This is a genomic window from Lentzea albidocapillata, assembly GCF_000719115.1.
In the GTDB taxonomy this organism is placed as follows: Bacteria; Actinomycetota; Actinomycetes; order Mycobacteriales; family Pseudonocardiaceae; genus Lentzea; species Lentzea albidocapillata.
The window spans coordinates 1-112,850 of sequence record NZ_JOEA01000019.1 but is presented as its reverse complement, the minus strand read 5'-3'; the positions used below and the strand labels follow the sequence as shown (position 1 = coordinate 112,850).

Sequence of the window (112,850 nt, the reverse complement as noted above, 5' to 3'; positions counted from 1 at the left end):
GGACGACGCGTAGGCGTGATCACCTACCGGGACGGCCGGTTCGAGCTGATCCTGTCGAAAGCGACGGATCCCGACTCCTGTGCCGCCTCGATACCCCTCTCGCCGGAAGAGGCGAACACGCTCGCGGGCCTGCTCGGCGCGCCGCAGCTCGTCGCCCACCTGCGCGAGGAGCACCGCGACATCACGGGCATCACGACCCGTCAGCTGCCGGTGACCGCCTTCGTGAACCACACCCTCGGCGAGACGGCTCTGCGCACGAGGACCGGTGCGTCCATCGTGGCCGTGGTGCGCTCGGGCAACGCTCATCCGTCGCCCGGCCCCGACTTCATCTTCGAAAACGGCGACCTCGCGGTCGTCGTCGGCACCGCGGAAGGCCTCGACGCCGCCGCTCAGATCTTCCACGGCGGTTAAACCACAGTGCATGAGACAACTGTTGCCATGATCCAGCTCGGCGCGGTGTTCTTCGGCCTCGGCCTGCTGGGTCGTGTGGCTCGCCGTGCCGGAATCTCCCCGATCCCGCTCTACCTGATCGGCGGGCTCGCGTTCGGTGAGGGCGGGTTGATCCCGTTACATGGCATCGAGGAGTTCACCCACCTCGCCAGCGAGATCGGCGTCGTACTGCTGCTCCTGCTGCTCGGCCTCGAGTACTCGGCGTCCGAGCTCACCACCGGGCTGAAGAAGTCCTGGATGGCCGGTGTCCTCGACCTGGTGCTGAACGCGGCGCCGGGCGCGATCGCGGCGTACCTGCTCGGCTGGGGCACGGTCGGGGCGCTGGCGATGGCCGGCGTCACGTACATCTCGTCGTCGGGCATCGTCGCGAAGGTGCTCGGCGACCTGGGCCGGCTGGGTAACCGCGAGACGCCGGTCGTGCTGTCCGTACTCGTGTTCGAGGACCTCGCGATGGCCGTGTACCTGCCGGTGCTGACGGCCGTTCTCGCGGGCGTGAGCTTCCTCGGCGGGCTCACGTCGGTCGGCATCTCGTTGCTCGCGATCACCGTGGTCCTGGTGGTGGCGTTGAAGTACGGCCGGTTCATCTCGGCCATTGTGGACAGTCCCGACCACGAGGTGTTCCTGCTCAAGCTGCTCGGCTCCGCGCTGCTCGTCGCGGGCATCGCCTCGCAGCTGCAGGTGTCCGCCGCGGTCGGCGCGTTCCTGCTCGGCATCGCGATCTCCGGGTCGACGGCCGAGAACGCGACGCGTCTGCTCGAGCCGCTCCGGGACCTGTTCGCGGCGATGTTCTTCGTCGTGTTCGGACTGAACACCGACCCGCGTTCGATCCCGCCGGTGCTCGGCATCGCGGTGGCGCTGGCCGCCGTCACGACCGCGACGAAGGTCTTCACGGGCTGGTGGGCGGCGAAACGTCAGGGCATCGGCAAGATGGGCCGCATGCGTGCGGGCGTGGCACTCGTGGCGCGCGGCGAGTTCTCGATCGTCATCGCCGGACTGGCCGTGGCGTCCGGCCAGGTGCACAACGACCTGGCGGCGCTGGCCACCGCGTACGTGCTGCTGATGGCCATCCTCGGGCCCATCGCGGCCAAGTACGTTGAGCCAATCGGTGAATTCTTTCAGCGCAGACGGCAAATGGCCTGAAACAACTGCCCCGATGTGACGACTCTCTAGTGAGGGCTAGACGGAGAGTAGGGGCGAACAGTCATGACCGAACCCGCGGAAGTGGAGACCACCGGCCGGTTCCTGGTGCTGCTGCAGGAAGACGCCATCGAAGAAGGACTGGCCGAGCTCGGCGGCATCGCCGGGTTCGACCCGAACAGCGGCGATCTGGACACGGAGGCCGTGCAGGTCTTCCCCGAGCTCGGTGTCGCGGTCGTGACCGCCGACCCGAACCTGCTGGCCGAGCTGAACGGCGCCGCCGAGCGCCCAGGCCCGGTGCAGATCGTCGAGCCGGAGCGCGTCGTGCACGTGTTCGCGGCACCGGTCGAGGAAGAGGCGCCGGAGGCCGCGGCCGACGAATCCGTGCTGACCTGGGGGCTGCAGGCGGTCGGCGCGGACGTCAGCACGGCCACCGGCAAGGGCATCAAGATCGCGGTCCTCGACACCGGCTGGGAGAAGAACCACCCGGACTTCGCGGGCCGCGCCATCACCACGAAGTCGTTCATCACCGGCGAGGACGTGCAGGACGGCCACGGCCACGGCACGCACTGCATCGGCACGTCGGCGGGCCCGCGCAAGCCCGCCACGCTGCCCGGTTACGGCGTCGCGCACGAGGCCGAGATCTTCGCGGGCAAGGTCCTGTCGAACGCGGGCTCCGGCTCCGACGGCGGCATCCTCGCGGGCATCGACTGGGCGGTGGCGAACGGCTGCGCGATCATCTCGATGTCGCTGGGCGCCGACGTCCCGGTGAACACGCCGTACTCGCAGATCTACGAGACCGTCGCCCAGCGCGCGATGGCCAAGGGCACGCTGATCATCGCGGCGTCGGGCAACGCCTCCTCGCGCCCGGCCCGCATCGCGCCGGTGGGCCACCCGGCCCGCTGCCCCAGCATCATCGCGGTGGCGGCGATCGACGTGAACCGAGCGATCGCGTCGTTCTCCTCGGGCTCGGCGGACAAGATCGGCCAGATCGACGTGTGCGCGCCGGGAGTCGACGTCTACTCGTCGTTCAAGCTCCCCCAGAAGTACTCACGCCTGCGCGGCACGTCGATGGCGACCCCGCACGTGGCCGGCGTGGCAGTCCTGATCGCGGAGAAGACCGGCGCCCGCGGCTACGAGCTGTGGGCCCGCCTCGTCGGCACCGCGCTGCGCCTGCCGTTGCCGTCCACCGACATCGGCAGCGGACTAGTCCAGGCGCCATGACCGCTTCGGTGGACCAGGTGATGGTCTCCGTGACGGAGGGCAGCCTCCCGAAGGTCCTCGACGACCTGCGGGAGGCGGGCCTCGTGGTCGACACGGTCCTGGAAGCCCTGGGCGTGGTCACCGGCACCGCCGAGGTCAGGGCCATCCCGGCCCTGCAGGCGGTGCCCGGCGTCATAGATGTCGAACGGCAGTGGCGCGTGCAGCTCCCTCCGTACTGACTAGGCTTCGCGCTGACCCCATCGGCGGCTGATCGAACACGTGTTCTATGCTGTGCGCGGGGTCACGTCGTTGCGGAGAGAGGAAACCTGATCGTGTCGGACACGCTCACCGAGGTGCAGGCAGTCGAGGAGACCGTCGTGGAAACGGCGGCCCCCGAGGCCGAGGCCCCGAAGCCCGCCGAGGCTGCCAAGCCCGCCGAGGCTCCGAAGGCCGAGGCCCCCAAGCCCGAGAAGCCGAAGGCCGGCCGTCCCAAGAGCACGGCGAAGAAGACGCGCACCGTAGAGCTCACGCTCACGGTGACGGGCACCGCCGAAGGCGAATGGCAGGCCGACCTGGTCCACGGCACGCAGCGCGTCGTGTCGGGCCTGGTCATCCCGGCCATCGCCGTCGCGAAGGCGGCCAAGGAGCTGCACGTGGACATCGCCGAGGGCATCGAGTCGGTGCTCGAGGCGGCGCGCGACCAGCACCGCACCCGCATGGAGGAGCTGGAAGCCGAGCTGGCCAGGGTGAAGGCCCAGCTGGCAGAACTCTCCGAGTAACTCAGCACACGGAAAAGGGGCGGCCCGCTTAGGCGGACCGCCCCTTTTCCGTGTGCCGTCAGGAGCGGCTAGCGCGACGGATCCAGCACCAACTTCCCAGCAGTCCGACGAGCCCGCAGATCCTCGTGCGCCTGCTGGACGTCGCCGAGCCCGTACTCGCCACCGGGAACAGCCTTCAGCTTGCCGTCGACAACAAGCTGGAACAGCTCCGCCATCGCGCGGTGAGCAAGCGTGCCGTGCTCGGCGTCGCGCACCTTCAACGCGTGGGGCAGCCACATACCCGCAACGGCCGTGGAGTGCACCAGCAACGCCCCGAGGTCGACCGGCTTAGGCCTCTCCCGCGAGGCCATGCCATAAAACGCAAGCCGCCCAAACGGAGCCAGCGCAACCAACGACTGGTCAGTGACAGCCCCTCCGGTCATGTCCAGCACGACATCAACCCGCCGCCCACCGTTGGCTTCCTTCAACGCGGCGGTCATGTCAGCAGAACGAGAGTCGATCGCGACATCGGCCCCAAGATCAAGCGCCAGCTTCCGCTTGTCCTCGGAAGAGGCGGTGGCGATGACCCGCCCAGCCCCCCACAACTTGGCCAGCTGAACGGCAATCGTCCCGACCCCACCGGCAGCGGCATGGACGACAACCGACTCACCGGCCTCCATGTGAGTCGACTTCCGCAGCAACAACCAGGCGGTAGCACCCTGAACGATCAACGACAACGCGGTCAGATCGTCAACACCGTCAGGAACATCAAAGGTGGTCAGAGCAGGCGCCACAGCCTTCTCCGCGTACCCACCGGAGTTCTTCGTGAGCGCGACGACCCGACGCCCATCCGCAGTGGTCCCGACGACCTCGCCGCCCGGAACCAGCGGCAACTCCATCTTCGCCAGGTAGGAGTTCTCCGCCTGATGCGTGTCGGCGTAGTTCAGCCCGGCACGCGAGACGGTGATCAGCACCTCGCCCTCACCCGCGACAGGGTCGGGCAGCTCCACCTGCTGGAGCACCTCTGGCCCGCCGAACTCGGTGATCTGAATGGCACGCACGGTCAGTTCTCCTCAAGCGCGATGGAAACGGGGTCCTTGCGAGCGGCCTCGATGCGCGAGCCGTCAGCGGCACGGGGCCCGGGCGGGTTGCGGAACCCGAACGGCTCCGACGAACGACCTGCCTGCACGAACCAGGCCTCGCCGGTTCCCGAACCCTCCACAATGGACATGAAGGTGTCCACGACGGCCGACACGGGCAGGATCGGCATGCCGATCTCCTCCAGCGTCGAGCGCAGCGGAACGATGATGTTGGTGTCGGCGAACGCCGGGCACAGCGCGTTCACGCGCACGTCGGGATAGGCGCCACCGAGAGAGCGCACGAGACCGACGACGGCCGCCTTGTTGGCGCCGTAGACGGGGTCGCCCGGCATCGGCATGAGGCCGGCCATCGAGGCCGTGGCGATGATCTGGCCGCCGCGCTTGCGCACCTCGGGCAATGCGTGGTGCGCGCCGTAGACGACGCCGTCGAGGTTGATGGCCATCGCGCGCCGGTACACGTCGACGTCGAAGTCGTCGCCCAGCGAGCAGCCGGTGCCGATGCCGGCGTTCAGGAACGCGATGTCGAGCCCGCCGAACTCGCGCACGGCGAGAGCAACGGCCTCGGCCGAGTCCGAAGGCACCGTCACATCGCAGCGCACGAACACGCCGCCGATCTCATCGGCGACGGCTTTGCCCTGGTCGGCGTCCACATCAGCCACAACGACGCGCACGCCGCGCGATGCCAGCCGCCGGGCGGACGCGGCACCGATGCCGTTGGATCCGCCGGTGACGAGCGCGACCTTGCCGGTGAAGTCCACGGGCATCTGCCTCCTCGAATTGCCACATTCCGACCAGTCGGTATGGTCGTCCGCACAGGCCTGGACGTCAAGCGGACTGATAGGTACGTTACTAAGCGCTCGCTTAGCTCACCATCCCCTCACCGAAGGAGGACCCGTGGCCGACAGGGTTGCGATCGTCACCGGCGCGGCTCGTGGCATCGGCGCCGCGGTCGCGCAGCGCCTCGCCGCGGACGGCCTGGCCGTCGCGTTGCTCGACCTCGACGAGCAGGGCGTGCTCGACGGCGCAGACAAGATCGTCGCGAGCGGTGGGCGCGCCGTCGGCCTCAAGGTCGACGTGGCGGACGAGGAGCAGGTCAACGCCGCGGTGGCGAAGGTCGCCGAGGCCCTCGGCGCCCCGACCGTGCTGATCAACAACGCCGGCGTGCTGCGCGACAACCTGCTGTTCAAGATGACCTCCGCGGACTGGGACACGGTCATGAACGTGCACCTGCGCGGCGCGTTCCTGATGAGCAAGGCCGTGCAGGCGTTCCAGACGAAGGAAGGCTTCGGCCGCATCGTCAACCTGAGCTCCACCTCCGCTCTCGGCAACCGCGGCCAGGCCAACTACTCCGCCGCCAAGGCCGGTCTGCAGGGTTTCACCAAGACCCTCGCGATCGAGCTCGGCAAGTTCGGCGTCACGGTGAACGCGATCGCGCCCGGTTTCATCGCGACCGAGATGACCAAGGCGACCGCCGAGCGCATGAAGATTCCGTTCGAGGACTTCCTCACCGGTGCGGCGCAGACGATCCCGGTCGCGCGCGTCGGCCAGCCGGAGGACATCGCGCACACCGCGTCGTTCCTCGTCAGCGAGGGTGCCGGGTTCGTGTCCGGCCAGGTCATCTACGTCGCCGGCGGACCGAAGGACTGAGGGCTCCCACCATGCGCGCTTTCGAGAGCATCGACGAGCTGGTCGCCGCCAAGGGCGAGCACCTCGGGTTCGGCGAGTGGCACGAGGTCACGCAGGAGCAGGTCAACCTGTTCGCCGACGCGACGCTGGACCACCAGTGGATCCACATCGACGTCGAGAAGGCGAAGAAAGGTCCATTCGGCGGACCTGTGGCCCACGGCTACCTGACGTTGTCGCTGGTGCCGTACCTGGTGCGGGACGTCTACACCGTCAAGAACATCAAGATGGGCGTGAACTACGGCAGCAACAAGGTCCGCTTCCCGCAGCCGGTACTGGTCGGCGCCAGGGTGCGCGGCGGGGTCGAACTGCTGGACGTCACGGACATCGCGCTGGGCAAGCAGCTCGTGACCAAGGTCGTCATCGAGATCGAGGGCAGCGACAAGCCCGCGTGCGTCGCCGAGATCGTCAGCGTGATCGTGCCGTGAGGCTGTGGATCAGCAGGTCCGCGTAGTGCTCCGCCAGCCGCCCGGCCGGGATGTCCCCGTCCGGGCGGTACCACGTGCCGAGCTGGTGCAACGACCCGAAGAAGTAGTACGTGGCGACGTCGGCGGGCACGTCGTCGCGGAACGTCCCGTTCCGCTGCCCCTCCTCGATCAGGCCGCGGAACTTCTCGTGGTAGCGCCGCCGCTCCGCCCGGACCTCCCGCTGCTTCTCTTCCGAGAGGTGGTTCATCGAGCGGAAGAACACCTTGGCGGCGTCGAAGTCGTCGACGCTCGTGACGATCACGTCGATCGCGGCCTCGCGCAGCCGCTCGGCGACCGGGCCGGTGCTCGACGCGATCTTCTCCAGGTGTTCGGTCTGCAAGCGCAGCAACCGCCCGTAGATCTCGTGCAGCAGGTCGTCCTTCGACCCGAAGTAGTGGTACATCGCGCCTTTGGTGACACCGGCGTGCTCCACGATCTCCTGCACGGCGACGCGCTCGTACCCCTTGTCCGCGAACAGGCGGGTGGCGGCGTCGATCAGTCTTTCAGGCACGGTCACGACCGGAGCGTACCTCCCGACCAAGGAGAATCCAGGCAATGATCAGCCGCTGGACCGTTGTCGCCGACCGCGACGACCTCACCAAAACCGAAGTGTTGCACGACGAACTCCCCGCCCTGGCCGACGGCGAAATGCTCCTGCGCGTCAGCCGGGTGGGGCTCACCGCCAACAACGTCACCTACGGCGTGATCGGCGACATGATCGGCTACTGGAACTTCTTCCCGGCCGGCGGCCCCGGCCAGGGCGTGATCCCGCTGTGGGGCCTCGCCGACGTCGTCGAATCCACAGTGGACGCTCTGCCCGCCGGCACCCGCGTCTACGGCTACCTGCCGATGGCCAGCCACCTCGTCGTGCGCCCCAGGCTGACCTCGGCCGGTTTCGTCGACGCGAGCGACCACCGCGCCGAGCTGCCCGCCGTCTACAACAGCTACCTCGTCACCACCCAGGACCCCGCCTACGACGAGCGGCTGGAAGACCTCCAGGTGCTGTACCGGCCGCTGTTCCTCACGTCGTTCCTGCTGGCCGACCGGCTGGTGGACAACGACTTCCACGGCGCCCGCACCGTCGTGATCTCCTCGGCGTCCAGCAAGACCGCGTTCGGCACCGCGCAACGCCTTCGCGGCGCCGGTGTGCGGGTCGTGGGCCTGACTTCGGCCCGCAACGTGGAGTTCACCAAGGGCCTGGGCCTCTACGACACCGTGCTCCCCTACGACGCTTCGGTGGACGTCGAACCTTCGGTGTACCTGGACTTCAGCGGGTCGGACGAGGTGCGGTCGGCGCTGCACGACCGGCTCGGCTCCGACCTGGTCAAGGACATCTCGATCGGACTCACACACCAGGCCGCCTCGCAGGATGTGCGCTCCGAGTTCTTCTTCGCCCCGGATCAGCTGCGCAAGCGCACCGCCGACTGGGGTTCCGAGGGCCTGGCTCAGCGCTTCGGCGAGGCCTGGCGGGGGTTCACCGCTCAGGCCGGTGAGTGGGTCGCCGTGGTGCAGCACAGCGGGCCGGAGGAGTTGGTCGGCGTGTGGCAGGCCGTGCTGGCCGGCAGGGCGAAACCGGACAGCGCGGACGTGATCACCTTCTGAGCAGCCCGGCCAGCAAGCCCGCGATGTTGTGGGCGTCGTCGTGACCGCGGTGGTGCGTGCCGTCGAGCCTCTGCCCGGCGAGCCGCACCGCCTCGGCCATCCCGACCTCCCGCGGCAGGGCGTGCACCAGCGCGAACAACGTCTTCACGTTGATGTGCCGCGGCCCGAACGGGTACCGGACCCCGAAGTCGGCGCACTGCCGTTCGAACATCTTCCGGTCGTAGTCACCGTACGAGGCCCACACCCGGCGGTCCGACCGGAACTCCTTGCGCAGGACCGCACACGCCTCGGCGAACGAGACCCCGCCGGCGACCTGGTCGGCGGTCAGCGTCGTCAGCTCGGTGCAGAAAGGGCTGACCGACGACCGCGACGGTGCTACCAGCACTGACCGCCGCTCACCCCGGATCCCGGACGCCACCGTGACCGGGCAGATCCCGATCTCGATGATCTCCGAGACCTCACCGGGAGGCGGTGCGCCCTCCCAGCACGTCGACTCCACGTCGACCACCAGCACCTCGTCCAATGCGATCACGTGCTGATCGTCCCCCGCCCGTCTACCGAAAAACGACCACCGGCAGGACCACGATCTCACCGGTCGCGGCGTTCCACGACTGGACCTTGCCCAGGCAGCGGGCGTTGAACTGGCCCGGCGGCAACGTGTCGCGCAGGCTCGCGCGGTCGCACTCCACGCGCACCCGGTGCGTGCCGACCGGCGCCAGCAGCACCGCCGGGTCGTCGCCGTCGCCGACCTCGAACCGGCCATGCAGCGACACGTAGTCGCGGATGTCGTTGAGGCGCCGGGCTCTTCCTCGTCGCCACGCCTCGTCTGCCCTGATCGTGGCGGTCGTCAGGTCGACTTCGACCACGCCGTGGCCTGCGCGCAGGCCCGCCAGGACGACGCCGATGACGTCGATCTCGGTGGCCGGTTTCTCGTAGGTGTCGGTGTTCTGCTCTACCACCGAGCCGTCGACGCCGATGCCGAACTCGCTGGGGCCGACCTGCAGCTTGCCGTTCTTGGTGACGGTGATCTGCTTGACGAACTGCCGGGTGACGGCGTCGTCGTAGCGGCCGACCTTGCAGAGGTTGATCATCCGCTGGCCGTGCACGTAGAACAGCAGTCCGGGCACCTCGGGTCCCTGGTCGCGGCGGCGCATCCACCGCCAGGCGAGCACGACGACCACGACCAGTGCGATCAGCGTCGCCGACCACAGCAGGATCCAGCCCCACGAGACGGACCACCAGAGCGCTCTATCGACAGCCACGGATCTCTCTCACCGCCTCCAGCAACGATTTCGCGCCGGCCTCGACCAGACGGCCGCCGCTCGCCTGCGCCACTCGGTCCAGTTCCGCCGTGGAGGCCTCGCCGAACCGGATCGGAAACACCGGCACCTCTCCCCTGCCGACCCTCAGGAACTCGTCCACCGACGGGCCCGCGTTGTTCTCGCCGTCCGTCATCAGCACCACCGCCGTCTCGCCTCGAGCCAACTGCAACGCGCGCTCCAGGGCCGCCCAGATCGCGGTGTTGTCGCGCAGGTCCTCGGACGCGACGACGGCCAGCAACGCGTCGAGGTCCTCGCGACCGCGCACGGTGATCGAACGCTCCTCCAGCACGGTGCCCGCGAACCGGATGATCGTCACGGTCTCCCCGACGTAGAAGCGGTCGAACCCGTTGAGCGACGCGAACGCCTCCCGCAGCCCGGCGAGGCGAGCACCGGCCATCGACGTCGAGTAGTCCAGCACGAAGACCACCTGCCGGCCTTCGCCCGCGCGGTCGTGGAAGAGCAGCAGCCGGTCGATCACCTCGGAGCTGTCCGGGAAGTAGAGCGCGGTACCGAGGTCGGCTCGCAGCTTTTCGTTGCGCGTCACGGAGGGTTCGACGGGACGGCGCCAGGTGCGGTCGGCGATCATCTGCTGCGCGGCAGGCGACCTCAGCCACTCCACGACGCGGTCGTACGCGTCCCGGTGCGCCGGGTCGACGAGCATCAGCGGGTAGTCCGACAGCACGATGCCGTCGCGCGGGTAGACGATCTCCAGCGGTTCGGACACACGTCCGGAAGCGTTCAAGGACAACAGCTCCGACTCGTGCGCGACGAGTCCGTCCACATCGGACCGGCGGACGAACTCGGTGACAGGGTCGGGCGCGTCGAACGCCCGCCCCGCAAGGAACCCCTGCAGACGGTCGCAACTCACGTCCTCGGGCCGTAACGGCGCTCCGGTGCCCGCGGCCGCCGTCGCGACGCCGATCAACGCGGCCATGCCACCGCCGGACACGCGCGGATCGGCCATGCCGTACCGGAACTGGCCCAGCGCGGCTCGGTCCGCGATGTCCGCCCACGTCGGCCGCTCGCCCAGCACGGCCCGGCTGCCGCGCTTTACGCCGAGCACCACCGGGGACGTCATGACGCTCGACGCCAGCTCCGGCTCGGCACCCGCCAGCCGCAGGAACCTGGCGGTGGACAACCACGCCAGGTCGAACCCGGCGAGCGACCTGCTGGCCTCGACCGTGCCGCGGTGCTCGACCGCCAGCTCGACCCCGGTGGCACGCCGGAGCTCCGCCAGCACAGGTCCGAGGTCGGCCAGTTCCGTGCTCGCCAGCATCTTCAACCGGACCGGCGGCGGCGTGCTCGACGTGCACGCCGCCAGCAGAAGCAGCAGAACTGCCGCCAGCACCTTCACTTGCACTCGCCTACGACGTCGAGCATCCGCTCGAACAGCTCCGCCTTGGGCAGCTGCACCCTGCCCGCCTCACCGGCGGGCGGTTCGGGCAGCCCGCGGCCGGCGATGTAGCTGCCGAAGTCGTTGCCTGTCTCCCCGTTCCAGCCCAGCGAGTGGAAACCCAGCTCGACCGCGCGCCGGCGCAGGTCCGGGTCGTTCATCATCAGCTCACCGATCCGGTCGCCCTCCGGCGTGAACGAGATCAGCTCGGGTGTGCTCTGGTGCTGCTTCGTCGGGTAGAGCAGCACGCGTTCGGTGTCGATGCTCTTCTGCCGCAACTGATAGGCGATGTACTGGTGCTCGTAGATCACCGCGATGACGGCGTGCGTGCGGCCCTCCGGCACGAAGTACTTCGGGGCCATGTCCTCACCGGCCTGCCCCTGCGCGTCGACGAACGGCTTGACCTTCCGCGCCAGCTCTTCCGCCGCTTCTACGGTTTGCGGCGGATCGTCACCGAAAGCCGTGGCGACGAATCCGACGAGCGTCGCGCCCGAGTAGGCCTTGCAGGGGTCCGGCGACTGCGCGATGACCCGGTTGCCGTTGCTTAGGCCGTAGTCGCTCCACCTCCACGCCGACAGCTTCGTGAACTCGGCCATGTCGAGGTTGTAGTAGAGCGGTTGCGCACCTTGGTCATGCGCCGTCGCGACCCTCGCCCGCACCAGTGCCTCGGCGTGCTCGCGGAACGTGGCGAGCACGACCGGGGTGAAGAAGGGCCGGTACGGCACGACGTGCTTGCCCGCCCGGCGCGACTTCACGTGCTCGTTCGCCACGTGCCCCGACGGGAACACGAAGTGGTACGAGTCGAGGTCCGGCTTGTCCGCCAGGTCGCGCGAGCCGATCGGCGTCACGTGCACCTGGTAGCCGCGCGCCATCAGGATGCGCTTGACCTGCTCGTCCTGGAAGAAGTCGCGCTTGGAGGCGAACAGCGCCCGCACCACCGTCACAGAGCGGAACGGGCCGGTGATGTGCCCCGAAACGAGCAACACCACCAGCCCGGTCACGAACACCGCCAGCGGCGGGACGAACCACAGCAGGAACCGTCTTCGCGGGTCCACGACCTTGAACTCGGGCTCCCGCACGGCTCCCCCTGGAGTCAGACGATCACGGCACCACCGTCGACGACGAGCGTCTCGCCAGTAACGTAACCGCCCGCGGGGGAGGCCAGGAAGACCACGGCGGCGGCAAGTTCCTCGGGATCACCGATGCGACCGGCGGGCAGCGCCGCCTGCATCTTCTCGAGGTACCCCGGCGGGTACTGGTCGGTCATCTCCGACTCGAAGAAACCGGGGCAGATCGCGTTGACGCGAATGCCCTTGCGCCCGGTCCACTGCTGCGCCAGATCCCGCGTCAGGCCGAGAAGTCCCGCCTTGGACGCCGAGTACGCGGCCTGGGGAATACCGCCGGTCACGAGGCCCAGCACGCTGGAGATGTTGATGATCGAGCCGCCGGACTTCATGACGGAGGCAGCGGCCTGAGCCATCCAGTAGGCGCCGTTGAGGTTCACGTCCATGACGCTGCGGAACTCCTCCGGCGTCTCGCGCGACGCCGGTACCGCCGACGCCACACCGGCGTTGTTCACGAGCACCGCCACCGTGCCGAACTCCGCCGCCGCACGAGCGACCTCACGGCAGTCCTCCGGCTTCGACACGTCCGCCTGCACGACCAGCGCGCGTCGTCCGGCCGACTCGACCAGTGCGGCCGTGTCCTTCAGCCTGTCCGCGCGACGAGCCGCGAGCACGACGTCCGCGCCCGCCTCCGCGAGTCCCTTGGCGAACGCGACGCCGAGACCCGAGGACGCGCCGGTGACGATCGCGACCTTCCCGTCGAGGCGGAACTTGTCCAGAATTCCCACTACGAAAGCCTTTCCAGGATGATCGCCATGCCCTGACCGCCACCGACGCACATCGTCTCCAGGCCGAACTGGGCGTCGCGGGCCTGCATGCCGTTGATCAGCGTCGTCATGATCCGCGCACCGGTCGAGCCGAACGGGTGGCCCAGCGCGATCGCGCCGCCGTGCACGTTCAGCTTGTCGATGTCGATGCCCAGCGCGCGCTGCGAACCGAGCACCTGGACCGCGAACGCCTCGTTGATCTCCACCAGGTCGATGTCCGAAATGGACAGACCGGCGTGGCCGAGCGCCTGCTTCGTGGCGTCGACGGGGCCGAGGCCCATGATCTCCGGCGACAGGCCGGAGACGCCCGTGGACACGATGCGCGCCAACGGGGTCAGGCCCAGTTCGCGGGCCCGCACGGCGCTCATGATCACCACGGCGGCCGCGCCGTCGTTCAGGGGACAGCAGTTGCCCGCCGTGATGGTGCCCTCGGGCCGGAACGACGGCTTCAGCTGGGAGACGGCTTCGTAGGTGACACCCGCGCGCGGTCCGTCGTCCGTCGAGACGACGGTGCCGTCGGGCAGGGTGACCGGTGTGATCTCGCGGGCGAAGAACCCGTCCGCGATCGACTTCTCCGCGAGGTTCTGCGAACGGACTCCGAACTCGTCCTGGTCGTGCCGCGAGATGCCCATCTGCGTCGCGACGTTCTCGGCCGTCTGGCCCATCGCGATGTAGTAGTCGGGCAGCTTGCCGTCGAGCCGCGGGTCGGTCCACGGGGCGTTGGACGCGGCCGTGTCCTGGGTCCGCTGCTGAGCTTCGTCGAACAGCGGGTTGAACGAGGGCGCACCCGAGTGCATGTACCGGGAGACGCACTCGACGCCGGCCGAGATGAACCCGGTGCCCTCCCCGGCCTTGATGGCGTGGAAGGCCATCCGCGCGGTCTGCACGGACGACGCGCAGAACCGGTTGACCGTCGTGCCGGGCAGGTTGTCGTGGCCCAGCTGCACGGCAACGCGGCGCGCGATGTTCTGGCCGTGCTCGTCCTGCGGCTCGGCACAACCGAGGTGCAGGTCGGTGATCTCGGACGCCGGGATGTCGCCCAGCGCCGCCGAGATCACCTGAGCGGCCAGGTCGTCCGGCCGCAGCGAGACGAGAGAACCCTTGCGGGCACGGCCGATCGGCGACCGGGCCGTGGAGACGATGACTGCCTCAGCCATGGAAAACCTCCTACAGGCCCAGGTCGCGGCCGATGAGTTCCTTCATGATCTCGTTGGATCCCGCCCAGATCTTCGTGACGCGGGCGTCCATCCACGCGCGGGCGACGCGGTACTCGGTCATGTAGCCGTAGCCGCCGTGCAGCTGCACGCAGGCGTCGATGACCTCGTTCTCGATGTCGGCGCTCCAGTACTTCGCCTGTGCCGCCTCGACCGAGCTCAGTTCGCCACGAACGTGCTGCATCGTCAGCGTGTCGATGAAGGCCTGCGAGACGTCCAGCTTGGTGCGCAGCTCCGCGAGCAGGAACTTGTTGTGCTGGAACTTGCCGATCGCCTGGCCGAAGGCCTTGCGCTCCTTGACGTACTCCAGCGTCTCGTCGAAGACGCCCTGCGCGTGCGCCAGGTTCGAGATGGCGCCGCCGATCCGCTCCTGCGGCAGGCGTTCCATCATGTAGATGAAGCCCTGGCCCTCGTCGCCGATCATGTGCTCGGCGGAGAGCCGCACGTCGGAGAAGAACAGCTCCGCGGTGTCGGACGGGTGCTGGCCGACCTTGTCGAGCTTGCGGCCGCGCTCGAAGCCGGGCATGCCGTCCTCGACGGCGAACAGCGTGATGCCGCGCGCGCCCTTGGACGGGTCGGTGCGGGCCGCGACGACGATCATGTCGGCGGTGTAGCCGTTGGTGATGAACGTCTTGGAGCCGTTGAGGATCCAGTCGTCACCGTCACGGACGGCGTTGGTCTTCAGCGCGGCGAGGTCGGAGCCGCCGGACGGCTCGGTCATCGCGATGCCGGTCTTGATCTCGCCGGTGCACATGCCGGGCAGCCAGCGCTGCTTCTGCTCCTCGGTGCACAGGTCGACGAGGTACGGCGCGACGACGTCACCGTGGATGCCCAGCGACGAGGCGACCGCGGCGTTGACCCGGCAGAGCTCCTCGGCGAACACCGTGTTGAAGCGGTAGTCGTTCGCGCCGCTGCCGCCGTACTCCTCGGGGATCTCGAGGCCCAGCAGGCCCTGACGACCGGCTTCCAGCCACACGTCCCGGTCGATCACCCGCTGCTCGATGAACTTCTCGACGTTCGGCGTGATCGTGCGCTCGACGAACGCCTTCGCCGACTCCCGGAACGCGGCGTGATCCTCGTTGAACAGCGTCCGCTGCACGACTACCTCCATACTAAGCGGTTGCTTAGAGCTAAGCGCCCGCTTAGCGTGCAGTACTATCCATCACCTGTCAACACGCGAGGAGCGGCCCGATGACGACGACCGGACTGGACGGGTTCTCACTGCTCGACGAGACCTGGCGCGCCGTGACCCCGGACGCCGCCCGCCGGATGCTCATCGCCGCCGTCCAGGCGTTCGCAGGCAAGGGATACCACGCCACGACGACCCGTGACATCGCTTCGCTGGCCGGAATGTCCCCCGCGGCCGTGTACATCCACTACCGGTCCAAAGAAGAGCTTCTCTTCAACATCTCGCTCGTCGGCCACGAGACGTCGCTGGCGCTGCTGTCGAGTATCCAGGGCGACGGCGCGGTGCAGCGGCTGAGGAACGCGGTAGCGGCGTTCGCGGGCTGGCACGCGGCGTTCCACACGACGGCGCGGGTGGTGCAGTACGAGCTCGGCGCGCTCTCCCCGGAACACCACGCGGAGGTGGCGGAGCTGCGCCGGCAGATCGAACAGCGGATGCGGTCCTACATCGCGGACGGCATCGAGGAGGGCGTGTTCGACGTCCCCGACCTCAAGGGCGCGACCCTGGCCGTGCTGTCGCTGTGCATCGACGTCGCGCGCTGGTACCAGCCGAGCGGCAGGCGGACCCCGGACGAGATCGGCGCGATGTACGCCGACCTCGTCCTCAGGATGGTCCGTCCGGCTAGCTGACCGACTTCCTGCCGTACATGCCTGCCACGACCGAAACACCGACCGCCGCGACGACGATCTGGATGATCACCTCGATCCAGTCGATGCCCGGCGTGTCCTGCACGCCGAGCAGTCGCGCGATCCACGTCCCGATGAACGCCGCCGCGATGCCGACCAGCAGCGTCAGCCAGATCGGAATGGCCTGCTTGCCCGGTGCGAACAGCTTCCCGAGCAAGCCCAGGATCAGGCCGATGATGAGCGCGCCGATGATGCTCTCGATGGTCACGGTCGCCTCCTACCGCTACACCCCGATGCACTCGGGGATCTCGGAGAAAATCATCCCGTCACCCGGCAAGATCCGCAGCTCGAGATCGGCGAGCGGTACCCGCCCGGGTGCCGATGACTACCAGCGGCTGCCGGAGACCTGCGACATCCACTGGTTGATCGTCGCGGTCCAGTCGGTGCCGACGGCCTGCTGGTGTGACATGGCGAAACGGCCGTACGCGTCGCCGCCCGCACGGAGCAGCCCGGCGCGCTTGTCGGCCTCCAGGACCACGTGCAGCTCGCCCGGCGTCGTGACGAACGTCAGTTCGACCTGCTTGACGCGGCCCGCGAACTGCGGCGGCGGGTAGAACTCGATCTCCTGGTAGAACGGCAGCTGCTGCGGCACGCCGTGGATGCGGCCGCGCTCGTTGTCCGCCTTGGTGAAGCGGAAGCCCATCTGCCCGAACGCCTGGAGCACGGCGTCCTGCGACGCCAGCGGGTGCACCCAGATCGGGTCGAGGTCACCGGGGTCGACGGCGCCGCGCACCTCAAGCTCGGTGCGCAGGCCCAGCTGCATGCCGTTGAGCTGCATGCCGCCCACGACGTTGAGCGGGCACTCGAACGGCACCGGCACCTGGAACGGCAGCGAGAGGTTCTGGTGCGGCTGGGCCATGATCCGCTGGCCCACGGAGAACTTGTGGAACTCCATGTTGGTGTTGTACTCGTTGTCGCCGCTCTCGACCTCGACGCGGGTGAGCAGCGCGAGCGTGACGTGGTCGATCTCGGCCGGGTGGTCGCCGCCGGCGATGCGCACCTCGCCGGACAGCACCTCGCCGGGCCTGACGTTGGGGTTGGTCAGGACCGTGTCGACAGTCGGGCCGCCCACGCCGAACGCGCGCATCATCCTTTTGAACACCACTGCGGCCTCCTGAAGCCCTTGCTGTTTGCGGGGAGTCTGCCAACTGGATCGCCCGTTTGCGGCGAAGTGTTCCGTTGACGCCTCAGTACCCCGATCGGTTCCGTATGGACTTCCGTTGACTTCAGATGGCAACATGCGACCGCCGTCACATACTAAGCGGTCGCTCAGGAGGTTGCCCGTGCTGCTCGTCGCCAACCGGGGTGAGGTGGCTGTCCGCGTCCTGCGCGCAGCTGCTGACCTGGGGATACGCACCGTGGCGGTGTATGCGGAGGACGACGCTTCCTCACTCCCCGTGACCCTCGCGGACCGCGCGGTGGCGCTGCGTGGGCCGTCGCCGTACCTCGACATAGATCAACTGCTGGACGCTGCCGAGGGGTGCCAGGCCGTGCATCCGGGGTGGGGATTCCTGTCCGAGAACGCCGCGTTCGCTCGGGCGTGTTCGGAGCGCGGGCTGGCGTTCGTCGGGCCGTCCGCTGACATTCTGGAACTGCTCGGTGACAAGCGGCGAGCACGGGAACTGGCGGCCTCGCTGGGGATTCCGGTGCTGGACGCGGCGCCCGGCAAGTTCCCGGTGATGGTGAAGGCGGTCGCCGGGGGTGGCGGCAAGGGCATGCGGGCCGTGTTGCGGCCCGAGGACCTCGACAGTGCGGTCGAGGCGTGCCGGGCGGAGGCGCTGGCGGCGTTCGGGGTGGGCGACGTCTACTTCGAACGGCTGATGCCCTCCGCCCGGCACATCGAGGTGCAGCTCGTCGGGACCTCCGTGATCGGCGACCGCGACTGCTCGCTGCAGCTGCGGCACCAGAAGGTCGTGGAGATCGCGCCCGCTCCCCTGCTGGACCCGTTGCTGCGCAAAGCTCTGCACTCGTCGGCCATGGCCATCGCCTCGGCCGTGGACTACCAGGGCGTCGGCACGGTGGAGTTCCTGGTGTCCGGGGACTCGTTCGCGTTCCTGGAGGTCAACCCGCGGCTGCAGGTCGAGCACACGGTGACCGAGATGGTGTCCGGAGTGGACCTCGTGCGCACCCAGCTGCTGCTCGCCTGGGGCGGCGACGTGGACTTCACGCCCCACGACCGCGGCGCGGCCGTGCAGGTGCGCGTGAACCAGACTTCGGGCGGCGTGTTGTCGTCGTTCGGGCTGCCGGCCGGGCCCGGCGTCCGCGTCGACACGCACGGGTACGTCGGCTACCGGGTCGGCACGCGGTACGACGGGCTGCTCGCGAAGCTCGTGGTGCACGGCGAGGACCTGGACGTCGCCCTGAACCGGGCGCGGCGGGCGTTGCGCGAGTTCCGGGTCGAGGGCGTCGCCACGAACCTGGAGTTCCTTCATACCCTGCTGGACCAGGACATCGTCGGTGCGACCACCGACTTCGTGGCCGAGGAGCCGGTGTCGGGCATGCGGGCGCCGCTGGCGGGCACGGTGGTCGCCGTCGATCCCGGTTCCGTCGTGCTGGAAGCGATGAAGATGCAGCACGTCGTGCGGGTGTCCGGCGACGTGCTGGTGTCGGTGGGCGACACCGTGACCGAGGGCCAGGTGCTGGCCTCCGGGGCCGGCGAGTCCGATGAGGACGTTGCCGAGGTGGATCTGGAGCACGTCCGGCCGGATCTGGCGGAAGTGCTGGCGCGCCACGACTTCGACCGGCCCGAAGCCGCCGCACGCCGGCACGCCCGGGGTGGACGAACCGCCCGCGAGAACATCGCGGATCTCTGCACTTCCTTCGTCGAGTACGGCGGCCTCGCGATCGCCGCCCAGCGCCAGCGCCGGTCGCTTGAGGACCTGATCGAACGCACGCCCGCGGACGGCATGGTGGCCGGCATCGGCGTCGTGAACGGCCAACGGGTCGTGGCGATGTCCTACGACTACGCCGTACTGGCCGGCACTCAGGGCATGCGCAACCATCAGAAGAAGGACCGGCTGTTCGCCCTGGCACAGCAGGAGAACCTGCCGGTGGTGCTGTTCGCCGAAGGTGGTGGCGGACGGCCCGGCGACACCGACCACAGCATGGTCAGCGGCCTGGACTGCGGCTCGTTCCACGCGTTCGCGCGGCTGAGCGGGCAGGTGCCGTTGGTCGGCGTGGTAGCCGGGCGGTGCTTCGCGGGCAACGCGGTGCTGCTGGGCACATGCGACGTGATCATCGCGGTCGAGGGCGCGAACATCGGCATGGGCGGCCCGGCGATGATCGAGGGCGGCGGGCTCGGCACGTTCCGGCCCGAGGACATCGGCTCGTTGGACGTGCAGGTGCCCAACGGCGTGGTGGACATCGCGGTGGCGTCGGAGGAGGAAGCGGTCGCCGTCGCGAAGAAGTACCTCTCGTACTTCCAGGCTCCCGCAGGCGCCCAGGTCTCCGCAGGCGCCCAAGCTCACGCAGGCCCCCAGGCTCACGCAGGCGTCCCCTCGCCGAATGCGCAGCCTTCGCCCGCGCCCTCGGGGGAACCCCTAAAAACAATTCTCCCAGACAGCACCGACAATTTCGGATCGTGGAACTGCGCGGACCAGCGCCTCCTCCGCCACGCCATCCCCGAGAACCGCCTGCGCGCCTACGACATCCGCGCGCTCATCACCACCCTCGCCGACACCGGCAGCGTCCTCGAACTCCGCCAGGGCTTCGGCAAGGCCATCGTCACCGCACTGGTCCGGATCGAAGGCCGTCCCATCGCCCTGATCGCCAACGACCCGAACGTCCTCGGCGGGGCGATCGACGCCGACGCCGCCGACAAGTGCGCCCGCTTCCTGCAGCTGGCCGACGCGTTCGACATCCCGGTCGTCTCCCTGTGCGACACCCCGGGGTTCATGGTCGGCCCGGACGCCGAACGCACCGCCACCGTCCGCCACCTCACCCGCATGGTCGTGACGGGCGCCAACCTCACCGTCCCCTTCGGACTCGTGATCCTGCGCAAGGCGTACGGCCTCGGCGCGCAGGCCATGGCGGCGGGCAGCCTGAAGGTTCCGCAGTTCGCGATCTCGTGGCCCACTGGCGAGTTCGGCCCGATGGGCCTCGAAGGCGCCATCAAACTCGGCTTCCGGAAAGAGCTCGACGCCATCGCGGACCCGGACGAGCGCCGGCAGCGCTACGACCAGATGGTCGCGATGGCCTACGAGCACGGCAAAGCCCTCAACGTCGCCTCGGTCTTCGAGATCGACGACGTGATCGACCCGGCCGACACGCGCCGCTGGATCGCCACGGCGCTGGCCCCCGCAACTTCCCGCTCACAAGGGAAGAAACGCCCGTTCATCGACACGTGGTGAGGAGAATCCGTGGTCAGCGTCGCCCCTGCGGAACAGAAGACCTTACGTCGGCTCATGGCAGCCGGGCTCGTCGGTTCGAGTCTTGAGTGGTACGACTTCTTCATCTACGCGACCGCCGCGGCATTGGTGTTCCCGAAACTGTTCTTCCCCGAGGCGACGCCGATCGTGGCGTTGCTCCTGTCGTTCAGCACGTTCTGGGCGGGCTTCATCGCGCGCCCGATCGGCGGCCTGGTCTTCGGGCACTTCGGCGACAAGGTCGGCCGCAAGCCGGCACTGGTCGTCTGCCTCGGCCTGATGGCGGCGGCGACGTTCCTCATCGGCCTGCTGCCCACGACGGCGTCCATCGGCGTCGGCGCGCCGATCCTGCTGGTGCTGCTGCGCTTCCTGCAGGGCATCGCGGTCGGTGGGCAGTGGGGCGGCGTGGTCCTGCTGCTGACCGAGACCGCGGGGCCGAAGAAACGCGGCTTCGCGGGCACGTTCGGCCAGGCCGGCGTTCCGATCGGCGTGCTGCTGGGCAACGTTGCCTTCATCAGCGCCACGACGTCTCTCTCGCCTGAGGCGTTCGCGTCGTGGGGCTGGCGCGTGCCGTTCCTCGCGAGCGCGCTCCTCTTCCCCGTGGTGCTGTTCATCCAGCTCAAGGTCGAGGACAGCCCGGTCTTCCGTGAGCTGCAGCAGCGCCGTGCGTCGGGGCCGGTCGTGGCGCAGGCACCGCTCAAGGAGGCTCTGCGGACCCATCGCAAGCCGATCCTGCTCGGCGCCGGCCTGATGTTCGCGTCCAACGCGATCTTCTACGTGTCGATCGCGGGCGTCCTGTCCTACGCGACCACCACGCTCGGCCTGGCCCGCGAGTCGGTGCTGGTCGTCAGCATGCTGTCGTCGCTCGTGAGCATCCCGGTCATCCTCTGGGCCGGACACGCTTCGGACCGCCTCGGGCGCCGTCCGCTGATCATCGCGGGCACCATCGGCATGATCGTGTGGGCGTTCCCGTACTTCCTGCTCGTGGACACGGCCTCGCTGCTGTTGCTGTTCGTCGCGAACACGGTCGGAGGCATCGCGTCCTCTCTCGTGTACGGGCCGATCGCCGCCTACCTGGGTGAACTGTTCGAGGCGCATGTGCGGTACTCGGGTGCTTCTCTCGCGTACCAACTGGCGTCGATCCTGGTCAGCGGTGGCACGCCGTTCGTCATGACGGCGCTGCTCGGCGCGACCGGGACTTCGATGTCCGTGTCGGCGTTCCTGCTGGTCATGGGGCTGTTCACGTTGGTGTCGGTGTTCAGGTTGCCGGAGACGCACCGGCCGGAACGGGCCTGATCAGAGGCTGTGAAGGCCCGATCTAACGGACAAATCGGGCCTTCACAGTCAAGACCTCTGCGGAACCTGGAGCCGATGCCGTACGTTGGCGCGTCGTGACCACTCTCATGGCGCGCTTCAAGCAGCGGATGCGCAGGTTCGCGCAGAAACCGGGCTCAATCGACCTCGCCCCGTTCCAGGCAATGCTCGCGGACGTGGAAAAACACGCGGACGCGTTCAAGGCGTTCAGCGATGAGGAGCTGACGGCCCACGCCAAGAAGCTGCGCGGGGAGAGCACGGACACCGAGCTCGTGGCCCTCACGCGGGAGGCCGCCGAGCGGGCCATCGGGCAACGTCCGTTCGACGTGCAGGTGCTGGGTGCGCTCGGCCTGCTCAGCGGGCTCGTGGTCGAGATGGCGACCGGTGAGGGCAAGACGCTCGCGGGCGCCATGGCCGCGGCCGGGTTCGCGATCAAGGGCAAGCGCGTCCACGTGGTCAGCGTCAACGACTACCTCGCCCAGCGCGACGCGGAGTGGATGGGTCCGCTGTACGGGCTGCTCGACGTCACCTCGGGCTGGATCAACGGCAGCTCGAAGGCCGAGGAGCGCCGCGAGGCCTACCAGTGCGAGGTCACGTACGCGCCGGTCAGCGAGATCGGCTTCGACATCCTGCGCGACCGGATCGTCACGAGCCCCGACGACCTGATCGTGCCCGAGCCGGAGGTCGCGCTCATCGACGAGGCCGACTCGGTGCTCGTCGACGAGGCCCGCGTGCCGCTCGTGCTGGCCGGCTCGACCAGTTCGGAGGCGGCCGACCCGGTCATCGCGGACCTGGTGAAGCGGCTGCGGCAGAACCTGCACTACGAGATCGACGACGAGGAGCGCAACGTCTTCCTGACGGGTGCGGGCTCCGAGGCCGTCGAGCGGGCGCTCGGCGAGATCGACCTGTACTCGCAGGAGCACGTCACGTCGACGCTGTCGAAGGTGAACGTGGCGCTGCACGCGCAGGTGCTGCTGCACCGCGACGTCGACTACATCGTGCGTGACGGCAAGGTGCATCTGATCAACGACACGCGTGGCCGTGTCGCGAAGCTGCAGCGGTGGCCGGACGGCCTGCAGGCCGCGGTCGAGGCCAAGGAGAACGTCCAGACGACCGAGTCGGGCGAGATCCTCGACTCGATGACGGTGCAGGCGCTGCTGTCGCGCTACCCGACGCGCTGCGGCATGACCGGTACCGCCGTCGCCGTCGCCGAGACGCTGCGGGAGTTCTACGAGCTGGAAGTGCTCGTGATCCCGCCGAACAAGGAGAACATCCGCGAGGACGAGCACTTCCGCCTCTACGCGACGCTGGAGCAGAAGGAAGACGCGATCGTCGAGGAGATCAAGACCGTTCACGAGACCGGTCGCCCGATCCTCGTCGGCACGCTCGACGTCGCCGAGTCGGAGCGGATCTCCTCCAAGCTGCGCGCCGCCGGCATCGAGTGCGTGGTGCTCAACGCGAAGAACGACGCCGAGGAGGCGTCGATCATCGCGGACGCCGGTTCGTACCAGCGCATCACGGTCTCGACCCAGATGGCCGGTCGCGGTACGGACATCCGGCTCGGTGGCCACGAGGGCGAGGACCACGACCGGATCGCCGAGCTCGGCGGCCTGTACGTGATCGGTTCCGGGCGCCACTCGTCGTCACGCCTGGACGACCAGCTGCGCGGCCGCGCGGGCCGTCAGGGCGACCCCGGCGGCTCGGTGTTCTTCTCGTCCATGCAGGACGAGCTGATCACCCAGTACGCACCGGACGCCGAGGACCCGTCCGAAGTGGACAACGACGGGCGGGTGCACGACAAGGGCCTGCTGCACACCTTCGAGCACGCCCAGCGCGTGGCCGAGGGCGTGAACCTGGAGATCCACCGCAACACCTGGCGCTACAACAAGCTGATCGAGCACCAGCGCGACCTCCTGCTCAAGCACCGCGACGTCGTGTTGCGTACCGACGCGGCGTTCGAGAAGGTCGGCGAGAAGGAAGGCGTGTCCGGCGAGGTGGCCGCCGACGCCGCCCGCAAGATCACGCTGTTCTTCCTCGACGACCTGTGGACGCACCACCTGACGTTCCTGTCGGACCTGCGCGAGGGCATCCACCTGCGCGCGCTGGCCCGGCAGAACCCACTGGACGAGTTCCACCGCGAGGCCATCCCGGCGTTCAACAAGATCGTGCCGGAGTCATGGGAGCGCACCTCGGAGAAGTACGAGGCGGCCAAGATCACCGACGACGGCTACGACCTCGCCGACGCCGGGGTGAAGCGCCCGAGCTCGACGTGGACGTACCTGGTGCACGACAACCCGTTCGGCTCCGGACTGGAGGAGTCGATGAAGGGGCTCGTCAAGATGGTCCGCGGGCAGCGCCGCTGACGGTCACATCTTCCCGGGGACGACGAGGTCGTCCGCGGGTCTGGCGGGCCGGGGCAACGTCTCGGCCCGTCTGGCTTTCGCAGGTGTCGTGGCGGCCGCGGTCATCTCGGCGGTCAGTTTCTTGATCTCCGCGAGGATGTCGAGGTGCTCCTGCGACGGCGGTGGTCCGACGAAGTTGGACCTGTCGTGTGCCGTCCGTTCCGCGCGCTCGGCCAGCAGCCGGATGCGGCGCAAGTGCTCGTGGTCCCCGTCCGGGAACAGGAAGTCGGTCTGCTCCATCACCCGTGCAAGCTTTCGCGTGCGCGGGTGACGAGTCGATCCCCTAGTCGGCTGATTCGAGTTTCTTGACGAGCCAGTCGTGGAAACCGCCGATGTGGTGCTCCGGGAGCACCAGCACCCCACCATGCGCGGGCCGGAATCGCTCGCAAGCTTTGAAGTCCTGTTCGTTCACCCGGTGGAACAGCTCGACCGAGCGAGAGACGTCACGGCCGGTGCAGACGGGCAGGGTCGAACAGCGCGATCGAGTGCCGCGTGGCCCCGTCGATCGCGAGGTCGGCGAGGATCTCGCCGACGACGGGCACGAACTTGAAGCCGTGCCCGGAGAAGCCGCACGCCACGGTCACGCCGTCGTGCTCCGGGTGGCGGGCGATGACGAAGTCCCGGTCGGCGGTGTTGGTGTACATGCAGGTCGCGGCTCGCTGGAACGTGCCGGCGAGGCCGGGCATCGGAGACCTCGTGGCGGTGACGATCGCCTCGACCTCGTGGGCGTGCACCGTGCGGTCGATGGTCTCGGGCGTGCAGATCTCGCCGCCGTGGTGGAACGCGACCTTCACCGCGCCGTCGTGTTCGGGGAAGCCGTAGAAGCTCGTGCCGTCCGCGCGGTCCCAGATGTAGATCGGGTAGCCGGCGAACGGCTCGGCCGGGGTGAAGTAGAACTGGACCTGACGTTCGATCTCAAACGGGATTCGCAGGTCTCCCAACAACTCCGGCGCCCACGGGCCGGGACACAGGACGACGTGCCCGGCCTCGTAGGTCCCGCGACTCGTGGTGACCCTGCCGGGCTCCCAGTGCGTCACCGGCTCTTCGAAACGCAGGTCGGCTCCCGCACGCCGGGCGAGCGCCAGGTGTGCCGCGACGGACGTCTCCGGCACGACGAAGCCCGCGCCGGGTTCGTACAGCCCGATCTCGTCGTGCGCCGGCCGCAGGGCGGGGAAGCGCTCGCGGAGCTGGGACGCGCCGAGCAGTTCGTGTTCCAGACCGAACTGCTCGACGCTCGCCCGGCTACCCGTGATGGCGCCGCTGTCCGGATCGCCGACGATGATCCCGCCGACGCGGTGGAAGATCCGTTCACCGCTGTCCCGCTCGATCTGGTCCCACATCTCGTGGGCCCGCAGCAGCAACGGCACGTACGCGGGGTCCTCGAAGTAGGCCTGCCGCGTGATGCGCGACCCGCCATGGCTCGACCCCAGCGCGTGCGCGGGCGTGAACTTCTCCAGTCCCAGCACCCGTTTCCCGCGCTGGGCGAGCCGGTACGCGGCGGCACTGCCCATGCCGCCGAGCCCGATGACGATGACGTCGTAGGTCATCCGCGGAGTCGCTTCATCTTGGGATCGAACAGCGGCTCCTGAGCAGGGCGCGCCTTGACCTTCTGCCCGAAGTACTCGATCTCAACCTCGTCGTCGATCTCGCTGGGCAGCCAGGCGTAGGCGATGTTGAGACCGGTCGTGTACCCGTAGGCGGCACTCGTGACGTAGCCGACCGGTTCTCCTTGGTGGAACACGGGTTCGCTGCCCAGCACGACGCTGTGCGGGTCGTCGATCGTGAGGCAGGTGAGCTTCTTGGTCGAGGTGAGGTTGTGTAGCGATCCCTTGCCGAGGAACTCCTTGTCCTGGCGCACCGCGAACCCGAGCCCCGCCTCGAACGGGTCGTGCTCGGTCGTCATGTCCGTGCCCCACGACCGGTAGCCCTTCTCCAGGCGCAGGCTGTTGAACGCGCCGCGCCCGGCGGCGATGACCCCGTGCCGCTGCCCGGCCTCCCACAGTGTGTCCCACAGCTTCGGGCCGAGGTCCGCGGTGGTGTAGAGCTCCCAGCCCAGTTCGCCCACATAGGACAGTCGCAGCGCCGTCACCGGAACGTTCTTGATGAACGCCTTCTGCGCGGTGAAGTACCCCTTCTGCGTGTCCAAGGTGTGCGAGACGTCGTTGACGAGATCGCGCGCCAACGGGCCCCACAGTCCGATGCAGCACGTTCCGGCCGTGATGTCCTTGATGAAGACGTCGTCCGGCGCGTGCCGGGTGAGCCAGTCGAGATCGAGGTTGCCGTTCGCGCCGACCTGGAACGTCGTCGCGCCGAGCCGGGCGATCGTCAGGTCACTCCGCACGCCGCCCTGTTCGTCCAGCAGCAGGGTGTAGACGACGGCGCCGGGCTTGCGGTCGAGATTGTTGGTCGTCATGCGCTGCAGAAACTCCAGCGCTCCCGGCCCGCCGACCTCCAGCCGCTTCAACGGTGTCATGTCGAACAGCGCGACCCGCTTGCGTGTCACCAGCGCCTCGGCCCCGCAGATCGGCGACCAGAACCGGCTCGCCCACTCGTTCCGCGTGGGCACCTCGGCGACCTCGGGCAGGCCCGCGTTGGCCTCGTACCAGTGCGGCCGCTCCCAGCCCGACGCCTCCAGGAAGAACGCGCCGAGCTCCTGCTGCCTGCGGTAGAACGGGCTCGTGCGGATCGGCCGCGGGCTTTCCATGGGCTGCAACGGGTGCAGCACGTCGTAGACCTCGACGAAGTTCTGGCAGGCGCGCTCCAGCACGTAGTCGGGCGCCAGCTGCACCTGCTCGAACCGGTTGAGGTCGCTGGAGTGCAGGTCCAGCTCCGGCTGCCCGTCCACGATCCACTCGGCCATCGACCGCGCCACGCCCGCGGAGTGCGTGATCCACACCGCCTCCGCCACCCAGAAGCCGTGCAGCGCCGGGTGCTCGCCCAGCAACGGCATCCCGTCGCCGGTGAACGAGAACAGCCCGTTGAACCCGCGATCCACCCCGGCCTGCGCCAGCGCCGGGATCAGCTCGACGGCCGATGCCCAGGACTCCTCGAAGTCCTCCTCGGTGAACGGCAGCTCCGAGCCGGTGATGTCGCGCGCCGCGATCGGCATGGGCCGGTGCCCGTACGCGCCGATGCCCAGCGCCTTGCCGTGCGAGCGGAAGTACAGGTCGGCTTCCTGGTGCCGCAGGATCGGCTGGCGTGCCAACGTCTCCGCGTCGGCGTTCAGGTCGCCGCTGAACGCGTACTGGTGGGCCATGGGCACGAGCGGAACGGTCAGCCCGACCATCTCGCCCAGCAGCGACCCCCACATCCCGGCGCACGACACGACGATGTCGGCGGCGAACACGTCCGTCCCGGTCCGCACGCCGGTGACCCGGTCGCCCGCGGTCTCGACGGCGACGACCTCCTGCCCGAACTCGAACCGCGCCCCGCGCTCGATGGCCCGCCGCGCCTGGATCTCGGCGGCCTGGACGGGCTTCGCGAGGCCGTCGCTCGGGATCAGGAACCCGCCGAGCACCTGGTCCCGGTCCAGCAACGGGTGCAGCCGCGCGACCTCGTCCGCGTCGATGAGCCGGCTCCGCACGCCCCAGGACGTGGCCCAGCCGTGCCTGCGCGCGAGGTCGGCGAGCCGTTCGGGGCTGGTGGCGATCTCCAGGCCGCCGACCTGGTCGAAGCAGCCCAGCGCCGTGTACTTCTCGACCGTGTAACGGGCGAAGCTCGTCATGCTGCGGCACGAGTTCGTCTGGAAGACCAGGCCGGGCGCGTGCCCGCTGGACCCGCCGACCGCGAGCCCCGCCGCCTGGTCGAGGACCGTGACGTCGGTGCAGCCTCGTTCGGTGAGCTCGTCGGCCAGCGCGCACCCGACGATCCCCGCCCCCACGAGCACCACGCGAGGCACTGCACCAGGCATCAGGACACCCCTTCGCCGCAGTTGCGAGTAACAGAACTCGTACCGCTATCTGCAACAACCTGCGGTCAGGGCGTCCGGCTGTCAAGACGGCCGTTCGGGCTTACCCGCGGCGAGGAGGCGCGCCCCCTCGCCGACGTTCCGGGTCGCGCCACTAGCCTGCGAAGTAGCCGAGTTGCGCCGAGAGATCCGCCGCCGCCGACGACATCGTGGACACGATCTGGTCCACCCGTTCCCGCGACAACCGGTACGACGGCCCGGACGCGCTCATCGCCGCGACCACCTCGCCACGGTGCCCGCGCACCGGGACGGCCACCGCATGCAGGCCCAGTTCGAGCTCCTCGAAGCACGCCGCGTACCCCTGCTCCGCGACCTCCTCCAGTTCCGCGAGCAGCCGTGACGCATCCACGACCGTGTTCTCGGTGTAGGAGTCGAGCGGCAGCGACGCCAAGCGCTTGCGCTCGTCCGCCTGCAGGTAGGCGAGCAGGACCTTGCCGGACGACGTGGCGTGCAGGGGTGTGCGCTGGCCGATCCAGTTCACGGCGGAGACGGCCGCCGAGCCGCGGGCCTGGGTGATGTTGATGGCGACGCCGGCGTCGTGCACGGCGATGTTGACGGTCTCGCCGAACGAGTCGGCGAGGGTCTCGCAGACGGGCTGGCCGAGCTTGGTCAGGTCCATGCGACCGGTGGCGGCGCCGGCCAGGCGCACCACCCCGAAACCGATGGCGTACTTGCCCCTTTCACCGAGCTGCTCCACCAGGCCACGCGACTCCAGCACGGAGACGAGTCTGGACACCGTGGACTTGTGCACACCCAGCTCACCAGCGATTTCGGTGATACCGGCCTCGCCCTGCGCCAGTAGTTCGAGCACGCTGATGGCTCTGTCCACGGACTGCACCTGAGCTGCCGAGTCGGAGTTGCTCATCGCGCAACAGTAACCGGCAGGCAAAACAACCGGCTGGACTCTTGACGGCGGGTCTTCGGAGCCGCACATTGTGTTGCGTCATTCGGAACGTGTGCCGTGTCACGCAACGGAGGCCGACGATGATCCGCGCCTGCGCTCTCATGGACCTGCCCCCAGGGGAGGCGGTTCGCATCGTCGGTCCTCGGGCGCCGATAGCGGTGAGCACCTGTCCTCTCCACGTGAAAGATGGAGGGGTCTATGTCGATGCCGAAGTGAACAGGGACGTGGCGTGAAGACGATCGCGATCATCGGCGCCTCACTCGCCGGTCTGAGGTCGGCGCAGGCACTGCGCCAGCAGGGGTTCGACGGACGGATCGTCGTCGTCGGCGACGAGGTCCATCTCCCCTATGACCGGCCTCCTCTCTCGAAGGACTTCCTCCTCGGCAAGGTCGAGGCGGTGCCGCTCGCGGACCAGGAGGACCTCGACGCGCTGAGCGCGGAGTGGCGCCTGGGCGTGCGAGCGACCGGGTTGCTCTCCAGCCGGGAGATCTCGCTCAGCGACGACACGACGGTCGAGGCCGACGGCATCGTCATCGCGACGGGCGGGCTGCCGCGCACGATTCCCGGCACGCACGTCCTGCGCACGCTGGACGACGCGATCAAGCTCCGCGAGGCGTTCGGCACCGCGCAGCACATCGGCATCATCGGCGCCGGCTTCATCGGGGCCGAGATCGCCTCCAGTGCGCGCGCTCTGGGCAAGGAGGTCACCGTCGTCGAGGCGCTCCCCACGCCTCTCACGCGCGTGCTGGGCGCCGAGATGGGCGCTGCATGTGGACACCTGCACGGCGACCATGGATCAACGTTGATCACGGGGATCAATGTTGACTCGGTCAACGTCGACGGCGGAATCAACCTCGCGGACGGCCGTGTCGTCGGCGCCGACGTCGTCGTCGCGGGCATCGGCGCACGCCCGGCGACGGACTGGCTCACCGGCGGGCCGGTCAACGTCGGCAACGGCGTCCTGTGCGACGCGGGTGGCGTGACGAATCTGCGGAACATCGTCGCCGTCGGCGACGTCGCGAACTGCGCCGGGCATCGTGCCGAGCACTGGACGAGCGCGACCGAACAGGCACAGATCGCCACCCGGAACCTGCTCGCGGGCGAGACCGTCGCGACGCACACCAACGGCGGCTACGTCTGGTCCGACCAGTACGGCGTGCGGATCCAGTTCATCGGGCGAGCGACGGAGGACGTTCGCGTAGAAGATGGGGCCATCGAGGACAGGAAGTTCGTAGCGACCTATCGAGACGGTGACCATCCGGACGACATCGTTGGCATTGTGGCCATGAGCAACGCACGACTCTTCACCCGGCTTCGCCGGAATCTGAAGTAACGGTCGTCACGGTTTACCGCCACCGGCGACCGGATAAGTACCCGAGTGTCCTTCATGGACACGTGAATCAGGGAGGCAGTCCGTGTCGCCGGTGCGGCAGATCATCAACCCCTTCGACCAGAGCGTCATCACCGAGGTCGAGGAGCAGACCCGCGACCAGGCCGTGGCGGCGATCGCCAGGGCGAGAAACGCCTTCGACCACGGCGACTGGCAGCACTCCAGCCCCGAACACCGCGCCGCCGTGCTGAACCGCGTCGCGGACCTCCTGGAACGCGACAAGGAGGACATCGCCCGCACCGAGACGCTCGACACCGGCAAGACGCTGGTCGAGAGCCGTATCGACGTGGACGACGTCGCCGCCGTGTTCCGCTACTACGGCAACCTCGCCGGGCTGCTGCACCCGAAGATCGTCCAGGGTGTCCCGGCGGACGTCATCAGCCGCGTCGACTACGAACCCGTCGGCGTCTGCGGCCTGATCGCGCCCTGGAACTACCCGCTGCTGCAGATGTCCTGGAAGATCGCGCCCGCCCTGCTGGCGGGCAACACGATCGTGGCCAAGCCCAGCGAGATCACCCCACTCACGACGATCAAGCTGTTCGAGCTGCTGCAGGAGGCCGGACTGCCGGACGGGGTCGCGAACCTCGTCCTCGGCACCGGCCCGGAGGTCGGCGCGCCGCTGTCCGAGCACCCCGGCGTCGACCTGGTCTCGTTCACCGGCAGCCTCGCGACCGGTCAGCGGATCATGGCGTCGGCCGCGAAGACCGTGAAGAAGGTCGCGCTCGAACTCGGCGGCAAGAACCCGAACATCGTCTTCGCGGACGCCGACATCGACGTCGCCGTCGACTACGCGCTCACCGCCGCGTTCTTCCACGCCGGCCAGGTCTGCTCGTCCGGTACCAGGCTCATCGTGCACTCCAGCGTCTACGACGACTTCGTGGACGAGGTCGCGCGCCGGGCCGATCTCATCAAGCTGGGCAACGGGTTCGACGAGGACACCGAGTCCGGTCCCCTCGTCAGCGCCGAGCACCGGGCCAAGGTCGAGAGCTACGTCGAGGTCGCCAGGCAGGAGGGCGCGACCCTCAAGGCGGGCGGCAGGCGTCCGGAGGAAGCCGAGCTGCAGAACGGTTTCTTCTTCCGCCCCACGGTCTACGCGGACTGCACGAGGGACATGAAGCTCGTCCAGGACGAGACGTTCGGCCCGATCATCACCGCCGAGCGCTTCGAGACCGAGGAAGAGGCGATCATGCTCGGCAATGACACCGAGTACGGCCTCGCCGGCGGTGTCTGGAGCCAGGATCTGGACAAGGCGCAGCGCGTCGCGAAGAAGCTGCGCCATGGCACGGTCTGGATCAATGAGTTCGGCCCGTACCTGCCGCAGGCGGAGTGGGGCGGCTTCAAGCGCTCCGGCGTCGGCCGCGAACTCGGCACCGCCGGGCTGCACGAGTACACCGAGCCCAAGCACGTGTACCAGAACCTCAAGCCTGAAGCCCAGAACTGGTTCGCGCGAAGGGACTCCAAGTGACGGCGTACGACTACGTGATCGTCGGCGGCGGAACGGCGGGCTGTGTGCTCGCGGCACGACTCACCGAGGACGAGAACGTCACGGTCGCGGTCATCGAGGGCGGCCCCTCCGACGTCGGCGACGAGAAGATCCTGAACCTGCGCAACTGGATCAACCTGCTGGAGACCGAGTACGACTACGACTACCCGACGGTCGAGCAGCCGCGCGGCAACTCGCACATCCGGCACAGCCGCGCGAAGGTGCTCGGCGGATGTTCCAGCCACAACACGCTGATCTGCTTCCAGCCGCTGCCGCAGGACCTCGACGGCTGGGGCCACGGCTGGACGTGGGACGCGGTCGGCCCGTACTACGACAAGGTCCAGCTCAACATCATCCCCGTGGTGGAGAAGGACCGGAACCCGATCGCCAAGGACTTCGTCGCCGCCGCGCAGCAGGCCACGGGCGTCCCGGAGATCGAGAACTTCAACGCCAAGCCCTTCGAGGACGGTGTCGGCTTCTTCTCCATCGCCTACCACCCGGAGAAGAACAACCAGCGCTCCAGCGCCAGCACTGCCTACGTGCATCCGATCCTGGACCGCAGGAACCTGACGCTGCTGCTCGACACCTGGGCGGGCAGGATCGAGTTCGACGGCACCCGTGCGATCGGCGTGCACACCGACAAGGGCTACATCGAGGCCAACAAAGAGGTTCTGCTCTGCGCGGGCGCGATCGACACGCCGCGGCTGATGATGCTCTCGGGCATCGGCGACGCCGAACACCTGAGCAGCATCGGCATCGAGCCCAGGCACGACCTGCCCGGCGTCGGCGAGAACCTGCTCGACCACCCGGAGTCGGTCATCGTCTGGGAGACCACGAAGCCGTTGCCGGAGAACTCGGTGATGGACTCCGACGCCGGTCTGTTCATCCGGCGCGACGAGTCCGACCCGCGGCCGGACCTGATGTTCCACTTCTACCAGATCCCGTTCACCACCAACACGGAACGCCTCGGCTACCCGGCGGTGGAGCACGGGGTCTGCATGACGCCGAACATCCCCAGGCCGCGCAGCTTGGGCAGGCTGTGGCTGAAGTCCAGTGATCCCACCGAGAAGCCGGCGCTCGACTTCGGCTACTTCACCGATCCCGGCGGCTACGACGAGCAGACCCTCGTCGACGGCTTCCGGATCGCGCGCGGGATCGCCGAGCAGGAGCCGCTGAAGTCGTGGCTCAAGCGGGAGATCGCGCCGGGGCCGGACGTCACGAGCGACGAGGCCCTGTCCGAGTACGGCCGCAAAGCGGCCCACACCGTCTACCACCCGGCGGGCACCTGCGCCATCGGGTCCGTTGTGGACGGTGACCTGAAGGTCATCGGGCTCGAAGGCCTCCGGGTCGTCGACGCGTCCGTGTTCCCGACCATGCCCACCGTGAACCCCATGGTCACGGTGCTCATGATTGGAGAACGCGCCGCGGACCTGATCAAGGAGGCGTGAGTGACCCAGACTGATTCGACACTGTCAGCGGAGGACAGGCTCCGGAATCTGGGTTACACCTCGGAGTTCAAGCGGGACATGAGTCCCTGGGCGAACTTTTCGCTGGGCTTCACCTACCTCTCCCCCGTGGTCAGCACGTACACGTTGTTCGGCGTCGCCCTGGCCCTGGGCGGCCCGCCGATGATCTGGAGCTTCGTCGTCGCGGGCGTCGGCCAGTTCCTGGTCGCGCTGATCTTCGGCGAGCTCGTGGCGCAGTACCCGGTCGCGGGCGGCGTGTACCCGTGGGCACGCCGCCTGTGGGGCAAGCGCTGGGCGTGGATGACCGGCTGGGTGTACATGATCGCCCTGCTGGTCACGATCGCGTCCGTCAGTTACGGCGCGGGCCCTTATCTGGCCACGCTTCTCGGCTACACGGCCAACGTCGGCAACACTGTGCTGTGCGCGATCGCGATCATCGTGGTCTCCACGCTCATCAACTACGCCGGCACGAAGGTCCTGTCGTGGGCAGCGATCTTCGGGTTCGCCGCGGAGATCATCGGTGCGCTGGCGGTCGGCATCTGGCTGCTCGTCGACAACCGCGTCCACGGCCTGGGCGTGCTGTTCGACAGCTTCGGCGCGGAGGGTTCGGGCAGCTACCTGCCGGCGTTCTTCGCGGCGGGCATCATCGGCCTCTACCAGTACTACGGCTTCGAGGCGTGCGGTGACACCGCGGAAGAGGTCAAGGACCCCGGCCGCGTCATCCCGAAGGCCATGCGCCGCACCATCTACATCGGTGGCGCGGCGGCCACGTTCGCGTGCCTGTCGCTGCTGCTGGCGGTGCCGGACTTCGGCAGGGTGATCTCCGGCGAGGACGCCGACCCCGTCACGAACATCCTCACCAACGCGTTCGGGCCGGTCGGCTACAAGATCGTGATCGGCGTCGTGCTGATCTCGTTCCTGTCCTGCACGATGTCGTTGCAGGCGGCGGCGTCCCGGCTGACGTACTCGTACGCCCGCGACAAGATGATCTTCGGGCACAGGGCGCTCGCGAGGTTCAACAAGAAGCGCCACATCCCGCCGTACGCCCTCGCGCTCGCCGGTGTCATCCCGGCGATCATCATCTTCGCGTCGATGCTCTCCTCGGACGCGCTGGCCAAGATCGTGTCGTTCGCGACGCTCGGCATCTACCTGGGCTTCCAGATGGTCGTGTTCGCCGCGCTGCGGGCCAGGATCAAGGGCTGGGTGCCGTCCGGCGAGTTCACGCTGGGCCGCTGGGGCATGATCGTCAACGTCCTGGCGCTCGCGTACGGCGTCGCGGCGATGGTGAACATGGTCTGGCCGCGCACCCCGGACGCGCCCTGGTACGACAACTACGTCGTCATCCTGAGCGGTGTCCTGGTGGTCGGCATCGGCCTGGTCTACATGCTGATCGCCAAGCCGTTCGGCAACTCCGACGCGGCGGCGGGCGACGCGGTGCCGGTCGGGGAACCGCTAACCCTGCAGGCGAAGTAGGCGCAGGGCGAGCTGCACCTCCAGCACGCGTTCCGGCGACTGCCAGTCGCCGAGCAGCGACGAGACCCGGTCGAGCCGTTGCGTGACCGTGTTGACGTGGAGGTGCAGCTCCGCCTTGGCACGGCTGAGGTTCGCGCCGCAGCGGAAGTAGACCTCCAGCGTGTGCACCAGTTCCGTGCCGCGCTCGGAGTCGTAGTCGAGCACCGGGCCGAGCACCGACCGCACGTACCCGGACACGTCCGCCCTGTCGCCCAGCAGCACGCCGACGAACCCGAGGTCGTCCATCGTGGCGGCGTCCTTGTCGCGGCCCAGCTGCCGCAACGCCTTCAGGCACCGGCGCGCCTCCTCGTAGGCCGCCGCGATCGCCATCGGCCCCGCGACCGGACCGCACGCGCCCACCGTCGCGTCCAGCGCCTTCGCCACCTCGCGGGCCACGTGCGTGGACACCGACGGCAACGCCAGTACGACGTCCCGGCCGCGCGACCCGGCCAGTCCCCTGTGGACGGACGCGTAGTGCGTGGCCCCGGACAGGTTCCCGTCCGCCACCAGCACCACGTGCGGATCGCTCAGCTCCACGCCGACCCGGCGTGCCCGTGCCAGCAGACCGGCGGCGTCGCGCCCGTCCAGGATGTCGGTGATCAGCTCACCGCGGACCTTGTTCTCCGCCTCGGCCACGGTCCGGCGCAGCAGCAGCAACAACGCCGTCACCGCCGCCGACCGTTCGAACACCCGCCGGTCCGCGTCGGGCAGGTCCGGGCGGCCCGAGAGAGCGATCCCACCCAGCAGCTCCGACCCGGCCAGCACCGCGCACACCCACACGCCGGACAGCAGCACGGCCCGCCCGTTCGCCCGCACGGCGGCGGGAGGCACGACGTCCAGCACCTCGACCGGTCCGCCGAGCAGTTCCCCCACCGCCGCCGCGACCTCGGCCGAGGAACCACCGCGCAGCACCAGGTCCGTGAGCCGGTCGTGCGCCTCCTCAGCGCGTTTCATGGCCTCGTTGTGCGACTGGATCGTCGCGAACAACGACGCCGTGTCGATCGCGATGGCCGCGTGGTCGGCCAGGGACTGCAGCAGCGCGACCTCCTCGGCGGGGAACTCGCGTGAGGTCCGGTCGGCCGCGTACAGCACGCCGATGACCTTCGAGCCGAGCTTCAGCGGCACGCCCAGGATCGCCGTCAGGCCCTCGTCGTGCACCGCCGAGTCGATCGGGTTCGTGTGGTTGAACCGGGCGTCCGCGAAGTAGTCGGACGTCGCGTACGGCCGGGCGGTCTGCGCGACGAGCCCGCCCAGGCCCTCGCCGAGCCCCAGCCTGACCTTCTGGAACAACGGCGAGAACGACCCGTCCGTCACCCTCATGTAGGTGCCGGCCGGGTCGTTCATCGACAGGTAGGAGACGTCCGTGCCGAGCAGGGTCCGGGCCCTGCGCACGATCGAGCGGAGAACCGCGTCCGGGTCGCGCATGCCCGCGAGCTCGGACGCGGTCTCGAACAACGCCGCCAGTTCGGCCTCACGCCGTCGTGTCACACCCCAACCCTGTCATGTTCCTCCAGGTCCGCACCACGGGTCTCCTTGGCGAACGCGATCGCGACCACGGTGATCACGCAGGTGATCAACACGTAGACGGCGATGGGGAACGACGACTTGTACGCCTGCAACAGCGCCGTCGCGATCAGCGGCGCCAGCGCACCCGCCACGATGGACGCCAGCTGGTACCCGACCGACGCGCCCGAGTACCGCACCCGCGTCCCGAAGAGCTCCGAGAAGAACGCCGCCTGCGGCCCGTACATCGCACCGTGCAGCACCAGGCCGACGGTCGTCGCCAGCGTGATCAGCACCGGGTCCCTGGTGTCGAGCAGCGGGAAGAACGCGAAGATCCACGCGGCCATGCCGACGGCGCCGAGGAGGTAGATCGACCGCCGCCCGAACCGGTCGGACAGGTGGCCCCACACCGGAATCGTCACCAGGTGCACCGCCGAGGCGATCAGCACCGCGTTGAGCCCCACGGACTTCGACAGTCCGAGGCCGGTGACCACGTAGACCAGGATGAACGCCGTGATCACGTAGTACGACACGTTCTCGGCGAACCGCGCGCCCATCGCGATCAGCACCTCGCGCCAGTTGTGCTTGAGCAGCAGCAGCGCGGGCGCCTTCTCCGGTTCCGGCCCCTTCTCCTTCGCCGCCTTCTCCTGTGCCGCCAGGAAGATCGGCGACTCGGACACCGACAGCCGGATCCACAGCCCGATCACCACGAGCACGCCGGAGAGCAGGAACGGGACGCGCCAGCCCCACGCGAGGAAGTCCTCGTCCGACTGCACGGCCGCCAGCACCGCCAGCACACCGGTCGCGAGCAGGTTCCCGCACGGCACACCGGCCTGCGGCCACGACGCCCAGAACCCGCGCCGCTTCGGATCACCGTGCTCCGACACGATCAGCACGGCCCCGCCCCACTCGCCACCGAGCGCGAAGCCCTGCACGAGCCGCAGCAACGTCAGCAGCACCGGCGCCAGGACGCCCACCGACGCGTACGTCGGCAGCACGCCCATCAGCATCGTCGCGCCACCCATCAGCAGCAACGACAACACCAGCAGCTTCTTGCGCCCCAGGCGATCCCCGAAGTGGCCGAAGACAAGGCCACCCAGCGGCCGGGCCAGGAAGCCGATCGCGTACGTGGTGAACGCGAGCAGCGTGCCCGTCAACGGGTCCGCGGTCGGAAAGAACAGCTTGTTGAACACCAGGGCGGCTGCCGAGCCGTAGAGGAAGAAGTCGTACCACTCGACAGTTGTCCCGATGAGCGAGGCGCCTACCACTTTTTTGATCATCGACAACTCCTCATTGAGCTGACCAGCCGCCATCGACGGCCAACGACGTACCGGTGACAAAACTGTTGCCGCACAACCACAGCACGGCGTCGGCGACCTCGGAGGGTTCGATCAGCCGTTTCACCGCGCTGCGCTGCAGGAAGATCTGCGACGAGACGTCCGCCTCGGAGATGCCGTGCACCCTGGCCTGGTCCGCGATCTGCTTCTCCACCAACGGGGTCCGCACATAGCCGGGCGCCACGCAGTTCGACGTCACCCCGTGCGGGGCGCCTTCCAGAGCAGCGACCTTGGAAAAGCCTTCCAGGCCGTGCTTGGCGGCGACATAAGCGGACTTGAACACGGACGCGCGCATGCCGTGCACGCTGGAGATGTGGACGAGCCGGCCCCAGCCTCGCGAGTACATGTGCGGCAACACGTGCCGGGTGAGGCGGAACGCGGCTCCCAGCATGAGCTCGACCATCGCCGAGAAGCGCTCGGCGGGGAACTCGTGGATGGGCGCGACGTGCTGCACGCCGGCGTTGTTGACCAGGATGTCGATCTCGCCGGGCAACGCGTCCACGGAACCGGTGAGGTCCAGCACATGGCCGACCCCGCCGAGCTCCTCGGCCAGCGCCAGAACCCGGGGATCGCGGTCGGCCAGATGGACCTTGGCACCCGCGGCGGCCAGTGCGCGGGCGCAGGCCAGGCCGATGCCGCTCGCGGCTCCGGTGACCAGCGCGCTGTGACCCGTGACACTCGACATGAACGGAAACGGTAGGCGTCACACGGCGTGCTCAACATGTGGTGCACCCACATAACGCCTGGTCACAAGATGGCTTTAGCCAACATTTAGCGTCTGGGAGGCATATATGGCGAATAGACGGGGTATAGGGGCGTAAGCTCCCGTCACCTGAACGGGGGAAGATCAGCAAAAGGGGGCCATACCATGTCTGCAACACCTATCTACGACGACCTCCTGCGCGAGCTCGAAGGCATCGCACAGGAGGCCGGTCTGACCAGCTCGGAGCCCACTCCCGAGCCCGTCAAGTCGTAGCTGTTCCCCGGAGGGCCAGGGATCAACTACCGCGGAGGCGCGATCAGCTCGGCGGGAACCGGCTGGTCCTTGCTGATCAGGTCGAACAGCTGAGACGCCTTCTCCTTGTTCCACTGCACGACCGAGCCCGCGCCGGGCACCGTCGGCGTGCCACCGACCGGCACCGTCCCGCTCGTCGCCTCGCTCATGTTGAGCGCGACGCTGGCCAGGTGCCACACGTGGTCGTCCTCGTTGACCGACACCGAACCGGACGCCGCGTTCATCAGCGGGATGACGCGGAACGGGTTCGCGAGGGTCGCCGGGCTCTTCACCTTCTCGAAGAGCGCCGACAGGAACTTCCGCTGGTTCTGCACGCGCTGCAGGTCGGCGGTCGCGAACGCGCGCGTCCGCACGAACCCGAGCGCCTGCGGCCCGTCGAGTTCCTGGCAGCCCGCGGGCAGGTCGATGCCGGCCAGCGGGTCCTTGATCGGCTGGTCGAGGCAGATGTCCACGCCACCGACCGCGTCGACCATGTCGGAGAACCCGCCGAAGCCGATCTCCATGTAGTGGTCGATCCGCACGCCGGTCGCGCCCTCGACGGTCTGCACGAGCATCTGCGGCCCGCCGAACGCGTAGGCCGCGTTGACCTTGTTGCGGCCGTTCTCCGGGATCGTGACGTAGGAGTCACGCGGAATCGACAGCAGCACCGGCTTGGCCGCGCTGTTGTCCGGCAGGTGCAACATCATGATGGTGTCGGTCCGCCGTCCGGCGGCGTCACCGGTGGCCAGCGTGTCCTTCTGCTCCTGCGTCAAGCCCTCCCGGGCGTCCGATCCGACGAGCAGCCAGGTGGTCCCCGGCGTCTCGGCGGGACGGCCCTGGTAGTCCGGCAGCGCGTTGATCCGCGTCAGCGTCGAGTCGACGTAGAACCCGAATCCGACGGCACCCAGAACAAAGACGAGCAGCAGCACCAGAATGACGCGTCCCGGACGCCTCTTCTTCTTCATCGGCCGCTGCGGCGGCATGGGACGCCGCGGCTGCTGGTAGCCGTGGTGATACCCAGCGCTCATTTGTCGCCAACCCCGATCGCATCAGTTTCGCTTTGCAACTAGGGACGCCGTTCGTCCCCTTAGGTTGCGAGGAACCTACCGGGGTGGCAGCACCAACGCGTCGAAAAGGCGGTTCACCTCGGCCGACGGGTCGTCCGTCCAGCCCGTGTGAGCCGGTGACGTCTGCACGATCGTGCTGCGTGGCGCGGTCAGCCAGCGGAAGCGCTGCCCCACCGTCGTGCGGCTGACCGGACCGGCCTCGGCAGCGCCGTCGCACGAGTTCGTCAGGTGCTTCAGCGACGTTTCGAGCATCTCGACGTCGAGGTGCGGGTCCAGCACCCGCAGCCGCTCACCGTCCACATAGGTCTTCGCGCACAGGAAGCCCAGCGGCGCGCAGTAGACGATGACGCCGACGTTCATGAACTCGCCACGCTCCTGCCGCGGTACCGCCCGCAGCAGCGCGTACTCAAACACGTGCGGCACGCGCGGCCTCCAGCGAGTCGACCCAGCCGCGGTTGGTCAGGCGGTAGGTGAAGAAGTCCTGGTAGCGCCGGCGCAGTTCCGCCGGATCGCCTTCCAGCCACTCGTCGGGAACGAGCGCTAGCACCTCGTCGAGCAACTCCGGCGTGACCTTCGCGGCCAGTTCGGCGTCCACTTCGGACAGCGCGCCGGCGTTCGGCAGCATCGCGTGGTCCGACGAGTCGTACCGGTAGTCGGTCATCTTCCATTTTGGGGTGGGCCGGGGCCCCTCGCTCCACGAGTAATGGAAGTACAGCGCGGCGCCGTGGTCGATCAGCCACGGTTCGCGGTGCCACAGCAGCATGTTCGGGTTACGCCAGCTGCGGTCGACGTTGAGCACCAGCGCGTCGAACCACAGCAGCCTCGTCGCGAACTCGGCGCCGGGATCGCGCACGACCGGGTTGAAGTCGAACGAGCCGGGCAGGTAGTCGAGTCCGAGGTTGAGGCCTCCGCTCGCGCGCAGCAGTTCCTGGACCTCCTGGTCGGGTTCCGCGCGTGCCAGCTCCGGGTCCAGGTGCACCAGGACGATCTCGGGTATGCGGAAGCCGAGCCTGCGGGCGAGCTCGCCGACGACGATCTCGGCGACCAGGACCTTCACGCCCTGCCCCGCACCGCGGAACTTCACCACGTACATACCCAGGTCGTCGGCCTCGACCAGCCCCGGCATCGAACCGCCCTCGCGGAACGGCGTCACGTACCGGGTGGCCGTGACCTCCCTCAGCGAACTCATCCGCGCATGATCACACGAACGCCTGCCCGAAGCCGAGCCGAATACCGGCCTCTAGGAGGTCAACGCCCTGAAGTAGGCGGCCTGACCTGCCTTGTTCGGGTGATAGGAGTCGGCAGTCGGATTGACCAGCGCGTTCATCCACGGCTCGGCCGCGCACACGCCGTGGTCCGCAAACGCTTCCCTCACGTCGACGTACCGCGCACCAGCGCGTTCGGCTGCCTGCGCGATGACTCCGGAGAGCTGGTCGGCAGCCTCGTTGAGCACCTGGCGTTTGGACTTGGAGAGCGTCCAGCACCCGTCGTTCGGCGTGAACAGCCGCGGATAGCCGAGCACGACGAGCTTGGCGTGCGGTGCCGCTTCCTTGATCGTGGCGTAGGCCGTGTCGAGCCGGGCGGGCAACTGCCCGTGGATGAAGTCCACCGCCGTGGCGACCCTCTTGGCACAGGCCCTGTCACCGCTCAGAGTGCAGGTCGTCAGCACGTCCACGAACCCGAGGTCGTTGCCGCCGATGGTGATCGTGACGAACGTGGTGTTCGCGGTCAGCGCCCGGAACTGGGACCTGAGCGACTTCGTGGTCGCCCCGCTGCACGCCACGAACTTGAACGACGGGAACTCCGTGCCCCGCAACGCCGGGTAGGCGTTCGAGCTGCGGCGGCACGAGCCGTCCACATAGGAACCGGCGCCCGCCCCGGACGCGTAGGAGTCGCCGAGTGCGACGTACTCCGGGGCGATCGGTGCGGGCGCCAGCAAAGCGACGGCGAGTACTCCAGCCAAAAGTCCCATAGGCCCGGAGTACCACTGTGGATGATCGACTTGAAGTGGGTTAACCCAGTCGTGTGGGCAGCACGCAGACCGGGATCGCGGTCTGCAGCGGCGTGCCGGACGGGGTCAGCTTGCCCATGACCCTGTCGACCGCGAACGACGTGACGTTGTTCGAGTTCTGGTTGGCCGCGAACAGGAACGACCCGGTCGGGTCGAACGTGATGTGCCGCGGGTACTTGCCGCCGACCGCGGTGGTGCCGAGCATCGTCAGCCCGGAACCGCCGACCGCGAAGTGCGCGACGCTGTCGTGCCCGCGGTTCGACAGGTAGACGTACCTGCCGTCCGCCGAGACCAGCACCTCGGCCGGGTAGTTCGTCGGACCTCCGGACGGCGCGGTCTTCAGGACCTGGCCCGGCGTGAGCTTCCCGTTCGCGTAAGCGCAGGTCACGATGGTCGAGTCCAGCTCGTTCGCGACGTAGGCCGTCTTGCCGTCGGGGTGGAACGCGATGTGCCGCGGTCCGGCTCCCGGCTTGACCTTGGCCTGCGAGACCTGGGTCAGCTTCCCGCCGGTGAACGAGTAGACGAACACCGAGTCCGCGCCGAGGTCGACCGCCGCCGCGTACCTGCCGGCCGGGTCGAACACGATGTGGTGCGCGTGCGGGCCTTCCTGGCGTTCCTTGTTCGGCCCGGACCCCTTGTGCTGCACCTTCTGCGTGCGCGCGCCGAGGCTGCCGTCCAGGTTGACCGGGAACACGCTGAGCGAACCGGACGAGTAGTCGGCCGTGATCAGGTACTTCCCGGACGGGTCGAGCGTCAGGTGGCACGGGTCGGCGCCACCGGTCGCCTGCTTGTTGATCACCTTCAGCGTGGCCGCGTTGATCGCGGTGACCTCGCCCTTGGTGTTCTCGTTGACGGCGTAGAGGAACCTGCCGTCGCGCGACTCGATCACGAACGACGGGTTGACCACGCCGCTGATCACGCCGGTCGTCTTCAGCTGCCCGGACACGGTGTCGTAGGTGCCGATGCCGATGCCCTTGGCGCCCCCGCTCCACGTCGTGTAGGCGCCGAAGAACACTCTCCGCGTGGCGGCAGCCGCCTCAGCGGTTCCTCCGGTCATCAGCAGTCCAGCTCCCACACCCATGGCTCCGAGAAAACGTCGCCGGTCCACACCCACGTCCGCACCTCCGGGATAGCTTTGCGGCGGCGGCGCAGCCCACACTGGCCCAGACCACTACGGTCAGGCAATAGGTGCAATCAAGATTGCGTCTAGCGCAACGGGTCGTTGTTGACCAACCGGGCCTTCTCGGCCTCGAGGTCGTAGGCCGGTGGCGGGAACTTCGGGTCCATCTCGCGCAGGGTCTCCAGCAGCAGCCTGCTGATCGTCCAGTTCCGGTACCACTTGCGGTCGGACGGGATCGCGTACCAGGGCGTGTCACGGCAGTTCTTCAACGCCTGGGTGTACGCGCCCTGGTACTTGGACCACTTCGACCGGACGTCGATGTCGGCCGGGTTGTACTTCCAGTTCTTCCTCGGGTCGTCCAGGCGCGCGAGCAGCCGTTCCTTCTGGACCTCCGGCGAGATGTGCAGGAAGCACTTGATCAGCGTGATGCCGGAGTCCGCGAGCTCCCGCTCGAACGTGTTGATCTCCTTGTAGCGGGTGCGCAGCTCCGCGGCGGTGATCAGGCGCTCGACCTTCGGCACGAGCACGTCCTCGTAGTGCGAGCGGTCGAACGCGCCGAGGCGGCCCTTCTCGGGCAGGACCCTGCGGATGCGCCAGAGGTAGTGGTGGCGCAGTTCGGCGGCGGTCGGTTTCTTGAACGACGCGATGCGCACGCCCTGCGGGTTCACCAGGCCCATGACGTGCCTGACCACGCCACCCTTGCCCGAGGTGTCCATGCCTTGCAGCACGAGCAGGACCGCGCGAGAGTTCTCCGCGTAGAGCGCCTCCTGCAGATCGTCCAGCTCGGCCCCGGTGGCGACCAGGTCCTCGGCCGCCTCCTTCTTGCTCTGGGGACCGACCGGGCGGCCCGCGGGGTCGAGGGTGGAGAGATCCACCTCATCGAGTCGCAGCGCGTCACGAACCGACTTCTTCGCCATCATGTGACCGTAGCGATTCACCGTCGATTCCGCCCGCTGTGCAAGCAAGAGCCACCGATTGGTGAATCTACGCAACAAACTGATGCAATGCGCAACGGTTGACGGTCGATATCGCTTGTCGACGCCCCTAGCCTTGGAGGATGACCGCCATCGCTGAGCACAACACCACGGGAACCACGAATTTGGCGAGCGCGGACTTCGTCGCTCTCGACGAGGAGTGGAGCACGCACAACTACCACCCGCTGCCGGTGGTCATCTCGCACGGCGAGGGTTCGTGGGTCACCGACGTCGAAGGACGCCGCTACCTGGACTTCCTGTCCGGTTACTCGTCACTGAACTTCGGGCACCGCCACCCCGCCCTGGTGGCCGCCGCCGTCGAGCAGCTCGGCCGCGTCACGCTGACCAGCCGCGCGTTCCACCACGACCAGTTCGGCCTGTTCTGCCGTGAGCTCGCCGCCCTGACCGGCACCGAGATGGTGCTCGCGATGAACTCCGGCGCCGAGGCCGTCGAGTCCGCGATCAAGGTCGCGCGCAAGTGGGCGTACCGGGTCAAGGGCGTGCCGGAGGGGATGGCGGAGATCATCGTCGCCGGGTCCAACTTCCACGGCCGCACCACGACGATCGTGTCGTTCTCGACCGACGAGACCGCGCGCAACGACTTCGGGCCGTTCACGCCCGGTTTCAAGGTCGTCAAGTACGGCGCGCTCGACGAGATCGAGTCCGCGATCTCCCCGCGCACGGCCGCCGTGCTGCTGGAGCCCATCCAGGGCGAGGCCGGCGTCGTCGTGCCGCCCGCCGGGTACCTGGCCGGGATCCGCCGCCTGTGCGACCAGCACAACGTGCTGATGATCGCCGACGAGATCCAGTCCGGGCTCGGCCGCACCGGCGAGCTGTTCGCTCTCGACCACGAGGGCGTGCGTGCCGACCTCTACACGCTCGGCAAGGCGCTGGGCGGCGGCATCCTGCCGGTGTCCGCCGTGGTCGGCTCGCGTTCGGTGCTGGGCGTGCTGAAGCCCGGCGAGCACGGGTCGACGTTCGGCGGCAACCCGCTCGCGTGCGCCGTGGGCCGCGCGGTCGTGGGACTGCTGGCGACCGGTGAGTTCCAGCAGCGCTCGCGCGACCTGGGCGCGTACCTGCACGCCGAACTGAACAAGCTGGTCGGTCACGGCGTGGCCGAGGTGCGCGGGCGCGGGCTGTGGGCCGGCGTCGAGATCGCGCCCGGTGGCCCGGTGGGCCGTGCCGCGTCGGAGGCGCTGGCCACGCGCGGGGTGTTGTGCAAGGAGACGCACGCGTCGACGTTGCGTGTCGCACCGCCATTGGTCATCACGCGGGACGAGATCGACCTGGGCGTTCAGGCGATCGCCGAGGTCGTTCGTCCCGTTTAGGGTGATTTCGCTCGTACCTAGGTCACAAATGCGGCGGACGAGCCACCTGGTACGTCCGCCGCAGGCATGATGACTCGTATGGGTGAACCCAATGAGTAAGCAGAGTCGTGCTGAGGCCGCTGCGGCTCTGGGTCGTTGGGTTGAGCCCGAAGAGGTCCACGCAGAGGGTCGCGCGCTGCGGTCCTCAGTGGACTCCAAGGCGCACCGCGCGATGTCGCTGGCCAGGTCGCGCCCGTCCGTGCTGGAGTTCATGCGCGCGAGCAACGCGGGCCGGCTGGAGCACCTGGTCCCGTTGCGGGTCGGCCGGATGCTCGAGAACCCGTTCGCGTTCTTCCGCGGTGCGGCCGGGCTGCAGGCGGGCGATCTCGCCGCCGGCTGCTCGACGGGCCTTCACGCTCAGCTGTGCGGTGATGCACACGCAGCGAACTTCGGCCTCTACGGCACGCCCGAGGGCCAGATCGTCATGGACATCAACGACTTCGACGAGACGCTGCCCGGACCGTGGGAGTGGGACCTCAAACGGCTCGTCGCCTCGCTGGTGCTGGCCGGTCGCGTCGGCGGCGTGTCGGACAAGGGCTGCCGTGACGCCGCCGAGGACGCCGTGAGCGCGTACCGGGGCGCGATCCGCCACCTCGCGGAGATGCCGTTCCTGGACTCCTGGACCGCGCTGGGGGACGAGTCGACGCTGTCGAAGGTGAAGGCCGACGACCTGCTCAACAACTTCTCCAAGGCAGCCGAGAAGTCGCGCAAGAACACCAGCGCGAAGTTCGCCGCCAAGTGGACCGCGCACGACGGCGAGAAGTGGCGGTTCATCACGAACCCGCCGACGTTCACCGAGGCCACTCCCCCGACGAAGGCGGCGGTGATCGCCGCGCTGCCGTCCTACGTGGACACCCTGCGCGAGTCGCGGACCAACCTGATCATGCGCTACGGCGTGTCGGACGTGGCGTTCCGCGTCGTCGGTACGGGCAGCGTCGGCCTGCGCAACTACCTGGTCCTGTTGCACGGCAACGGTTCCGAGGCACTGGTGCTGCAGGCAAAGGAGGCCAGGCCGTCCGCGCTGCAGCCGTTCCTGGACGTCGAGCCCGCCAAGCACGAGGGCAGGCGGATCGTGCACGGCGCGCGGCTCGTGCAGGCGGAGACCGACATCCTGCTGGGCTGGACGACGATCGAGGGCCGGCACTTCATCGTGCGGCAGTTCCGCAACCGCAAGGGCGAGATCGACGCGACCACGCTGAAGCGCGACGACCTCGACGACTACGGCCGTCTCGCCGGTGCCCTGCTGGCCCGCGCGCACACCCGCTCCCTGGACCCGCGACTGCTGGCCGGCTACTTCCAGGACGGCGACGACCTGGACGACGCCTTCGCCAAGTACGCGTTCGACTACGCCGACCAGACCGAGGCGGACCACGAGGAACTGACCAGGCTGGTCAAGAACGGGAAGCTGCCCGCGACCGCCGAGGACCGCTGACGCGTTTCGGGCCTTCGCTCCGCAGTTGACCTAGCCTGACGGTATGAAGATCCGCCGCGCCGCCTCCACCGACGACGTGTTCGCCGCCGCGCACCTGTTCGACGCGCCGCCGCGGCCGGACGCGACCGCCCGGTTCCTGGCGCAGGATCACAGCCATCTGCTGATCGCCTACATCGGCGACCAGCCCGCCGGGTTCGTCTCCGGGGTGGAGACCACGCATCCGGACAAGGGCACCGAGATGTTCCTCTACGAACTGGGCGTGGACGACGCGTTCCTGCGCCGCGGCATCGGCACCGCGTTGGTCGAGGCGCTGAAAGCCCTTGCGGTGGAACGGGCCTGCTACGCGATGTGGACCGGCACCGCCGCGGACGACACGGCGGCGCAGGCCACCTATCGGAAGGCGGGCGGGTCGATCGACGACGGCGCCTTCGTGTCCTGGCAGTTCTAGTTCCAGACCGGTTCGTCCACTTCGGACACCTTGCCGTCCGCCCGGAAGTGCAGGAACCGGTCGAACGACTTCGCGAACCACCTGTCGTGCGTGACCGCGACGACCGTGCCCTCGAAGTCGTTCAGCGCGGTCTGCAACGCCTCCGCCGAGGCCAGGTCGAGGTTGTCCGTCGGCTCGTCGAGCAGCAGCAACGTGGCCCCGGACAGCTCCAGCAGCAGGATCTGGAACCGCGCCTGCTGCCCGCCCGAGAGGTTCTCGAACCGCTGGTCGCCCGCCTGGTGCAGGCCGTAGCGCTGCAGCACCGACATCGCCGCGCCCCGATCTTTGCCCGCGCGCTGGCCCTCGCCGTGCCAGAGGATGTCGACCAGCGTGCGGCCGAGCCACTCCGGGTGCTCGTGCGTCTGCGCGAACAGGCCCGCCACAACCCGTGCGCCGAGCTTCCACCTGCCGGTGGTCCTCACCTCGTCGCCGCCGAGCAGCCGCAGGAAGTGGCTCTTGCCGGAGCCGTTCGCGCCCAGCACCGCGACCCGGTCGCCGAAGAAGATCTCCTGCGAGAACGGCTTCATCAGCCCGGTCAGCTCCAGCTCCTCGCACGTGATCGCGCGGATGCCGGTGCGGCCGCCCTTGAGACGCGGGGTGACCTTCTCGTCCTGAGGGATCTCCGGCGGCGGGCCCGCCTGCTCGTACCGTTCGAGGCGCGCGGCCATGACCCGATACTTCTGAGCCATCACCTCGGAGGACTTGGCCAGCTGCTGGAGCGTGCGGACGAGGTCCTTGAGCCGCTCGTGCTCCTCGTTCCAGCGCCGGTGATCTTCCAGCAGCCTGTCGATGCGTTTCGCTCGGGCGCCGTGCCATGTCCCGAACGAGCCTGCGTGCGTCCACGCGGAATGCGCCTCGACCGTGACGACGTGCGTGGCGGCGTTGGCCAGCAGTTCGCGGTCGTGGCTGACGACGAACACGGCCTTGTCGGTGGCCCGGAGGCGTTCCTCCAGCCAGCGCTTGCCGGGGACGTCGAGGTAGTTGTCGGGCTCGTCGAGCAGCAGGACCTGCTCGTGACCGCGCAGCAGGGTCTCCAGGACCAGCCGCTTCTGCTCGCCGCCGGAGAGCGTGCGGACCTCGCGGAACCGGGCCCGGTCATAGGGCAGGCCGAGGGCTGCGACGGTGACGGTGTCCCAGAGGACCTCGACGTCGTACCCGCCTGCCTCGCCGTAGCCCGAGAGGGCGTTCGCGTACCGCATCTGGGCGGGTTCGTCGTCGGTGTCCATCAACGCGAGCTCGGCGTCGTCGAGCTCCTTGGCCGCATTCCGCAAGGCCTCAGGGGCGACCGAGAGCAACAGGTCGCGCACAAGCGAGTCGTCGCGGACCGAGCCGATGAACTGCGGCATCACCGCGAGCCCGCCCTGTACGTGCACGCTGCCCTGCTTCGGAGTGAGCTCCCCCGACAGGATCCGTTGCAGCGTCGTCTTGCCGGCACCGTTCGCGCCGACGAGCGCGACCACGGTCCCGCCGCTCACCTTGAATGAGACATCGCGGAACAGCTCCCTGCCGTCAGGCAGGGCGTACGCGAGACCGTTCGCTTCCAGATAACCCACGCCCGAGATGGTCGGCGTCGCAGCTCGGGAACGCCAGCGAGTTTCCGGTCACCGCAGGCGGAGCGGGTACCTCCGGAGCACCAGCACGCCGGCGGTGACCACGAGGCACTGGAAGGCTGCGCCGAACGCGCCGATCACCGTCAGCAGCACCGTGAGACCGCCGAAGACGAACACGAGGGAGTAGAACAACCAGGGACGCACCTGGCGGTTCATCGTGCGGGCGAGTCTCGGCTCGTCCGCGAGCAGCCGCTGTTCGATCTCCTCGAGCGAGCGGCGTTCGGCTTCACTCAGCATCAGTGCCTCCGGAGGACGTCGGGACGTCATCATTCCGCCCGTCACCCAGTGGATACTCGAACGCCGCCGGAGTCAAACCCGAGAAAGCGCGACCAATCGGCTGACAGCCCGCAGGTACTTCTTGCGGTAGCCGCCGCGCAGCATCTCCTCGGTGAACAGCTCCGAGAGCGGCTGCCCCGAGACCGCCACCGGGATGTCGCGGTCGTAGAGCCGGTCGCCGAACGCCACGAGCCTCAGCCCGACGCTCTGGTCGGGCGCGGCCTTGACGTCCTTCAGATGCACCGCGGTGACGCCGTCGAGCAACCGCCCGTACTTCGACGGGTGGATGCGGGCGAGCGCCTTGCAGAGGTCGTCGAAGTCGTCGAGCGTCGAGCCCTCGGTGTTAGAGGCTCTAACGATCAAATCAGTGTCTGACATCGGTGACGGCGCTTCCGGCAGGCCGCGGTGACGGTAGTCGGGGCCGTCGACGCGCACGACGTCGAACTTCGAGGACATCGACTGGATCTCGCGCAGGAAGTCGGCGGCGGCGAACCGGCCCTCGCCGAGCTTGTCCGGCAGCGTGTTCGAGGTCGCCGCGACGTGCACGCCGGCCGCGATCAGTTCCTTGATCAGGCGCGTGACGAGCATCGTGTCGCCGGGGTCGTCGAGCTCGAACTCGTCGATGGCGAGCAGCTTGTGGCCCGACAGCCGCTTCACGGCCTCGGGGAACGTCAGGACGCCGACCATGTTCGTCAGCTCGACGAACGTGCCGTACGCCTTCGGGCCGGGCACGGCGTGCCAGAGCGAGGCGAGCAGGTGGGTCTTGCCGACGCCGAAGCCGCCGTCGAGGTAGAGACCGAGCTTGCCCTCGTCCTCGTCCCTGGACCCGAACAGCGACCACTTCTTGCGGCGGACGCTGACCCGTGCGGCGAACAGGCGGCCCGCCTCGACCGCGGCGGCCTGCGAGGGCTCGTCCGGGTTCGGAATGTAGGTGTCGAAGCTGACCGAGCCGAACCTCGGTGGGGGGACCAGGCCCTCGATCAGTTCGTCGGCACCGATCTGGGGATCCCGGTCGGACAAGCGCATGCCCGCACCTTAATGGCGTGATGGGATGGCTCGGTGGAGATGTTGTGGCCCTCACCGGGCGTTGAGATGACCGACACAGCCCTCGAGTCGCTGTACGGGTATCCCTCCGGCCGCACCTGGGTGACCGCGAACTTCGTCTCCAGCGTGGACGGCGCGGTGTCGGTCGACGGCCGGTCCGCCGGGCTGGGCTCGCCCGCGGACCGGCGGATCTACCTGCTCGGGCGCGAACTCGCCGACGTCGTGCTGGTCGGCTCGGCGACCGTGCTGGCCGAGGGGTACCGGGGTGCGAGGCGCGCCAGGCCGTTGCCGATCGCCGTCGTGACGGCCCGCGGGTCGCTGACGCCGGACCTGCCGCTGTTCACCGACACCGCCGTGCCGCCGATCGTGATCACCACCGAGGCCGCCCGGATGCCCACGCTGCCCGCCGACGTGGTCATCGCCGGGGAGACCGAGGTGGACCTGGGCGTCGCGGTCGCCGCACTCGCGGCACGGGGACTGCACCGGATCGACCTCGAGGGCGGGCCGCGGTTGTTCGGGTCGATGGTGGCCGCCGGTCTGGTGGACGCGCTGAACCTGACGGTGGCACCCCTGCTCGCGGTGGGCGACGCGTCGCGGATCGCGCACGGTCCGGTGATCCCGCCCGTCGACCTCGCGCTGACGTCGGTGCTGCGCGCGGACGACGTGCTGTTGCTGCGGTACCAGCGGCGCAATTCCAGGTCAACTTCTCGGCCCTGAAGGCCGAGCGTGGTGCTCGGGCCTTCAAACCGAGTCGCGTTCTCCGTGCGCCACTGGATGTGGCGTGCGGGCCGCATCAACCCGTCGCCTATGCGGCGGCGGGTTCGGGTGCGTTGACGTGTACCCACGCCGACCGTGCCCGGTTTCGGACGTTCACGGCGGCGACGACGTCGGCGGGTCCAGCGAGACCGCACCGGCGACAGCGGAAGGTGTCCCTGGCGGGACGGTTGGAACGAGACGTGTGCTTGCAACGCGGGCACATCTGCGAGGTGTAGTGCGCGTCCACGACAAGCACGGGCACGCCGGCGCGGCGGGCTTTGTAGCGGACGTGTGCTTCGAGCTGATGGAACGGCCAGCAGCTGTGGGTGGCTCGCTGGTGCCGGGCAACCGTGACCCGGTCGCGGATACCGCTCAGGTCTTCGAGCGCGATCCCCCGACCGGTGCGTTCGGCAACAGCCACCAACTGCTTGGCGATCCTGTGGTTGACGTGCGTCGAGTGCCGCCGCTCGCGACGCGCTCGTTTCTTCAGCCGCCGGGTCGCCGACTTCGTTGCTCTGGCCTGCAACTCGGTGCGGACGCGGGCGTGCCAGCGTCGGTAGCGGTCCAGCCCGCGGCCCTGGAAGTTGTCCGCGTCGCTGGTGGTCGCGAGGTTCACGATGCCCCGGTCCACGCCGAGCCAGTCGACCGGCTCGAACAGTGGCTCCTCGGGTATCTCGCAGGTCGCGATCAGCAACCACACGCCGTCGCGGCACACCAGATCACTCTCGCCCTTGCGGTACTCACGCAGGGTCTTGAGCTGGTCTGAAGAACCCGCGAACCGCACGTCCTTCATCCGGCCCGCCGTGGTCCAGATCGACACCGTGCCCGCGTCGTGGTTCCACGACAGGCACCGGTCGTCGAACGGCTGCGCCGCATCCGGCCGGAACACGATCGGTTTCGACTCGGCCTTCACCCGGCGCTTCGAGCCAGCCTTGCCCAGGTTCCCGGCCCGGATGGTCGCGTGCAGCGCGGCGTAGGCGTCCGCGACTTTCTTGATCACGTGCTGGGCTGCCTGCGCGCCCAGACCGCGAGCCTTCAACTCCGCGTAGGTGTGCTTGCGCAACGCGTACTCACGGAACACCCCGTGCTCGAACGCGATCCGCGACACCCAGCCCGCGGACTCGTTGCAGCCATGCAAAGTCGCCGCCAACGCGGACACCTGCACGGCCTCCACCAGCAGCTTCACCTGCACAACGACCTTCACAAAGGAGACCGTACAGCGGCCCGGGTCACATCAAAGGGGCCGAAACCGGACATTCGCAGGGGTCGTAGCGCCATCCAAGCCCACACGCGCGACGTGTTTCGACTTCGGCGGAGAGCTGCGCGAGTTCAACCGCGAAACCGACCACGTTCACCGCTACCTGCAGGGCAAACACTGCTGATCACCCTTCTATTTCGCGCCTCCTGCGGCGGAGCCCACTGGAGATCATCAAGCAGTACATCGAGAACCAGCGACGCCTAACTTGAATCGCGGCGCCAGGGCGCTGCGGCCCTATAGATCGCATTCTTCCCGGCCCTAAAGAGCCGGAGGTCCTGCGATTAGATTGCTGAAGAGGCAGGATGTGCGCGTGGACCTACCGCTGACACCGCCGCTGCAGCCGATGCTCGCCACCGCGGTGGACGGGATCCCGGACGACGCGAACCTGTTCTTCGAACCGAAGTGGGACGGGTTCCGCTGCGTGGTGTTCCGCTCCGGTGACGAGGTGCTGCTGCAGTCGCGCAGCGGCAAGCCGCTCAACCGCTACTTCCCCGAGGTCGTCGCCTCGATGCTGGACGTGCTGCCGGACCGGGTGGTCGTCGACGGCGAACTGGTGGTCGCGAAGAACGACGAGCTGGACTTCGACGCGTTGTCCGAGCGCATCCACCCGGCCGCCTCGCGGGTGACGATGCTGGCGGAGTCGACGCCGGCCACGTTCGTCGCCTTCGACCTGCTCGCGCTGGGGTCCGAGGTGCTGCTGGAGTCACCGACGATCGCGCGGCGCGAGGCGTTGCTGAAGCTGCCGGGGCTGAACGTGACGCCCGCGACGACGTCCGTCGAGACGGCGCGGCAGTGGTTCACGCTGTTCGAGGGCGCCGGGCTGGACGGCGTGATGGGCAAGCCGTCGGACGGCCCGTACACGCCGGGCAAGCGTTCGATGATCAAGGTGAAGCACGCCCGCACCGCCGACGTCGTGCTCGCCGGGTTGCGCTGGCACAAGGACACCGAGCCCGGCACGGCGGTCGGCTCGTTGCTGCTCGGTGTCTACGACTCGGACGACCTGCTGCACCACATCGGCGTCTGCGGTTCGTTCAAGGCCGCCGAACGCCGGGAGCTCGCGACGGAGCTGGCACCGTTGATCACCACGGGAGATCACCCATGGGCGAATCCCGTTCCGGGCCAGCGGATCCCCGGCGAGATCAACCGGTGGCGCGGCAAGCAGGCCGAGTACGTGGCACTGCGTCCCGAGCGGGTGCTGGAGATCCACTACACGCAGACCGAGGGCGAGCATCCGGTGCGGTTGCGGCACAACGGCCAGTTCGCGCGGTGGCGGCCGGACCGCGAGCCGTTGTCGTGCCGCTACGACCAGCTGGAGATCCCGGCCCGTTACGACGTGGCGTCGGTGTTGAAGGGTGAGCTCCGGGCCCGTTAGATGTCCGGCCTGGCCGATCGCGTCGCACCGATCGACGCGATCACGACGCAGCAGACGGCGGCCCACTGTGCCGCCTTGAGGTGCTCGCCGAGCAGCACCAGGCCCGCGACCGCGGCGACCGCCGGTTCCATCGACATCAGGATCCCGAACACGCGAGGCGGCATGCGGCGCAACGCCTCCAGCTCCAGCGAGTACGGGATCACCGACGACATCAGCGCGACCGCGAACCCCGCCGCGAGCACCACCGGGTCGAGCATCGCCGTGCCGGCCGAGCCGACGCCGAACGGCAGCGCGATCACCGCCCCGACCACCATCGCGAGCGCTAGGCCCTTGCCGTCCGTCGTCTGGCTGCCGAGCTTGGCCGTCACCAGGATGTACGCCGCCCAGCACGCGCCCGCGGCCAGTGCGAACAGCACGCCCGTCCACAACAGACCGCCCTGCACGCCTGTGAGCAGCACCACGCCGGCGGCCGCGAGCAACACCCACACGCCGTCGATCCAGCGACGTGAGCCCGCGACGGCCACCGCGAGCGGCCCGAGGAACTCGATCGTGACGGCCGCGCCGAGCGGGATGCGGTCGAGCGCCGCGTAGAAGCAGAGGTTCATCGCCGCGAGCACCGCGCCGTAGGTGGCGACGGTGACGAGCGTGCGGCGGTCGAGCCTGATGGACGGGCGCCAGATCACGACCAGCACCAGTGCGGCCATGACCAGGCGCAACGTCACCGTGCCCGCCGAACCCGCGACCGTGAACAGCTGCTTCGCGAACGCGGCGCCGACCTGCACGCTGACGATGCCGAGGAGCACGAGCGCCGTCGGCGGGATGCCGCCCATGAGACGAGCGGCGGGAAGCCGATCAGCGTGAGCCATGCACCCATCCTGACTCACTGGATTCTCACCTGTGCCGTGCGAGGCTCAGCTTCCCGGAGTGTGAACGAGAGTGAGGAAATCTGTGCGTCGCGCTGCCTTGGCCCTACTGGCAGTGAGCGTGCTGACGGCGTGCAGCGCGGGGCCCTCGAACAGGCCGGTGATCGCGGTCAAGGGCGAGGGCGACCAGCCCGTCGACCAGAGCACGCTCGCCGGGCCGCAGCCAGTGCCCCCGCTGGGCGAGTACAAGACGGACTCGCTGCCGTGGTCACCGTGCAACGAGCAGATGAAGGACCGCTTCGGCGCCGACGCCCCGCAGGGCGACCAGAAGTACGAATGCGCGCGCATGACCACCGTGCTCGACCCGCCGGGACGCCCCGGCCGCGGCACGATCGGCATCGCGTTGACGCGCGTCGGCACCGGCAAGAGCGCGCTGGTCGTAGTCAACGACCCCGGCGGCGAGCCCGGCACGCTGAAGGCCGCGCGGCTCGCGGCGGCGTTGCCGAAGGACATCCTCAGCACGTACACGATCATCGGCATGGACCGGCGTGGCACGGGCCGTTCGGACGGTCTGTCGTGCATTCCGCAGTCCACGCGCGCACAGCTCGTCGAGTACGACCCGGCCGAGACCGAGCAGTCGAACCTCGTGGTCGCCGCGGGCGAGGCGTCGCAGGAGTGCGTGCTCGACCTCGAAGGCCGGCTGACCGCATTCGACTCGTGGCGCGCCGCCGCCGACCTCGAACGTCTGCGTGACTACCTGGGCACCGACCGCCTCAACGCCATCGGCCTGGGCGAGGGCTCGCGCGTCGTCACGACCTACGCCCAGCGCTACCCGAACCGCATCGGCCGCACCGTCCTCGACGGCGCCCCGGACCCGGCGCTCGACCAGGTGGGCGTCCTCGAGTCCCGTGCCGTCGCGGCGGAGGCGACGTTCGACGCGTTCGCCCGCGACTGCAAGACGCGAGGCTGCGCTCTCGCGAACCCCCGCGAGGACGTCACGGCACTCCTGACCCAGCTGCGAACCGGCCGCGTGCGCGGCGAGTACGTCGACCTGACCCCCGGTTCGGCCCTGAACGCGATCCTGGCGGGCCTGACCGACCGAGCCCGCTGGCCCGCGCTCGCCGACGCCGTGGTGAAGGCCCGCGCCGGCGACAGCACGGGCCTGTTCGCCCTGCTCGAACCGCTGGTCAACGACCTGGACGAGAACCCGCCGCGGTTCGACGCGGGCCTGATCATCGGCTGCAACGACACCGCCACCCGCATCCCACCGGATCGGGTGAAGGCCCTCACCGCCGACTGGCAGTCGAAGCACGCGATGTTCGGCGCCGTGTTCGCCCGCATGTTGTTGCACTGCAACCCGTTCCCGCCGCCCAAGGCCGAGAGGGTGGACGCCCTGAAGAGCGCGCCGCCGATCGTGGTCCTGAGCACGGCCAACGACCTCTCCACGCCCGCGCCCGGCACCGAGCACACGGCGCAACGGCTGCCCGGGTCGTCGTTGATCGGGTGGCAGGGCAGCGGACATGGCGCGCTCACCCTGTCGGGGTGCGCGACCACGGCGGTGCGCGACTACCTGATCGACGCGAAGGTGCCGTCGAACGGCACCGTCTGCCCGCCCTGATCAGACCGCCCGGACAGGGCGCATTCGCTCAACCACAACGCAAAGATCTCGTCGCACCCCCGCATCACTGCTGTACCAACGCAGAGGGGGAGCCGTTCGCGTGACCACGACGCGAACAGCTCCCCGCGCGAATCTTCGTGTCAGCAGCCCGAACAGCAGCCGCAGCCGGGCCCCGTGCACCCGGAACAGCACCCACACGTACCCATCAGGGCCTCCCCGTCCTCCAAGCCGGACCTGCGCGGGATATCCGCGCACCTCACGGTCCGCCCCGCCACCAGCCCTGGGAACCCCTCTCACCCGAACGCGTGCGGACAACCACCGGGGCGTCGCAGCACGTGATCGCGCTACGCGCCCAGGTCGTCCAGGGCCTTCTGGGCTGCCTCCAGTTCGGCCCGCAGTTGCTCCACCCGGGCGAGCTGCTGAGCACGCGCCGCGTTCAGCACGCCCTCGACGATCTCGGCGACCTCGGGCGTCAGCAGCTTCGCGGCCTGAGCCACCTGCGCGGGCGGCACCGGCGTCGGCCGGACCGTCCTGCGGGTGCCCTGCAGCACCTCCACGGCCCACTCGCCCTCGCCCGTCGTCACCAGCGTGATCGTGACCTCGGGGAAGGAGCTCTTCGCGGACTGCTTGCGCGCGGCAGGCTTCGCGGGCGCCTGCTCGGCGGGAGCGGGTGCGGGTTTCGGCTTGGGGGCCGCGGGTTTCACCGGCGCCTCCGGGACGTAGGGGTGAATGACCTCAGTCTCCCGCGGCGGCTCCACCGGCGCCGGAGGCGGGGTCGCCGGCTTCTTGCGCGGCGGCGGCTTCTCCAGCGTCAACTCGGCCGGGGAGAAGGACATCTCGTCCTTCGAGCCGGTGGGCCGGACCTGGATGAAATCACCCTCCGGAGGGTCGGTGACGGCCAGCAGCTTCGCCGACCTGCCCTCCTCCATGCCGACCGCGGCCGCTGTGAACCACACCATCGGCTGACTGCCTTCGTCCAACTGCGACCGCAGGTCGACGACGTCCTCCGCCGACAGCCCGCTCTTCTTCGCCATCGCGCTGCCTCCCCGTTCGAACACCTGTGCCCCAGCATGCCCTACACCCCTGACATTTCTGAGCACAGGGTCGGCAACAAGATCACCAACGGGCGAAGCAAGGCGCGAGAGCGCTCTCAGGCTTCTTCGGCGTTCTCGACCTCTTCGGCTCGCAGCCGGTACTCGCACCCGTACTCGACCGCGTACGACAGGTCGTACACGTGCACGATCTTGGGCCCGCCGTGCAGATGCACGTACGTCACGGTCTGCTTCGGATCCTCGGGCGTGGACGGCAGTGAGTCGACCCTGCCGTCGAGGGGACCGCCGACGTACCGCACGACATAAGGCTGGGACATGGCGACCTCCTCTCGCGTTCGGTTCAGTCTACGAGGTCGCCCACTGGATCCGTTCCCGATACAGCCGGTTGGCTCACTCCTGCTTGCGGGCACGGGAAGGCTGAACCCTCAACGGCTCGCCCGGCATCTTCGGGTAGTCCGGCGGGTACGGCATCTCCCCGCGCGGATCGGCCGCGTACCACTCCAGCAGCGTCTCGATGCCGAACGCCTCGGAGTCCAGACCGGCGTGCAGGTCGCCGCGCTCCTCCAGGTACTTCGGCACGGTCAGCACGTCGAAGTCGTCAGGGTCCACAGTGGACAACTCGTCCCACAGCACCGGCGTCGAGACCGTGGCGCGCGGCGTTCCGCGCACCGACCAGGCGGAGGCGATCGTGCGGTCACGGGCGGCCTGGTTGAAGTCGATGAAGACGCGCTCGCCGCGTTCTTCCTTCCACCAGGCCGAAGTCGCCAGCGTTGGGGCGCGCTTCTCGACCTCGCGGGCCAGGGCAATCACGGCATGCCGGACGTCGATGAAGTCCCACTCCGGCCGGATCCGCACGGCGACGTGGATGCCGCGGCCGCCCGAGGTCTTGGGATACCCGACCAGACCCGCGTCGGCCAGCACCTCGCGCAGCACCAGGGCGACGCGAGCGGCGTCGGAGAAGTCGGTGCCCGGCTGCGGGTCCAGGTCGATGCGCAGTTCGTCCGGGTGGTCGACGTCGGCACGGCGCACCGGCCACGGATGGAAGTCGAACGTGCCGAGGTTCGCGGCCCAGACGATCACGGCTTCGGAGGTCGGGCAGATCTCGTCGGCGGGGCGGCCGGACGGGAACTTCACCTGCACGGTCTCGACGTAGCCGGGAGCGCCCTTGGGCACGCGCTTCTGGTAGAACGCCTCGCCCTCGACGCCGTCCACGTAGCGCTTCAGCACGACGGGACGGTCGCGCAGCACCCGCAGCAGGACCGGCGCCACCGTGCGGTAGTACTCGACCACCTGCCGCTTGGTGATGCCCCGCGCGGGGAAGTACGGCTTGTCCGGGTTGGACACCCGCACCAGCTGGTCACCGACCTCGAGCTCGATCGCCTTGGAAGCCACGGCAGAACACTAAAGGCCGCGCACGAACGCCGCGAGCGCCAGCTCGAAGCTGTCGCGGTCGAGTTCGCGGGCGACGCCCGGCAGCAGGTGGGCGCGGTCGAGGTGCGGGTAGCGGTCGGTGTAGTCCGCGGGATCGGACGAGAACCCGCTGGAGAACGAGCTCAGGGCCGAGCCGAACACGATGTACATCAGGCCAGCGGCGATCATCGTGGCCTCGCGGCGTGACCAGCCGGCATCGACCAGGGCGCCGTGCAGCAGGTCGAGGCGCTGGAGTGACTCCTCGCGGCCGGCCGGGCCGTACGCCAGAAAAGGAACGATGTTCGGGTGCGACGACAACGCCGCACGGTAGGAACGCGCGCACCGGATCAGGCCCTCGCGCCAGTCGACCGTGAAGCCCGAGACGTCGACGGTCGACAGGATGGACGAGGCGATGTCGTTGAGCAGCTGGTCCTTGGTGCGGACGTGCCCGTACAGCGACGCGGCCTGCACGCCCAGCTCGGCAGCGAGCTTGCGCATGGACAGGCCGTCGAGGCCGTCACGATCGATGATGGCCAGGGCCACCGACCGGATGCGGCCGGGGCTCAGCAGAGGGGTGCTCGGCCGGGGCATGTGAGTTAACCTAACACTGTTCGGTTAGTCGGGAGGGTCTGTGGATCTAACGCTTTCGGACGAACACCGGCAGCTCAGGGAGCTGGCCCGGCGGTTCACCGACGAACGCATCGTGCCCCATGCCACGCGCTGGGACCGCGACGAGGCGATCGACCGGGAGCTGGTCCCCGCGCTCGGCGAGGTCGGGTTCCTGGGGCTCGGGATCGACGAGCGCTACGGCGGCTCCGGCGGCGACAACCTCGCCTACTGCCTGGTCCTCGAAGAGATCGCCCGCGGCGACAGCGCGGTCCGGGGCATCATCTCCGTCTCGCTCGGCCTGGTCGCGAAGTCGATCGCCCGGCACGGCACCGAGGAGCAGAAACAACGCTGGCTGCCCGGCCTCACCACAGGAACCCAACTCGGCTGCTTCGCGCTCACCGAGCCCGGCACCGGCAGCGACGCGGGCAGCCTCGTCACCAAGGCCACCAGGACGGACGACGGCTACCGGATCAACGGCCGCAAGGTCTTCATCACCAACGGCACGTGGGCCGACGTCGCCCTCGTGTTCGCCCGCACCGGCGGACCGGGACCGAAGGGCATCAGCGCCTTCCTGGTCCCCACCGACTCGAAGGGCTTCACGGCCACCGAGATCAAGGGCAAGCTCGGCATGCGCGGCCAGGCCACCGCCGAGATCACCCTCGACGACGTCGACGTGCCGGAGGACGCCCTGCTCAGCACCGAGGGCTTCAAGCTCGCGATGGGCTCGCTCGACAAGGGCCGCATGTCCGTCGCGGCGGGCTGTGTCGGTGCCGCGCGGGGCGCGCTGGAAGCCGCGCTGGAGTACGCCAAGCAACGCGAGCAGTTCGGCAAGCCCATCGCGGGCTTCCAACTCGTCCAGGAACTGCTCGCGGACATGGCCGTGGAGACCGACGCCGCCCGTCTCCTGACGTGGCGGGTCGCCGACCTGGCCGACCGCGGCGAGCCGTTCCGCACCGAGGCGAGCATGGCCAAGCTCTTCGCCAGCGAGGCGGCGGTCAAGGTCGCCAACAACGCCATCCAGGTCTTCGGCGGCTACGGCTACATCGACGAGTACCCGGTGGGCAAGTACCTGCGGGACGCCCGTGTCACCACCCTTTACGAGGGCACCAGCCAGATCCAGAAACTGCTCATCGGTCGCGCGCTGACGGGCATCAACGCGTTCGCCTGAAAGGAAAGAAATGGACTTCACGCTCGACGAGGAGCAGAAGGAGATCCGCGACTGGGTGCGGACCTTCGTGCGCAAGGAGATCATCCCGCTGGAGCCCGAGGTGCTGCGCCGCGAACGCGCGGGCCAGCCGGGTCTCACGCGGGACGAGCTGAAGGAACTGCAGGACAAGGCCAAGCAGGCCGGGTTCTTCGGTGTCCTCACGCCGCAGGAGTTCGGTGGCATGGGCCTCGGCGCCGTGATGACCGCGCTCCTCGAAGCCGAACTGGGCCGCAGTTTCGTCCCGTTCCGCTTCGGCGGTTACGCGGACAACATCCTGTTCCACGGCAACGAGGAGCAGAAGCAGCGCTACCTGCTGCCGACGATCTCCGGCGAACGCGTGTCGTGCTTCGCGATCACCGAACCCGGTGCCGGCAGTGACGCCAAGGCCATCCGCACGTCCGCTGTCAAGGACGGCAACGAGTGGGTGATCAACGGCGAGAAGACGTTCATCACCCAGGGCAATGAGGCCGACTTCGTCATGGTGTTCGCCGTGACGGACAAGGAGAAGGGCGCCGACGGCGGCGTCACGTGCTTCCTCGTCGACCGCGACATGGGCTGGAAGTCCGAGCCCATCCCCACGATGGGCCAGTGGGGCCCGGCGGCGCTCGTGTTCGACAACGTCCGCGTGCCCGAGGAGAACGTCCTCGGTGAGGTCGGCAAGGGCTTCCACCTCGCGATGCAGTGGATCGGCCAGGGCCGCTACCTGCTGCCCGCCCGCGCGCTCGGCAGCGTCGAGCGGCTGGTCGAGATGGCGATCGAGCAGGCCAAGAACCGCGTCACGTTCGGCCAGCCCATCGCCGACTACCAGGCCATCCAGTGGATGATCGCCGACTCCGCGGTCGAGATCGAGGCACTGCGCTGGCTCGTGCTGCACGCCGCGTGGCTCGTCGACCAGAAGCAGGACTCGCGGCAGGCGCAGTCGATCGCGAAGCTCTACGGCGGCATCAAGGCCAACGAGATCGTCGACCGCGTGCTCCAGATCCACGGCGGCATGGGCTACACCCGTGAGCTGCCGATCGAGCGCTGGTACCGCGAACTGCGGCTGCTGCGCATCTACGAGGGCACCGACGAGATCCAGCGCCGCACGATCGCCCGCAACCTGCTCAAGGGCCACGCGAACATCCGCGGCACGCTCGGGTAGCCCTATGTTGGGGTGATGCTCAGCCACGACATCCTCGGCGTCGTCGAACGACAGGTCCGCACCTGGTCGGCCGGCGACGCCGGGGTGTACGCGGCGGCGGTCGGCGGCTACTCCCCCGCGTTCGCCATCCCGTTGCTGCAGCACGGCGGCCCGCAACTAGGCCTGACCGGCGCCGACATGACCCAGGTCCTGCACGCCGAGCAGTCGTTGTGGCTGCACGGGAGGCTCCCGGCGCACGGTTCCACGGTCGTCACGAAGACCGTCACCGACATCTATGACAAGGGATCGGGCGCTCTCGTCGTCAGCACCTGGGAGTCCGGCTACGCGAGCACGCGGTCGTCCTGTTTCCTCAAGGGCGAAGGCGGTTTCGGCGGCGAACGTGGTGAGACGCGCGAGTTCGCCGTCCCCGGCACCGCTCCCGAGGTCGGCTTCTTCCAGACGACGGAGGACCAGGCCCTGCGGTACCGCGAGACCGGTGACGTGAACCCGATGCACCACGACGCCGGGTTCGCGCGCCGGGCCGGGTTCGCGAAACCCATCCTGCACGGCCTGTGCACGCTCGGGATCACCGTGCGCGGCCTGGACTTCACCGAGCTGCACGCCCGGTTCACCGCGCCCGTGACGCCCGGTGACGAGCTCCGGATCGAGCGCTGGCCGACCGGCGAGTTCCGCACGTTCGCGAACGACCGGCAGGTTCTGCTCGGATCGGTTCGGTTTTCCGAAGTGGACAGCCGCTGAAAGCTCGCACGATCGTGTCATGAGTAGTGCCCTGGCAACCGTGGACTCCGGAATCGAACCGGTGCGCGTGGCGGTGGAGTCCCGTGACCTGATCAGCGCGGCCGGCGTGACGCACCTGTTGAAGAACTCACCGCGCGTGCGGGTGGTCCAAGAGCGCTCGGACGCGCACGTGCTGCTGGCCCTGGTGAACGAGCTGTGCGCGCAACAGGCCGCACGGCTGAGGGCCTGCGGCTCGCCCAAGATCGTCGTGATCGCGGCCCGAGTGCACGACCTCACCCCGTCGATCGCGGCCCAGGCCGGGCTGGCGGTTCCGTTGCGGCGGGCGGATGTCAACGCCGAACGGCTGATCAAGCTGCTCCTCGGCGGCCATGCGGTGCAGGACCGCTCGCCGGTGTTGAACGACCGCGACCTGCAGCTGCTGAAGCTGCTGGCTGACGGCGCGACGATCGCGGAGGTCGCCGCGCAGCTGTTCTGCTCGGAGCGGACCGTGAAGTACGCGCTGCACCAGCTGCTGGAACGGTTCGGGCTACGCAACCGGGTGCACGCGGTGGCGTGGGCGCTGCGTTCGGGTTTGCTCTAGGCAGATCCGAAGACGGAGGAGAGCTGTACTCGCCTGCTGATGCCGACCTTGCGGTAGACGCGGGTGAGGTGCAGCTCGACCGCCCGCTGCGTGACGCTGAACCGCGCCGCGATCGACCGATTCGTCTCGCCTTCCAGCACCAGCAAGACTATTCGCGACTCGTGCGGCGTCAGCCTGTCCCACGCCGCCCCGCGCGGTGCCCGGTGCTCCCGGCCCAGCGCCGCCCGCGCCTGGTCCGCCAGCTCGGCCGCCCCGGCGCGTTCGGCGTCGGCCAGCGCGGCACGGGCTGCTCCGAGCGCGAGATGCATGCGGGCGCGCTGGTGCAGCAACAGCGTGCACGTCCAGACCGGCGGTAGCGTTCCCGTGTAACCGAGCCGCACCAACATCTCCCGCGCCTCGCCAGGGCGGCCCGCGTCCACACAGGACGCGACGAACGCCGCCGCCCCCAGCGCCACGCAGCCCCGCAACGGTGACGCCTGGGCGAGTTCGCGCATCAGCCGGGAGACCTCGGCATGGTCGCCGCCGGCGCGATGAGCCCACATCTCCAGCGCGGTCAGCCAGTCCCGTTCCGCGCCGACGAGCCGGCCTCGCAGCTGTGGCGCGAGATCCAGCACCATCCGTTCGGAACCCCGGCGCAGCAGACCGAGTCCGGCGAGAGCGAGCGGAACGATTCGCGGCCCGTTCTCCGGGAGGTCCCGCAGGACCCGTTCGGGATCCTCCGGCACGATGGGCGCGGCCGAGTGGCCGAGCAGGTCCTCGTCGCACTGCCAGTCGAGCACCACCGCGTCGAACCACTCCCCCGCGGCGGGCCGCTGCCGGGCGAGTTCGTCGGCTCGAGGTGCGATACCGCACCGCAGGTGGAGTTCCGCCATCGCCACGGCCACGTGCTCCGCGATCTCGCCGTCCGACGGCTCCCGTAGAGCGGCGCGCAGGCACCTCACCGCCTGCTCCGGCCGCCCGGCCGCCTGGTGCAGCCGCGCCGCCCCGTGCAGCACCGGCGCCACCCACGGCGCCCCGACGGGTTCCGCGCACGCCACCACGTGCTCGGCGACGGCGACCGGCGGATCGCATCGCCGATGCAGGGCCTCGGCAGCGGCGCGGTGCAGGGACTCGCGCGACTCGGGAGTCATCTCGTGCCGGATCGCATGGCTCAGCGCGGGCGACTGGACGCGCATCGGCTCGTCGACGGCGAGACGCGCGTCGACCAGGCGTTCGAACGCGGCCAAGGTGCGGAACGACCCCATTCCGGCGACCTCGCACACCACGTCGAGAGGCGCGCTGCCCAGCACAGCCAGCGCACGGGCGACCGCGACCGCGTCGGCGTCCAGCACCTCCCAGCTCCGGCGCACGGCCCGCAGCAGGCGCGGCAGCCGCAGGCCGGGAAGCATGGCGCGCAACGAGGACAGGTCCGTGACCACGTCCAGGACGTCGCTCAGCACGCCGGGAGCCCCGCCGCTGTACTCCAGGCACAACGCGGCCAGCTCCGGCGTGACCTCGGCGTCGAACCGCCGCCGGATCATCTCCGCGACCGCCTCGCCGTCGATCGGCCGCAACGGCACCCGCACGGCGTCCACGACCGCCAGCACGTCCGGATCGCAGTCGCCCGCGAGCAGCACCGCGCCCCGGAATCGGGCCAGCCGGTCGGCCTCCTCCGCGCACAGCCGCTCGGCGTCGTCGACCACCAGCACCGTGTGGCTGTCGACCCCGCTCAACGCCCGCAATCCGCGAACCGGCCGCAATCCGCTGCGCACCGCGATTGAAGAAGCAACGGACAGCAATGCGCTTTTACCCATACCAGTTGCACCATGCACAACGCACGAGCGAGCGCCACCGCTCAGCGCCTCCGTCAGGACGGCGATCTCCCGCCCACGTCCGACGAGCAGGCCACCCGCCCTGCGCACGGCGGTGCCCACGTGACCGGGGCTAAGTGGGGCGACCATGTCAACCAGCAAATCGCGGGCCGTCCCTCAGGACCATGCAGAAGCACCGGCAGAAGTTCCGCAGGTCTGCCCCTTCGCACAACATCGGGCGTCGAAGCACCCGCCGAGAACGCGAAACCATTCGACCAATCAATTGGTAATGACAACGGCGCCTCTTGAACCAATTCGTTGCCCATTACGTGATTCCCTGTGTACCCCTCACGAACACCACAAGGAGTGCCGATGCGGGTCGCGTCACGCACCGTCTTCGACTTCGTCCTGCCGAACGGCTCCACCGCGCCGGTCGAGACCGAGCTGCTCTACCGGTCGGAAGACCCGTTCGCGGTGACGATGCGGTTCCGCGCGGGCGGCTCGGCCACCACGTGGGTCGTGGGCAGGGACGTGCTCGCCGAGGGCATGAGCAGGAGAGCGGGTGACGGCGACGTGCGGTTGCGGCCGCATTCGAGCCGGGTGCTGGTGCTGGAGCTCGTCTCCGACCGGCACATGACGGTCTTCCAGGTGCCGGCGGGCACGCTGCGCAAGTTCCTCGACGCCACCGACCGGCTGGTGCCGCGCGGCACGGAACGGTTCGACGCCGACGCGTTCCTGAGCACCGTCCTACGCTGAGAGGCCGAGCACTTCCGCGAGATCGTGCTGCAGCCTCGTCATGCCGGGCGACTCGTAGCCCTCGCTCTCGGCCAGCGCCCGCACCCGGTGCCGGACGGCGGCGTCGTGGTCGCCGACGCGGTCGCAGAGCCCGGCGATCTCCATCAGCACGGCCACCTTGAGCTCCGGGTCGGACAGCGACTCCACCGCTCCGGCCAGCTGGTCCCGTGCCTCGGCGAACCGTCCGGCGGCGGCCAGCACACGGCCACGGGTGTGCCTGACCATCGACAGCAGGTTCGCCGCACCTCGTCCGAGGAGTTCCTCGGCGCGTGCCACCACGCTCAGCGCCTCGTCGTGCTCGCCGGCTTCGACGAGTGCGTCCGCCAGGCGGAGCGTCAGCTGGGCGGCGTTCTCCAGCGCCACGCCACGCTGGTCCGCTCGCAACGCGCGTTCCTGCTCGACGCACGCCCTGTGCGTTTCGACGGCCTCGTCGAATCGGCCCTGTCGTTGCAGCAGAACACCCGAGTACGACAGCGCGAACACCACGTCCATCGGCCGGCCCGCCTCCCGGAACAGCTCGGCGGCCTGCCTGGCATGGACGACGCCGTCCGCCTGGCTGCCCTCGCGGTTCGCGATGCCCGCCCGGTAGTAGTGCGCCCAGGCCCTCTCCGTCAGCGAGCCGCACTCCCGCGCCGCCCGCAACGCCTCGTGGTGCCACCGCTTGGCCATCGTGATGTTCGTGTGCCGCGCGATGTAGACCCAGCACACGAAGTTGAGCTGCTGGGCCCGCTGCTCCTCTTCGCCCAGTGCCGCCGCCGCGCCGACGCCCGCCGTGTAGACCTCCAGCCACAGCTCGCCCGTGCCGCGGTGGTCCGAGTACCAGTGCATCGACCTCGCCAGCGCCAGCACCTGCTCATGAGCGCCGTCGGCGACCGCCTCGCGGTACGCGCCACGCCAGTTCGCGCGCTCCCTGGACAGCCAGCGGTCCGCGCCCGCCAGCTCGGCCGCGCCCTGGTCGTCCGGCACGAACGCCGACGCGTGACTCGTTGCGGTGGCCAGCAGCCAGTCGCGCGTGCGCAGGCGGTGTGTCTCCACGTCGGGTTCGTCGCTGTGCAGCCGCTCGCGCGCGTAGTCGCGGATCAGGTCGTGGAACGAGTACCGGCCGGGAACGCCCGCGCGGAGAAGACTCGCGTCCACGAGTTCCTCCAGCAATGTCTCGGCGTCGTCGGTTCCGGCCGCCACGGCGGCGAGTTCGACGGACGTGTCCGGGCCGTGGATCAGCGCGAGCCGACGGAAAAGGGTCGCCACCTCGGGTGCGAGCAGACGGTAGGACAGCTCGAAGGCGGTACGGACCTGGACGTCGCCGGTCGCGAGCACGCCGAGCCGTTCGCGTTCGTCGGAGAGCTGGTCGGCGAGGTGCCGCAACGACGACGTGGTGCGGCCCGCGATGGCGAGCGCCAGCGGCACCCCGCCGCACAGCGTCGCGACCCGGTCCGCCGACTCCAGGTCGGCGGTCCGACCGGCTCCGGCAGTCGCGGCGAGCAGTGCGACGGCGCCGTCGTGCCTCAGCGGACCGAGGTCGACCCGCGCGCGGCTGTTCAGGCCCGCCAGCACGTTGCGGCTGGTCACGAGCACGAGCGAGCCGGGACTGACGGCGAGCAGCGGCCGGACCTGGGCCTCGTTCGCGGCGTTGTCGAGCACGAGCAGCACGGTCCGTTCGCGCAGCAGCGAGCGGTAGAGACGCAGGCTGTCGTTCGGATCGGACGGCATCTTGGCGTCCGGCACACCGAACGCCCGCAGCAGCCGCGCGATGGCCCGTTCCGCAGACAGCGGCGACGGGTCCATGCCGCGCAGGTCGAGGTGCAGGCAGCCGTCGGTGAACCGACCGGCGAACCGGTGCGCCGTGTCCACCGCGAGAGAGGTCTTCCCCACGCCGGGAGGTCCGTGCACGACCACGACGTCCAGCACGGACGACGTCGCCGCACGGCTGATGTAGTCGGCTATCTGCTGCTGCTCGGTTTCACGGCCGATGAGCGTCTCGGCGGCGGGTGGCGTGCAGTCTGTGCGTTCGGGACGTGGTTGCGATGCCTCTGACGACCGTGCGAGCGCCACGAACCCTTCAGCCTCTTCGTTCCGCAGACCCAGCCCGCTCACCAGCAGGTCGACCGTCTGGGCCTGCGGGGTGTGCACGCGGCCGCGTTCGAGGTCGCTCAGCGTGCGGACGCCCAGGCCGGTGCGGGCGGCGAGGTCCTCCTGGGTGAGTCCCCTGCGGCGCCGGTAGAAGCGCAGGAACTCGCTGAAGGTGGTCGCCCGCATTCCCTCACCCTCCGGACAAGGACTTCCGCATCTCGGCGGCGATCTCGCGCGTCGCGTCCGTGTCCCACCGTTCGCACGCCGCGAGCGAGTCTCGCAGATGACGCTGCCACGCGCTGTGGTCACCCCGTGACTCCGCGTTGTCCGCGAGTTCCCGCAGGATCTCGATCTCCCCCACACCGTCGCCCAGCGCGCGGAACCCGGCGAGCGCCCGGTCCAGGTCCGCGTCCGACTCGGCGAGGCGGCCTGCGGCGCGGTGGGCGAGGCCGCGGTGCCACAGGGTCGTGGCGAGCCAGGACGCCATCTGAGCGCGCTTGTAGACGGCCTCGGCCTCGGTGAGTGCCTCGACGGCGTCGTCCGGCCTGTCGACGTCTATCAGCGCGAGGCCGAGCCATCCGAGCGTGCGGCCCAATGCGGAGAGTTCATAGATGGTGTTGGCGTAGGCGCGTTGTTCCTTCGCTACTTCTTCGTGGGCCGTCACGGCTGCGATAGGGCGGTTCATCAGCCGCCACAGCACGCCGAGCACGGACCGTGCGTAGTGCTCGTCCATCGGCTCGTGCATCGAGTCGATCGCCTTGAGGCACACCCGTTCGGCCTCGTCGAACTGCCCGAGCCCGCAGTGCGAGGCCGACGCGATCAGCCACACCCAGCCGAGGTGCCCGGTCTCCCCCGACTCCGCGGCGATCCGGGCCGCGCCGGTCAGCACCTCCAGTGCCGGTCCCGGCCGGTGCGCGACGTCGAACAGCGCCCAGCCGAGCTGACCGCGCACGACGATCTCCTGCCACGGCTCGCGCGCGGAGGCCAGGGCGAGGCGGTAGACGCGTTCCCAGACCAGGCCCGGTTCGATGGCCGCGTAGTGCGAGACGGCGATCACCGCGCGGGTCACGTCCTCGTGCAGACCCCTGGCCCGCGCCCGTTCGACGATCTCGGGCAGCAGGTCGCGGTGCTCGTCCAGCCAGCGCCGTCCCGTGGCGACGTCGGGGAAGGCCCTGCGCCGCGGACTCACCCGCCGGGCGTCGCCCGTCTGTCCGAAGAGGACTCCGGCGGCCACCGTGGTCTCCAGGAGCCAGGCGAGCATCCTGCGGTCCGCGTCGTCGTCGGTGGCATCGACCAGGCCGGTGGCGAACGTCCGCACGAGGCCGTGGATCGCGTAACCGTGGTCGTCGGGGTCGAGGAGGCTGACGTCGGTGAGGTCCTCCAGCGCCTGTTCGGCCTCGCCGGCGGTGATGCCGGCCAGTTCGGCCGCGAGCTCCGGGCCGACGTGGGTGCCGACGAGCAGCCCGAGCCGCCGGAACACCAGCCGCGCGGTCTCCGGCAGGTGCGCGAGCGACACCTCGAACGCGCCGCGTACGTCCAGGTCTCCCGCGGTGAGCGCGGCCAGGCGGCGTTCCTCGATCTGCTCCACGAGGTGACCGAGAGGCCAGCGCGGACGGCTGGCGAGCCGGTTGCCCGCGATCCGGAGCGCGAGCGGCGACGTCCCGCAGAGCCGGACGAGTTCCCGCGCGGTCCCGGGATCGGCCTCGACGCGGTGCGCGCCGATGATCGACGCGAGCAGCTCGACGGCGCACGTTTCGGTGAGCCCGCCGAGCCGGATCCACGTCGCGCCCGCCAGCCTGGCGAGCCTGTGCCGGGACGTGACGATCGTGAGGCAGCCCGGATCCGCCCTCAGTGTGCGGACCTCTTCCTCCGTGCTCGCACCGTCGAGCACGAGCAGCAGGCGTTTGCCCGCGAGCAACGACCGGTAGAGCCGCGTCTGGCCGTGCACGTCCTCCGGCACGTGTTCGGCGGGCACCCCGAGGTCTTTGAGCAACCGCTGGAGGGGTTGTGCGGAGCCCTCCAGGTCGATGAGCAGCTGACCGTCCGGAAAGCTGCCCTCCAACAGATGGGCGGCCCTCACAGCGAGGCTCGTCTTACCGGTGCCCGCAGCCCCATGCAGCACCACGAGCCCGTTGGGCATGCGGGCGATGGCGTCCAGTTCGGCGTCACGGCCGACGAGGTCCGCCACGTACATCGGGAGTGACCAGACCGGGCCGGAGAGCGCGACCCGGCCGGTCCTGGCGAGCCGGCGCAGTTCGGCCTGGTCGTGTTCGTCCAGGTCCAGCGCGTCGATCAGGGCCTCGGTGGTGCGGCGCTGCGGGGAACGGGCGCGGCCGCGTTCCATGTCGCTGATCGCGCGGACGCTCACCCCGGACCGCTCGCTGAGCTCTTCCTGGCTGAGCCCGGCGTTCTTGCGGTGCCACAGCAGCCGGGCGCCGAACGTCATGTCACCGAAGTTAGTGGGTCAAGCTCGTGAGCATCTGCGCACACACGCGGGAAAGGTGCCGACGCATCACCGTCGACGCCGTGGCCGCGTCCCCGTCCGCGATCGCCCGGACGAGTTCGTCGTGGTCGTCCATCGACGCGTGCTGGTGTGGCGGGTCGTCGTCCAGCGCACTGCGCAGCAGCACCACTCGTTGCTGCACGAGCCGCACCTGCTCGGCGATGTACGGACTGCGGGCGGCCTCGATCAACGTCTGGTGGAACGCGAGATCCAGCCGGTACGGGAATGGCTGCCCGGCCTTGTAGTTGCGCCGGCTCTCCGCGCACACTTCCTGCAACCGCACGAGATCGACGTCGGTCCGCCGCGACGCCGCCAGCTCCGCGGCCGCGCACTCCAGCGCGGTGCGCAGCTCGAACAACGCCCTGACGTCCTCGGGGCTGGCATCGGGCACGAACGCGCCGCGGTGCGGGACCAGCGTCAGCAGCCCTTCGGAGGCCAGGTGCCGGATCGCCTCGCGCAACGGCCCGCGGCTGATGCCGAGCTTCTGCGCCACCTCGACCTCGTTGACCCGCGAGCCCGGAGGGATCTCCCCAATGAGCACCTGCTCGCGCAGCACGTCCACGGCCTGCCCGGCCAGGCTGAGGTGCAGTGGCGCCGGAGGTGTCACCTTCGTCTCCTGATCTGGACGGCACCGGCCGTCCTCCCGCTAAACTAGCGAACGTGTCAACTGTCGACAGTTGGCAGTTTTACTCAGAGGCTGGAGGGGCGACATGGCACACGAAGTAGTGGCTGAGGTCTGGCGGGGCGACTTCCTCGAATCGGTGCACCACGGCACCGTCGTCGCCACCGACGTCTCCGGTGACGCGGTCCTCTCCATCGGCCGCCCCGGCGACGTCGCGTTCCCGCGTTCGTCGAACAAGCCGCTCCAGGCCCTCGCGATGCTGCGCAGCGGCCTCGACCTCGACGGCGCGTTGCTCGCCCTGGCCTGCGCCTCGCACTCGGGCGAGGACTTCCACATCGCCGGCGCCCTGCGGATCCTGGCCTCGGCCGGTCTCGGCGAGGACGCCCTGCAGTGCACCCCCGACCTCCCGCTCGGCGAGCAGGCACGCGCCCAGCACCTCGCGCAGGGCCTCGCGCCCGCTCCGAAGTACATGAACTGCTCCGGCAAGCACGCCGCCATGCTCGCCACCTGCGTCGCCAACGGCTGGTCCACCCGCGACTACCTGGACCCGGCGCACCCGTTGCAGGTCGCGACCCGGCTCACGATCGAGGACGTGGCCGGCGAGCCCGTCACCGAGGTCGGCGTGGACGGCTGCGGCGCCCCGATCTTCGCCATCAGCCTCACCGGCCTCGCCCGCGCGTTCGGCCGCCTCGCCCGCGCTCCCGAGGGCACCCTCGAACACCGCGTCGCCACCGCCATGAACACCAACCCGCAGTGGGTCGGCGGCACCGGCCGCGACGTCACCGTGCTCATGGGCGCCCTGCCCGGCGTCATCGCCAAGGACGGCGCCGAGGGCGTCTACGCGGTCGGCCTGCCCACCGGCGAGGGGGTGGCGCTCAAGATCGCGGACGGTTCGTCGCGCGCCCGCGCGGTCGTCATCGTCGCGGTGCTCAGGCGACTCGGGGTCGACGTCGGCAAGGTCGAGGACCTCGCCACGGTGCCGGTTCTCGGGCACGGCCGCGCGGTCGGCGCGGTCCGGCCGTCGCTCGCGCTGGCGAGTTGACGCCCGGCCGCCCGCCAGGCTCGAATCCCACGCCCCAGCCACTAAGCTGGGGTTTATGGGCGATTCGAAGGACGAGGACGAGAAGTTCCAGGAGGAACTGATCGGTCTCGACCCACACGACCCCGAGACGAAGGCGTTCGCCGACCATCTCGACAAGATGCAGCGGCAACGCCCGGGCTTCACCGTCGAGGGTTACCTGGAAGGCGTGCAGGACTTCGCGGACTCGGCGAACCGCACGACGGGCCACCAGCGGCTCGTCGCCGTCATCGTCGTCGGGCTCATCCTGCTGGGCGTGCTCCTCACGATCTGGTTCGCACTCGGCGACATCATCGCCGTCATCTTCTGAGCCGAACATCTTCTGGTCACAAACGAGAACGAGACCTTAACGGGGCCTTACGGCGCCGCACCCCACAGCGGCGCCGGGAAGCCCTGAGGGCAGGCCGGAGTTATAAAGAGACATGGAACCTGTTGTCGGCGCCACCCCCAAAGTCGTGCGTTCCGAAGAGGAATGGCGCGCCCAGCTCAACCCCGCCGAGTTCGCGGTGCTGCGGCAGGCGGGCACCGAACGTCCATGGACCGGCGAGTACACCGAGACCAAGACCGAGGGCCTCTACGAGTGCCGTGCCTGCGGGGCCGAACTCTTCCGCAGTGACACCAAGTTCGACTCGCACTGCGGTTGGCCGTCGTTCTTCTCACCGCTGGCCGGCGAAGCGGTCATCCTGCGTGAAGACCGCGCCCTCGGCATGAAACGCGTGGAGGTGCTCTGCGCCACGTGTCACAGCCACCTCGGGCATGTTTTCGAGGGCGAGGGGTACCCCACGCCGACGGACCAGCGGTACTGCATCAACTCCGTCTCCTTGAAACTCGTTCCGTCCGAATAGGAGACTGAGCCCAGTCCGGTCACCAAGGAACCGGACGGACCTGGGAGGCACCATGATCTTCCGCATCGCCCTGCGTGGCACTGACGGCGAAGGCTCCGGCGGAGTCGATGGCGGCTCGTCCAGCTAGCCATAAGCAGAAAACGGGGGCAGAAGGCGGGCAACCCTAAGGCTTCGTCAACAAGCCTTGTGAGGCTGTGGCGCGGACCACACCATTGACTCACCGAAGCACTTTCGGGGCAGTCAGGGGGTGGGTCGAATGCCAAGGCCTTGGGGATTGTCAGGACCGGAGTTCCTTCAGCTGTACTGGATCGGGCTGGCACTGGCCGTGCTGGTCGCGATCGTCGTCCGGGTACGCGTGCGGGCGGGTCACAGCACCCAGCCCGTGCGCTCCCTCGACATGGACGAGCTCGCATATCTTGCGGGCGGTCCAAGGCGCGTGGTCGAGACGGCCGTCGCGCGACTGCTCACCGCGGGTGAGCTCAGGACTTCACGGCGCGGCACCGTTCAGGTCACGTCCACCACGCGGTCGCTCAACCCGGTGGACCGCGCCGTCGTCACCGACTGCCAGCGCTACACCAACCGCACGGTCAACCTCATGATCCCCGCCGTCGCCGAGGACGGCGCGGTCACGGCCATCGGGCAGCGCCTCGAGGCCATGGGCCTCGTCGTCAACCCGGCCGTCGCGAAAAGCGCGCTGCGCAAGGGATCCATCGCGTTGTGGGTGCTGATCGTGATCGGGTTCGCACGCTGGGTGAACGGCCTCGCGATCGGCGCGAACATCGGCTGGCTCATGGTGCAGCTCGTCCTCACCGGCCTGCTGATCCTGACGCTGCGCCTGACCCGGCGCGACAGGCACATCCGCACCCGCAAGGGCGACCGCGTCCTCGACGACGCTCGCCGCACGAGCACCAGTGCCGCGGGAAGCGTGGACGAGGTCGTGTACGCGGGCGCGGCCGGCGCGGTCCTCTTCGGCGGTCTCGTCGTCTACCCGGATCTGGCGGTGCGCACCTCGTTGCTCGCCTCCTCCGGTTCCGGCGGCTACAGCGGCGGCAGCAGCCACAGCACGTGTTCAGCCGGTTCTTCTTCGTGTTCAAGCGGAAGCAGCTGCGGGGGCGGGGGCGGCGGCTGCGGTGGTGGTGGCGGCGGCTGATCGGTCGTTCGGTCCTATTCAGGTAACAACAGGAACCCAGGGGTAGATCTCACGTCGAAGATGCACTGACACCAGTGAGGGGAGTGCTGATGTCCGAGTCTTCGGCACCGCACCGGACCACGTGGTCCGCGGAGGAGATCGGGTTCCTGGCAGGGGGACCGGGCAGGGCGGCGGAGGCCGTTCTCGCCCGGCTGCTGGACGGCGGTCTCGTGCGCGTCTCCCGCGAGGGACTCGTGACCGCCGTCCACCAGAACGGTTACGGCGCCACAACCCCGCTGGAGGCGTACGTCCTCGCGGGACTGCAGGGCACCGCCCGCCCGATCAACCAGGTCGTGCAGGTCGCGATGGCCAGTCACGAGATGGCCGCGTTCCAGGCGAGCCTCGTCGCCCGCGGAATGGTGCACCGCGAGTTCGGCAGGCCAGGCGGCGGCAGGGCGGCGTTGCGGCTGGTGGTGTTCCTGCTGGCCTTCGTCTCGATGTTCGTCGCCGTCATCGTCGACCCGTGGCTGTTCCTGCTGACGGCACTGCTGGTGCTGGTCGTGATCCTGCTGCGCAAGCCGGGCAGGCTCACGAGGAACGGCAAGACCGTGTTGACGTACGCGCTGAGGAATCCGGACAGCAGTGCGGGCGCCGTGGCGTTGTTCGGCCTGCGCCGGGGCAAGCAGCGCTCGACGTCGTCCACTTCGTACGTCGCCGCCAGTTGCAGCTCGTACGACTGGAACCACCACAGTTGCGGCGGAACGTCGAGTTGTTCGAGCAACAGTTCGAGCAGTTGCAGCAGTTCCAGTAGCAGTTGTTCCAGCAGCAGCAGCAGCTCGAGTTGTAGCAGTAGCAGCAGTAGTAGCTGCAGCAGTTCCAGCAGTTGAGGTTGCAGTAGTTCGAGCGGTTCGAGTTGCAGCGGTGGCAGCTGCGGCGGCGGAGGAGAAGGCGACTGATGGCGACATCGACGACAGCACGCGGAACGCGGTTGCCCCCGGAGCAGATCGGCTACCTGGTGGCAGGACCCGGCCGGGCGGCGGAGACCGCGCTGGCCAGGCTGCTCGACGCCGATCTGGTGCGGGTGTCGCGCGACGGGCTCGTGTCCGCCGTGCACCAGACCGAGCTGGGCGCCTCGACCGCGGTCGAGACGTTCATTCTCGTCAACCTGCGCAAGGCGGTCCGGTTCGACGCGGTCGTGCGGAACGCCGCGAAAAGCGCGGAGATGCGGACGCTGCACCAGCAGCTGCGGGCACGCGGGCTGACCCGCGATCCCCGTCCCCGGCTCGCGGCGTGGTGGGTCTTCCTCGCGATCGGCGCCGTCCTGAGCCTGGCCGCCTTCCTGGAGCCGTGGACCCTCTTCGGCGCGGCAGGGTTCCTGGGGGTCGCATATTGGACGTATGGCGCGAAACCGCTCACCAGGGCGGGCCGGGCCGCGTTGAAGGACGTGACCGCGAGCGACAGGGTTCTCGCGGTGGCATTGGAGGGTTTCCGCGGCAGGATCGGCAATCAGAGCGCCGGCGAGCTCTTCGGGCTGCCGCAGAGCGTGGTCAAGATGCTGCCACGCAAGAGGAAGAGGAAGGCCGGAAACAGAGGCGCCACGAGCGCGGCCGGCTGCGGCAGCGGGTGTGGCAGCAGCGGTTGTGGTGGCAGCAGTTGTTCGTCGGGCAGCAGCAGTAGCTGCAGTGGTGGCGGCAGCAGTTGTGGCGGCGGCGGAGGTGGAGGCGACTGATGGCGGGCATCAAGGACCTGGGCGTCGGCATCGGCTGGCGTTCGGAGATCGACCTGACCGTGGAACGGTTGCCCGGCGTGGACTTCGTCGAGGTCGTAGCGGAGAACCTCCACATCGGACACCTGCCGGAGTCGGTGACGCTGCTGCTGGAGCGTGGCGTCCCGGTGCTCCCCCACGCGGTGTCGCTGTCGCTGGGCAGCGCCGACCAGGTCGATCTCCACCGGGTCGAGCACCTGGGCGCCGTCGCCGAGGCGGTCGGCGCGCCGATGGTCAGCGACCACGTGTGCTTCGTGCGGGCGGGCGGGCTCGACTCCGGCCACCTGATGCCGGTGCCGCGCACCAGGGACGCGCTCGACGTGCTCGTCGCGAACGTGAAGCTGGCGCAGCGGAACCTGCCCGTGCCGCTCGCGCTGGAGAACGTCGCGGCGCTGCTGGAGTGGCCGGACGGCGAGCTGTCCGAAGGCCAGTTCCTGGCCGAGCTCGTCGAGCGCACGGACTGCTGGCTGCTCGTGGACGTCGCGAACCTCTACGCGAACGCCCGCAACATCGGCACGGACCCGGAGCGGTTCCTCGACGAGATCCCGCTGGAGCGCCTGGCGTACGTGCACGTGGCCGGCGGCGAGCAGCACGGCGACATCTACCACGACACGCACGCGCACGCGGTTCTGCCGGAAGTCCTGGAAGTGCTGGACGAACTGTGCTCGCGCGTCGCCCCGCCGGGCGTTCTGCTGGAACGGGACGACAACTACCCGTCCGACACCGAAATCGCGGGCGAACTGGCCGCGATCCGCGCGGTCGTGGACAAACATCGTGACTGAAATCGTGAACGAGAACAGCCTTTCGTCCGCACGCGAAAGGCTTGCCGCCCAGCAGGCCGAGCTGCTAAATGCATTGCTCGCGAACGGACCGGCACCGGCGGGATTCGACGAACAACGCCTCGGCGTCGAACGCCGCGCCTTGTTGTCGAAACGGCGCGGCATCGTGCGGATGCTGGGACCCGCGGTCGCCGACGAGCTCGGCGACCGGTTCCGGTCGCTCTTCGACGCCTACGCCGCCGAACATCCACGTCGTGCGGGCTCTCGCGCGCGCGAGGATGCAGCAGCGTTCGCGGAATGGTGCCGCGCCTCCGGCGAACTGTCAGAAAAGCGCAAGGCACGCTGGAAGTTCTGGCAGTCGAACTGACGGGCGAGCAAAACGGGGGCCAGAATCCCCCGTTCGGCCCTGTGTGACCCCCAGCACCATCGATACGTTCGAAAGGGTTGGGGGACCTTTTCGCATTGCTTTCGTTTTGCCGCGAAAGGCCTTCCGGCCTGCGCGGACCACAGCGCGCAGAATTCGAACCATGAGGGGATTCGAATGCGCGGAAAATCCAAAGTGCTGGGCGCCGTCACGGCGCTCGCCCTGACCGTGGCACCGGCCGCCACAGCCGCGGCCGCTCCACCAGCGGGCAACGCCCCGCAGAGGACCGCCGACGAGGTCACCCTCGTCACGGGCGACAAGGTCCTGCTGGGACACGACAGGCAGGTCGTCGCGATCCAGCCCGGAGAGGGCCGCGGGAACATGGCCTTCAAGACCGCCCGCACCGCGGACGGTCACACGATGGTCGTGCCGAAGGACGCGTTCGAGCCCCTGGCGGCGGGCCGGCTCGACAGCAGACTGTTCGACGTCACCACGTTGCTGGAGTTCGGCTACCGCGACCGCATGCCGTTGATCGTGGACGGCCGGGCGAGACTCGGTGCCCGGTCCTCGAACGACTGGACGGCGCTCAAGGCCGAGGCCGCGACCGGTGACAAGGTCTGGCTCGACGGCATCCGCAAGCCGAGCCTCGACCGCAGCGTCGCCCAGATCGGCGCGCCGGCCGCCCACCAGAAGGGCATCACCGGCAAGGGGATCAAGGTCGCGATCGTCGACACCGGTGTCGACGAGAAGCACCCGGACCTCGCCGGTCAGCAGATCGCGGAGAAGAACTTCACGTCCGACCCCGACACCACCGACAACGTCGGCCACGGCACGCACGTCGGGTCGACGGTCGCGAGCCACGACGCGAAGTACGGCGGCGTCGCACCGGGCGCGCAGCTCATCGACGCGAAGGTCTGCGTCGAGTTCGGCTGCCAGGAGTCCTGGATCCTCGACGGCATGCGCTGGGCGGCGGAGCAGGGTGCCCAGGTCGTCAACATGAGCCTCGGCGGTGGCGACACCCCCGAGGTCGACCCGCTGGAGCAGGCCGTCAACGACCTGACGGCCCAGTACGGCACGCTGTTCGTCGTCGCGGCGGGCAACTCGGGTTCGCCCGGCTCGGTGAGCTCGCCCAGCACGGCGGAGGCCGCGCTGTCGGTCGGCGCCGTCGACCGCGACGACAAGATCGCCCCGTTCTCCAGCAAGGGCCCTCGCGTCGGAGACAGCGGGCTCAAGCCCGAGGTGACCGCACCGGGCGTCGACATCGTCGCCGCCAAGGCCGGTTCTGCGGACCACTTCGCAGCCAGCGGCACGTCCATGGCGACCCCGCACGTGGCGGGTGCGGCGGCGTTGCTCAAACAGCAGCACCCGGAGTGGACGCCGGCGCAGCTCAAGTCGGCGCTCGCGACCACGGCCAAGCCTGCCGAGGGCGTCAGCGCGTTCGACCAGGGCGCCGGGCGCATCGACGTGGCCAAGGCGATCGAGCAGGTGCTGACCGGCGACGTCGCCGTCAACCTCGGCCTGCACGAGTGGCCGCACGGTGACGACAAGCCGGTGACCAAGGCGATCACCTACACCAACCCGACGGACGCGGCGATCACGCTCGACCTCGCGTTCAAGGGCAGTGCCCCGGCGGGCATGTTCACGCTGGGCGCCACGAAGGTCACCGTGCCGGCCAAGGGCACCGCGTCGGTCAACGTCACCGGTGACTCGCGCGCCGGCACCCAGGACGCCGCGTACGCGGGCGAGGTCGTCGCCACGTCCGGTTCGCACACCGTCCGCACGCTCGTCGGCATCGACCGCGAGGTGGAGAGCTACACCCTCACGATCGACATGATCGGTCGCGACGGGCAGGATCCGGGGACCTCGTTCACGTTCCTGGTCGGCCTGGACAACAACACGTTCAAGCCGGTCGCCGGTACGGGCGACGTGAAGATCCGCCTGCCCAAGGGCACGTACTTCCTCGACACGACGCTGTACAACAGCGAGCGGGGCATGGACCTGCTCTACCAGCCCACCGTGAAGCTGACCGGCGACGTGACGGTCAAGCAGGACGCCCGCCTGGCCCAGCCCGTGTCGGTGAAGGCGCCGGAGGAGACCGGTGACTTCACGCTCGGGATCATCGCGTTCCGCCGCGCGGTCGACGGCCAGAGCCGCCTGCAGGGCACCATGCTCGTGTTCGGCGGGTTCGAGGGTGTCGGGATCGCTCAGGCCGGCGGACCGCTGCCGCCCGGCGACCTGTCGTCGCTCGCGATGCTGCAGGCCAACACCACGGCCGACCCGCACACGTTCTACCGGCTCGCCTACCCGGTTCCCGGTGGCCTCCCCGTCGGCCTCGTCAAGGCGCCCGCCAGGAAGGACCTGGCCAAGGTCGAGTCCACCATCGGCGGCCAGAAGCCGAACAGCCAGGCGTCGAAGGGCGAGTTGCCGTTGTCCCCACAGGGTTTGGGCGGCGGCACCGCGCTGTACCCGGTGGCGCCGGGCGCGACCGCGGTCGACTACGTGACGACCGAGGACATGCGCTGGCAGTCCGCGATCATGACGCGGCACGCCAACGGCGCGCAGGAACGCATCACCTCGGCGCTCCGCACGTACAAGGCGGGCAAGACCTACCAGGAGCGCGAAGTCCGGCCGGTGTTCTCGCCGGGTCTGCCCGAGTCGCAGTACGGGTTCGTCGAGCGGTACGGCACGCAGTTCTACGTCGGCGTGCCGCTGACGAGCGACGGCACCCACGGCGACGGCACGTCCACTGTGGACAGCGCCAGGACCGCGTTGTACCGCGACGGTGTCCTGCTCGGCGAGACCACCACGCCGGGCGGAGTGTTCAACGTGCCGCTGCCGCAGGCCGACTTCCGCGCCGAGATGAGCGTCGACCGGAGCTCGCAGTTCGAGTTCAGCACCAAGGTGTCCGCGGTGTGGACCTTCAAGTCCCAGGGCACCGAGGGCAAGATCGACGCGCCGCCGTTGTCGGTGGTGAGGTTCGAACCGAAGCTCGACGCCAACGGCGCGGTGCCCGCGGGCACGTTGCAGCGCATCGGACTGCTCACCCAGACACAGGGTGACGCGGGCAAGGTGCGCATCACCGGAGTCCAGTACTCGCACGACGACGGCAAATCGTGGCGCCGTGCGGGCGTGGTCGGCAACAACGCGTTGGTCTACAACCCGGCGAACGCGCAGTGGACTTCGTTGAAGGCCACCGCGACGGACGCCAAGGGTGGAACCGTTGAGCTGACGGTGATCCGCGCTTATCGAGTGACCGCGTAGCGGTCATGTAGATCAGGGCAGGTTGAGCACGAGCTCGGCGGCCGGGACGCGGGTGCCCGTGTAGAAGGGGATTTCCTCTCGCACGTGCAGCCGCGCCTCGGTGCCGCGCAGGTGCCGCATGAGGTCGACGATGCGGTGCAGTTCGTCGGCCTCGAACGCGAGCAGCCACTCGTAGTCGCCGAGAGCGAACGACGCGACGGTGTTCGCGCGCACGTCCGGGTAGTCACGGGCTTCCTTGCCGTGGTCCGCCAGCATCTTGCGGCGGTCCTCCTCCGGCAGCAGGTACCACTCGTAGGACCGCACGAACGGGTAGACGCAGATGTACTTGCGCGCCTCTTCACCCGCGAGGAACGCGGGGATGTGGCTGCGGTTGAACTCCGCGGGGCGGTGCAGGGCGACCTGCGACCAGACCGGCGTGGAGACCTTGCCCAGCGGGGTGCGGCGGAAGCCCGTGTAGGCGGCCTGCACCTGCTCGATCTCCTCGGCGTGCCACCAGATCATGAAGTCCGCGTCGGCGCGCAGACCGGCCACGTCGTAGACGCCGCGCACGACGACGCCCTTGCCCTCCAACGCGTCCAGGTAGTTCTGGGTCTCGCTGGCAGCGGCCGAACGGTCGTCCGGCAGCTTGCCGGGTTCGACCCGGAACACCGACCACATCGTGTAGCGGATGGTGTCGTTGAGCTCGTTGTAGTTGAGGCGCGCCATACGTCCATCTTGGCACGGGCCCCTCAGCGGCGAACGCGGCCCAGCAGGTGTGCTGCGACACGGGCGGCGGCCGCGTCGGCGGTGGCGATGCAGGCGGGCACACCCACTCCGTGCAGGGTGGCGCCCGCGACGGCGAGGCCCGGCACGTCGGCGATGCCGCGTTCGATGGTGTCCACCAGGTCGACGTGACCGACGCCGTACTGCGGCAGCCCGCCACCCCAGCGCTGCACCACGTAGTCGATCGGCGCGGCCTTGATCCCCGTCAGCTCGTGCAGGTCGTTGCGCACGGCCTTGACGAGGTCGGCGTCGCTGCGCTGCAGGAGCGCCGTCTCGCCGTGCCGTCCGACCGAACCGCGCAGGATGACCGGTTCGCCGTAGTGCGACCACTTGCGGCTGGAGAACGTGAAGGCCTTGGCGGTGAACGGGGTGATGCGGTCGGAGTACCGCTCCCCCTCCGCGATCAGGGTGCCGGAGCGCTGCGGCAGTTCGGTGCCCGGCGGCAGCGCCAGCGCGACCACGGCCATCGAGGCGACCTCGACCTTGCCGTACGCGGCGGACACCTGCGGGGCGATCTCGTGCAGCAGCTTGCGCGCGGACGGAGCCGGGACCGCGAGCACGACGCCGTCGCACTCCAGGTACTCCGGGGTCGCGGCCGAGCCGATCTCGAGGCGCCAGCCGGCGCCGAGCCACGACAGCACGCGGACCGGTAACCCGAGCCTGACCTCGGGCTTCGCGACCTCGGCGAGCCGGTCGACGAGCGACGACACGCCGTTGCAGAGGCTGGCGAACACCGGCGGGCGGGCGGCACGGGGCTGCGGTGGCGCGGGCATCATCATCGCGGCGGCCGCGAGCAGTGAGCCGACGCCCTTGTCCAGCAGCGTGGCGATCTGCGGCATCGTGGCGCGCAGGCCGAGCTCCTCGGCGCGGCCCGCGTAGACGCCGCCCAGCAACGGGCCGACCAGGCGGTCCGCGACCTCCGAACCGAACCTGTCCTTCATCAGCGTGCCGACGGCCACGTCGCCGCCTCTGAGCTCGATCGGTGGCAGCGTCGGTTCCATCTCGACCCGCAGCGCGCCCTCGGACGACAGCATGTGCCGCACCGTCTCGACGCTCGCCGGAACGCCCATGAACGTGTGCGCGGGCAGTTGGTGCGTGCGCCCGGCCGCGTGCACGCTCGCCTTCGCGGCCGTCGGGTGCACGACGTGGTCGGCGAGCCCGACCTCGTTGATCAGCTCCTGCGCCTCGGGCTTGCGGTGCAGGAACGCCTCCGCGCCCACGTCGAACCGCACGCCCGCGAGTTCGGTCGTGCGCAGCTTGCCGCCGAGCCGGTCGGACTGCTCGATCACCGTGATCCTCGCGGCAGGGCCGAGCAGCATCCTCAACCGGTGTGCGGCGGCGAGACCGGAGATGCCTCCCCCGACGACTGCGACGTGTGGCGCTCTTCCGTGCATTACAAGCTGTGGATCAGTTCGACGGTCCGGGTGATGATCTCCGGATCGGTGTCGGGCAGCACGCCGTGGCCGAGGTTGAAGATGTGGCCCGCGGCGGCCTTGCCCTCGGCGTGGATGCGGCGCACCTCGCGTTCGACGGCCTCGAAGCCCGCGAAGAACAGCGCCGGGTCGAGGTTGCCCTGCACGACCGGCTTCGGCAGCTCGGGGTTCGCCTGCTCAAGGCGCCGCACGGCGACGTCCAGGGGAATGCGCCAGTCGACGCCGACGACGTCCGCGCCGGCCTCGCGCATCGCGGGCAGCAGCTCGCCGGTGCCGACGCCGAAGTGGATCCGCGGGACGGTGCCGATCGTCTCCAGGACGCGCTTCGAGTGCGGCAGGACGAACTCGCGGTAGTCGCGCTCGGACAGCGCGCCCGCCCACGAGTCGAACAGCTGGACCGCCTGGACACCCGCGTCGAGCTGCGCGTGCAGGAACGCCGTCGTGACGTCGGCGATCTTGGCGAGCAGTGCGTGCCACAGCTCCGGGTTGCCGTGCATGAGTGCCTTGGTGCGCTCGTGGTTCTTGCTCGGCCCGCCCTCGACGAGGTACGAGGCCAGCGTGAACGGCGCTCCCGCGAACCCGATCAGGGCGACTTCCTGCGGGAGTTCCTTGAGCAGCAACCCGATCGCGTCCGCGACCGGCTGGACCTGCTCGGCGTGCAGCTCGGGAAGAGCCTTCACGTCCTCGAGCGTCCTGACCGGGTTCGCGACGACGGGACCGGTGCCCGCGACGATGTCGAGGTCGACACCGGCGGCCTTGAGCGGCACGACGATGTCGGAGAAGAGGATCGCGCCGTCGACACCGTGCCGCCGGACGGGCTGCATGGTGATCTCGCAGACCATCTCCGGGTCCATGCACGCGTCGAGCATCACGGTGCCCTGGCGGAGCGCCCGGTACTCGGGCAGCGACCGTCCCGCCTGCCTCATGAACCAGACAGGGGTGTGCGACGGGGTGCCGCCACTTGCGGCCACAAGGAGGGGAACTTGAGTGCTCATATCTGTTTCATGGTCCCACGTCTCGGCGTGCCGCCATCACCCGGCCGGATTGCGAGGCATACAGTCAGTTGTGTGACCGAGCCGGAAATCTTCCGCCGGGCGGTGGGGACGCTCAAGTCGGTTCGCCACAGGCCCGAGATCGAACTCACCGAAGTTCGCCCGCCGCAGCGGCTCGCTCCGTGGGCGTACGCGCTGACGGCTGAGGTCACCGGCCCGTCGGACGAACTGTCGACCGGAAGGCTCGTGCTGCTGCACGATCCGGACGGCGACGAGGCGTGGGGCGGTGTCCTTCGCGTCGTGGCGTACGTGCGTGTCGAGCTGGACCACGAGCTGGCGTCCGATCCCCTGCTGCCCGAGGTCGGGTGGTCGTGGCTGACCGAGGCGCTGGAGCAGTCCGGCGCCGGGTTCACCGCGCTGGGCGGGACCGTGACGCAGACGTCGTCGGCCCGGTTCGGCGACATAGCGGGTCCCGCGCGCACCGATGATCTGGAGCTGCGCGCGTCGTGGACCGCGCTCGACGGAGAACTCGCCGAGCACGGCACCGCGTTCTACGAGCTGATGGCGACGGCCGTGGGGCTGCCGCCGGTCGGCGTCACCCTCTTCGGGCAGCGCTAGACCCTTATTAGGGCTGGTCGGCCTCGCGCAGGACACGCAGGACGTTCGCGCCGGCGAGCTTCGCGCAGTCGTCCTCGGACCAACCCTTGTCGAGCAGCGCGCCGAAGAGACTCGGGTAGGTCGACACGTCCTCGAGGCCCCGCGGCAGTGCCTGGACACCGTCGTAGTCGCCGCCGATACCCAGGTGGTCGACGCCGACGACCTCACGGGCGTGGTCGAGGTGCAGGACGACGTCGTCGAGCGTGGCGACCGGCTTCGGGTGCTCGACGCCCCACTTCTCGGCGAACGCCTTGCGCTCCCCCATGTCGGCGTGGTTCGCGCCGGCGGCCGTCATGGCCTCACGAAGGGCTGCGTCCCATTCAGCGACACGAGGTGAGACGAAGTCCGGCACGAATGTGATCATGGCCACACCGCCATTTGCCTTCAACTTGACCAGCACGTCGTCCGGGATGTTGCGCGGGTGGTCCGCGACCTGACGGCACGACGAGTGACTGAAGATGACGGGCTTGACGCTCGTGTCGAGCGCGGCATGCATCGTGCTGGGCGCGACGTGGCTCAGGTCGACGAGCATGCCGATCCGGTTCATCTCGCGCACGACGTCGCGGCCGAACTCGGTGAGGCCATCGTGTTCTGGCTGGTCAGTCGCGCTGTCGGCCCACGGGGTGTTGTCGTTGTGGGTCAGCGTCATGTAGCGGACGCCCAGGCGGCGCAAGGCGCGAAGGACACCGAGTGAAGAGTTGATGGAGTGTCCGCCCTCGGCCCCGAGGAGGGAGGCGACACGCCCGGAGGCGAAAACTTCTTCGGCTTCGGCGGCGGTCGTCGCGATGCCCAGGTGATCGGAGTATCGTCCGGCCAGCTCGTAGACCAGCTCGACCTGCTCCAGCACGGCGGTCACCGCTCCGTCGCCCGCCAGCCGGCCGGGAATCCAGACGGACCAGAACTGCATCCCCAGGCCGCCCTCGCGCATTTTCACGAGGTCCGTGTGCAGGCTGGGATGACGTTCGGTGAGATCGATCTTCGCGGCGGTCGTGTAGACGTCCTCGCCCGTTCCGTCACCGAACTCGCGCAAAGCCCACGGCAGGTCGTTGTGGCCGTCGACGAGGGGGACACGCTGCAGCAACGCCCGCGCTCGTTCGAGACCAGAACTGCTAGGCACAACCAACTCCAAGATGTCGTTCTGAGAGGGGCTCGCGTTACACCCCCTATCTAGTTGTCATCCAATCGTGTGACACATGGGGCCATCTGTCACAACTCAATAGGGATAGATACCCGATTGATCGTCCCGTAGACCCGCATGGGCGGCTACGCTGCCCCAGACGACACCACTTTCGGTCGATCAGTGGCGCGGCTGATTGGACGAAAGTCTCCGGTGCCGGTCGGGGGGCACGACCGACTCCAGGGAGGTAGTGACGTGGCTGCCGTCGGCTTAGGTCAGGCCGTTCGTACCACGCCAGCCGGCTCGTTGCCGGCGAACATGGTCCCGCACCCGCGGGAAGAGCTTTTTTCAGTGCTGGTGGTCGACGACCACCCACTGCTGAGGGAGGCGATATCAGCCCGGCTCACACAAATGGGAGCCGGCACAGTTCATGAGGCCGCTTCGGTGGCGGAGGCTCGGGCGCGGGCACTCGCTACCGGACCATGCGACCTCGCGATCCTCGATCTGGGTCTGCCGGATGGCACCGGCATCGACCTGGTCACGGAACTCCGTGCCCAGGGCTGGCCCCGCATCGTGGTCCTCGCATCCTCCGACGACCCCTACGCGGTCAGGTCGGCCTTCCAGGCGGGCGCCCAGGCGTACCTCCTGAAGTCCGCCTCTCCGATGGTGGTCACCGACGGGGTGCGCAGGGTTCTCGATGGTGGCGTTTACGCAGATCCGAGCGTGGCACCAGTACTCGCAGCGGGTACTCGGGTGCCAGGCACGGACAACACGCCGCGGGAACTCTCCGCGCGTGAGGTCGAGGTGCTCCAGCTGGTCGCCGATGGCCAGAGCAACAAGGAAATCGGCGAGGCTCTGAGCTTGTCCGCGTTGACGGTGAAGTCTCACCTGTCGCGGATCGGCCGGAAGCTGGGCACCGGGGATCGCGCTCAGATGGTCGCGCTGGCAATGCGTGCCGGCGTGATCCGTTAGATACCGGTTTGAAGCACTGAACCGGCCGAGAACACCTGTGAGTGGTGCGATCGTCGTAGGGTCATCCCCCGTGGATGTACCCGCCGACGAGCCAACCGCACCAACCGGACCAGAACCGGTACCGCTGACGGAACCTGCTGATGGGGTCCCGCCCGTGGTCGCCGATCCAGCTGCGCTCCGGCGAGCCGCTGACGCGCTCGCCGGGGCGAAGGGCCCGGTCGCGGTGGACACCGAGCGAGCCTCGGGCTACCGCTACTCACAGCGTGCCTATCTGGTGCAACTGCGCCGGGAAGGCGCCGGCACCTGGTTGGTCGACCCGATCGCCCTTGGCGGACGGCTAGACCCACTGGTGCAGGCGCTAGATGGCACTGAGTGGGTGTTGCACGCGGCGTCTCAGGACCTGCCGTGCCTCGCCGAACTCGGGCTACGACCCGACGTGCTGTTCGACACCGAGCTGGCGGGCAGGCTGGCTGGGTTCGATCGTGTCGCACTGGGCACGCTGGTGGAACGGCTACTTGGTTACAGGCTCGAGAAGGGGCATGGCGCGGCCGACTGGTCGCGCCGGCCCCTTCCTGCCGATTGGCTGACGTACGCCGCTCTCGACGTGGAGCTGCTCGTGCAGCTGCGCGACGTTCTCGAAGCCGAGCTGCAGAGCCAGGGCAAACTCGCCTGGGCGCTCGAAGAGTTCGAGGCGGTGCGGATGGCGCCATTGCCGCGCCCCCGCACCGACCCCTGGCGGCGCACGTCGGGTATCCACCGCGTGCGCAACCAGCGGCAGCTGGCCCTCGTGCGTTCGCTGTGGGAAGCCCGCGACACCGTGGCCCGCGAACGCGACATCGCCCCGGGCCGAGTCCTCCCGGACTCCGCACTCATGGAGGCGGCCGCCCGCAACCCGGCCAACGAGGCCGAACTGCTCGCCCTGCCGGTCTTCCGCGGCCGATCCCAGCGCCGCATGTCCGGCGTCTGGATGAACGCCCTGCGCAAGGCAGGCGCTCTGGCGAAGTCCGAGCTCCCCGAGCCCGCAGGCCAGCACGACGGCCCGCCCCCGCCCAACCGCTGGGCGGACAAGGACCCGGACGCCGCGGCCCGCCTGGCCGCGACCCGAGCGGCGCTGGCGACCATCGCCGAGGCGAACACCCTCCCGGTGGAGAACCTGCTGCTGCCCGACCTCGTGCGCCGCACCTGCTGGCAACCACCGGCCGACCTCTCCCCCGAATCCGTGGCCACCGTGCTGCGCGACGGAGGGGCCAGGTCGTGGCAGATCGACCTCACGCTGGAAGCCCTCACCAAGGCGCTGGCAGCGACAGCACCCACGCCGTCCGACTGAGGCCGTCCATTGGCACCCTCTAACTGATATCCGATATATCAGCTAGGCCGTGCGTTGACGACGGCCTCGACATTCCCCACGCCTGGTCAAACCGGGTGCATCGTCGAGTGCCGTCGTCACGCCCCGAACTACTCAGGCCCGGCAACTGATCTCCATGCCGTCCTCGACGGGAAACGCGACGCTGACGTACCCGTTCGCCGGATCGCGCACATACTCGAGGTAGCCGGCCATCGAGTCCTGGTCGATGTCGTCAGCGACGACGAGCGCACCGCTCGCGAGCCGCGGCTCCAGATCCCGCAACACCGGCAGGCACAGCTCCTTCCACCCGTCGAGCAGCACCAGCCCGATCGGCCCCGCAAGATCCGCCAACGTGCGACGAGCGTCGCCGGGCAGGATCGTCACGACCGCACCGAGCCCCGCCTCGTCGAGGTTCTTCCGCGCCGCGGCGACCTTCCCCGAGGACATCTCCGTCCCGTAAACGTGCCCGTACCCGTTGTCCGCGACAGCCGCCGCCAGGTAGAGCGTCGAGATCCCGAACGACGTGCCGAACTCGACGACGGTCTCCGGCCTGCCGGACCGCACCAGCCCATAGAGAAGCTCCCCGCCGCTGGCCGAGATAGGCATGTAAACCCCGGCCAACGCATCGGCGCGTTCCTGCGCACTACCCGTGCGCACTAAATCCCACGGCGCAACGAAGCCGTCATCCGCTCCAGCGGCACCGAAGAGCCGATCAAGCACCAAACGAACCCGCGTCTCATGCAAAGTGATCGCCATGCCCGCCACAGTAGACGCAACGTCGCGTCTAGCCTAGCCCTGACTAAAGTACGCCTCCTGGAGGTGGCGATGAAGAGCACCACACATCGCGGAAACCGGCACGGCCGCAGCGAGGAAGCCAGGCAGGCGGTCCTGGAAGCCGCCGACGATTTGCTGGCCGAACGAGGATTCGCCGGCGTGACGATCGAAGGCATAGCCGCACGCGCCGGCGTAGCCAAACAGACGATCTACCGCTGGTGGCCGTCCAAGGTCGACGTGCTGCTGGAGGCGTTCACCGAGGACATGGCCGAACACCTCACTCCGCAGGACACCGGCGACCTGGGCACAGACATCCGCGCGCACCTGGCAACCCTGGCCGAGTTCCTCACCACCTCGGACCCAGGCGCGGTCTTCCGCGCCCTGACAGGCCAGGCCCAGCACGACCCACAACTAGCCGCCCGCCTGCGCGACGATCACCTGAGCCACCAACGCGACCGCGACCGCCTCCCCCTGCAGCGCGCGATCGAACGCGGCGAACTCCCCGCCGGCCTCGACGTCGAGACAGCACTCGACCACCTCGTAGGCCCGATCTACTACCGCGTCCTGGTCACCGGCGCCCCCGTCCCCCGCACCTTCACCGACGACCTGGCAGCAGCCTTCCTGCACCGCCACCAGCACCAATAACTGATATATCGCTCCGCCGTCCCTATGCTGACCTGCCCCTTAGCAATGACCCTTTGGACTTTGTCCGCAAACGACCCATTGCAAGGGGCAACCCACGATGATCAGCACCGCCCGCCTCGACCTGCTCCCGCTGCAAACCGAGCACGCCGCCGAGATGGCCGAGATGCTGGCGGACCCGGCGCTGCACGCGTTCACCGGCGGCACTCCGCTCTCCCCGGAAGCGCTGCTCGCCAGGTACCGGCGATTGGCCGCAGGCTCGCCCGACCCTGCGGTGCGGTGGCTGAACTGGGTGATCCGGCTCCGCGACGAGGACCGCCTGACCGGCACGGTCCAAGCGACGATCGCTCAAGCCGAAGGGTCGGCCGAAATCGCGTGGATCGTCGGCACGCGGTGGCAGCGCCGCGGCATCGCCCGCGAAGCAGCCCAAGGCCTCGTCACCTGGCTGGCCACCCAGCCGGTCCGCACCGTGATCGCGCACGTCCACCCCGACCACCACGCGTCCGCCGCTGTAGCCACGTCCGCCGGCCTCACCGCCACCGACGAGGTCCACGACGGCGAGACCCGCTGGCGTCTCCGCCTCCCCTGATCCCACCCTTTGCAATGACTCTTTTGCGGACGAAGTCCAAAGAGTCATTGCAAAGAAGCAGGTCACAGTAGGCGATTAACTGATATATCGGCCGATATATCAGTTAATCATGCGCTCGCCGAGCCGCTGGGCAAGGTCGGCGACCTCGTCGTCGGGCACGTCGAAAATGCCGCGCGAAGCCTCGAAGACGGCGATCTGCTGATCTTCGTAAGGCACACCCGGCGGCAACGGCGCGAGGTGCCAGTGCACGTGCCGGTTGACCTGCTGGCTGCCGAGCGACAGGACGTAGAGCCGTTCAACGGGCAGCAACGAGCTCAGGGCGGTGCCCGCTCGGTGCACGACGCGTTGGATCGCCGCGTACTCGTCGGGCGTGAAGTCGGCGATGGCGTGCTCGCGGTGGTCGACCGGCGCCACCAGGAAGTGGCCGGCCACCGAGGGGAACTTGCTCGCGAAGACGATCGCGGTGCCGTCACGGTAGGCGACATGGTGCGGGTAGTCCGGGTTGCCGACGAGGAGTTCGCAGATGAAGCACGCCCGGCGGGCGAGCGCCAGGTAGCGGTCGGAGTCCCAGGGCACGCGAGTGGTCATGATCCAGCTTTACCCGGCCGTTGCCAGTGTCTCGCCACCGCGGAATCACTCGCTGCGCCAGGACGTGTCCGGCTGGACCCCCGCTCTCTCGCACAGGTCGATCGAAACTTCGCCAGCCCTACCCTTTGCAACGAGTCTTTTGCGGACGAAGTCCAAAGAGTCATTGCTAACCAGCAGGTCACGGACCCAAGAACTAATATATTGCTCCGATATATCAGTTCTGAGCCGGGCCGTCGCCGATCATGTCGCGCGACACCTGAGCATGCGCGAGCCGCCGCAAGGCCTTGAGGACGGTGTCACCGATGAGGGTGCCGACGACCATCGACTCGATGACGTCGTCGGGCGACGTGTGCCGGACGACGTACTCGAGGTCAGCCTGAGCGATGATCTTCAGCCCCTCCAGGTAGGGGTCGAGGAGGTCGCGGATCTGGTCGTGACCGATCGAGCGGCCCGAGGACAGGGCGGCCGCGAGCATGTGGGTCACATTGGACTGGGTGACGTCGGCACACTCCGTCTCGCCGTGCCTCGCGAAGAACGCCTGGACGTCCGCGATCGCCAGCGGGTCGAGCTCGACCGTGCCCGGCTGACTGATGGCCTCCTGGACGGCGCCGAGCTTGTTGTGCAGCGACTCGTCGCGGGTGTCGATGGCCGCGAGCACGTCGCGTACGGAGGCGATGGACAGGCCACCCACGTCGATCAGTGCACGCACCAGGCGGAGCCGGCGCAGGTGCTCGTCGTCGTAGTGGGCCTGGTTCGGGCTGGTCAGCACGCCGGCGGGCAGCAGTCCCTCACGCAGGTAGTACTTGATCGTCGGCACCGCGACGCCGCTTCTCTTGGAGAGCTCGCCAACACGCATATGGATAGTGTAGCTTCCGGATAGTAGAGAGTGCCGCTATCCATTCAGGGGGTATAGAGAGATGCTTCGCACGTGGCACCGGCCGTTAGTCCTGTTCGGCTGGTCGATGGCGCTTCTGATTCCGGTCTCGCTCCTCGGGCTGCTGGTCGATGACCGGATGCTGGTCGGTTCGCCGATCTGGCTCAAGCCGTTCAAGTTCGCCGTGTCACTGGCGCTCTACGCGTTCACGCTGGCGTGGCTGCTCACGTACCTGAAGAGGTTCCAGCGCGTCGGCTGGTGGGCCGGCACCGTTCTGGCGGCGGCCGGGGCGCTGGAGATGGTCGTCATCGTCGGCCAGGTCGTGCGTGGCAGGCGCAGTCACTTCAACTTCGAGACGCCGCTCGACACGGCGTTGTTCTCGATCATGGGCTCGACGATCGTCGTGTTGTGGGTGACGCACGCGATCGTCGCGATCCTGCTGTGGCGCACGAAGATCGAGAACGAGGCCCTGTCGTGGTCGATCCGGCTCGGGCTCGTCATCTCGTTCCTGGGGCTCGGCGTCGGGTTCCTGATGACGCAGCCGAAGCCCGGCCAGGCCCTCGACGGCGGCACGCTCGGCTCGCACACGGTCGGCGCGCCCGACGGCGGCGCCTACATGGCGATCACCGGGTGGAGCACCGAGCACGGCGACCTGCGGGTCGGGCATTTCGTGGGCATGCACGCGCTGCAGGTGTTGCCCGTGCTCATCGCGCTTCTCGGCAACCGCGCCAGCGCGAAGCTCGCCTGGGTCCTCAGCGGGTCGTTCCTGGGCATCTTCCTGCTCGTGACCTGGCAGGCGTTGCGCGGCCAGCCCCTGTTCCAGCCCGACGGCACGACGTTGCTCGCGCTCGCCGGGATCATCGTCGCGACCGCGCTCGGCGTGGTGTGGGCGCGCGCACCGAAGAAGGAGCTCGTGGACGCATGATCGCCACCCTGTTCGACCTGACTTTCCTGCTGATCGCGCCGTTCTGGGCGCTCATGATCTTCGCGCCGAAGTGGTCGTGGACGCGGCGGATCGCCGAGTCCTACCTGATCGTGCTGCCGCCGGTCGTGATCTACATCGTGCTGATGGTCCCCGTGCTGCCGGAGCTGCTGCCGCTGGTCACGAGGCCCGAGATCGGCGCGCTGGCCGAGTTCATGAGCACGCCGACGGGCGCGGCGCTGGTGTGGGCGCACATGCTCGCGTGGGACCTGTTCGTCGGGCGCTGGATGTACCTCGAAGGGCGGCGGCTCGACGTCCACCCGCTGGTCATGGCACCCGTTCTGGTGATCACGATTCTGCTGGCCCCCGTCGGGTTGCCGCTGTTCCTGATCGTGCGCAAGGTGTGTGACACAACGAACAGGGGTGCCGCTGTGGTTACTCACCAGTAACTAGGGTTAGAGTTGGCGTTACCGACCGGTAGGGATGTCGCGCAGCCCGGCCGGCAGTGGACAGAGTTGTCACCACAAGTGGAGGAGACGCCGTGGCCGCACCAGCAGCGCCGGCACGGGTTCGGAACGTGGTCTTCGTCGACGGCGTCCGCACGCCGTTCGGCAAGGCCGGCCCCAAGGGGATTTTCGCCGAGACCCGTGCCGACGACCTCATCGTGAAGGTCATCCGTGAGCTGCTGCGCAGGCACCCCGAGCTGCCGCCGGAGCGGGTCGACGAGGTCGCCATCGCCGCGACCACGCAGATCGGCGACCAGGGCCTCACGCTCGGCCGCACCGCCGCACTGCTCGCGGGCCTGCCGAAGTCGGTCCCCGGATACTCGATCGACCGCATGTGCGCGGGCGCGATGACCGCCGTGACCACGGCCGCCAGCGGCATCGCGTTCGGCGCCTACGACGTCGCCATCGCGGGCGGTGTCGAGCACATGGGCCGCCACCCGATGGGCGAGGGCGTCGACCCGAACCCGCGCTTCCTGTCGGACCGGATCGTCGACACCAGCGCGCTCGTGATGGGCCAGACCGCCGAGAACCTGCACGACCGGTTCCCGCACATCACCAAGGACCGCACCGACGCCTACGCGGCCGCTTCCCAGGCCAAGTACGCCGACGCGATCAAGAACGGCAAGATCGGGCCGGAACTCGTGCCCGTCGCGACCCGTTCGGCCGAGAACGGCTGGGGCCTCGCGACGGCCGACGAGCCGCCGCGTCCGGGCACCACGGTCGAGGACCTGGGCAAGCTCAAGACCCCGTTCCGCCCGCACGGCCGGATCACCGCGGGCAACGCGGCCGGTCTGAACGACGGCGCGACCGGCTGCATCCTCGCCGAGGAGGAGACCGCGCGCGAACTCGGCCTTCCCATCGGCATGCGGATGGTCGGCTACTCCTTCCTGGGTGTCGAGCCCGAGGTCATGGGCATCGGCCCGGTGCCCGCCACCGAGAAGGCTCTCCAGCGCGCCGGTCTGTCCATTGAGGACATCGGCCTGTTCGAGGTCAACGAGGCGTTCGCCATTCAGGTGCTCGCATTCCTCGACCACTTCGGCATCGCCGACGACGACGCCCGCGTGAACCAGTGGGGCGGCGCGATCGCGACCGGCCACCCGCTGGCTTCGAGCGGTGTGCGCCTCATGACGCAGCTGTCGCGTCAGTTCGCCGAGCGTCCGGACGTGCGCTACGGCCTCACCACCATGTGCATCGGCATCGGCATGGGTGGCACGGTTATCTGGGAGAACCCCCACTGGGAATCGGCACAGCGGAGTGGCAAGTGACCATCAGCGCCCCCGCCTCGATGAACCTTTACAGGAGTGGCAAGTGACTATCTCCCTTGAGGAAGCAAAGGCGATCTTCCCCGACGAGGTCGTCACCCACGCCAAGACTCGTCTGATCTCGGTGCCGGGCCTGGACAAGCCGGTCGCGTTCATCACGATCGACAACGGCCTGGACCACACCCGCCCGTCGACGTTCGGCCCGCAGTCGCTCGTCTCGCTCGGCGCGGCGTTCGACGAGGCCTACGCCGCCGGCCCGGCCGCGATCGCGGTGACCGGCAAGCCGTTCATCTTCGCCGTCGGCGCGGACCTGACCGCCGTCGAGCAGGCCACGGACCGCTCGCAGGGCGTCACGATCGGCCAGCTGGGCCACGAGGTCTTCAAGAAGTTCACCGACTCGGACATCCCGACCTTCGCCTTCGTCAACGGCGCGGTCATGGGCGGCGGGCTCGAGCTCGCGCTGTCGTGCCACTACCGCACGCTGGCGTCGAACGCGGCCGCGATCGCGCTGCCCGAGGTGTTCCTGGGCCTGTTCCCGGGCTGGGGCGGCACGCAGCTGCTGCCGAACCTGATCGGCGCCAACGACGCCGTGACGGTGATCTTCGAGAACGCGTTGAACCAGAACAAGATGCTCAAGCCGAAGGATGCTCTCGCGCTGGGCATCGCGGACGTGCTGTTCGACTCCGCCGACTACCTGGAGCAGTCGCTGCTGTGGCTGTCCGGCGTCGTGCGCGGTGAGATCTCCGTGCCCCGCAAGGAGATCGACCGCGGTGACGCGTGGGACGCCGCCGTCGCGCGCGCCAAGGGCATCGTGCACGGCAAGACCAAGGGCGCGGCGCCGGGTGCGCAGAAGGCTCTGGAACTGCTGGAGCTGGCGCGCGAGAACGACCTGGAGAAGGGCTACGCCGCCGAGACCGAGGGCCTCGCGGACCTCGTCATGAGCGACGAGCTGCGCGCGGGCCTGTACTCGTTCAACCTGGTGCAGAAGCGCGCGAAGCGTCCGGCCGGTGCGCCGGACAAGTCGCTGGCGCGCAAGGTCACCAAGGTCGGTGTCGTCGGCGCGGGCCTGATGGCCTCGCAGATGGCGCTGCTGTTCATCCGCCGCCTGCACGTGCCGGTCGTGCTGACCGACATCGACCAGGCGCGCGTGGACAAGGGCGTCGGCTACGTCCACAGCGAGATCGACAAGCTGGCGGGCAAGAAGCGGATCTCGCCGGACGAGGCGAACCGGCTGAAGGCGCTGGTCTCCGGCTCGCTCGACAAGTCCGCGTTCTCCGACGCCGACTTCGTGATCGAGGCCGTGTTCGAGGACCTCGCCGTGAAGCAGCAGGTGTTCGCCGAGGTCGAGGAGCACGTCTCCGCCGAGGCGATCCTCGCCACGAACACGTCGTCGCTGTCCATCACGGACATGGCGTCGAAGCTCAAGCACCCCGAGCGGGTCGTGGGCTTCCACTTCTTCAACCCGGTCGCGATCATGCCGCTGCTGGAGATCGTGCGCGCCGAGCAGACCGACGACGCCACGCTTGCCACGGCGTTCTCGATCGGCAAGCAGCTCAAGAAGTCCTCGGTGCTCGTGAAGGACGCGCCCGCGTTCGTCGTGAACCGCCTGCTGACCCGCTTCATGGGCGAGGTCATCAAGTCGGTCGACGAGGGCACGTCGTTCGAGGTCGCCGACAAGGCCACCGAGCCGCTCGGCCTGCCGATGTCGCCGATGATCCTGCTGCAGCTCGTCGGTTCCGCCGTCGCGCTGCACGTGTCGGAGACGATGCACGGCGCGTTCCCGGACCGTTTCTCGGTGTCGGAGAACATGAAGAAGTTCGTCGCCGCCGGCAAGGGCGCGGTCTGGCAGTGGGACTCCACGGGCGCGCAGACCGTCGACCCCGAGGTCCAGGCGCTGTGGGAGTTCGGCTCCTCCCCGCTGACGGGTGACGAGGTCAAGACCCGCGCGCTGGAGGCGCTGGCCGAGGAGATCCGGATCATGCTCGACGAGGGCGTGGTCGCGGAGGCGCAGGACATCGACCTGTGCATGCTCCTGGGCGCCGGGTGGCCGTTCTGGCTGGGCGGCATCACGCCGTACCTGGACCGCACCGGCATCTCGGAGAAGGTGACCGGTAAGCGTTTCCTGGCACCGGGTGTGGCCTCCGTGCCCGCCTGATCGCCGCAACTTTCAGGGGCGCCTTCCACCTGTCTGGTGGAGGGCGCCTCTGTCGTTGAAACCGCTGGAAGCCTGTTCCTAGGCCTCCGGCGCCATCACCGGCTGGTGGAGCTCGGCCGACCCGTCCTTGCGGATGAAGTAGGCGTCGATGTTCGTCGCGCGCAGCGTCACCTCGGAGCCGGCCACCAGTTCCCGGTAGCGAAGCAGGTCCGGCAGCCCGATGGCGACGGTGTCGAACGGGTGCGTCTGGCGCAGCATCAACGACCTGCGCAACGCCTCGCTGAACGCCCAGCGGGGTGCGTCGTCGTCTCCGGGGACTTCTACCAGCGCGCCTTCGAGGTGACGTTCGAGCGCGGCTCGCACGTGGTCCGCCGTGCCCCACGACGCGATGTCCGTGACAGTCATGTGTCACGTATCGGGATGAATCGCGGGATCATTAGCCGTTGGGATGTTTCGATCAGGTCATGTTCCTGTGTCCCGCGATCCTCAGCGCGTGCGTTCCTCACTGATGCAGAGCGAACTCCGCGAACTCCTGCACCCGCGCGACCGTGATGCCCTCGCGCTGTTCCACGGCGAGCGGGTGATCGGTGGGTTCGACCTCGACCAACGGCCGCACCCCGACCTCCTGCGTGTGCAGGTTGATCTTGAGGTTGAGCGTCGTGGGCTCGTAGCCGGGCAGGATCGTCGACAGCCAGCCGAAGTAGGGCGGCTCGTTCACACGGGCGGGGTCCTCGAACACGTCGATCATGCGGCCGAAGTTCGCCGGCGAGATCGAGACCCACACACCCCATTCGAAGTCCTCGTCGGCGTCGCGCACCGGCAGGACGATGCGGCCACGCACGAAGAAGTGCTCGTTCTCGATCACGCACTGCTCCCCCGAGAGGAAGCTGCCGGGCTTCTCGGCGACGTCCGGCGACCAGTACACGGGCGCGGCCATCGAGTAACCGAATGGAAGGCCTTCGTGCACCTCACCGCAGCACGAACAGGTGAACCCCGCAGCAATCATGGCAGCCAGCTTAGAGTCGCCGGCCTGCGCTGATTCCTCCACGGGTGCTCAGACCTGACGGATCGGCACGACCTCGACGAGCCGCCCGACGTCCTTGAAGTCCTTGACGTTCATCGTCAGCACCGGCAGGCCCGCGACCGCCGCCGTGGCCGCGATCTGCAGGTCCATCCTCCTCGGGCGCGGGCTTCGGCCGGCGCGCCGCACCAGCGAGGCCATCTGCCCGTAGACCTTGGCCTCCTCGACACCGAACGGCAGCACCTCGAACGTCTGCAGCGCCGCGTAATACCGTTCCGTGCGCGCGAACCGCTCGACCGGATCCTCGGTGTCGAGCCCGAACGCGATCTCCGCGATCGTCACGGCACTCAGGAACGGCTGGGCGTTCACGTACTCACCCAGATTCGCCCGCTCGAGCCTGATCAGCACACAGGTGTCGAGCAGACAGCTCAGCTCTGCCACGGGTCGTCCAGCGGGTCGTCCACGCCGAACACCTCGTCGGCCGCGCGGCGGTCGGCCTCCCACCGGTCCGCGTCGACCGGCGGCAGGGTGCCGAACAGCACCTGAACGTCACCCAGAGGCGGACGGGTCACGGCGTCCTCCCGGTACGGCAGGAGCTGCGCGACGGGCTTGTTGTTGCGGGTGACGACGAAGCTCTCACCCGCCTCGACGCGCCGCATGATCTCCGCGTTGTCGTTGCGGAGCTCACGCTGGCCGATGGCTTTGAGCTGCTGCATGCCACCACCGTAGCGCAAAATGCAGAAAAGTGCTACGGAGTAGCTACGCTCGGAACCGAGCATTTGCAGGGTCCGGGTTCTCAACTAGCCTCTTCAGATATGAGAACGATTCGCGTCTTGGCTCCCCTGCTCCTGGCCGCGAGTCTCGTGGCTCCCGTGCAAGCGCACGCGGAGGAGGCGGCCTGGACCGGCCCCCTCAGCACCCGAGGCCGGTGGATCGTCGACGCACACGGCGACCGCTTCAAGCTCAAGTCCGGGAACTGGCACGGTGCGAGCGGCACCTACACCGGTTCCGGCGACATCAACGACCCCGCCAACCACCACTCCGGCGAAAAGGCCGACCAGGTTCCGCTCGGCCTCGACCGCGCGACCATGGCCACGATCATCAGTGGTTTCAAGGAGATCGGCGTCAACAGCATCAGGCTGCCGTTCTCCAACCAGATGCTCAAGGACACCAACCCCGTCCGCGGCCTGAAGGACGCGCAGCTCAACGGAAAGCGGCCGCTCGAGGTCTACGACGCGGTCGTGGCCGAACTGACCCGCAACAACCTCGCCGTCATCCTCAACAACCACACCACGACCTCGCGGTGGTGCTGCGGTGTCGACGGCAACGAGCGTTGGAACACCAGCCAGAGCACCGACCAGTGGATCAACGACTGGGCGTTCATGGCCGGCCGCTACAAGGCGAACAAGCGCGTGGTCGGCGCGGATCTCTACAACGAGGTGCGCCGCAACGTCTGGGACGACCCGAACTGGGGCTGGGGCAACGACCACGACTGGCACAAGGCCTCCCAGCAGGCCGCCGACCGCCTCCAGCAGACCGCGCCCGACCTGCTCGTCATCGTCGAGGGCATCAACTGGACCGGCATCCCCGTCGACGGCTTCGCGCACGGCCGGCCGACGCTGGAGCCGGCGCGCTTCCTCAGCCACACGCTCGCCAATCCCGCCAAGCTCGTCTACTCGGCCCACTTCTACGGCTACACCGGGCCGAACCACAGCGGTGCCACGGGAATCGGCGAGACGACCGATCCCCGTTACCAGGACCTCTCGCCGCAGGAGCACATCAACGTCCTGCAGCGCCAGGCCTTCTTCATCACCGAGGCACAGAAGCACTTCACCGCGCCGCTGTGGATCAGCGAGTTCGGCGTCGGCGGCCGCGGGGAGAACAACCCCAAGGCGCGCGACTGGTTCGAGCGGTTCGTGAACCAGCTGATCGCCGACGACACCGACTTCGCCTACTGGCCGCTGGTCGGCTTCCACACCAACCGGGGCGGCAACGGATGGGCGTTGCTGCACTGGGACGCGGCCGGCAACCGCATGGGCGTCAACGACGGTGACGACTGGCGGGCCGGCGCGTGGAACCGCCTCGTCACCGCGCCGAGCCGCACCGGGCAGATCCCGCAGGAGACCCGGTGGAACCAGCTCCTCAAGGAATCCTGCCCGCAGAACGAGAAGCTCGTCGGCATCAGCCACACGGGCAACCGCGGCCTGTGCGTCAGCGGTCCACAGTGGAGCGGCACGACCAGGGTCACCAACGAGCAGCACGTGACCAACGACTGGGCATCCGGCTACACGAAGCTCCAGTGCCCGAACAACAACGCGGCTGTCGGCTACGCGAACTTCACGCTGGTCTGCGCTCCGGTCGCGACCGGCTCCACCAGCCGCGTCATCTGGTTCGACCGCGGCGACAACCGGCCGGACCAGGGCGGCGACTGGGCCAGCGGGCACTACAAGGGCCAGTGCGCGCAGAACGAGCACATCGCCGGCGTCGCCTACAACTGGCGCAGGACCCCGGACGCGTTGCTCTGCCGGAAGTGAAGTCCTAACTGTTCCAGGAACGCGGCCGCGGGATCTTCGACATCCGTCGAGGTCTTGCGGCCGTTCTCCGTCACCACGATCTTCTTGTCCGTCACCGTGATCCGCCCCGCGGGCATCGCGAGCGACGCCATCGGCCCCGCGCGGAAGTGCGACTCCGGCGCGGTCTGGTGCCACCAGCAGGTCGGCACGAACTCGGCGAGGTCGCGCGGCCGGCGTTCGAGCCGGTAGGAGGGCTTGCCGTCCATCAGCACCTCCACGTCGTCACCCGAGTCCACGAGCCGGAACACGCCGAACGGATCGTGCTGGTCCTCGCGCGACTTCCAGTCGAGCGGGTGCAACGTGAACGCCCCGAACCCGACGTCGGCGATCCAGGCGCCGTCCACGAGCAACGCCAGGTGGTCGAACGGCGGACCGAGCCGCTGTTCCTCGCCCACCGTGCGCGCCGCGAGCAGGTCGACGCTGTGTCCCAAGTGCCGCAACAACTCCGCGAACAGTCCGTTGAGCTCGTAGCAGAACCCGCCGCGCCGTTGCGTCACGATCTTGTCGTGGAGCCACGGGATCTCCAGCACGATCCGGGTGTCCATGTGCGTGTAGAGGTTCTCGAACGGGACGCTCAGCAGGTGCCGCTCGTGCAGCTCTGCCAACGACGACGTGCGAGAGGCACCGATGCGCTGTAGGTAGTCGTCCACCGTGCCACGATAACCACATGGGCGAGGTCAGGATCGGCACTTCGGGGTGGGTCTACTCACCCTGGCGCGGCGTGTTCTACCCCAAGGGCGTCACGCAGAAACGCGAGCTGGCCTACCTGAGCGAGCAGTTCGGTTCGGTCGAGATCAACGGCTCCTTCTACTCGCTGCAACGCCCGTCCAGCTACCAGAAGTGGGCCGCCGACACACCGGACGACTTCGTGTTCTCCGTCAAGGGCAGCCGTTTCATCACGCACATGAAACGCCTCAAGGACGGCAACGAGCTCCTCGCGAACTACCTCGCGTCCGGAGTCCTCGCCCTGGGCCCGAAACTCGGTCCGATCCTCTGGCAGCTGCCGGCCACGCTGCGGTTCGACGCGGACCTGCTCACGAGCTTCTTCGAGGGCCTGCCCCGCACCACCACGGAGGCTGCGGAGGTCGCGAAGCGCCACGACCATCGCGTCGACCCGGCCCACACCACCACGGACGCCGAACGGCCGATGCGCTACGCCCTCGAAGTGCGCCACGACAGCTACAACACACCGGAGTTCGTCGATCTGCTCCGGCGCCACGACATCGCGCTGGTGGTCGCGGACGCTGCCGGCAAGTACCCGTTGATCGAGGAGGTGACGAGCGACTTCGTCTACGTCCGGTTGCACGGCCACGACGAGCTCTACGTCAGCGGCTACACCGACGAGGGCCTCGACCAGTGGGCGGAGAAGGTTCGCGCCTGGCGGAAGCAGGGCGACGTGTTCGTCTACTTCGACAACGACGCGAAGGCCTACGCGCCGCGCGACGCCAAAGCGCTGCAAGATCGTCTGGCCGATTGAGCCGAACGGACGCACACTCATCCGGACGGAGGTGCGCCCATGTCGACGAAGAGCATCATCGCCGCCCTGGTGATCACTGCGGGCGCGGTCGCCTCCAGTGGGATCGCCGTAGCGCAGAGTGACAAGACCTGCGACAAGGGCGAGTTCTGCGTCTGGTCGGGCGCGGACTACACGGGAACCGTCCAGCGCCTCGACGTGGAATCGGCGAACCCCGGCGAATGCATCACCCTCACCGTGACCGGCAAGTCCTTCGCCAACCGCCTGAGCAGGGACGCGACCGTCTACCAGCGCGAGAACTGCTCGACCGAGGCCGAGTTCACCACCTATCCGAAGCACGGCACCTACGTGCCGGACGCCTACTTCGTGATCAGGGGTCTCCAGGTGTGGGGTCCTTAACGACGGCGACCTACTTTAGTAACCCTATGTAACACCACTCGATCGTGTGAGTACTCGCCAGTAGGTCCCCTTTCGTGCCTAAGTTGCCGCCCTATCGAGTGGTGGCAGCTGGAGGAAATGTGACCGTGGCGGGTGAAGCCGGGTTACTCGAACTGATGGCCGGGCGACTGGCCAAAGACGATCTCACCCCACGTGCGGCAGAACTGGTGCTGGCGGCGTGCCGGGGGGAGGCGGCTCTGGAGCGCGCGCTCGCCGGTGTGCCCTCACGGCAAGAGGCCCCGCGAGAGCGGACGAACGGCCCTGGCCAGGAGATCTTCGTGTCGGAGATCCGGGTGCGCGGCTTCCGGGGCATCGGGCCCCAGGCACGCCTGCCGCTGGCACCGGGTCCAGGACTGACCGTCGTCACCGGACGCAACGGCTCGGGCAAGTCGAGCTTCGCCGAGGCCGCCGAACTGGCGCTGACCGGCTACAACTCGCGCTGGACCCGAGCACGGCACGACGTGTGGCGGCTGGGCTGGCGCAACCTGCACCAGAGGGACACCGCCGTCGAACTGGAGCTCGTCGAAGCCGCCAGGACGGACAGGACGACGATCCGAAGGCAGTGGGCGCCGCAGGACAACCTGGCGCAGGGCGAGTGGACGCAGGACAACAGCCCGTTCGACGACAGCAAGTGGCACGAGGCGCTGGAGACCTACCGGCCGTTCCTGCCCTACAGCGAACTGGGGACCGTTCTCGACGCGCAACCCGAGGACCTCTACGAGGCGATGCACCGCCTCTTGGGCCTGGAAGCGATCACCGAAGCGCAACAAGCGCTGGCCGAGCACCGCAAACGTCTCGCTGAGATCGTCGCCCGCCCTCACGACCGGAGGGAACGCGTGCGCGCGGAGCTGCTGGCGTCCCAAGACGAACGCGCCCGCCACGCCGCCGCACTGCTCGGCAGCGACTCCCCCGACCTCGACGCCATCGCGGACCTCGCGCTCGGCGCGGACGTCGGCACCGGCACGAACCTGCTGCACCAGATCATGGACGTGACGCTGCCTCCCGACGACGAGATCGACCGGGTCCGCGAGACGCTCGACCTGGCGCTCGGCGCGGTCACCGTGGTGGCCACGGCCAACGCGCAGGACTCGTTGCGGTGCAGCGAGATCCTGCGGCTCGCGATCCAGCTGCAGGAGTCCGGCGGCAGCCAGACGTGCCCGGTGTGCGATCTCGGCCGGCTCGACGGGATGTGGCTCGGCAAGGCCAGGGAACGCGCCGAGCACCTCGCGAGGGCCGCCGCCGAACTGCACGAGGCCGCCGACCGCCTGGACGTGGCCGTCGCGGCCACGCGGGCGTTGTGCCTGCCGGTGCCCGAGGTGCTGGCCGAGGCGCAGGGCGTGCTCGACACGACGATCGCGCTGCAGGCCTGGCACGCGTGGGAGGCCTGCGTCTCGATCGACGACCCCGTGCGGCTGCGCCAGGAGTTGTTCGGCCGGTATGCGGAGCTCGTCCAGGCCGTGGACCAGCTGAAGGCCGTGGCGCGCGAGCAGATCGACCGGCGTGACCTGGTGTGGCGGCCGATGGCGATCGCGTTGTTCGAGTGGCATTCGCTGGCGCAACAAGCGCTTGCGGACGCCGAGGTGCTCGCCGGCGTGACGGAGGCGGAGAACTGGATCCGCAAGACCGCGGCCACGCTGCGGTCCGAGCGGATCGCGCCGTTCGCCAAGGAGTCGCAGCGGATCTGGCAGCGGTTGCGCCAGCAGAGCAACGTCGACCTGGGCGCGGTGCGGCTCGGTGGCACCCGCAACGTCGAGCTGGACGTGTCGGTCGACGGCGTCTCGAACTCGGCGCTCGCGGTGATGAGCCAGGGCGAGCTGCACTCGCTGGGGCTCGCGTTGTTCCTGCCGCGCGCACTGGTGGACGAGAGCCCGTTCCGGTTCGTGATGATCGACGACCCGGTGCAGGCGATGGACCCGTCCAAGGTGGACGGTCTCGCGCAGGTGCTCGCCGACGTCGGGCTGACCCGCCAGGTCGTGGTCTTCACGCACGACGAACGGCTGGTGGAGGCGTTGCGGCGGCTGCGGCTGCCGGCGACGGTCTGGGATGTCTGCCGCGGCGAGGACTCCGTCGTGCAGGTACGGATGTCCGACGACCCGGTCGGCCGCTGCCTGGGCGACGCCCGCGCGATGCGGGTCGACGAGGACCTGCCCGACGCGTTGCGGGCCGAGCTCGTGGCGTCGTGCTGCCGGGCGGCCCTGGAAGCGGCGTCGCACGCCCGGTTCCGCCGCGAACGACTCGGCCGCGGCGTACCGCACGCCGAGGTCGAGCGCCTGCTCGAATGCGCGCTGACGACCAGACAGAAGCTCGCGCTGGCCGTTCTCGACGACCTCGCGGAACCCGCGAAGCTGTTGCCCCACCTGGAGGAGGTCGTCGGATCGTGGGCGGTGGACCTGTTGCTGGCGTGCCGGATCGGCGGGGAGAGCGGAGATCTGGACGTGCTGATCCGCGACACCGAGCTGCTCGCGGGGTGGCTGCAGCGATGAGCCTCCCCTCCGAGGTCCAGGACCGCCTGGCCTGCGTGGCGAACCTGCTGGCGCGCCCCGGCCAGCTCGACGGAGTGCGGATCCGTTGCTGTGCCGAGCTTCTGCGCACCGCGGTGGAACGGTCGGTGGCCCGCGCCTGCGGCGCCGAGAACACCGACCGGCCCGTGCACGCGTTGCTGATCAGTCTTCCGTCCCATGTGGACGCCGACCTGGCGCACGACGCCTCCCAGCTGTGGCACGCGCTGAGCCGCGCGATCCGGCACCACGGCTACGAGCTGACCCCGACCGTCGCGGAACTGACCGGCTGGCACGCCGACACCGCCTCGGTCGCGGCATCTCTCAGGCCGACCCTGACCCTTTCCGGCAACATCGACCTCACCTGAGGGCACTGGTGAAACTGCTGCTGTTCGCGGACCTGCACCTGGACACGCGCTTTCCCAGCGCGGGCCCGGAGCGGCGTCAAGCGCTGCGTGACACGCTGGGCCACATCGTCGACCTCGCCCAGGAATCCGGTGTGGACGCGATGCTCTGCGCCGGCGACCTGTACGAGCACGATCGCTGCTCCCCTTCGACGGCGGAGTTCCTGCGGTCGTCGTTCGACTGCCCGGTGCCGGTGTTCCTGGCGCCGGGCAACGACGACTGGTACGGGCCGCAGTCGGTCTACCAGCAGGTGGACTGGACGCCGAACGTGCACGTGTTCTCGTCGGAGTCGATGACACCCGTGGAGCTCTCCGACGGCATCACGCTGTGGGGTGCCGCGAACGTCGGACCCGGCCCGGCGCGGGACGTCCTGGACGGGTTCGCGGTGAACCGGAGCGGCGTGAACCTGGCCCTGTGCCACGGTTCCGCGCCCGATGACGTCGCGATCACCGGCCTGGACCACGCGTTCCTCGGACACGTGCACACCCCTGAGCACGCCACCGACTACACCTTCCCCGGCAACCCGGATCCGCTGACTCCGGGTGAGACCGGTGAGCGCGGGGCCGTTCTGTGCACGGTGCACGAGGACGGCTCGGTGTCGCGCGAGGTGTTCGACGTGTCGGCGTCGCGGTCGCTCGGCTGGCTGGACTCCGAGAAGACGTTCCCGTTGCTGGACTTCGACACCGTTGCCGCGGAACGGACCGTGCGTGGTCAGTTCGTGCGCGACGTGCTCGCTGATCCTGCTTTGGACGTGGCACTGCGCGGCCGCGTGCTGTCGGCCGGCCTGCGCGCGTTGGAGGAACGATGAGGATCGAATCCGTTACCGCGCACGCGTTCGGGCCGTTGCACGACCGCACGTTGTCATTGGCGCCCGGTCTCACCGTGGTGTCGGGCGTGAACGAGTCCGCGAAGTCGTCATGGCACGCCGCGATCCGCGCGGCTTTGTGCGGCGATCCCTCGGCGCGGCACCGTCCGTGGCACGGCGAGTCCTGGCGGGTGGCGGCCACGGTGTCGCTGGAGTCGGGTGAGGTCGTCTCGGTGGACCGTGATCTCAACGCCGACCTGGCGCCGGACGCCTCGCGCTGGGTCGGGCTGGACCGCATGTCGTTCGCCGCGACCGCGTGCGTGGACCAGGCACAGCTGCTGACCGTGCTGGACGCGGCGGACGGCTTGCAGAACCACCTGCGCCGGGCAGCGGCCACCGCAGGCACGGACGGCACGGTGGAACAGGCGTTGCAACGGCTGACCGCGCCCGTGGACGCGTTGCGGGCCGCGCGGAACCGCTTGCGCGAGGCCGAAACCGATCTGGCCGCAGCTCGCCGTGAGCACACCCGTTACCTGGAACTGAGCGCGCAGGCCCGTTTGGCCGCCGCCGCTCGTGCCCGGCTGGCCGTTCAGGAGCACGCGGAGTCGCTCGCCTCGATCTCCGCCAGGGTGGACCGGCTGGCCGAGTTGCAGGAGCGCTTCGGCGACTCGGCACCGTCCGGGCTCGCCGCGCAGGAGGAACTGACCCACGTGGTCAACCGCGCGCTGGCCGCGTGGCGCGCCGCGCCGACCCCGCGCGTGTTGCCGGGCCCGTCCGCGGCGGCACTCGAGGCCGAACTCGCGGCCCTGCCGGACTTTCCCGTCGGCGAGACCGCTCTGGACGACGAACTCCGCGTCGTGGCCTCGGCCTACGCGACCGCGTCCGCCGTCGCCGCCGCGCACCACGAACGCCGGCCGTCACCGCCGACGAACGCCGAACCGTCCGTACTGCGCGGCATCGCCACGCGCCTGGACCCGGCCGCCGGTGGCCGCCTGACCACGGCGTCGATCGACGTGGACAACGCCCGCCAGTACCAGGACGAGGCAGCCGCCGTCGCGGCCCGCACCCAGGTCGAGGCGGACGTGGCAACGGCGCACATGCAGGAGATCGCGGTGCCGAACCCGTTCCTGCGCAACGCTTTGCTGGCCCTGAGCTGCCTCACGAGCCTGGTGGGCCTGCTGCTGTTCCTGACCGGCCAGCAACTCGCCTCCCTCGGTGTCCTCGTCGCCGCGCTGGTGGCCGGTGTCGGTGGCGCGATGTCCCGCGGCAACGCCGGTGCACGCGAGACCGCCGTGACCTTCGCCGCCGAACGCGCGGCCACCGCCACCCAGGCGCGGAGCGTGTTGTTCAGCGCGGACCGCACTATGGCCGAGGCCGAGGGACAGCGCGCGGTGGCCGTGGAAGCCGCGCGCGTGCACGACGAGGCGGCGGCCGAGTGCGCGGCCCTGGGCGTGCCCGCGGACCGTGAAACGTTGTGGCGCCTGGCCAATCGCCCCGCCTGGGAGGCCGAACACGCCGACCTGGTGTCCGAGGTCGCCCGCACCGAGAAAGCCATCCGCGTGGAACTCGCCGCACGCGGCAAGACCGACGCCGCGATGACCGTGCCGGACCTGCTGGTGGACTACGAGACCGACTGCAAGGTGCGCGCACGCCAGGCGTCGATGGCCGCCCAACGCCCCCAGCTGTCCCAAACCCTGGCAGACCGCCGCCTCGCCGAGGCCACCGTCGCCGAGGCGACCGCCGCACACACCCGAGCCCTGAACCTGCTGCGCGAAGCCGTCACCGCGATCGGCGGCACCGGCGATCGCCCAGAGGACCTCCTCCGCGCGATCGCCGAGTGGCAACGCGGCTGGGACCGCCTGCTGCGCGAGGCCGAGGACGAACGCAACGCGTGGGCCGAACTCCAGGCCCTGATCGCCGCGGGCACCCTGGACGACCTGGAAACCACCCACTCAGCCGCCCAGACCCACCACGCCACCCTGCTGGAAGCAGCCGCCCGTTACGCCGCCTGCGACCCGGTGGACCCGGCCCTGGCCGACGCCGCGGACTCCCTCGCGGCCACCGTCGCCGAACTGGCCCGCGCCCTGCCCAGCGTCCCGGACGCGGAAGAAGCCATGCAGGCCGCCACAGCGGTCCTCACCGAGATCACCGCCGAGGTGGAAGCCATCGGCCTCGCCTCCCGCTACCTGACCGCGGCCCGCGAGAAGGTGCACAGCACCATCGCACCGGCCCTGGAGAACACACTCCGAACGTGGCTGCCCACGGTGACCGACGGCCGTTACGTGGACGCCGCCGTGGACCCGTCAACTCTGACCGTGCGCGTGTGCGCGGCCTCCGAGTCGTGGCACCAGGCCTCACGCCTGTCCCTCGGCACCGCAGAACAGATCTACCTACTGCTGCGCGTAGCCCTCGCCCAGCACCTCGCCACCGAATCCTGCCCACTGCTGCTGGACGACGTCACCGTGCAGGCAGACGGCGCCCGCACGCGCGCCGTCCTGGACCTGCTGCTGCAGCTGTCCGCGGACCGGCAGATCGTCCTGTTCGCGCAGGACGCGGCGGTGGCCGAGTGGGCGCACGAGCGGCTGGGTGAGCAGGACGTGCTGCACCAGCTCACTCCGGTGGCGGCCTGACCGGGAGAAAGGCTGCTGGTACAGCGCTCGCCCGATCGCCAGTTCCGGCGCTGTGCCGACGCGGCGAGTGCAGCGCATGACCAGCAGTTTCCCGGAAATGTCAGACCCCGTCGCTACCGTCGGCCCATGACCAACGCCGCCTTCCGCAAGCTCACCCCCACCGCCGGCGACAGGCTCGCCGACCTGGGCCTGCGCACCGCGATCCTGGACCGGGCGATCGCCGCCGGCATCGACGCGCGCGCCGCCTCGCCGCCGTTCGGGCCGACCAACGCGCCGGGCCTGCTCGACTGGATCCACCGGGTGGGCACGCTGCGGCAGTTGCTGGCGGCGGAGGGGTGGCAGCGCCTCGACCACTGGAACGCCGGGCTGATCCGGCACCCGTCGCGCCCGGTGCTGCTCGGCACGTTGCAGGGCAACAGGGGCACGGGGTCGCCGGAGGCTCCGTTGCGCAGCGACTACGCGAAGGGGCCCGCCCTCGCGGCGATGATGCGGGACAACGACCACGACCAGTTCGCGCTGTTCGAGAACGTGCGCACCGAGGGGCTGAAGTTGTGGTTCCTGGTGACGTATCCACTGCAGCTCGAAGACCGGCTCGTGGTGTTGCGCGAGGTGTCGCAGCCGGAGCCGACGCCGCAGAACCAGATCATCGAGCGGTGGGCACATCGGATTCCGTTGCCGCCGATGGAGTTCCCGCAGCTCAAGGCGCCCAATGTGGACGGTCCGGAGGAGGTGGACTTCCCGATCGCGCTCCGCCGCTAGGACATCGGCCGGGCGACGCCGACGGCGACGTGGGTCAGTGCGGCGGCGCCTGCCAGCAGCACCAGGGTCAGCACGCCGAGCAGGATCGGCCCGCCCAGGAGACGCAGTCGGTAGGTGGCCGCCAGTGCGAGCACCGCGCAGATGATCGGTGCCATCCACACCCAGTGCGGCCACCGCATCAGGCCGACGACCGACAGCCCCAAGAACAGCAGGCCGAGCAGCCAGGCCCCGAAAGAGGCGCTGCGCGCGAGCGAGTCCCGCAACAGGTCATGATCCTTCCGCACCACGTCCCCGAAGCTACGCCGAACAGCCGAGCTACGCCGAACAGCCGAGCCACGCTGATCCGGCCGGTGCACCAGGACCCGCCTGGCAGTCCGCCGCGCCACCAGCGACAATGACCGGATCATGCTCACGCCCTCGCGACTCACGCTCGCCCGCACCCGGCGCGGACTCACCGCGGCCGAGCTGGCGCGGAAGTCGGGCGTGCCGGCACGGGCCATCGGCGAGTACGAGCGTGGGCAGCGCAGGCCCAAGACCGCCGCCGTCGAATCGCTGGCGGGTGCGCTCGGTTTCCCGGCCGAGTTCCTGACGGCACCGGAACCGCCACGGCCGCAGAACGCGCCGCACGACGCGCAGGCGACGGCGGCGGCGCAGCTCGCGATCGAGTTCAACGGGTGGCTGGACCGGCTGTTCGTGCTCCCCCAGCCCGACCTGCCGGCGCCGCGCACCTCGCCGCAGGGCACGCGTGACGTGTGGCGGCTCGCCACCGGGCCGGCGCCGAACATGGTGCAGCTGCTCGAGTCCCACGGTGTGCGGGTGTTCTCACTGCCGGTCGACTGCACCGGGCAGATGGCTTTTTCCTGCTGGCACAACGGAACACCGTTCGTGTTCCTCACCCCGTCGGCGACACCGGAGCAGGCCCGGTTCGACGCGGCTGTCCAGCTCGCCGTGCTCCTCGGGCACGACGAGCCGCACGAGTTCGCCGCCGAGTTCCTGATGCCCCAGCGACAACTGCCCGGCACCGACCACCGGCACTGGCACGTGGGCAGGGACCAGTTCACGAAGTGGGCGAACGTCCACAGCCTCGTGCAGGGCGGCATGACGCGCCGGGAGACCTCCAAGCTGCTCACGAAGGTGTTCAGGGTTCTCCGCGAGAACGGCACGACACCGTTGCACGTGGCCAAAGAACTGAACCTGGGCCTGGAAGAACTGAACGGCCTGGTGTTCGGGCTAGTGCTGACCGCACTACCGGGTGGCGGAGAACCAGGGCCGAGAGGACGCGCACGCCTTACCCTGGTCCACTGATCCGACCTGGGGCAGCACATGATGTTCGTGCGGTATCTCGTTGCCGTGCCGCTGATCCTGATCAACTACGTCGGCGTGCCGTTCGGGTACCTGACGCTGTCGTCGCACCTGTTCCAGCGGTCGCTGCCGGGCAAGCAGTGCATCGCGTTGCTGCCATCAGCGCCACTCGCCTTCGGCGGCCTTCTCGCCGGGACGGGCTGGGAGAAGTCCTTGCTGTCCGTAGCGACGCCATTGGTCGCTCGTGTGGCTCGTGTGGCTCGTGTGGCTCGCGGCGAAGGTCGTGTCGTGGCCGGTCACCGGCGACGTGCGGCGCTCGGCCGTGGCTGCTGCCGGTCGACGACGTCGAGAAGCTCGCCGAGGAGAATCCTCACTCACCGTTGGCGGACGATCCCGATCCGCGACAGAGATCGGTCACTGGCTGGAGTACTCAGCCCGTCATGCTAGGCCAAACGAGCGATCTGTGAAACACATCGCCCGGCATCCCCGACACTGAGAGTGACGGGAAGCCGAGTCGTGAGGATGCCCCATGACGATGCAGCAACGTACAGAGCCTTCGCCTGCCGCCGTTCTGATCGCCGTAGCCGTGCTCGCGCTGGTTCTGACCGTTGCTTTCGGCCCCCTGGGCTTCGTCCTCGGTCTCGCGCTGTTCGCGTTGATGTTCATCGGCACCAAGAACAACACGGCTGATCAGATCGTCCCGGCGCGCACCCGTTCACGCCTTCGCCGCCTGTCGACAGCCGGACGCATCGCGATCGTCGGCGAAGCGCACCACCAGGACGCCATCGCGGAGGTGGCCGGACTCTCGGCGTCCGACCCCAGGGACGACAGGTCCGTCCTGGCGACCGCGGTGCTCGTACCGGAGTCCGCCGGCCGTCACGACCACGCGGCGGTACGGGTCGACCTGCTGCGCGGCGACGGCACCGCGGTCACCGCCGGCTACCTGCGCAGCGAGCAGGCAGCCGACTACCAGTCTCTTCTGCTCGACCTGGCCGAACGCGGCGAGGTCGGCTCGTGCCCGGCCCGCATCATCGGGAGCGGCCAGCGCTATGGCGTGCACCTGTATCTCGGCGCCCCGCGCTTGCTGCTGCTCGACTACGAGGCACTCGGCACGGCGCCGACGTTGCCGGCTGAACACCAGGTCGCCGTCATGGGCGAGCCCGCCCACCAGTACGTGCTGCATCGTGTGGTCAACGGCCGCACTCCCGTGCATGTCATCGCCGAACTCCGCGACTGCAGAATTGTTAAGGGGTCTCACACCGGTGAACACACGCTGGAGGTGCTCCTCGAAGGCGAGTGCATCGGCCAACTCACGTATGCGATGGGCCTTCGCTACTGCGACATGACCCAGGAGTGGCGCGTCCGCACGGGACGCGCTCTCTGCGAAGCCGTCATCACCAATGAGGGCACGCGTGGCCTTCAGGCGAACTTGCTGCTGCCCAAGTAGTCGTCGAACGTCCGCGGCTCACGGCCGAGAACCCGCTGCACGCCGTCGGACAGGTGCGCCTCTTCTCCCGTGCGGATGCGCACGAGCAGCATCGTGACGAGATCCGCGATCTCGTCCGGGTAGCCGAGCCCGCGCATCGCAGCCGCGAACGCCTCCGGCGCGATGTCCGCGTACAGCATGGGGTTTCCGGTGACCGCGGCGATCCGCGCCAGCATCTCGGCGAACGACAACGCCTCGGGCCCGCTGAGTTCGTAGGTCTGCCCGTGGTGACCGGGCTGGGTCAGTGCGACGACCGCGACCTCGGCGATGTCCACCACGTCGATGAACGGGTGGACGCCCTGACCGGCGGGCACAGCGAGCTCACCCTGCTGGACGGGCGCGGCGAACATGTCCTCGTCGAAGTTCTGCATGAACCACGTGGGCCGCAGGATCGTCCACTCCACACCCGACTCCTTGATCGCCGACTCGAACGGGTCGTCGCCGGGAGCGCCGCGCATCGACAGCAGCACGAGCCGGGTGACGCCGGCCTTCACTGCGACGCGCACGAAGTCGGCCAGCAGCAAGGGGTTCTCCGGTGGCACGACGTAGCCGGCGGTCGTGCCCTCGACTGCGGGTTCCCAGGTGTCCGGCGCGGACCAGTCGAACCTCGTCGACGCTGACCGCGACGCCGGGCGTGCGGCGGAGCCGAGGAGGTCGGTGACGCGGCGGCCGGTCTTGCCGGTGGCACCGAGCACGAGAATGGACGAGGCGTTGATTCCGCTCAATGTTGACATGACTAGAGCTAATCAACGTTGACGCGGACGATCCATGCCTGAACAGCCGCCATCCTTGCTCGTTCGTCCACGTGGTACTTAGTGGGGCATGAGTCAGCGTGATCTCGTGGACCTGAGGGACGCCTTGCGCGCGTTCGCCGCTGCCCGCGACTGGGACAGCTACCACACGCCCAAGAACCTGGTGATGGCCTTGTCCGCGGAGGTCGGCGAGCTCACCGACCTCTTCCAGTGGCTGACGCCCGAAGAGGCGCAGGACGCGATGAAGGACCCGGAACTCGCCTGGAACGTCCGCGACGAGCTCGCGGACGTGATGCACTACCTGACCAGGCTGGCGGACAAGCTCGGTGTCGACCTCGTCGAGGCCGCGTTCGCCAAGATCGATCGCAACGAGCGGCGGTTCCCGTCCGGAAGCCTGATCCCTGTACCAGTCGAGAAGGGTGAGCAGTGAGTCTCCAGAACGTGCACGTCCTGCATGTGCACCAGAAGGTCACGTTCATGGTCAACCGGTACGAGGTGTTCGTCGACGACAACGGTGCACCGGGCCAGCTGGTCGGCTTCGCCGAGCAGAAGAGGCTCAAGATCAAGGAGCGGGTCACGATCTACACCGACTCGTCGAAGAGCCAGGTGCTGTTCGAGTTCAACGCGCGCAAGGTACTCGACCTGGGCGGCGGCTACGACGTGACGGACGGGCAGGGCAGGTCGATCGGGTTGTTCCGCAAGAACTTCGCGAAGTCGCTGCTGCGCTCCACCTGGCACCTGGAGCAGCAGGGCTGGGGTCAGGCGACCGGAGCGGAGCGGAACAAGTTCCTCGCGGGCTTCCGCCGGCTGTGGCAGTGGATCCCGGTGATCGGAGATGCGCCGTTCCCCATGCGGTATCACTTTGACTTCGTCACGGAGAACGGCACGCCCGTGTTCAGCGTCGACAAGAAGACCTGGCTTCGCGACCATTACCTGGTCTCGATCCAGGATCCTGGCGTCGACCGCCGGCTCGTGATCGCTCAGGCCGTGGCGCTCGACGCGCTGCAGTCCCGCTAGGACTAGAGGTAAGTCAGCAGGAGGAGGATCAGGCACACCAGCAGCACGACGCCGAGCACTGCGGGCAGGATCGACTGCGAGGACGGCGCGGGCTCGCGGGCGTGCCTGCCCCGCCTCCTGCGCGCTCGCCACCGCAAAGGTGCCTCCCCTACCCACTGCTCGTTCATGACGATCACGGTAGGGAGGTACAACCCGAGCTTGACCCACGTCACCCGCTCGCCGGGGTCTCATCACCCGGACAGCCGCTCAATGAACACAGGACCACATGCACGCGGACATGAAAAAGCCCTGCGGGGAGCGCTTGTGGCGCTCAACCCGCAGGGCAAATTAAGTTCGGCGGCGACCTACTCTCCCACACCGTAACCAGTGCAGTACCATC

At 68.9% G+C, this 112,850-nt stretch carries 111 protein-coding genes and 1 pseudogene (1 of these 112 running past the window's edge); 58 read left to right on the top strand and 54 right to left on the bottom strand.

Translation table 11 applies throughout. The features are described from left to right. The 5 genes from IG04_RS0129615 to IG04_RS0129595 form a co-directional block, all read left to right on the top strand. Window positions 1-411 carry the 3' portion of a cation:proton antiporter regulatory subunit gene (locus IG04_RS0129615; RefSeq protein ID WP_030480028.1) on the top strand. The gene continues 63 nt to the left of window position 1, outside the view, so 411 of the gene's 474 nt are visible here — the last part of the coding sequence; its start codon lies off the left edge, out of view; its stop codon occupies window positions 409-411. A gap of 27 nt (window positions 412-438) precedes the next feature. Next, a complete protein-coding gene (locus tag IG04_RS0129610) occupies window positions 439-1,590 on the top strand; it encodes a cation:proton antiporter (protein ID WP_030480027.1) in 1,152 nt (383 codons plus the stop codon). A 63-nt stretch (window positions 1,591-1,653) separates the two neighbouring features. After that, window positions 1,654-2,811: a S8 family peptidase gene (locus IG04_RS0129605; protein WP_030480026.1), complete on the top strand. Its 1,158-nt coding sequence runs from the start codon at window positions 1,654-1,656 to the stop codon at window positions 2,809-2,811. Continuing rightward, window positions 2,808-3,029: a hypothetical protein gene (locus IG04_RS0129600; protein WP_245816750.1), complete on the top strand. Its 222-nt coding sequence runs from the start codon at window positions 2,808-2,810 to the stop codon at window positions 3,027-3,029. The genes IG04_RS0129605 and IG04_RS0129600 overlap by 4 nt, the downstream gene beginning before the upstream one ends. A gap of 93 nt (window positions 3,030-3,122) precedes the next feature. Continuing rightward, window positions 3,123-3,569, top strand: coding sequence for a DUF6319 family protein (locus tag IG04_RS0129595; protein WP_030480024.1), 447 nt, complete (start codon window positions 3,123-3,125; stop codon window positions 3,567-3,569). Between the two features lie 68 nt (window positions 3,570-3,637). On the opposite strand, the gene IG04_RS0129590 is transcribed toward IG04_RS0129595, so the two are convergent. Both IG04_RS0129590 and IG04_RS0129585 read right to left on the bottom strand, forming a co-directional pair. Then, the gene (locus tag IG04_RS0129590) at window positions 3,638-4,609 is read right to left on the bottom strand and encodes a quinone oxidoreductase family protein (RefSeq protein WP_030480023.1); all 972 of its coding nucleotides are present in this window, start codon (window positions 4,607-4,609) and stop codon (window positions 3,638-3,640) included. Window positions 4,610-4,611: 2 nt separating this feature from the next. After that, the gene (locus IG04_RS0129585) at window positions 4,612-5,412 is read right to left on the bottom strand and encodes an SDR family NAD(P)-dependent oxidoreductase (RefSeq protein WP_051770929.1); all 801 of its coding nucleotides are present in this window, start codon (window positions 5,410-5,412) and stop codon (window positions 4,612-4,614) included. A 130-nt stretch (window positions 5,413-5,542) separates the two neighbouring features. Between IG04_RS0129585 and IG04_RS0129580 the strand changes: the two genes are divergently transcribed. Continuing rightward, window positions 5,543-6,295, top strand: a complete 753-nt coding sequence (locus IG04_RS0129580; RefSeq protein WP_030480021.1) for an SDR family oxidoreductase — start codon at window positions 5,543-5,545, stop codon at window positions 6,293-6,295. Between the two features lie 11 nt (window positions 6,296-6,306). Beyond that, window positions 6,307-6,759 (top strand): MaoC family dehydratase, encoded by a 453-nt coding sequence (locus IG04_RS0129575; protein ID WP_030480020.1) that lies wholly within the window; start codon window positions 6,307-6,309, stop codon window positions 6,757-6,759. Here the strand turns inward: IG04_RS0129575 and IG04_RS0129570 are convergent. Continuing rightward, complete coding sequence (locus IG04_RS0129570; protein ID WP_245816749.1) at window positions 6,740-7,315, bottom strand: TetR/AcrR family transcriptional regulator; 576 nt, start codon at window positions 7,313-7,315, stop codon at window positions 6,740-6,742. The genes IG04_RS0129575 and IG04_RS0129570 overlap by 20 nt on opposite strands. 38 nt (window positions 7,316-7,353) lie before the next feature. Here IG04_RS0129570 and IG04_RS0129565 point away from each other — a divergent pair, with 38 nt between their 5' ends. Next, window positions 7,354-8,400 carry a DUF2855 family protein gene (locus tag IG04_RS0129565; protein ID WP_030480018.1) on the top strand — a complete coding sequence of 349 codons (1,047 nt, stop codon included), beginning with the start codon at window positions 7,354-7,356 and terminating at the stop codon, window positions 8,398-8,400. On the opposite strand, the gene IG04_RS0129560 is transcribed toward IG04_RS0129565, so the two are convergent. From IG04_RS0129560 to IG04_RS0129530, 7 genes are read right to left on the bottom strand one after another with little or no spacing between them, the layout of a single operon-like run. Next, the gene (locus IG04_RS0129560; RefSeq protein ID WP_030480017.1) at window positions 8,390-8,932 is read right to left on the bottom strand and encodes a 3'-5' exonuclease; all 543 of its coding nucleotides are present in this window, start codon (window positions 8,930-8,932) and stop codon (window positions 8,390-8,392) included. The genes IG04_RS0129565 and IG04_RS0129560 overlap by 11 nt on opposite strands. A 22-nt stretch (window positions 8,933-8,954) precedes the next feature. After that, window positions 8,955-9,662 carry a hypothetical protein gene (locus IG04_RS48305; RefSeq protein WP_030480016.1) on the bottom strand — a complete coding sequence of 236 codons (708 nt, stop codon included), beginning with the start codon at window positions 9,660-9,662 and terminating at the stop codon, window positions 8,955-8,957. Further along, a complete protein-coding gene (locus tag IG04_RS0129550) occupies window positions 9,649-11,076 on the bottom strand; it encodes a vWA domain-containing protein (protein WP_030480015.1) in 1,428 nt (475 codons plus the stop codon). Before IG04_RS0129550 ends, IG04_RS48305 begins: the two co-directional genes overlap by 14 nt. Further along, the gene (locus IG04_RS0129545) at window positions 11,073-12,194 is read right to left on the bottom strand and encodes a hypothetical protein (RefSeq protein WP_051770927.1); all 1,122 of its coding nucleotides are present in this window, start codon (window positions 12,192-12,194) and stop codon (window positions 11,073-11,075) included. Before IG04_RS0129545 ends, IG04_RS0129550 begins: the two co-directional genes overlap by 4 nt. 14 nt (window positions 12,195-12,208) lie before the next feature. Beyond that, window positions 12,209-12,967 (bottom strand): SDR family NAD(P)-dependent oxidoreductase, encoded by a 759-nt coding sequence (locus tag IG04_RS0129540; protein ID WP_030480013.1) that lies wholly within the window; start codon window positions 12,965-12,967, stop codon window positions 12,209-12,211. Next, window positions 12,967-14,163, bottom strand: coding sequence for an acetyl-CoA C-acetyltransferase (locus tag IG04_RS0129535; protein WP_030480012.1), 1,197 nt, complete (start codon window positions 14,161-14,163; stop codon window positions 12,967-12,969). The genes IG04_RS0129540 and IG04_RS0129535 overlap by 1 nt, the downstream gene beginning before the upstream one ends. Window positions 14,164-14,173: 10 nt before the next feature. Further along, window positions 14,174-15,319 carry an acyl-CoA dehydrogenase family protein gene (locus IG04_RS0129530; RefSeq protein WP_030480011.1) on the bottom strand — a complete coding sequence of 382 codons (1,146 nt, stop codon included), beginning with the start codon at window positions 15,317-15,319 and terminating at the stop codon, window positions 14,174-14,176. A gap of 92 nt (window positions 15,320-15,411) precedes the next feature. Between IG04_RS0129530 and IG04_RS0129525 the strand changes: the two genes are divergently transcribed. Beyond that, the gene (locus IG04_RS0129525; RefSeq protein ID WP_051770925.1) at window positions 15,412-16,035 is read left to right on the top strand and encodes a TetR/AcrR family transcriptional regulator; all 624 of its coding nucleotides are present in this window, start codon (window positions 15,412-15,414) and stop codon (window positions 16,033-16,035) included. Here the strand turns inward: IG04_RS0129525 and IG04_RS0129520 are convergent. After that, window positions 16,028-16,300 carry a GlsB/YeaQ/YmgE family stress response membrane protein gene (locus IG04_RS0129520; protein ID WP_030480009.1) on the bottom strand — a complete coding sequence of 91 codons (273 nt, stop codon included), beginning with the start codon at window positions 16,298-16,300 and terminating at the stop codon, window positions 16,028-16,030. The genes IG04_RS0129525 and IG04_RS0129520 overlap by 8 nt on opposite strands. A gap of 117 nt (window positions 16,301-16,417) precedes the next feature. Beyond that, window positions 16,418-17,197: a sporulation protein gene (locus IG04_RS0129515; RefSeq protein ID WP_051770923.1), complete on the bottom strand. Its 780-nt coding sequence runs from the start codon at window positions 17,195-17,197 to the stop codon at window positions 16,418-16,420. A gap of 172 nt (window positions 17,198-17,369) precedes the next feature. Between IG04_RS0129515 and IG04_RS0129510 the strand changes: the two genes are divergently transcribed. The 3 genes from IG04_RS0129510 to secA2 all read left to right on the top strand — a co-directional run bounded on the left by IG04_RS0129510 (window position 17,370) and on the right by secA2 (window position 24,133). After that, on the top strand, window positions 17,370-20,441 hold the full coding sequence (locus IG04_RS0129510; RefSeq protein ID WP_036016211.1) for a carboxyl transferase domain-containing protein: 3,072 nt from the start codon (window positions 17,370-17,372) through the stop codon (window positions 20,439-20,441). A gap of 54 nt (window positions 20,442-20,495) precedes the next feature. Beyond that, window positions 20,496-21,752, top strand: a complete 1,257-nt coding sequence (locus IG04_RS0129505) for an MFS transporter (protein WP_084402239.1) — start codon at window positions 20,496-20,498, stop codon at window positions 21,750-21,752. Between the two features lie 95 nt (window positions 21,753-21,847). Further along, complete coding sequence (gene secA2 / locus IG04_RS0129500) at window positions 21,848-24,133, top strand: accessory Sec system translocase SecA2 (protein WP_144065773.1); 2,286 nt, start codon at window positions 21,848-21,850, stop codon at window positions 24,131-24,133. Window positions 24,134-24,136: 3 nt separating this feature from the next. On the opposite strand, the gene IG04_RS0129495 is transcribed toward secA2, so the two are convergent. The 5 genes and pseudogenes from IG04_RS0129495 to IG04_RS0129475 all read right to left on the bottom strand — a co-directional run bounded on the left by IG04_RS0129495 (window position 24,137) and on the right by IG04_RS0129475 (window position 29,004). Beyond that, window positions 24,137-24,412, bottom strand: a complete 276-nt coding sequence (locus IG04_RS0129495; RefSeq protein ID WP_036016207.1) for a hypothetical protein — start codon at window positions 24,410-24,412, stop codon at window positions 24,137-24,139. Between the two features lie 43 nt (window positions 24,413-24,455). Then, a pseudogene (locus IG04_RS48300) lies at window positions 24,456-24,626 on the bottom strand (aromatic ring-hydroxylating dioxygenase subunit alpha); the annotation flags it as partial. Further along, a complete protein-coding gene (gene solA / locus IG04_RS0129485; RefSeq protein WP_030480003.1) occupies window positions 24,616-25,719 on the bottom strand; it encodes an N-methyl-L-tryptophan oxidase in 1,104 nt (367 codons plus the stop codon). The pseudogene IG04_RS48300 and the gene solA, both read right to left, overlap by 11 nt. After that, a complete protein-coding gene (locus tag IG04_RS0129480) occupies window positions 25,716-28,082 on the bottom strand; it encodes a GcvT family protein (protein ID WP_030480002.1) in 2,367 nt (788 codons plus the stop codon). The genes solA and IG04_RS0129480 overlap by 4 nt, the downstream gene beginning before the upstream one ends. Window positions 28,083-28,233: 151 nt before the next feature. Then, window positions 28,234-29,004 (bottom strand): IclR family transcriptional regulator, encoded by a 771-nt coding sequence (locus IG04_RS0129475; protein WP_030480001.1) that lies wholly within the window; start codon window positions 29,002-29,004, stop codon window positions 28,234-28,236. Between the two features lie 268 nt (window positions 29,005-29,272). Between IG04_RS0129475 and IG04_RS0129470 the strand changes: the two genes are divergently transcribed. From IG04_RS0129470 to IG04_RS0129455, 4 genes are all read left to right on the top strand, one after another. Continuing rightward, window positions 29,273-30,376, top strand: a complete 1,104-nt coding sequence (locus IG04_RS0129470) for an NAD(P)/FAD-dependent oxidoreductase (protein WP_030480000.1) — start codon at window positions 29,273-29,275, stop codon at window positions 30,374-30,376. An 82-nt stretch (window positions 30,377-30,458) separates the two neighbouring features. Continuing rightward, entirely contained in the window at window positions 30,459-31,898 is a 1,440-nt protein-coding gene (locus IG04_RS0129465) for an aldehyde dehydrogenase family protein (protein WP_051770918.1), read from the top strand. Continuing rightward, window positions 31,895-33,364 carry a GMC family oxidoreductase gene (locus IG04_RS0129460; RefSeq protein WP_245816748.1) on the top strand — a complete coding sequence of 490 codons (1,470 nt, stop codon included), beginning with the start codon at window positions 31,895-31,897 and terminating at the stop codon, window positions 33,362-33,364. The genes IG04_RS0129465 and IG04_RS0129460 overlap by 4 nt, the downstream gene beginning before the upstream one ends. Continuing rightward, entirely contained in the window at window positions 33,365-34,855 is a 1,491-nt protein-coding gene (locus IG04_RS0129455; RefSeq protein WP_030479997.1) for an APC family permease, read from the top strand. Here IG04_RS0129455 and IG04_RS0129450 read toward each other — a convergent pair. The 9 genes from IG04_RS0129450 to IG04_RS0129405 all read right to left on the bottom strand — a co-directional run bounded on the left by IG04_RS0129450 (window position 34,835) and on the right by IG04_RS0129405 (window position 43,843). After that, complete coding sequence (locus IG04_RS0129450; protein ID WP_051770916.1) at window positions 34,835-36,382, bottom strand: helix-turn-helix domain-containing protein; 1,548 nt, start codon at window positions 36,380-36,382, stop codon at window positions 34,835-34,837. The genes IG04_RS0129455 and IG04_RS0129450 overlap by 21 nt on opposite strands. Beyond that, the gene (locus IG04_RS0129445) at window positions 36,379-37,677 is read right to left on the bottom strand and encodes an MFS transporter (RefSeq protein ID WP_030479995.1); all 1,299 of its coding nucleotides are present in this window, start codon (window positions 37,675-37,677) and stop codon (window positions 36,379-36,381) included. Before IG04_RS0129445 ends, IG04_RS0129450 begins: the two co-directional genes overlap by 4 nt. 10 nt (window positions 37,678-37,687) lie before the next feature. Then, window positions 37,688-38,419, bottom strand: a complete 732-nt coding sequence (locus tag IG04_RS0129440; RefSeq protein ID WP_030479994.1) for a 3-hydroxybutyrate dehydrogenase — start codon at window positions 38,417-38,419, stop codon at window positions 37,688-37,690. Window positions 38,420-38,736: 317 nt separating this feature from the next. Then, entirely contained in the window at window positions 38,737-39,756 is a 1,020-nt protein-coding gene (locus IG04_RS0129430) for an LCP family protein (protein WP_030479993.1), read from the bottom strand. A gap of 75 nt (window positions 39,757-39,831) precedes the next feature. After that, window positions 39,832-40,218: a DUF3037 domain-containing protein gene (locus tag IG04_RS0129425; RefSeq protein ID WP_030479992.1), complete on the bottom strand. Its 387-nt coding sequence runs from the start codon at window positions 40,216-40,218 to the stop codon at window positions 39,832-39,834. Further along, window positions 40,202-40,984 (bottom strand): HipA family kinase, encoded by a 783-nt coding sequence (locus tag IG04_RS0129420; protein ID WP_036016200.1) that lies wholly within the window; start codon window positions 40,982-40,984, stop codon window positions 40,202-40,204. Before IG04_RS0129420 ends, IG04_RS0129425 begins: the two co-directional genes overlap by 17 nt. Window positions 40,985-41,035: 51 nt before the next feature. Beyond that, window positions 41,036-41,767 carry an SGNH/GDSL hydrolase family protein gene (locus IG04_RS0129415; RefSeq protein ID WP_051770914.1) on the bottom strand — a complete coding sequence of 244 codons (732 nt, stop codon included), beginning with the start codon at window positions 41,765-41,767 and terminating at the stop codon, window positions 41,036-41,038. Between the two features lie 40 nt (window positions 41,768-41,807). Next, the gene (locus IG04_RS0129410; RefSeq protein WP_245816747.1) at window positions 41,808-42,887 is read right to left on the bottom strand and encodes a lactonase family protein; all 1,080 of its coding nucleotides are present in this window, start codon (window positions 42,885-42,887) and stop codon (window positions 41,808-41,810) included. A 125-nt stretch (window positions 42,888-43,012) separates the two neighbouring features. Next, window positions 43,013-43,843, bottom strand: coding sequence for a PPK2 family polyphosphate kinase (locus IG04_RS0129405; RefSeq protein ID WP_030479988.1), 831 nt, complete (start codon window positions 43,841-43,843; stop codon window positions 43,013-43,015). 140 nt (window positions 43,844-43,983) lie between these two features. On the opposite strand from IG04_RS0129405, the gene rocD reads away from it, so the two are divergent. The 3 genes from rocD (at window position 43,984) to IG04_RS0129390 (ending at window position 47,147) form a co-directional block, all read left to right on the top strand. After that, complete coding sequence (gene rocD / locus IG04_RS0129400; RefSeq protein ID WP_030479987.1) at window positions 43,984-45,228, top strand: ornithine--oxo-acid transaminase; 1,245 nt, start codon at window positions 43,984-43,986, stop codon at window positions 45,226-45,228. 91 nt (window positions 45,229-45,319) lie between these two features. Beyond that, complete coding sequence (locus IG04_RS0129395; RefSeq protein ID WP_030479986.1) at window positions 45,320-46,699, top strand: DUF2252 domain-containing protein; 1,380 nt, start codon at window positions 45,320-45,322, stop codon at window positions 46,697-46,699. 43 nt (window positions 46,700-46,742) lie between these two features. Beyond that, window positions 46,743-47,147 carry a GNAT family N-acetyltransferase gene (locus IG04_RS0129390; RefSeq protein ID WP_030479985.1) on the top strand — a complete coding sequence of 135 codons (405 nt, stop codon included), beginning with the start codon at window positions 46,743-46,745 and terminating at the stop codon, window positions 47,145-47,147. Here IG04_RS0129390 and IG04_RS0129385 read toward each other — a convergent pair. The 3 genes from IG04_RS0129385 to zapE form a co-directional block, all read right to left on the bottom strand. Continuing rightward, entirely contained in the window at window positions 47,144-48,739 is a 1,596-nt protein-coding gene (locus IG04_RS0129385; RefSeq protein ID WP_030479984.1) for an ABC-F family ATP-binding cassette domain-containing protein, read from the bottom strand. The genes IG04_RS0129390 and IG04_RS0129385 overlap by 4 nt on opposite strands. A gap of 48 nt (window positions 48,740-48,787) precedes the next feature. Continuing rightward, window positions 48,788-49,033, bottom strand: a complete 246-nt coding sequence (locus tag IG04_RS0129380; RefSeq protein WP_030479983.1) for a DUF3040 domain-containing protein — start codon at window positions 49,031-49,033, stop codon at window positions 48,788-48,790. A 72-nt stretch (window positions 49,034-49,105) separates the two neighbouring features. Then, on the bottom strand, window positions 49,106-50,098 hold the full coding sequence (gene zapE, locus IG04_RS0129375; RefSeq protein WP_030479982.1) for a cell division protein ZapE: 993 nt from the start codon (window positions 50,096-50,098) through the stop codon (window positions 49,106-49,108). A gap of 66 nt (window positions 50,099-50,164) precedes the next feature. On the opposite strand from zapE, the gene IG04_RS0129370 reads away from it, so the two are divergent. Continuing rightward, on the top strand, window positions 50,165-50,833 hold the full coding sequence (locus IG04_RS0129370) for a dihydrofolate reductase family protein (protein ID WP_245816746.1): 669 nt from the start codon (window positions 50,165-50,167) through the stop codon (window positions 50,831-50,833). 88 nt (window positions 50,834-50,921) lie between these two features. On the opposite strand, the gene IG04_RS0129365 is transcribed toward IG04_RS0129370, so the two are convergent. Further along, the gene (locus IG04_RS0129365; protein WP_030479980.1) at window positions 50,922-52,076 is read right to left on the bottom strand and encodes an RNA-guided endonuclease InsQ/TnpB family protein; all 1,155 of its coding nucleotides are present in this window, start codon (window positions 52,074-52,076) and stop codon (window positions 50,922-50,924) included. Window positions 52,077-52,440: 364 nt separating this feature from the next. Here IG04_RS0129365 and IG04_RS0129360 point away from each other — a divergent pair, with 364 nt between their 5' ends. Then, on the top strand, window positions 52,441-53,502 hold the full coding sequence (locus IG04_RS0129360) for an ATP-dependent DNA ligase (RefSeq protein ID WP_030479979.1): 1,062 nt from the start codon (window positions 52,441-52,443) through the stop codon (window positions 53,500-53,502). Here IG04_RS0129360 and IG04_RS0129355 read toward each other — a convergent pair. Next, window positions 53,499-54,368: an EamA family transporter gene (locus tag IG04_RS0129355; protein ID WP_030479978.1), complete on the bottom strand. Its 870-nt coding sequence runs from the start codon at window positions 54,366-54,368 to the stop codon at window positions 53,499-53,501. The genes IG04_RS0129360 and IG04_RS0129355 overlap by 4 nt on opposite strands. Before the next feature lie 112 nt (window positions 54,369-54,480). Here IG04_RS0129355 and IG04_RS0129350 point away from each other — a divergent pair, with 112 nt between their 5' ends. Next, entirely contained in the window at window positions 54,481-55,983 is a 1,503-nt protein-coding gene (locus IG04_RS0129350) for an alpha/beta hydrolase (protein WP_245816745.1), read from the top strand. A 344-nt stretch (window positions 55,984-56,327) separates the two neighbouring features. On the opposite strand, the gene IG04_RS0129345 is transcribed toward IG04_RS0129350, so the two are convergent. From IG04_RS0129345 to IG04_RS0129330, 4 genes are all read right to left on the bottom strand, one after another. Next, on the bottom strand, window positions 56,328-57,017 hold the full coding sequence (locus IG04_RS0129345) for a DUF6319 family protein (protein ID WP_030479976.1): 690 nt from the start codon (window positions 57,015-57,017) through the stop codon (window positions 56,328-56,330). 116 nt (window positions 57,018-57,133) lie between these two features. After that, window positions 57,134-57,352, bottom strand: coding sequence for a hypothetical protein (locus tag IG04_RS0129340; RefSeq protein WP_030479975.1), 219 nt, complete (start codon window positions 57,350-57,352; stop codon window positions 57,134-57,136). Between the two features lie 73 nt (window positions 57,353-57,425). Continuing rightward, on the bottom strand, window positions 57,426-58,427 hold the full coding sequence (gene ligD / locus IG04_RS0129335; RefSeq protein ID WP_030479974.1) for a non-homologous end-joining DNA ligase: 1,002 nt from the start codon (window positions 58,425-58,427) through the stop codon (window positions 57,426-57,428). A 9-nt stretch (window positions 58,428-58,436) separates the two neighbouring features. Continuing rightward, window positions 58,437-59,036 carry a TetR/AcrR family transcriptional regulator gene (locus IG04_RS0129330; RefSeq protein WP_030479973.1) on the bottom strand — a complete coding sequence of 200 codons (600 nt, stop codon included), beginning with the start codon at window positions 59,034-59,036 and terminating at the stop codon, window positions 58,437-58,439. 40 nt (window positions 59,037-59,076) lie between these two features. Here IG04_RS0129330 and IG04_RS0129325 point away from each other — a divergent pair, with 40 nt between their 5' ends. From IG04_RS0129325 to IG04_RS0129310, 4 genes are read left to right on the top strand one after another with little or no spacing between them, the layout of a single operon-like run. Further along, window positions 59,077-60,222, top strand: a complete 1,146-nt coding sequence (locus IG04_RS0129325; protein WP_030479972.1) for an acyl-CoA dehydrogenase family protein — start codon at window positions 59,077-59,079, stop codon at window positions 60,220-60,222. 10 nt (window positions 60,223-60,232) lie between these two features. After that, the gene (locus IG04_RS0129320) at window positions 60,233-61,402 is read left to right on the top strand and encodes an acyl-CoA dehydrogenase family protein (protein ID WP_030479971.1); all 1,170 of its coding nucleotides are present in this window, start codon (window positions 60,233-60,235) and stop codon (window positions 61,400-61,402) included. A 15-nt stretch (window positions 61,403-61,417) separates the two neighbouring features. After that, complete coding sequence (locus IG04_RS0129315) at window positions 61,418-62,140, top strand: MaoC/PaaZ C-terminal domain-containing protein (protein ID WP_144065771.1); 723 nt, start codon at window positions 61,418-61,420, stop codon at window positions 62,138-62,140. Between the two features lie 19 nt (window positions 62,141-62,159). Then, a complete protein-coding gene (locus IG04_RS0129310) occupies window positions 62,160-62,720 on the top strand; it encodes a helix-turn-helix transcriptional regulator (RefSeq protein WP_084402237.1) in 561 nt (186 codons plus the stop codon). On the opposite strand, the gene IG04_RS48295 is transcribed toward IG04_RS0129310, so the two are convergent. Continuing rightward, window positions 62,717-64,513, bottom strand: coding sequence for a helix-turn-helix transcriptional regulator (locus IG04_RS48295; protein WP_159460536.1), 1,797 nt, complete (start codon window positions 64,511-64,513; stop codon window positions 62,717-62,719). The genes IG04_RS0129310 and IG04_RS48295 overlap by 4 nt on opposite strands. A 369-nt stretch (window positions 64,514-64,882) precedes the next feature. Here IG04_RS48295 and IG04_RS0129300 point away from each other — a divergent pair, with 369 nt between their 5' ends. Continuing rightward, on the top strand, window positions 64,883-65,266 hold the full coding sequence (locus IG04_RS0129300; RefSeq protein WP_030479967.1) for an SsgA family sporulation/cell division regulator: 384 nt from the start codon (window positions 64,883-64,885) through the stop codon (window positions 65,264-65,266). Here the strand turns inward: IG04_RS0129300 and IG04_RS0129295 are convergent. Genes IG04_RS0129295 through IG04_RS0129285 form a run of 3 tightly spaced genes read right to left on the bottom strand, consistent with a single transcriptional unit; the run spans window position 65,258 to window position 70,485 of the window. Further along, the gene (locus IG04_RS0129295; protein WP_036016194.1) at window positions 65,258-67,561 is read right to left on the bottom strand and encodes a helix-turn-helix domain-containing protein; all 2,304 of its coding nucleotides are present in this window, start codon (window positions 67,559-67,561) and stop codon (window positions 65,258-65,260) included. The two genes, IG04_RS0129300 and IG04_RS0129295, sit on opposite strands and share 9 nt — an antisense overlap. A gap of 4 nt (window positions 67,562-67,565) precedes the next feature. After that, window positions 67,566-69,821: an XRE family transcriptional regulator gene (locus IG04_RS44330; protein ID WP_051770910.1), complete on the bottom strand. Its 2,256-nt coding sequence runs from the start codon at window positions 69,819-69,821 to the stop codon at window positions 67,566-67,568. 10 nt (window positions 69,822-69,831) lie between these two features. After that, window positions 69,832-70,485, bottom strand: a complete 654-nt coding sequence (locus IG04_RS0129285) for a GntR family transcriptional regulator (protein WP_030479964.1) — start codon at window positions 70,483-70,485, stop codon at window positions 69,832-69,834. Between the two features lie 103 nt (window positions 70,486-70,588). On the opposite strand from IG04_RS0129285, the gene IG04_RS0129280 reads away from it, so the two are divergent. From IG04_RS0129280 to IG04_RS0129240, 9 genes are all read left to right on the top strand, one after another. Next, window positions 70,589-71,542, top strand: a complete 954-nt coding sequence (locus IG04_RS0129280) for an asparaginase (RefSeq protein WP_030479963.1) — start codon at window positions 70,589-70,591, stop codon at window positions 71,540-71,542. Between the two features lie 55 nt (window positions 71,543-71,597). After that, complete coding sequence (locus IG04_RS0129275) at window positions 71,598-71,888, top strand: hypothetical protein (protein ID WP_030479962.1); 291 nt, start codon at window positions 71,598-71,600, stop codon at window positions 71,886-71,888. 112 nt (window positions 71,889-72,000) lie between these two features. Beyond that, complete coding sequence (gene msrB, locus IG04_RS0129270) at window positions 72,001-72,423, top strand: peptide-methionine (R)-S-oxide reductase MsrB (RefSeq protein WP_030479961.1); 423 nt, start codon at window positions 72,001-72,003, stop codon at window positions 72,421-72,423. A 256-nt stretch (window positions 72,424-72,679) separates the two neighbouring features. Next, window positions 72,680-73,573, top strand: a complete 894-nt coding sequence (locus IG04_RS0129265; protein WP_084402234.1) for a TIGR04222 domain-containing membrane protein — start codon at window positions 72,680-72,682, stop codon at window positions 73,571-73,573. Between the two features lie 89 nt (window positions 73,574-73,662). Next, window positions 73,663-74,439, top strand: coding sequence for a TIGR04222 domain-containing membrane protein (locus IG04_RS0129260; RefSeq protein WP_144065769.1), 777 nt, complete (start codon window positions 73,663-73,665; stop codon window positions 74,437-74,439). Window positions 74,440-74,465: 26 nt separating this feature from the next. After that, complete coding sequence (locus IG04_RS0129255; RefSeq protein WP_276326713.1) at window positions 74,466-75,281, top strand: TIGR04222 domain-containing membrane protein; 816 nt, start codon at window positions 74,466-74,468, stop codon at window positions 75,279-75,281. After that, a complete protein-coding gene (locus IG04_RS0129250) occupies window positions 75,281-76,099 on the top strand; it encodes an MbnB/TglH/ChrH family RiPP precursor modification enzyme (protein ID WP_144065768.1) in 819 nt (272 codons plus the stop codon). The genes IG04_RS0129255 and IG04_RS0129250 overlap by 1 nt, the downstream gene beginning before the upstream one ends. Continuing rightward, a complete protein-coding gene (locus IG04_RS0129245) occupies window positions 76,092-76,463 on the top strand; it encodes an SCO6045 C-terminal-like domain-containing protein (RefSeq protein WP_245816744.1) in 372 nt (123 codons plus the stop codon). The genes IG04_RS0129250 and IG04_RS0129245 overlap by 8 nt, the downstream gene beginning before the upstream one ends. A 174-nt stretch (window positions 76,464-76,637) precedes the next feature. Beyond that, on the top strand, window positions 76,638-79,721 hold the full coding sequence (locus IG04_RS0129240) for a S8 family peptidase (RefSeq protein ID WP_030479955.1): 3,084 nt from the start codon (window positions 76,638-76,640) through the stop codon (window positions 79,719-79,721). Between the two features lie 12 nt (window positions 79,722-79,733). On the opposite strand, the gene hemQ is transcribed toward IG04_RS0129240, so the two are convergent. The 3 genes from hemQ to hemE are packed head-to-tail and all read right to left on the bottom strand — an operon-like array spanning window position 79,734 to window position 82,911. After that, a complete protein-coding gene (gene hemQ / locus IG04_RS0129235) occupies window positions 79,734-80,426 on the bottom strand; it encodes a hydrogen peroxide-dependent heme synthase (protein WP_030479954.1) in 693 nt (230 codons plus the stop codon). 23 nt (window positions 80,427-80,449) lie between these two features. After that, window positions 80,450-81,877, bottom strand: coding sequence for a protoporphyrinogen oxidase (hemG, locus tag IG04_RS0129230; protein WP_030479953.1), 1,428 nt, complete (start codon window positions 81,875-81,877; stop codon window positions 80,450-80,452). Next, window positions 81,877-82,911, bottom strand: coding sequence for a uroporphyrinogen decarboxylase (gene hemE / locus IG04_RS0129225; RefSeq protein WP_030479952.1), 1,035 nt, complete (start codon window positions 82,909-82,911; stop codon window positions 81,877-81,879). Before hemE ends, hemG begins: the two co-directional genes overlap by 1 nt. Window positions 82,912-82,983: 72 nt before the next feature. Here hemE and IG04_RS0129220 point away from each other — a divergent pair, with 72 nt between their 5' ends. Next, window positions 82,984-83,526, top strand: coding sequence for a DUF3000 domain-containing protein (locus tag IG04_RS0129220; protein WP_030479951.1), 543 nt, complete (start codon window positions 82,984-82,986; stop codon window positions 83,524-83,526). A gap of 7 nt (window positions 83,527-83,533) precedes the next feature. Here the strand turns inward: IG04_RS0129220 and IG04_RS0129215 are convergent, their stop codons facing one another. Continuing rightward, a complete protein-coding gene (locus tag IG04_RS0129215) occupies window positions 83,534-84,682 on the bottom strand; it encodes a dipeptidase (RefSeq protein ID WP_030479950.1) in 1,149 nt (382 codons plus the stop codon). Between the two features lie 255 nt (window positions 84,683-84,937). Between IG04_RS0129215 and IG04_RS42985 the strand changes: the two genes are divergently transcribed. Together IG04_RS42985 and IG04_RS0129205 are read left to right on the top strand one after the other, a co-directional pair. Continuing rightward, window positions 84,938-85,654: a response regulator gene (locus IG04_RS42985; protein WP_015099292.1), complete on the top strand. Its 717-nt coding sequence runs from the start codon at window positions 84,938-84,940 to the stop codon at window positions 85,652-85,654. A 70-nt stretch (window positions 85,655-85,724) separates the two neighbouring features. After that, window positions 85,725-86,981 carry a ribonuclease D gene (locus tag IG04_RS0129205; RefSeq protein ID WP_030479948.1) on the top strand — a complete coding sequence of 419 codons (1,257 nt, stop codon included), beginning with the start codon at window positions 85,725-85,727 and terminating at the stop codon, window positions 86,979-86,981. A 132-nt stretch (window positions 86,982-87,113) separates the two neighbouring features. Here the strand turns inward: IG04_RS0129205 and IG04_RS0129200 are convergent, their stop codons facing one another. Next, entirely contained in the window at window positions 87,114-87,755 is a 642-nt protein-coding gene (locus tag IG04_RS0129200; protein ID WP_030479947.1) for an O-methyltransferase, read from the bottom strand. Window positions 87,756-87,824: 69 nt separating this feature from the next. Here IG04_RS0129200 and IG04_RS0129195 point away from each other — a divergent pair, with 69 nt between their 5' ends. Both IG04_RS0129195 and IG04_RS0129190 read left to right on the top strand, forming a co-directional pair. After that, complete coding sequence (locus IG04_RS0129195) at window positions 87,825-88,418, top strand: TetR/AcrR family transcriptional regulator (protein ID WP_030479946.1); 594 nt, start codon at window positions 87,825-87,827, stop codon at window positions 88,416-88,418. Window positions 88,419-88,515: 97 nt separating this feature from the next. Further along, complete coding sequence (locus IG04_RS0129190) at window positions 88,516-89,004, top strand: GNAT family N-acetyltransferase (RefSeq protein ID WP_030479945.1); 489 nt, start codon at window positions 88,516-88,518, stop codon at window positions 89,002-89,004. A gap of 99 nt (window positions 89,005-89,103) precedes the next feature. Here the strand turns inward: IG04_RS0129190 and IG04_RS0129185 are convergent, their stop codons facing one another. Both IG04_RS0129185 and IG04_RS0129180 read right to left on the bottom strand, forming a co-directional pair. Then, complete coding sequence (locus IG04_RS0129185; RefSeq protein WP_030479944.1) at window positions 89,104-89,592, bottom strand: HIT family protein; 489 nt, start codon at window positions 89,590-89,592, stop codon at window positions 89,104-89,106. Between the two features lie 214 nt (window positions 89,593-89,806). Next, window positions 89,807-90,448, bottom strand: a complete 642-nt coding sequence (locus tag IG04_RS0129180; protein ID WP_030479943.1) for a MerR family transcriptional regulator — start codon at window positions 90,446-90,448, stop codon at window positions 89,807-89,809. 106 nt (window positions 90,449-90,554) lie between these two features. Here IG04_RS0129180 and IG04_RS0129175 point away from each other — a divergent pair, with 106 nt between their 5' ends. The 4 genes from IG04_RS0129175 (at window position 90,555) to IG04_RS0129160 (ending at window position 95,311) form a co-directional block, all read left to right on the top strand. Continuing rightward, window positions 90,555-91,391 carry a hypothetical protein gene (locus tag IG04_RS0129175; protein WP_245816743.1) on the top strand — a complete coding sequence of 279 codons (837 nt, stop codon included), beginning with the start codon at window positions 90,555-90,557 and terminating at the stop codon, window positions 91,389-91,391. After that, on the top strand, window positions 91,388-91,837 hold the full coding sequence (locus IG04_RS0129170; RefSeq protein ID WP_030479941.1) for an ABA4-like family protein: 450 nt from the start codon (window positions 91,388-91,390) through the stop codon (window positions 91,835-91,837). The genes IG04_RS0129175 and IG04_RS0129170 overlap by 4 nt, the downstream gene beginning before the upstream one ends. Before the next feature lie 92 nt (window positions 91,838-91,929). Further along, complete coding sequence (locus IG04_RS0129165) at window positions 91,930-93,159, top strand: thiolase family protein (RefSeq protein WP_030479940.1); 1,230 nt, start codon at window positions 91,930-91,932, stop codon at window positions 93,157-93,159. Window positions 93,160-93,202: 43 nt separating this feature from the next. Then, window positions 93,203-95,311: a 3-hydroxyacyl-CoA dehydrogenase NAD-binding domain-containing protein gene (locus IG04_RS0129160; protein WP_030479939.1), complete on the top strand. Its 2,109-nt coding sequence runs from the start codon at window positions 93,203-93,205 to the stop codon at window positions 95,309-95,311. A 78-nt stretch (window positions 95,312-95,389) separates the two neighbouring features. Here the strand turns inward: IG04_RS0129160 and IG04_RS0129155 are convergent, their stop codons facing one another. The 4 genes from IG04_RS0129155 to IG04_RS0129140 all read right to left on the bottom strand — a co-directional run bounded on the left by IG04_RS0129155 (window position 95,390) and on the right by IG04_RS0129140 (window position 97,048). After that, window positions 95,390-95,716 (bottom strand): hypothetical protein, encoded by a 327-nt coding sequence (locus IG04_RS0129155; protein ID WP_030479938.1) that lies wholly within the window; start codon window positions 95,714-95,716, stop codon window positions 95,390-95,392. Between the two features lie 97 nt (window positions 95,717-95,813). Then, window positions 95,814-96,317: a DUF2199 domain-containing protein gene (locus tag IG04_RS0129150; protein WP_030479937.1), complete on the bottom strand. Its 504-nt coding sequence runs from the start codon at window positions 96,315-96,317 to the stop codon at window positions 95,814-95,816. Window positions 96,318-96,365: 48 nt separating this feature from the next. Next, on the bottom strand, window positions 96,366-96,773 hold the full coding sequence (locus IG04_RS0129145; RefSeq protein WP_030479936.1) for a type II toxin-antitoxin system VapC family toxin: 408 nt from the start codon (window positions 96,771-96,773) through the stop codon (window positions 96,366-96,368). Then, the gene (locus IG04_RS0129140; RefSeq protein WP_030479935.1) at window positions 96,761-97,048 is read right to left on the bottom strand and encodes a type II toxin-antitoxin system Phd/YefM family antitoxin; all 288 of its coding nucleotides are present in this window, start codon (window positions 97,046-97,048) and stop codon (window positions 96,761-96,763) included. The genes IG04_RS0129145 and IG04_RS0129140 overlap by 13 nt, the downstream gene beginning before the upstream one ends. 117 nt (window positions 97,049-97,165) lie before the next feature. On the opposite strand from IG04_RS0129140, the gene IG04_RS0129135 reads away from it, so the two are divergent. After that, the gene (locus IG04_RS0129135; protein WP_338043595.1) at window positions 97,166-98,866 is read left to right on the top strand and encodes a glycoside hydrolase family 5 protein; all 1,701 of its coding nucleotides are present in this window, start codon (window positions 97,166-97,168) and stop codon (window positions 98,864-98,866) included. Here the strand turns inward: IG04_RS0129135 and IG04_RS0129130 are convergent. Further along, window positions 98,821-99,555: an arylamine N-acetyltransferase family protein gene (locus IG04_RS0129130; RefSeq protein ID WP_030479933.1), complete on the bottom strand. Its 735-nt coding sequence runs from the start codon at window positions 99,553-99,555 to the stop codon at window positions 98,821-98,823. The two genes, IG04_RS0129135 and IG04_RS0129130, sit on opposite strands and share 46 nt — an antisense overlap. Before the next feature lie 17 nt (window positions 99,556-99,572). Here IG04_RS0129130 and IG04_RS0129125 point away from each other — a divergent pair, with 17 nt between their 5' ends. The 7 genes from IG04_RS0129125 (at window position 99,573) to IG04_RS0129095 (ending at window position 107,914) form a co-directional block, all read left to right on the top strand. Continuing rightward, a complete protein-coding gene (locus tag IG04_RS0129125; RefSeq protein ID WP_030479932.1) occupies window positions 99,573-100,382 on the top strand; it encodes a DUF72 domain-containing protein in 810 nt (269 codons plus the stop codon). Between the two features lie 39 nt (window positions 100,383-100,421). After that, entirely contained in the window at window positions 100,422-100,778 is a 357-nt protein-coding gene (locus IG04_RS0129120) for a peptidase inhibitor family I36 protein (RefSeq protein WP_030479931.1), read from the top strand. A gap of 119 nt (window positions 100,779-100,897) precedes the next feature. Then, window positions 100,898-103,300 (top strand): AAA family ATPase, encoded by a 2,403-nt coding sequence (locus tag IG04_RS0129115; protein ID WP_051770907.1) that lies wholly within the window; start codon window positions 100,898-100,900, stop codon window positions 103,298-103,300. Continuing rightward, window positions 103,297-103,683 carry a hypothetical protein gene (locus tag IG04_RS44325; protein WP_051770905.1) on the top strand — a complete coding sequence of 129 codons (387 nt, stop codon included), beginning with the start codon at window positions 103,297-103,299 and terminating at the stop codon, window positions 103,681-103,683. The genes IG04_RS0129115 and IG04_RS44325 overlap by 4 nt, the downstream gene beginning before the upstream one ends. An 8-nt stretch (window positions 103,684-103,691) precedes the next feature. After that, window positions 103,692-104,528, top strand: coding sequence for a metallophosphoesterase family protein (locus IG04_RS0129105; protein ID WP_051770903.1), 837 nt, complete (start codon window positions 103,692-103,694; stop codon window positions 104,526-104,528). Then, entirely contained in the window at window positions 104,525-107,155 is a 2,631-nt protein-coding gene (locus IG04_RS0129100) for an AAA family ATPase (RefSeq protein ID WP_030479928.1), read from the top strand. The genes IG04_RS0129105 and IG04_RS0129100 overlap by 4 nt, the downstream gene beginning before the upstream one ends. A gap of 126 nt (window positions 107,156-107,281) precedes the next feature. Next, window positions 107,282-107,914, top strand: coding sequence for a hypothetical protein (locus tag IG04_RS0129095; RefSeq protein WP_030479927.1), 633 nt, complete (start codon window positions 107,282-107,284; stop codon window positions 107,912-107,914). Here the strand turns inward: IG04_RS0129095 and IG04_RS0129090 are convergent. Then, window positions 107,911-108,201 (bottom strand): hypothetical protein, encoded by a 291-nt coding sequence (locus IG04_RS0129090; protein WP_030479926.1) that lies wholly within the window; start codon window positions 108,199-108,201, stop codon window positions 107,911-107,913. The two genes, IG04_RS0129095 and IG04_RS0129090, sit on opposite strands and share 4 nt — an antisense overlap. A 118-nt stretch (window positions 108,202-108,319) precedes the next feature. Here IG04_RS0129090 and IG04_RS0129085 point away from each other — a divergent pair, with 118 nt between their 5' ends. The 3 genes from IG04_RS0129085 to IG04_RS0129075 all read left to right on the top strand — a co-directional run bounded on the left by IG04_RS0129085 (window position 108,320) and on the right by IG04_RS0129075 (window position 110,663). Continuing rightward, window positions 108,320-109,219: a helix-turn-helix domain-containing protein gene (locus IG04_RS0129085; protein ID WP_030479925.1), complete on the top strand. Its 900-nt coding sequence runs from the start codon at window positions 108,320-108,322 to the stop codon at window positions 109,217-109,219. Between the two features lie 27 nt (window positions 109,220-109,246). Next, window positions 109,247-109,663: a hypothetical protein gene (locus IG04_RS0129080; RefSeq protein ID WP_144065767.1), complete on the top strand. Its 417-nt coding sequence runs from the start codon at window positions 109,247-109,249 to the stop codon at window positions 109,661-109,663. An 88-nt stretch (window positions 109,664-109,751) separates the two neighbouring features. Continuing rightward, window positions 109,752-110,663 carry a hypothetical protein gene (locus IG04_RS0129075; RefSeq protein WP_144065766.1) on the top strand — a complete coding sequence of 304 codons (912 nt, stop codon included), beginning with the start codon at window positions 109,752-109,754 and terminating at the stop codon, window positions 110,661-110,663. Here IG04_RS0129075 and IG04_RS0129070 read toward each other — a convergent pair. Further along, entirely contained in the window at window positions 110,636-111,436 is an 801-nt protein-coding gene (locus IG04_RS0129070) for a Rossmann-fold NAD(P)-binding domain-containing protein (RefSeq protein WP_030479922.1), read from the bottom strand. The genes IG04_RS0129075 and IG04_RS0129070 overlap by 28 nt on opposite strands. An 88-nt stretch (window positions 111,437-111,524) precedes the next feature. Here IG04_RS0129070 and IG04_RS0129065 point away from each other — a divergent pair, with 88 nt between their 5' ends. Next, complete coding sequence (locus tag IG04_RS0129065) at window positions 111,525-111,884, top strand: nucleotide pyrophosphohydrolase (protein ID WP_030479921.1); 360 nt, start codon at window positions 111,525-111,527, stop codon at window positions 111,882-111,884. Next, window positions 111,881-112,471 carry an LURP-one-related family protein gene (locus IG04_RS0129060; protein WP_030479920.1) on the top strand — a complete coding sequence of 197 codons (591 nt, stop codon included), beginning with the start codon at window positions 111,881-111,883 and terminating at the stop codon, window positions 112,469-112,471. Before IG04_RS0129065 ends, IG04_RS0129060 begins: the two co-directional genes overlap by 4 nt. Before the next feature lie 2 nt (window positions 112,472-112,473). Here IG04_RS0129060 and IG04_RS0129055 read toward each other — a convergent pair whose 3' ends face one another. Continuing rightward, a complete protein-coding gene (locus IG04_RS0129055) occupies window positions 112,474-112,638 on the bottom strand; it encodes a hypothetical protein (protein WP_157513017.1) in 165 nt (54 codons plus the stop codon). Window positions 112,639-112,850: the final 212 nt, after the last annotated feature.

What these genes read in the sequence shown, in the direction of transcription:
- IG04_RS0129610 (WP_030480027.1), top strand. Translation starts at nt 439, where the DNA reads ATGATCCAGCTCGGCGCGGTGTTCTTCGGCCTCGGCCTGCTGGGTCGT.
- IG04_RS0129605 (WP_030480026.1), top strand. Translation starts at nt 1,654, where the DNA reads ATGACCGAACCCGCGGAAGTGGAGACCACCGGCCGGTTCCTGGTGCTG.
- IG04_RS0129600 (WP_245816750.1), top strand. Translation starts at nt 2,808, where the DNA reads ATGACCGCTTCGGTGGACCAGGTGATGGTCTCCGTGACGGAGGGCAGC.
- IG04_RS0129585 (WP_051770929.1), bottom strand. Translation starts at nt 5,412, where the DNA reads ATGCCCGTGGACTTCACCGGCAAGGTCGCGCTCGTCACCGGCGGATCC.
- IG04_RS0129575 (WP_030480020.1), top strand. Translation starts at nt 6,307, where the DNA reads ATGCGCGCTTTCGAGAGCATCGACGAGCTGGTCGCCGCCAAGGGCGAG.
- IG04_RS0129565 (WP_030480018.1), top strand. Translation starts at nt 7,354, where the DNA reads ATGATCAGCCGCTGGACCGTTGTCGCCGACCGCGACGACCTCACCAAA.
- IG04_RS0129535 (WP_030480012.1), bottom strand. Translation starts at nt 14,163, where the DNA reads ATGGCTGAGGCAGTCATCGTCTCCACGGCCCGGTCGCCGATCGGCCGT.
- IG04_RS0129525 (WP_051770925.1), top strand. Translation starts at nt 15,412, where the DNA reads ATGACGACGACCGGACTGGACGGGTTCTCACTGCTCGACGAGACCTGG.
- IG04_RS0129505 (WP_084402239.1), top strand. Translation starts at nt 20,496, where the DNA reads ATGGCAGCCGGGCTCGTCGGTTCGAGTCTTGAGTGGTACGACTTCTTC.
- IG04_RS0129495 (WP_036016207.1), bottom strand. Translation starts at nt 24,412, where the DNA reads ATGGAGCAGACCGACTTCCTGTTCCCGGACGGGGACCACGAGCACTTG.
- solA (WP_030480003.1), bottom strand. Translation starts at nt 25,719, where the DNA reads ATGACCTACGACGTCATCGTCATCGGGCTCGGCGGCATGGGCAGTGCC.
- IG04_RS0129480 (WP_030480002.1), bottom strand. Translation starts at nt 28,082, where the DNA reads ATGCCTGGTGCAGTGCCTCGCGTGGTGCTCGTGGGGGCGGGGATCGTC.
- IG04_RS0129475 (WP_030480001.1), bottom strand. Translation starts at nt 29,004, where the DNA reads ATGAGCAACTCCGACTCGGCAGCTCAGGTGCAGTCCGTGGACAGAGCC.
- IG04_RS0129445 (WP_030479995.1), bottom strand. Translation starts at nt 37,677, where the DNA reads ATGATCAAAAAAGTGGTAGGCGCCTCGCTCATCGGGACAACTGTCGAG.
- IG04_RS0129440 (WP_030479994.1), bottom strand. Translation starts at nt 38,419, where the DNA reads ATGTCGAGTGTCACGGGTCACAGCGCGCTGGTCACCGGAGCCGCGAGC.
- IG04_RS0129430 (WP_030479993.1), bottom strand. Translation starts at nt 39,756, where the DNA reads ATGAGCGCTGGGTATCACCACGGCTACCAGCAGCCGCGGCGTCCCATG.
- IG04_RS0129420 (WP_036016200.1), bottom strand. Translation starts at nt 40,984, where the DNA reads ATGAGTTCGCTGAGGGAGGTCACGGCCACCCGGTACGTGACGCCGTTC.
- IG04_RS0129415 (WP_051770914.1), bottom strand. Translation starts at nt 41,767, where the DNA reads ATGGGACTTTTGGCTGGAGTACTCGCCGTCGCTTTGCTGGCGCCCGCA.
- IG04_RS0129410 (WP_245816747.1), bottom strand. Translation starts at nt 42,887, where the DNA reads ATGGGTGTGGGAGCTGGACTGCTGATGACCGGAGGAACCGCTGAGGCG.
- IG04_RS0129405 (WP_030479988.1), bottom strand. Translation starts at nt 43,843, where the DNA reads ATGGCGAAGAAGTCGGTTCGTGACGCGCTGCGACTCGATGAGGTGGAT.
- rocD (WP_030479987.1), top strand. Translation starts at nt 43,984, where the DNA reads ATGACCGCCATCGCTGAGCACAACACCACGGGAACCACGAATTTGGCG.
- IG04_RS0129395 (WP_030479986.1), top strand. Translation starts at nt 45,320, where the DNA reads ATGAGTAAGCAGAGTCGTGCTGAGGCCGCTGCGGCTCTGGGTCGTTGG.
- IG04_RS0129390 (WP_030479985.1), top strand. Translation starts at nt 46,743, where the DNA reads ATGAAGATCCGCCGCGCCGCCTCCACCGACGACGTGTTCGCCGCCGCG.
- IG04_RS0129380 (WP_030479983.1), bottom strand. Translation starts at nt 49,033, where the DNA reads ATGCTGAGTGAAGCCGAACGCCGCTCGCTCGAGGAGATCGAACAGCGG.
- zapE (WP_030479982.1), bottom strand. Translation starts at nt 50,098, where the DNA reads ATGCGCTTGTCCGACCGGGATCCCCAGATCGGTGCCGACGAACTGATC.
- IG04_RS0129370 (WP_245816746.1), top strand. Translation starts at nt 50,165, where the DNA reads ATGACCGACACAGCCCTCGAGTCGCTGTACGGGTATCCCTCCGGCCGC.
- IG04_RS0129355 (WP_030479978.1), bottom strand. Translation starts at nt 54,368, where the DNA reads ATGGCTCACGCTGATCGGCTTCCCGCCGCTCGTCTCATGGGCGGCATC.
- IG04_RS0129345 (WP_030479976.1), bottom strand. Translation starts at nt 57,017, where the DNA reads ATGGCGAAGAAGAGCGGGCTGTCGGCGGAGGACGTCGTCGACCTGCGG.
- IG04_RS0129340 (WP_030479975.1), bottom strand. Translation starts at nt 57,352, where the DNA reads ATGTCCCAGCCTTATGTCGTGCGGTACGTCGGCGGTCCCCTCGACGGC.
- IG04_RS0129330 (WP_030479973.1), bottom strand. Translation starts at nt 59,036, where the DNA reads ATGCCCCGGCCGAGCACCCCTCTGCTGAGCCCCGGCCGCATCCGGTCG.
- IG04_RS0129320 (WP_030479971.1), top strand. Translation starts at nt 60,233, where the DNA reads ATGGACTTCACGCTCGACGAGGAGCAGAAGGAGATCCGCGACTGGGTG.
- IG04_RS0129315 (WP_144065771.1), top strand. Translation starts at nt 61,418, where the DNA reads ATGCTCAGCCACGACATCCTCGGCGTCGTCGAACGACAGGTCCGCACC.
- IG04_RS0129310 (WP_084402237.1), top strand. Translation starts at nt 62,160, where the DNA reads ATGAGTAGTGCCCTGGCAACCGTGGACTCCGGAATCGAACCGGTGCGC.
- IG04_RS48295 (WP_159460536.1), bottom strand. Translation starts at nt 64,513, where the DNA reads ATGGGTAAAAGCGCATTGCTGTCCGTTGCTTCTTCAATCGCGGTGCGC.
- IG04_RS0129300 (WP_030479967.1), top strand. Translation starts at nt 64,883, where the DNA reads ATGCGGGTCGCGTCACGCACCGTCTTCGACTTCGTCCTGCCGAACGGC.
- IG04_RS0129295 (WP_036016194.1), bottom strand. Translation starts at nt 67,561, where the DNA reads ATGCGGGCGACCACCTTCAGCGAGTTCCTGCGCTTCTACCGGCGCCGC.
- IG04_RS44330 (WP_051770910.1), bottom strand. Translation starts at nt 69,821, where the DNA reads ATGACGTTCGGCGCCCGGCTGCTGTGGCACCGCAAGAACGCCGGGCTC.
- IG04_RS0129280 (WP_030479963.1), top strand. Translation starts at nt 70,589, where the DNA reads ATGGCACACGAAGTAGTGGCTGAGGTCTGGCGGGGCGACTTCCTCGAA.
- IG04_RS0129275 (WP_030479962.1), top strand. Translation starts at nt 71,598, where the DNA reads ATGGGCGATTCGAAGGACGAGGACGAGAAGTTCCAGGAGGAACTGATC.
- msrB (WP_030479961.1), top strand. Translation starts at nt 72,001, where the DNA reads ATGGAACCTGTTGTCGGCGCCACCCCCAAAGTCGTGCGTTCCGAAGAG.
- IG04_RS0129265 (WP_084402234.1), top strand. Translation starts at nt 72,680, where the DNA reads ATGCCAAGGCCTTGGGGATTGTCAGGACCGGAGTTCCTTCAGCTGTAC.
- IG04_RS0129260 (WP_144065769.1), top strand. Translation starts at nt 73,663, where the DNA reads ATGTCCGAGTCTTCGGCACCGCACCGGACCACGTGGTCCGCGGAGGAG.
- IG04_RS0129250 (WP_144065768.1), top strand. Translation starts at nt 75,281, where the DNA reads ATGGCGGGCATCAAGGACCTGGGCGTCGGCATCGGCTGGCGTTCGGAG.
- IG04_RS0129240 (WP_030479955.1), top strand. Translation starts at nt 76,638, where the DNA reads ATGCGCGGAAAATCCAAAGTGCTGGGCGCCGTCACGGCGCTCGCCCTG.
- hemQ (WP_030479954.1), bottom strand. Translation starts at nt 80,426, where the DNA reads ATGGCGCGCCTCAACTACAACGAGCTCAACGACACCATCCGCTACACG.
- hemG (WP_030479953.1), bottom strand. Translation starts at nt 81,877, where the DNA reads ATGCACGGAAGAGCGCCACACGTCGCAGTCGTCGGGGGAGGCATCTCC.
- hemE (WP_030479952.1), bottom strand. Translation starts at nt 82,911, where the DNA reads ATGAGCACTCAAGTTCCCCTCCTTGTGGCCGCAAGTGGCGGCACCCCG.
- IG04_RS0129200 (WP_030479947.1), bottom strand. Translation starts at nt 87,755, where the DNA reads ATGGCGATCACTTTGCATGAGACGCGGGTTCGTTTGGTGCTTGATCGG.
- IG04_RS0129195 (WP_030479946.1), top strand. Translation starts at nt 87,825, where the DNA reads ATGAAGAGCACCACACATCGCGGAAACCGGCACGGCCGCAGCGAGGAA.
- IG04_RS0129190 (WP_030479945.1), top strand. Translation starts at nt 88,516, where the DNA reads ATGATCAGCACCGCCCGCCTCGACCTGCTCCCGCTGCAAACCGAGCAC.
- IG04_RS0129185 (WP_030479944.1), bottom strand. Translation starts at nt 89,592, where the DNA reads ATGACCACTCGCGTGCCCTGGGACTCCGACCGCTACCTGGCGCTCGCC.
- IG04_RS0129180 (WP_030479943.1), bottom strand. Translation starts at nt 90,448, where the DNA reads ATGCGTGTTGGCGAGCTCTCCAAGAGAAGCGGCGTCGCGGTGCCGACG.
- IG04_RS0129175 (WP_245816743.1), top strand. Translation starts at nt 90,555, where the DNA reads ATGGCGCTTCTGATTCCGGTCTCGCTCCTCGGGCTGCTGGTCGATGAC.
- IG04_RS0129170 (WP_030479941.1), top strand. Translation starts at nt 91,388, where the DNA reads ATGATCGCCACCCTGTTCGACCTGACTTTCCTGCTGATCGCGCCGTTC.
- IG04_RS0129155 (WP_030479938.1), bottom strand. Translation starts at nt 95,716, where the DNA reads ATGACTGTCACGGACATCGCGTCGTGGGGCACGGCGGACCACGTGCGA.
- IG04_RS0129150 (WP_030479937.1), bottom strand. Translation starts at nt 96,317, where the DNA reads ATGATTGCTGCGGGGTTCACCTGTTCGTGCTGCGGTGAGGTGCACGAA.
- IG04_RS0129140 (WP_030479935.1), bottom strand. Translation starts at nt 97,048, where the DNA reads ATGCAGCAGCTCAAAGCCATCGGCCAGCGTGAGCTCCGCAACGACAAC.
- IG04_RS0129125 (WP_030479932.1), top strand. Translation starts at nt 99,573, where the DNA reads ATGGGCGAGGTCAGGATCGGCACTTCGGGGTGGGTCTACTCACCCTGG.
- IG04_RS0129120 (WP_030479931.1), top strand. Translation starts at nt 100,422, where the DNA reads ATGTCGACGAAGAGCATCATCGCCGCCCTGGTGATCACTGCGGGCGCG.
- IG04_RS44325 (WP_051770905.1), top strand. Translation starts at nt 103,297, where the DNA reads ATGAGCCTCCCCTCCGAGGTCCAGGACCGCCTGGCCTGCGTGGCGAAC.
- IG04_RS0129100 (WP_030479928.1), top strand. Translation starts at nt 104,525, where the DNA reads ATGAGGATCGAATCCGTTACCGCGCACGCGTTCGGGCCGTTGCACGAC.
- IG04_RS0129095 (WP_030479927.1), top strand. Translation starts at nt 107,282, where the DNA reads ATGACCAACGCCGCCTTCCGCAAGCTCACCCCCACCGCCGGCGACAGG.
- IG04_RS0129085 (WP_030479925.1), top strand. Translation starts at nt 108,320, where the DNA reads ATGCTCACGCCCTCGCGACTCACGCTCGCCCGCACCCGGCGCGGACTC.
- IG04_RS0129075 (WP_144065766.1), top strand. Translation starts at nt 109,752, where the DNA reads ATGCAGCAACGTACAGAGCCTTCGCCTGCCGCCGTTCTGATCGCCGTA.
- IG04_RS0129070 (WP_030479922.1), bottom strand. Translation starts at nt 111,436, where the DNA reads ATGTCAACATTGAGCGGAATCAACGCCTCGTCCATTCTCGTGCTCGGT.
- IG04_RS0129065 (WP_030479921.1), top strand. Translation starts at nt 111,525, where the DNA reads ATGAGTCAGCGTGATCTCGTGGACCTGAGGGACGCCTTGCGCGCGTTC.
- IG04_RS0129055 (WP_157513017.1), bottom strand. Translation starts at nt 112,638, where the DNA reads ATGAACGAGCAGTGGGTAGGGGAGGCACCTTTGCGGTGGCGAGCGCGC.